Annotated in this window: 114 protein-coding genes and 1 tRNA gene (1 of these 115 only partly in view); 80 read left to right on the top strand and 35 right to left on the bottom strand. The window is 36.5% G+C overall.

Annotation, left to right across the window (positions count from 1 at the left end):
- From DDF69_RS10945 to DDF69_RS10925, 5 genes are all read left to right on the top strand, one after another.
- On the top strand, positions 1 to 107 hold the 3' portion of the coding sequence (locus DDF69_RS10945) for an OsmC family protein (RefSeq protein WP_114820820.1). The gene continues 361 nt to the left of window position 1, outside the view; 107 of the gene's 468 nt are visible here — the last part of the coding sequence; its start codon lies beyond the left edge, outside the window; its stop codon occupies positions 105 to 107.
- 105 nt (positions 108 to 212) lie between these two features.
- Positions 213 to 842, top strand: coding sequence for an NUDIX hydrolase (locus DDF69_RS10940; protein ID WP_034697165.1), 630 nt, complete (start codon positions 213 to 215; stop codon positions 840 to 842).
- A 27-nt stretch (positions 843 to 869) separates the two neighbouring features.
- Positions 870 to 1,676 carry a lysophospholipid acyltransferase family protein gene (locus DDF69_RS10935; protein ID WP_114820819.1) on the top strand — a complete coding sequence of 269 codons (807 nt, stop codon included), beginning with the start codon at positions 870 to 872 and terminating at the stop codon, positions 1,674 to 1,676.
- Positions 1,677 to 1,691: 15 nt separating this feature from the next.
- On the top strand, positions 1,692 to 2,129 hold the full coding sequence (locus tag DDF69_RS10930) for a hypothetical protein (protein WP_114820818.1): 438 nt from the start codon (positions 1,692 to 1,694) through the stop codon (positions 2,127 to 2,129).
- Between the two features lie 6 nt (positions 2,130 to 2,135).
- Positions 2,136 to 3,473: a UDP-N-acetylmuramate--L-alanine ligase gene (locus tag DDF69_RS10925; protein WP_114820817.1), complete on the top strand. Its 1,338-nt coding sequence runs from the start codon at positions 2,136 to 2,138 to the stop codon at positions 3,471 to 3,473.
- A gap of 50 nt (positions 3,474 to 3,523) precedes the next feature.
- Here the strand turns inward: DDF69_RS10925 and DDF69_RS10920 are convergent, their stop codons facing one another.
- From DDF69_RS10920 to DDF69_RS10910, 3 genes are all read right to left on the bottom strand, one after another.
- Entirely contained in the window at positions 3,524 to 4,138 is a 615-nt protein-coding gene (locus tag DDF69_RS10920; RefSeq protein WP_114820816.1) for a hypothetical protein, read from the bottom strand.
- Between the two features lie 87 nt (positions 4,139 to 4,225).
- Positions 4,226 to 5,284, bottom strand: a complete 1,059-nt coding sequence (locus DDF69_RS10915; protein ID WP_114820815.1) for an NAD(P)H-dependent flavin oxidoreductase — start codon at positions 5,282 to 5,284, stop codon at positions 4,226 to 4,228.
- Between the two features lie 170 nt (positions 5,285 to 5,454).
- Complete coding sequence (locus tag DDF69_RS10910) at positions 5,455 to 6,330, bottom strand: aldo/keto reductase (RefSeq protein ID WP_114820814.1); 876 nt, start codon at positions 6,328 to 6,330, stop codon at positions 5,455 to 5,457.
- Positions 6,331 to 6,667: 337 nt separating this feature from the next.
- Here DDF69_RS10910 and DDF69_RS10905 point away from each other — a divergent pair, with 337 nt between their 5' ends.
- On the top strand, positions 6,668 to 7,102 hold the full coding sequence (locus tag DDF69_RS10905) for a GNAT family N-acetyltransferase (RefSeq protein ID WP_114820813.1): 435 nt from the start codon (positions 6,668 to 6,670) through the stop codon (positions 7,100 to 7,102).
- Positions 7,103 to 7,570: a GNAT family N-acetyltransferase gene (locus DDF69_RS10900; RefSeq protein WP_114820812.1), complete on the top strand. Its 468-nt coding sequence runs from the start codon at positions 7,103 to 7,105 to the stop codon at positions 7,568 to 7,570. It begins immediately after the preceding gene.
- Here DDF69_RS10900 and DDF69_RS10895 read toward each other — a convergent pair.
- Positions 7,547 to 8,443, bottom strand: coding sequence for a LysR family transcriptional regulator (locus DDF69_RS10895; RefSeq protein ID WP_114820811.1), 897 nt, complete (start codon positions 8,441 to 8,443; stop codon positions 7,547 to 7,549). The two genes, DDF69_RS10900 and DDF69_RS10895, sit on opposite strands and share 24 nt — an antisense overlap.
- 40 nt (positions 8,444 to 8,483) lie before the next feature.
- The gene (locus DDF69_RS10890; RefSeq protein WP_114820810.1) at positions 8,484 to 9,230 is read right to left on the bottom strand and encodes a metallophosphoesterase family protein; all 747 of its coding nucleotides are present in this window, start codon (positions 9,228 to 9,230) and stop codon (positions 8,484 to 8,486) included.
- A gap of 317 nt (positions 9,231 to 9,547) precedes the next feature.
- Between DDF69_RS10890 and DDF69_RS10885 the strand changes: the two genes are divergently transcribed.
- The 6 genes from DDF69_RS10885 to DDF69_RS10860 all read left to right on the top strand — a co-directional run bounded on the left by DDF69_RS10885 (position 9,548) and on the right by DDF69_RS10860 (position 14,423).
- Positions 9,548 to 10,165, top strand: coding sequence for an NAD(P)H-dependent oxidoreductase (locus DDF69_RS10885; protein ID WP_114820809.1), 618 nt, complete (start codon positions 9,548 to 9,550; stop codon positions 10,163 to 10,165).
- Positions 10,162 to 11,046 carry an NAD-dependent epimerase/dehydratase family protein gene (locus DDF69_RS10880; RefSeq protein ID WP_114820808.1) on the top strand — a complete coding sequence of 295 codons (885 nt, stop codon included), beginning with the start codon at positions 10,162 to 10,164 and terminating at the stop codon, positions 11,044 to 11,046. Before DDF69_RS10885 ends, DDF69_RS10880 begins: the two co-directional genes overlap by 4 nt.
- 2 nt (positions 11,047 to 11,048) lie before the next feature.
- Positions 11,049 to 11,336 (top strand): putative quinol monooxygenase, encoded by a 288-nt coding sequence (locus DDF69_RS10875; RefSeq protein ID WP_114820807.1) that lies wholly within the window; start codon positions 11,049 to 11,051, stop codon positions 11,334 to 11,336.
- Positions 11,337 to 11,338: 2 nt separating this feature from the next.
- Entirely contained in the window at positions 11,339 to 12,091 is a 753-nt protein-coding gene (locus tag DDF69_RS10870; protein WP_228411965.1) for a type 1 glutamine amidotransferase domain-containing protein, read from the top strand.
- Positions 12,092 to 12,316: 225 nt separating this feature from the next.
- A complete protein-coding gene (locus DDF69_RS10865; RefSeq protein ID WP_114820845.1) occupies positions 12,317 to 13,300 on the top strand; it encodes an aldo/keto reductase in 984 nt (327 codons plus the stop codon).
- 154 nt (positions 13,301 to 13,454) lie between these two features.
- A complete protein-coding gene (locus tag DDF69_RS10860) occupies positions 13,455 to 14,423 on the top strand; it encodes a cyclase family protein (RefSeq protein ID WP_114820806.1) in 969 nt (322 codons plus the stop codon).
- 245 nt (positions 14,424 to 14,668) lie between these two features.
- Here the strand turns inward: DDF69_RS10860 and DDF69_RS10855 are convergent, their stop codons facing one another.
- The 3 genes from DDF69_RS10855 to DDF69_RS10845 all read right to left on the bottom strand — a co-directional run bounded on the left by DDF69_RS10855 (position 14,669) and on the right by DDF69_RS10845 (position 16,187).
- On the bottom strand, positions 14,669 to 15,112 hold the full coding sequence (locus tag DDF69_RS10855) for a carboxymuconolactone decarboxylase family protein (RefSeq protein ID WP_062675364.1): 444 nt from the start codon (positions 15,110 to 15,112) through the stop codon (positions 14,669 to 14,671).
- 4 nt (positions 15,113 to 15,116) lie between these two features.
- A complete protein-coding gene (locus DDF69_RS10850; protein WP_185144335.1) occupies positions 15,117 to 15,551 on the bottom strand; it encodes a DoxX family protein in 435 nt (144 codons plus the stop codon).
- A gap of 63 nt (positions 15,552 to 15,614) precedes the next feature.
- A complete protein-coding gene (locus DDF69_RS10845; protein WP_114820805.1) occupies positions 15,615 to 16,187 on the bottom strand; it encodes a Crp/Fnr family transcriptional regulator in 573 nt (190 codons plus the stop codon).
- Between the two features lie 64 nt (positions 16,188 to 16,251).
- Here DDF69_RS10845 and DDF69_RS10840 point away from each other — a divergent pair, with 64 nt between their 5' ends.
- From DDF69_RS10840 to DDF69_RS10825, 4 genes are all read left to right on the top strand, one after another.
- Complete coding sequence (locus DDF69_RS10840; RefSeq protein WP_047429381.1) at positions 16,252 to 16,617, top strand: DUF1304 domain-containing protein; 366 nt, start codon at positions 16,252 to 16,254, stop codon at positions 16,615 to 16,617.
- Positions 16,618 to 17,148: 531 nt separating this feature from the next.
- On the top strand, positions 17,149 to 18,399 hold the full coding sequence (locus tag DDF69_RS10835; protein WP_114820804.1) for a glycine betaine/L-proline ABC transporter ATP-binding protein: 1,251 nt from the start codon (positions 17,149 to 17,151) through the stop codon (positions 18,397 to 18,399).
- A gap of 1 nt (position 18,400) precedes the next feature.
- Positions 18,401 to 19,228 carry an ABC transporter permease gene (locus DDF69_RS10830; RefSeq protein WP_110367868.1) on the top strand — a complete coding sequence of 276 codons (828 nt, stop codon included), beginning with the start codon at positions 18,401 to 18,403 and terminating at the stop codon, positions 19,226 to 19,228.
- Position 19,229: 1 nt separating this feature from the next.
- Positions 19,230 to 20,084 (top strand): glycine betaine ABC transporter substrate-binding protein, encoded by an 855-nt coding sequence (locus tag DDF69_RS10825; protein ID WP_114820803.1) that lies wholly within the window; start codon positions 19,230 to 19,232, stop codon positions 20,082 to 20,084.
- Positions 20,085 to 20,390: 306 nt separating this feature from the next.
- On the opposite strand, the gene DDF69_RS10820 is transcribed toward DDF69_RS10825, so the two are convergent.
- On the bottom strand, positions 20,391 to 20,768 hold the full coding sequence (locus DDF69_RS10820; protein ID WP_114820844.1) for a winged helix-turn-helix transcriptional regulator: 378 nt from the start codon (positions 20,766 to 20,768) through the stop codon (positions 20,391 to 20,393).
- Positions 20,769 to 20,860: 92 nt separating this feature from the next.
- On the opposite strand from DDF69_RS10820, the gene DDF69_RS10815 reads away from it, so the two are divergent.
- Entirely contained in the window at positions 20,861 to 21,850 is a 990-nt protein-coding gene (locus tag DDF69_RS10815; RefSeq protein ID WP_114820802.1) for a zinc-binding alcohol dehydrogenase family protein, read from the top strand.
- 3 nt (positions 21,851 to 21,853) lie between these two features.
- Positions 21,854 to 22,324, top strand: coding sequence for a cupin domain-containing protein (locus DDF69_RS10810; RefSeq protein WP_114820801.1), 471 nt, complete (start codon positions 21,854 to 21,856; stop codon positions 22,322 to 22,324).
- Between the two features lie 171 nt (positions 22,325 to 22,495).
- On the opposite strand, the gene DDF69_RS10805 is transcribed toward DDF69_RS10810, so the two are convergent.
- Both DDF69_RS10805 and DDF69_RS10800 read right to left on the bottom strand, forming a co-directional pair.
- Positions 22,496 to 22,903 carry a thioredoxin fold domain-containing protein gene (locus DDF69_RS10805; RefSeq protein ID WP_228411964.1) on the bottom strand — a complete coding sequence of 136 codons (408 nt, stop codon included), beginning with the start codon at positions 22,901 to 22,903 and terminating at the stop codon, positions 22,496 to 22,498.
- A gap of 50 nt (positions 22,904 to 22,953) precedes the next feature.
- Positions 22,954 to 25,023: a TonB-dependent receptor plug domain-containing protein gene (locus DDF69_RS10800; RefSeq protein ID WP_114820843.1), complete on the bottom strand. Its 2,070-nt coding sequence runs from the start codon at positions 25,021 to 25,023 to the stop codon at positions 22,954 to 22,956.
- Between the two features lie 123 nt (positions 25,024 to 25,146).
- Here DDF69_RS10800 and DDF69_RS10795 point away from each other — a divergent pair, with 123 nt between their 5' ends.
- The 10 genes from DDF69_RS10795 (at position 25,147) to DDF69_RS10750 (ending at position 35,641) form a co-directional block, all read left to right on the top strand.
- On the top strand, positions 25,147 to 26,298 hold the full coding sequence (locus DDF69_RS10795) for a homogentisate 1,2-dioxygenase (protein ID WP_114820799.1): 1,152 nt from the start codon (positions 25,147 to 25,149) through the stop codon (positions 26,296 to 26,298).
- Between the two features lie 170 nt (positions 26,299 to 26,468).
- Positions 26,469 to 27,980: a succinate CoA transferase gene (locus DDF69_RS10790; protein WP_114820798.1), complete on the top strand. Its 1,512-nt coding sequence runs from the start codon at positions 26,469 to 26,471 to the stop codon at positions 27,978 to 27,980.
- 220 nt (positions 27,981 to 28,200) lie between these two features.
- Positions 28,201 to 29,475: an acetyl-CoA hydrolase/transferase family protein gene (locus DDF69_RS10785; protein WP_114820842.1), complete on the top strand. Its 1,275-nt coding sequence runs from the start codon at positions 28,201 to 28,203 to the stop codon at positions 29,473 to 29,475.
- A 140-nt stretch (positions 29,476 to 29,615) separates the two neighbouring features.
- Entirely contained in the window at positions 29,616 to 30,407 is a 792-nt protein-coding gene (locus DDF69_RS10780) for a hypothetical protein (protein ID WP_114820797.1), read from the top strand.
- Positions 30,408 to 30,645: 238 nt separating this feature from the next.
- Positions 30,646 to 31,776: a 4-hydroxyphenylpyruvate dioxygenase gene (gene hppD, locus DDF69_RS10775; protein WP_034697426.1), complete on the top strand. Its 1,131-nt coding sequence runs from the start codon at positions 30,646 to 30,648 to the stop codon at positions 31,774 to 31,776.
- A 71-nt stretch (positions 31,777 to 31,847) separates the two neighbouring features.
- Complete coding sequence (locus DDF69_RS10770) at positions 31,848 to 32,309, top strand: hypothetical protein (protein ID WP_114820841.1); 462 nt, start codon at positions 31,848 to 31,850, stop codon at positions 32,307 to 32,309.
- Positions 32,310 to 32,362: 53 nt separating this feature from the next.
- Positions 32,363 to 33,610, top strand: coding sequence for a fumarylacetoacetase (gene fahA, locus DDF69_RS10765; RefSeq protein WP_114820796.1), 1,248 nt, complete (start codon positions 32,363 to 32,365; stop codon positions 33,608 to 33,610).
- A 99-nt stretch (positions 33,611 to 33,709) separates the two neighbouring features.
- A complete protein-coding gene (locus DDF69_RS10760) occupies positions 33,710 to 34,123 on the top strand; it encodes a GxxExxY protein (RefSeq protein WP_114820795.1) in 414 nt (137 codons plus the stop codon).
- 84 nt (positions 34,124 to 34,207) lie between these two features.
- The gene (locus tag DDF69_RS10755; RefSeq protein ID WP_114820794.1) at positions 34,208 to 35,029 is read left to right on the top strand and encodes a flavin reductase family protein; all 822 of its coding nucleotides are present in this window, start codon (positions 34,208 to 34,210) and stop codon (positions 35,027 to 35,029) included.
- 12 nt (positions 35,030 to 35,041) lie between these two features.
- Positions 35,042 to 35,641: a hypothetical protein gene (locus DDF69_RS10750; RefSeq protein WP_114820793.1), complete on the top strand. Its 600-nt coding sequence runs from the start codon at positions 35,042 to 35,044 to the stop codon at positions 35,639 to 35,641.
- 56 nt (positions 35,642 to 35,697) lie between these two features.
- Here DDF69_RS10750 and DDF69_RS10745 read toward each other — a convergent pair whose 3' ends face one another.
- Positions 35,698 to 36,207, bottom strand: coding sequence for a hypothetical protein (locus DDF69_RS10745; protein WP_114820792.1), 510 nt, complete (start codon positions 36,205 to 36,207; stop codon positions 35,698 to 35,700).
- Between the two features lie 48 nt (positions 36,208 to 36,255).
- On the bottom strand, positions 36,256 to 37,098 hold the full coding sequence (locus DDF69_RS10740; protein ID WP_114820791.1) for an alpha/beta hydrolase family protein: 843 nt from the start codon (positions 37,096 to 37,098) through the stop codon (positions 36,256 to 36,258).
- Between the two features lie 61 nt (positions 37,099 to 37,159).
- On the opposite strand from DDF69_RS10740, the gene DDF69_RS10735 reads away from it, so the two are divergent.
- The 5 genes from DDF69_RS10735 to DDF69_RS10715 all read left to right on the top strand — a co-directional run bounded on the left by DDF69_RS10735 (position 37,160) and on the right by DDF69_RS10715 (position 42,667).
- Positions 37,160 to 38,416 carry a PKD domain-containing protein gene (locus DDF69_RS10735; protein WP_114820790.1) on the top strand — a complete coding sequence of 419 codons (1,257 nt, stop codon included), beginning with the start codon at positions 37,160 to 37,162 and terminating at the stop codon, positions 38,414 to 38,416.
- 15 nt (positions 38,417 to 38,431) lie between these two features.
- Entirely contained in the window at positions 38,432 to 39,205 is a 774-nt protein-coding gene (locus tag DDF69_RS10730) for a HipA family kinase (RefSeq protein ID WP_114820789.1), read from the top strand.
- Positions 39,192 to 39,575, top strand: coding sequence for a DUF3037 domain-containing protein (locus tag DDF69_RS10725; RefSeq protein ID WP_114820788.1), 384 nt, complete (start codon positions 39,192 to 39,194; stop codon positions 39,573 to 39,575). The genes DDF69_RS10730 and DDF69_RS10725 overlap by 14 nt, the downstream gene beginning before the upstream one ends.
- Positions 39,576 to 39,596: 21 nt before the next feature.
- Complete coding sequence (locus tag DDF69_RS10720) at positions 39,597 to 40,631, top strand: alpha/beta hydrolase (protein WP_114820787.1); 1,035 nt, start codon at positions 39,597 to 39,599, stop codon at positions 40,629 to 40,631.
- 194 nt (positions 40,632 to 40,825) lie between these two features.
- Positions 40,826 to 42,667, top strand: coding sequence for a carbon starvation protein A (locus DDF69_RS10715; protein ID WP_185144334.1), 1,842 nt, complete (start codon positions 40,826 to 40,828; stop codon positions 42,665 to 42,667).
- Positions 42,668 to 42,891: 224 nt separating this feature from the next.
- Here DDF69_RS10715 and DDF69_RS10710 read toward each other — a convergent pair whose 3' ends face one another.
- Together DDF69_RS10710 and DDF69_RS10705 are read right to left on the bottom strand one after the other, a co-directional pair.
- Positions 42,892 to 45,663, bottom strand: coding sequence for a TonB-dependent receptor plug domain-containing protein (locus DDF69_RS10710; protein ID WP_114820786.1), 2,772 nt, complete (start codon positions 45,661 to 45,663; stop codon positions 42,892 to 42,894).
- A gap of 923 nt (positions 45,664 to 46,586) precedes the next feature.
- Positions 46,587 to 48,917, bottom strand: coding sequence for an ATP-dependent helicase (locus DDF69_RS10705; protein ID WP_114820785.1), 2,331 nt, complete (start codon positions 48,915 to 48,917; stop codon positions 46,587 to 46,589).
- Positions 48,918 to 49,140: 223 nt separating this feature from the next.
- Here DDF69_RS10705 and DDF69_RS22520 point away from each other — a divergent pair, with 223 nt between their 5' ends.
- From DDF69_RS22520 to secG, 4 genes are all read left to right on the top strand, one after another.
- Positions 49,141 to 49,365: a bacteriocin-like protein gene (locus DDF69_RS22520; protein WP_114820784.1), complete on the top strand. Its 225-nt coding sequence runs from the start codon at positions 49,141 to 49,143 to the stop codon at positions 49,363 to 49,365.
- A gap of 127 nt (positions 49,366 to 49,492) precedes the next feature.
- Positions 49,493 to 50,806 (top strand): M16 family metallopeptidase, encoded by a 1,314-nt coding sequence (locus DDF69_RS10695; RefSeq protein WP_114820783.1) that lies wholly within the window; start codon positions 49,493 to 49,495, stop codon positions 50,804 to 50,806.
- A gap of 52 nt (positions 50,807 to 50,858) precedes the next feature.
- On the top strand, positions 50,859 to 52,904 hold the full coding sequence (locus DDF69_RS10690; protein WP_114820782.1) for a M16 family metallopeptidase: 2,046 nt from the start codon (positions 50,859 to 50,861) through the stop codon (positions 52,902 to 52,904).
- Positions 52,905 to 53,037: 133 nt separating this feature from the next.
- Positions 53,038 to 53,388 (top strand): preprotein translocase subunit SecG, encoded by a 351-nt coding sequence (secG, locus tag DDF69_RS10685; RefSeq protein WP_114820781.1) that lies wholly within the window; start codon positions 53,038 to 53,040, stop codon positions 53,386 to 53,388.
- 51 nt (positions 53,389 to 53,439) lie between these two features.
- Here the strand turns inward: secG and DDF69_RS10680 are convergent, their stop codons facing one another.
- The gene (locus DDF69_RS10680) at positions 53,440 to 54,279 is read right to left on the bottom strand and encodes a glycosyltransferase family 2 protein (protein WP_114820780.1); all 840 of its coding nucleotides are present in this window, start codon (positions 54,277 to 54,279) and stop codon (positions 53,440 to 53,442) included.
- Positions 54,275 to 54,886: a recombination mediator RecR gene (gene recR, locus DDF69_RS10675; RefSeq protein WP_076596214.1), complete on the bottom strand. Its 612-nt coding sequence runs from the start codon at positions 54,884 to 54,886 to the stop codon at positions 54,275 to 54,277. Before recR ends, DDF69_RS10680 begins: the two co-directional genes overlap by 5 nt.
- Positions 54,887 to 55,399: 513 nt before the next feature.
- Here recR and DDF69_RS10670 point away from each other — a divergent pair.
- From DDF69_RS10670 to DDF69_RS10650, 5 genes are all read left to right on the top strand, one after another.
- Positions 55,400 to 56,005: a hypothetical protein gene (locus tag DDF69_RS10670; protein ID WP_114820779.1), complete on the top strand. Its 606-nt coding sequence runs from the start codon at positions 55,400 to 55,402 to the stop codon at positions 56,003 to 56,005.
- A gap of 23 nt (positions 56,006 to 56,028) precedes the next feature.
- Positions 56,029 to 56,517, top strand: a complete 489-nt coding sequence (locus DDF69_RS10665; protein WP_114820778.1) for a hypothetical protein — start codon at positions 56,029 to 56,031, stop codon at positions 56,515 to 56,517.
- Positions 56,518 to 56,597: 80 nt separating this feature from the next.
- Entirely contained in the window at positions 56,598 to 58,040 is a 1,443-nt protein-coding gene (locus DDF69_RS10660; RefSeq protein WP_114820777.1) for an aminoacyl-histidine dipeptidase, read from the top strand.
- 65 nt (positions 58,041 to 58,105) lie between these two features.
- Positions 58,106 to 59,074 (top strand): hypothetical protein, encoded by a 969-nt coding sequence (locus DDF69_RS10655; protein WP_114820776.1) that lies wholly within the window; start codon positions 58,106 to 58,108, stop codon positions 59,072 to 59,074.
- A 1-nt stretch (position 59,075) separates the two neighbouring features.
- Positions 59,076 to 59,657, top strand: a complete 582-nt coding sequence (locus tag DDF69_RS10650; protein ID WP_114820775.1) for a TIGR00730 family Rossman fold protein — start codon at positions 59,076 to 59,078, stop codon at positions 59,655 to 59,657.
- 58 nt (positions 59,658 to 59,715) lie between these two features.
- Here DDF69_RS10650 and DDF69_RS10645 read toward each other — a convergent pair whose 3' ends face one another.
- Complete coding sequence (locus tag DDF69_RS10645; RefSeq protein ID WP_034697026.1) at positions 59,716 to 60,045, bottom strand: 2Fe-2S iron-sulfur cluster-binding protein; 330 nt, start codon at positions 60,043 to 60,045, stop codon at positions 59,716 to 59,718.
- A 12-nt stretch (positions 60,046 to 60,057) separates the two neighbouring features.
- Positions 60,058 to 61,113 (bottom strand): NAD(P)/FAD-dependent oxidoreductase, encoded by a 1,056-nt coding sequence (locus DDF69_RS10640; RefSeq protein WP_062675398.1) that lies wholly within the window; start codon positions 61,111 to 61,113, stop codon positions 60,058 to 60,060.
- Positions 61,114 to 61,266: 153 nt separating this feature from the next.
- On the opposite strand from DDF69_RS10640, the gene DDF69_RS10635 reads away from it, so the two are divergent.
- Positions 61,267 to 62,037: a DUF3108 domain-containing protein gene (locus DDF69_RS10635; protein ID WP_114820774.1), complete on the top strand. Its 771-nt coding sequence runs from the start codon at positions 61,267 to 61,269 to the stop codon at positions 62,035 to 62,037.
- Between the two features lie 388 nt (positions 62,038 to 62,425).
- Here the strand turns inward: DDF69_RS10635 and pheS are convergent, their stop codons facing one another.
- The gene (gene pheS, locus DDF69_RS10630; RefSeq protein WP_076596202.1) at positions 62,426 to 63,436 is read right to left on the bottom strand and encodes a phenylalanine--tRNA ligase subunit alpha; all 1,011 of its coding nucleotides are present in this window, start codon (positions 63,434 to 63,436) and stop codon (positions 62,426 to 62,428) included.
- Between the two features lie 126 nt (positions 63,437 to 63,562).
- Positions 63,563 to 64,222 (bottom strand): YceI family protein, encoded by a 660-nt coding sequence (locus tag DDF69_RS10625; RefSeq protein ID WP_034697022.1) that lies wholly within the window; start codon positions 64,220 to 64,222, stop codon positions 63,563 to 63,565.
- Positions 64,223 to 64,297: 75 nt separating this feature from the next.
- On the opposite strand from DDF69_RS10625, the gene DDF69_RS10620 reads away from it, so the two are divergent.
- Complete coding sequence (locus tag DDF69_RS10620) at positions 64,298 to 65,233, top strand: sulfate/molybdate ABC transporter ATP-binding protein (RefSeq protein WP_114820773.1); 936 nt, start codon at positions 64,298 to 64,300, stop codon at positions 65,231 to 65,233.
- A gap of 248 nt (positions 65,234 to 65,481) precedes the next feature.
- Here DDF69_RS10620 and DDF69_RS10615 read toward each other — a convergent pair whose 3' ends face one another.
- Entirely contained in the window at positions 65,482 to 65,826 is a 345-nt protein-coding gene (locus tag DDF69_RS10615; protein ID WP_114820772.1) for a zinc ribbon domain-containing protein YjdM, read from the bottom strand.
- A 607-nt stretch (positions 65,827 to 66,433) separates the two neighbouring features.
- On the opposite strand from DDF69_RS10615, the gene DDF69_RS10610 reads away from it, so the two are divergent.
- The 14 genes from DDF69_RS10610 to DDF69_RS10545 all read left to right on the top strand — a co-directional run bounded on the left by DDF69_RS10610 (position 66,434) and on the right by DDF69_RS10545 (position 81,083).
- Positions 66,434 to 67,639 (top strand): RsmB/NOP family class I SAM-dependent RNA methyltransferase, encoded by a 1,206-nt coding sequence (locus DDF69_RS10610; protein WP_114820771.1) that lies wholly within the window; start codon positions 66,434 to 66,436, stop codon positions 67,637 to 67,639.
- Positions 67,640 to 67,827: 188 nt separating this feature from the next.
- Positions 67,828 to 69,495: a GLPGLI family protein gene (locus tag DDF69_RS10605; RefSeq protein ID WP_114820770.1), complete on the top strand. Its 1,668-nt coding sequence runs from the start codon at positions 67,828 to 67,830 to the stop codon at positions 69,493 to 69,495.
- Positions 69,496 to 69,814: 319 nt separating this feature from the next.
- On the top strand, positions 69,815 to 71,482 hold the full coding sequence (asnB, locus tag DDF69_RS10600) for an asparagine synthase B (protein ID WP_114820769.1): 1,668 nt from the start codon (positions 69,815 to 69,817) through the stop codon (positions 71,480 to 71,482).
- Between the two features lie 757 nt (positions 71,483 to 72,239).
- Positions 72,240 to 73,082: a hypothetical protein gene (locus DDF69_RS10595; protein ID WP_034697012.1), complete on the top strand. Its 843-nt coding sequence runs from the start codon at positions 72,240 to 72,242 to the stop codon at positions 73,080 to 73,082.
- Between the two features lie 139 nt (positions 73,083 to 73,221).
- Complete coding sequence (locus DDF69_RS10590) at positions 73,222 to 74,625, top strand: MFS transporter (RefSeq protein WP_114820768.1); 1,404 nt, start codon at positions 73,222 to 73,224, stop codon at positions 74,623 to 74,625.
- Positions 74,626 to 74,725: 100 nt separating this feature from the next.
- Positions 74,726 to 75,601 carry a pirin family protein gene (locus tag DDF69_RS10585; RefSeq protein WP_114820767.1) on the top strand — a complete coding sequence of 292 codons (876 nt, stop codon included), beginning with the start codon at positions 74,726 to 74,728 and terminating at the stop codon, positions 75,599 to 75,601.
- 154 nt (positions 75,602 to 75,755) lie between these two features.
- Positions 75,756 to 76,067, top strand: a complete 312-nt coding sequence (locus DDF69_RS10580) for a GNAT family N-acetyltransferase (RefSeq protein WP_114820766.1) — start codon at positions 75,756 to 75,758, stop codon at positions 76,065 to 76,067.
- Between the two features lie 59 nt (positions 76,068 to 76,126).
- On the top strand, positions 76,127 to 77,026 hold the full coding sequence (locus DDF69_RS10575; RefSeq protein WP_114820765.1) for a pirin family protein: 900 nt from the start codon (positions 76,127 to 76,129) through the stop codon (positions 77,024 to 77,026).
- Positions 77,027 to 77,048: 22 nt separating this feature from the next.
- Complete coding sequence (locus DDF69_RS10570) at positions 77,049 to 77,579, top strand: NADPH-dependent FMN reductase (RefSeq protein WP_114820764.1); 531 nt, start codon at positions 77,049 to 77,051, stop codon at positions 77,577 to 77,579.
- Positions 77,580 to 78,158 carry a TMEM175 family protein gene (locus DDF69_RS10565; protein ID WP_114820763.1) on the top strand — a complete coding sequence of 193 codons (579 nt, stop codon included), beginning with the start codon at positions 77,580 to 77,582 and terminating at the stop codon, positions 78,156 to 78,158.
- A 1-nt stretch (position 78,159) separates the two neighbouring features.
- Positions 78,160 to 78,378: a (4Fe-4S)-binding protein gene (locus DDF69_RS10560; protein ID WP_114820762.1), complete on the top strand. Its 219-nt coding sequence runs from the start codon at positions 78,160 to 78,162 to the stop codon at positions 78,376 to 78,378.
- Positions 78,378 to 78,773, top strand: coding sequence for an OsmC family protein (locus DDF69_RS10555; protein ID WP_114820761.1), 396 nt, complete (start codon positions 78,378 to 78,380; stop codon positions 78,771 to 78,773). Before DDF69_RS10560 ends, DDF69_RS10555 begins: the two co-directional genes overlap by 1 nt.
- Position 78,774: 1 nt before the next feature.
- Positions 78,775 to 79,062, top strand: coding sequence for a GNAT family N-acetyltransferase (locus DDF69_RS10550; protein ID WP_171006298.1), 288 nt, complete (start codon positions 78,775 to 78,777; stop codon positions 79,060 to 79,062).
- A gap of 461 nt (positions 79,063 to 79,523) precedes the next feature.
- A complete protein-coding gene (locus DDF69_RS10545; protein WP_114820760.1) occupies positions 79,524 to 81,083 on the top strand; it encodes a sodium:solute symporter in 1,560 nt (519 codons plus the stop codon).
- A gap of 73 nt (positions 81,084 to 81,156) precedes the next feature.
- Here the strand turns inward: DDF69_RS10545 and DDF69_RS10540 are convergent, their stop codons facing one another.
- Positions 81,157 to 83,391, bottom strand: a complete 2,235-nt coding sequence (locus DDF69_RS10540) for a reprolysin-like metallopeptidase (protein ID WP_114820759.1) — start codon at positions 83,389 to 83,391, stop codon at positions 81,157 to 81,159.
- A 337-nt stretch (positions 83,392 to 83,728) separates the two neighbouring features.
- Here DDF69_RS10540 and DDF69_RS10535 point away from each other — a divergent pair, with 337 nt between their 5' ends.
- The 3 genes from DDF69_RS10535 (at position 83,729) to DDF69_RS10525 (ending at position 86,253) form a co-directional block, all read left to right on the top strand.
- Complete coding sequence (locus tag DDF69_RS10535) at positions 83,729 to 84,247, top strand: hypothetical protein (protein WP_114820758.1); 519 nt, start codon at positions 83,729 to 83,731, stop codon at positions 84,245 to 84,247.
- Between the two features lie 77 nt (positions 84,248 to 84,324).
- The gene (locus DDF69_RS10530) at positions 84,325 to 85,209 is read left to right on the top strand and encodes a transketolase (RefSeq protein WP_228411970.1); all 885 of its coding nucleotides are present in this window, start codon (positions 84,325 to 84,327) and stop codon (positions 85,207 to 85,209) included.
- A 99-nt stretch (positions 85,210 to 85,308) separates the two neighbouring features.
- Positions 85,309 to 86,253 (top strand): transketolase family protein, encoded by a 945-nt coding sequence (locus tag DDF69_RS10525; protein ID WP_034697001.1) that lies wholly within the window; start codon positions 85,309 to 85,311, stop codon positions 86,251 to 86,253.
- A gap of 169 nt (positions 86,254 to 86,422) precedes the next feature.
- Here the strand turns inward: DDF69_RS10525 and DDF69_RS10520 are convergent, their stop codons facing one another.
- From DDF69_RS10520 to DDF69_RS10505, 6 genes are all read right to left on the bottom strand, one after another.
- Positions 86,423 to 86,938 (bottom strand): hypothetical protein, encoded by a 516-nt coding sequence (locus DDF69_RS10520; RefSeq protein WP_228411963.1) that lies wholly within the window; start codon positions 86,936 to 86,938, stop codon positions 86,423 to 86,425.
- Positions 86,916 to 87,395: a hypothetical protein gene (locus tag DDF69_RS10515; RefSeq protein ID WP_114820757.1), complete on the bottom strand. Its 480-nt coding sequence runs from the start codon at positions 87,393 to 87,395 to the stop codon at positions 86,916 to 86,918. Before DDF69_RS10515 ends, DDF69_RS10520 begins: the two co-directional genes overlap by 23 nt.
- A 158-nt stretch (positions 87,396 to 87,553) precedes the next feature.
- Positions 87,554 to 88,087, bottom strand: a complete 534-nt coding sequence (locus DDF69_RS10510) for a DUF4303 domain-containing protein (protein WP_114820756.1) — start codon at positions 88,085 to 88,087, stop codon at positions 87,554 to 87,556.
- Positions 88,088 to 88,185: 98 nt separating this feature from the next.
- Entirely contained in the window at positions 88,186 to 88,362 is a 177-nt protein-coding gene (locus DDF69_RS22040; RefSeq protein WP_162800907.1) for a DUF6903 family protein, read from the bottom strand.
- Positions 88,363 to 88,529: 167 nt separating this feature from the next.
- Complete coding sequence (locus DDF69_RS22035) at positions 88,530 to 88,673, bottom strand: hypothetical protein (protein ID WP_162800906.1); 144 nt, start codon at positions 88,671 to 88,673, stop codon at positions 88,530 to 88,532.
- Between the two features lie 17 nt (positions 88,674 to 88,690).
- A complete protein-coding gene (locus DDF69_RS10505; protein WP_114820755.1) occupies positions 88,691 to 89,011 on the bottom strand; it encodes a DUF4870 domain-containing protein in 321 nt (106 codons plus the stop codon).
- 239 nt (positions 89,012 to 89,250) lie between these two features.
- Here DDF69_RS10505 and DDF69_RS10495 point away from each other — a divergent pair, with 239 nt between their 5' ends.
- From DDF69_RS10495 to gwsS, 10 genes are all read left to right on the top strand, one after another.
- Entirely contained in the window at positions 89,251 to 91,104 is a 1,854-nt protein-coding gene (locus DDF69_RS10495; protein WP_114820753.1) for a helix-turn-helix transcriptional regulator, read from the top strand.
- Positions 91,105 to 91,702: 598 nt separating this feature from the next.
- Complete coding sequence (locus DDF69_RS10490; RefSeq protein ID WP_162800905.1) at positions 91,703 to 91,912, top strand: TIGR04139 family peptide modification target; 210 nt, start codon at positions 91,703 to 91,705, stop codon at positions 91,910 to 91,912.
- Between the two features lie 135 nt (positions 91,913 to 92,047).
- Positions 92,048 to 92,839 (top strand): hypothetical protein, encoded by a 792-nt coding sequence (locus DDF69_RS10485; protein WP_162800904.1) that lies wholly within the window; start codon positions 92,048 to 92,050, stop codon positions 92,837 to 92,839.
- Complete coding sequence (gene gwsG, locus DDF69_RS10480) at positions 92,836 to 93,738, top strand: grasp-with-spasm system ATP-grasp peptide maturase (RefSeq protein ID WP_114820750.1); 903 nt, start codon at positions 92,836 to 92,838, stop codon at positions 93,736 to 93,738. The genes DDF69_RS10485 and gwsG (DDF69_RS10480) overlap by 4 nt, the downstream gene beginning before the upstream one ends.
- Positions 93,735 to 93,917 (top strand): hypothetical protein, encoded by a 183-nt coding sequence (locus tag DDF69_RS10475; protein ID WP_114820749.1) that lies wholly within the window; start codon positions 93,735 to 93,737, stop codon positions 93,915 to 93,917. Before gwsG (DDF69_RS10480) ends, DDF69_RS10475 begins: the two co-directional genes overlap by 4 nt.
- A gap of 488 nt (positions 93,918 to 94,405) precedes the next feature.
- Complete coding sequence (locus tag DDF69_RS10470; protein WP_114820748.1) at positions 94,406 to 95,293, top strand: helix-turn-helix transcriptional regulator; 888 nt, start codon at positions 94,406 to 94,408, stop codon at positions 95,291 to 95,293.
- 238 nt (positions 95,294 to 95,531) lie between these two features.
- The gene (locus DDF69_RS10465; protein ID WP_162800903.1) at positions 95,532 to 95,732 is read left to right on the top strand and encodes a TIGR04139 family peptide modification target; all 201 of its coding nucleotides are present in this window, start codon (positions 95,532 to 95,534) and stop codon (positions 95,730 to 95,732) included.
- 67 nt (positions 95,733 to 95,799) lie between these two features.
- Complete coding sequence (locus tag DDF69_RS10460; RefSeq protein WP_114820746.1) at positions 95,800 to 96,705, top strand: hypothetical protein; 906 nt, start codon at positions 95,800 to 95,802, stop codon at positions 96,703 to 96,705.
- Positions 96,702 to 97,604: a grasp-with-spasm system ATP-grasp peptide maturase gene (gene gwsG, locus DDF69_RS10455; protein WP_114820745.1), complete on the top strand. Its 903-nt coding sequence runs from the start codon at positions 96,702 to 96,704 to the stop codon at positions 97,602 to 97,604. The genes DDF69_RS10460 and gwsG (DDF69_RS10455) overlap by 4 nt, the downstream gene beginning before the upstream one ends.
- 175 nt (positions 97,605 to 97,779) lie before the next feature.
- Complete coding sequence (gene gwsS / locus DDF69_RS10445) at positions 97,780 to 98,850, top strand: grasp-with-spasm system SPASM domain peptide maturase (RefSeq protein ID WP_114820743.1); 1,071 nt, start codon at positions 97,780 to 97,782, stop codon at positions 98,848 to 98,850.
- 86 nt (positions 98,851 to 98,936) lie between these two features.
- On the opposite strand, the gene DDF69_RS10440 is transcribed toward gwsS, so the two are convergent.
- The 3 genes from DDF69_RS10440 to DDF69_RS10430 form a co-directional block, all read right to left on the bottom strand.
- Positions 98,937 to 99,314, bottom strand: coding sequence for a hypothetical protein (locus DDF69_RS10440; RefSeq protein ID WP_034696984.1), 378 nt, complete (start codon positions 99,312 to 99,314; stop codon positions 98,937 to 98,939).
- A 69-nt stretch (positions 99,315 to 99,383) separates the two neighbouring features.
- A complete protein-coding gene (locus tag DDF69_RS10435; protein WP_002984446.1) occupies positions 99,384 to 99,854 on the bottom strand; it encodes an Lrp/AsnC family transcriptional regulator in 471 nt (156 codons plus the stop codon).
- A gap of 134 nt (positions 99,855 to 99,988) precedes the next feature.
- A complete protein-coding gene (locus tag DDF69_RS10430; protein WP_114820742.1) occupies positions 99,989 to 104,779 on the bottom strand; it encodes a translocation/assembly module TamB in 4,791 nt (1,596 codons plus the stop codon).
- A 4-nt stretch (positions 104,780 to 104,783) separates the two neighbouring features.
- Here DDF69_RS10430 and tsaD point away from each other — a divergent pair, with 4 nt between their 5' ends.
- Genes tsaD through DDF69_RS10415 form a run of 3 tightly spaced genes read left to right on the top strand, consistent with a single transcriptional unit; the run spans position 104,784 to position 106,884 of the window.
- Entirely contained in the window at positions 104,784 to 105,800 is a 1,017-nt protein-coding gene (tsaD, locus tag DDF69_RS10425; protein ID WP_105702627.1) for a tRNA (adenosine(37)-N6)-threonylcarbamoyltransferase complex transferase subunit TsaD, read from the top strand.
- Complete coding sequence (locus DDF69_RS10420; RefSeq protein WP_114820741.1) at positions 105,797 to 106,192, top strand: hypothetical protein; 396 nt, start codon at positions 105,797 to 105,799, stop codon at positions 106,190 to 106,192. The genes tsaD and DDF69_RS10420 overlap by 4 nt, the downstream gene beginning before the upstream one ends.
- Positions 106,189 to 106,884, top strand: a complete 696-nt coding sequence (locus DDF69_RS10415) for an RsmE family RNA methyltransferase (protein ID WP_114820740.1) — start codon at positions 106,189 to 106,191, stop codon at positions 106,882 to 106,884. The genes DDF69_RS10420 and DDF69_RS10415 overlap by 4 nt, the downstream gene beginning before the upstream one ends.
- A 48-nt stretch (positions 106,885 to 106,932) precedes the next feature.
- Here DDF69_RS10415 and DDF69_RS10410 read toward each other — a convergent pair whose 3' ends face one another.
- Entirely contained in the window at positions 106,933 to 107,613 is a 681-nt protein-coding gene (locus DDF69_RS10410; protein ID WP_114820739.1) for a TrmH family RNA methyltransferase, read from the bottom strand.
- A gap of 160 nt (positions 107,614 to 107,773) precedes the next feature.
- On the opposite strand from DDF69_RS10410, the gene DDF69_RS10405 reads away from it, so the two are divergent.
- The 4 genes from DDF69_RS10405 to DDF69_RS10390 all read left to right on the top strand — a co-directional run bounded on the left by DDF69_RS10405 (position 107,774) and on the right by DDF69_RS10390 (position 110,379).
- Complete coding sequence (locus tag DDF69_RS10405; protein ID WP_079240590.1) at positions 107,774 to 108,790, top strand: asparaginase; 1,017 nt, start codon at positions 107,774 to 107,776, stop codon at positions 108,788 to 108,790.
- Positions 108,791 to 108,845: 55 nt separating this feature from the next.
- Positions 108,846 to 108,932: transfer RNA gene (locus tag DDF69_RS10400), tRNA-Ser, on the top strand.
- Between the two features lie 177 nt (positions 108,933 to 109,109).
- Positions 109,110 to 109,526: a hypothetical protein gene (locus DDF69_RS10395; RefSeq protein WP_034696971.1), complete on the top strand. Its 417-nt coding sequence runs from the start codon at positions 109,110 to 109,112 to the stop codon at positions 109,524 to 109,526.
- Between the two features lie 118 nt (positions 109,527 to 109,644).
- Entirely contained in the window at positions 109,645 to 110,379 is a 735-nt protein-coding gene (locus tag DDF69_RS10390; protein ID WP_114820738.1) for a hypothetical protein, read from the top strand.
- A gap of 69 nt (positions 110,380 to 110,448) precedes the next feature.
- Here DDF69_RS10390 and DDF69_RS10385 read toward each other — a convergent pair whose 3' ends face one another.
- On the bottom strand, positions 110,449 to 112,920 hold the full coding sequence (locus DDF69_RS10385) for a TonB-dependent receptor (RefSeq protein ID WP_114820737.1): 2,472 nt from the start codon (positions 112,918 to 112,920) through the stop codon (positions 110,449 to 110,451).
- 455 nt (positions 112,921 to 113,375) lie between these two features.
- Between DDF69_RS10385 and DDF69_RS10380 the strand changes: the two genes are divergently transcribed.
- Positions 113,376 to 114,170 (top strand): DUF2490 domain-containing protein, encoded by a 795-nt coding sequence (locus tag DDF69_RS10380; RefSeq protein WP_162800902.1) that lies wholly within the window; start codon positions 113,376 to 113,378, stop codon positions 114,168 to 114,170.
- 123 nt (positions 114,171 to 114,293) lie between these two features.
- On the opposite strand, the gene DDF69_RS10375 is transcribed toward DDF69_RS10380, so the two are convergent.
- The gene (locus DDF69_RS10375) at positions 114,294 to 114,989 is read right to left on the bottom strand and encodes a hypothetical protein (RefSeq protein WP_114820735.1); all 696 of its coding nucleotides are present in this window, start codon (positions 114,987 to 114,989) and stop codon (positions 114,294 to 114,296) included.
- Positions 114,990 to 115,343 lie beyond the last annotated feature (354 nt).

Genomic DNA, 115,343 nt, shown 5'->3' with positions numbered 1-115,343 from the left:
TGAAAGAAAAAGCAGAACAGCTCCATCATAAAGCCAATGAATTTTGTTTCATTGCCAATTCTGTTAATTTTCAGGTAAAGCATATCCCTGTTATTTTAGTTCAATAACCTCCCTGTCAGATTAAGGGTTGAGAGCTTTTAATCCTGCTATTTTCATAGGTTAATTAATGTTAAGGCATTTATTTCTTCAAGATATATTGCTAAATTTGAGCTATGGAAAATTTTGGAAAAGATTTATTGAGAAAAATAAAAAGCGTAGAACTTCCCGGTGAACACGCACATGGAGTATTTTCACCTCCCTACCGCCCTGTTTTTACGTATGATGAAGTATTGTCAAAGAATCCCAAATTTGCGGCTGTCAATATTGTTTTATACCTGAAAGATAACGAGTGGTATTTTCCATTGATTCAAAGAACGATTAATGAGCACGACAGACACAGCGGGCAGATATCACTGCCTGGAGGAAAGCGTGAGGAAATGGACAGGGATTTTGCTGAAACTGCAGTTCGGGAAACCTCTGAAGAAATCGGAATCGATAAACATTATGTAAGGATTATCAGAGAAATGTCTCCTATTTATATTCCGCCAAGCAATTTTTATGTATACCCCTATATCTCTTATACTAAAAAGAATCCGGCCTTTGTTCTTCAGCAGACAGAAGCTGTGGAAACCATAGAGTTTCCTATCACCTCCTTTTTAAATCTGTCGGACACCCCGGAAATTATGGCTCTGCCAAGTGCGGGCGGACATGATGTTCCTGTCATTAATTTCAACGGATACATCATCTGGGGAGCTACAGCGATGATATTAAGTGAATTCAGTCAGTTGCTGAAAAAAATGTAACTTTGCACTACCGTGTTTAATTGAGAGATGGCGAAGAAAAATATTTTCACCGATGCATTCGGAACTCCTTATTTTTTGAAAAGGTTTATTATTTTTATTTTAGGTATTGTTTCTTACAGAAGATTCAATGGCTTTAATAAGTTAAAAATAACCGGTACAGAGCACCTTGTGGATCTTCCGGACTCTAACGTACTTTTTGTATCCAACCATCAGACGTATTTTGCGGATGTGGCAGCAATGTACCATGCCTTCTGTGCTGTAAACAACGGATATTTAGATACGATAAAAAACCCGATCTATCTGCTGAACCCAAAGATTGATTTTTATTATGTAGCAGCTGAAGAAACCATGAACAAAGGTATTCTTCCTAAAATTTTTAAAATTGCAGGTGCTGTAACTGTAAAAAGAACCTGGAGAGCTGAAGGAAAAAATGTCAACAGAATGGTAGATATGAGCGAGGTTGATAATATTATGAAAGCATTGGACAATGGCTGGGTAGCTACTTTCCCTCAAGGAACTACATCGGCTTTTGCACAGGGGCGAAGAGGAACAGCCAAACTGGTGAAAAATCAGCGTCCTATTGTGATTCCAATCAAAATAAACGGATTCAGAAGAGCTTTTGATAAAAAAGGACTCCGTGTGAAGGTAACCGGTGTGAAGCCTACGATGGAATTCAAAGCTCCTTTGGATATTGATTATGATAATGAAAAAGCACCGGAAATTTTATTGAAAATCATGACTGCCATAGAGCAGACAGAAGATTTCAATGTATTACACAGTTATGATGAAGAACTTAAAGCTAAAAAATTAGAACAAAAGGACTCAAATAATTAAAGTAAATTAAAAATTATGAACAAAATACTTGGAATCTTATTCGCAATCATAGTATTAGTTTCATGCAACAGCCAAAAGATTTATTCGGATTTTGATATCAGCTATTCGAAAAGCGGAGGCTATGCTCCTGTTTATGAAAATCTCCTGATCAAAGGGAATATTGTACACTATTCTTTTGAAGGACAGGGTAAGAAATACAAACAGGATTTTAAGATTTCTGATGAAGATTTAAAGAAACTGGATCAGGTTCTTTCTCAGAATAATTTCAGAAGAATACAGGAAGACCGTAAAAAACTGTACGATAATATTTCAACTTCCATCAACGTTAAGAAAGGACCTAATGAAGGCAGTAAAACTGATGCAAGTATGATTATTCCGAACTATCAGACCAACTGGAACAATATTCTTGAAGCTTTCCAGCAGATCATTAATACTAATGTTAAAAAACAGTAAATACAATTGAAAACCCACTTCATTGCTATTGGCGGAAGCGCCATGCATAATCTCGCCATCGCATTAAAAGACAAAGGATATCAGGTGACAGGTTCTGATGACGCTATTTTTGAGCCTTCAAAATCCCGGTTGGAAAAGAAAGGAATTCTGCCTCATGAAATGGGCTGGTTCCCGGAAAAGATCACTCCGGATATTGATGCTGTCATTCTTGGGATGCATGCACATCAGGATAATCCTGAGCTGGCAAGAGCAAAAGAACTGGGCCTGAAAATATATTCTTATCCTGAATTCCTGTACGAACAGTCTAAAAATAAAACCAGAGTTGTTATTGCAGGATCACATGGTAAAACTACCATTACTTCAATGATTCTTCATGTACTGAATTTTCATCAGAAAGATGTGGATTTTATGGTAGGTGCACAGCTTGAAGGCTTCGACTGTATGGTAAAACTGACTCAGGATAATGATTTCATGGTGTTGGAAGGTGACGAATATCTTTCTTCTCCTATTGATCTTCGGTCGAAATTTTTACTGTATCAGCCTAATATCGCTTTAATGAGCGGTATTGCGTGGGATCATATCAATGTATTCAAAACATTTGATGATTATATCGAGCAGTTCAGAAAGTTTGTAGCAAGCATTACAGCAGGCGGAGTTCTTGTGTATAATGAAGAAGATCCGGAAGTGGTGAAGGTAGTGGAAAATGCAGAGAATTATTTCAGAAAGATCCCTTACAAAACTCCTGAATACGAAATCAATAACGGTAAAGTGTATTTAAAAACCGAAATGGGAGATGTTCCTCTTTCTGTTTTTGGAGCCCACAACCTGTTGAACCTTGAGGGTGCAAGACATATCTGCCAGCAGCTTGGCATTATGGACGAAGATTTCTATGAGGCGATCATGAGCTTCAAAGGAGCATCCAAGCGTCTTGAGAAAGTAGAAAGAGAAGATAAAGGAACGCTTTACAAAGATTTTGCCCATGCACCAAGTAAGGTGAAAGCAGCTGTGAAAGCCTTCGCAGAGCAATTTAAAAAGGATAAGAAATACGGATTTTTGGAACTTCATACCTATTCCAGCTTAAACCCTGCTTTTCTTGAACAATATGATCACGCCATGGACGGTCTGGAAGAAGCTATTGTTTTCTACTCTGAAGATGCTCTGAAGATCAAGAGAATGGAACCCATATCTCCTGAGTTTATTAAAGAAAAATTCAAGAATGAGAAGCTGAAGGTTTTCACCAATGCTGAAGATCTGCATGCCTACTGGAATACATTGGATAAAACGGATGGCGTTTATCTCATGATGAGTTCCGGAAATTTTGGCGGTTTAGACTTAACAAAATAAATAAAAAGCTTCAGAAATTCAATCTGAAGCTTTTTTATTATGAATACGCTCTAATTATCACTCAATTTTTTGTTATTCGTCAGTTCGATACTTTTTATGGAACCTATCGGTGCTATTTTTATCGTTTTATTTCCTTTGGCAAGATAAATATAATACATACTGTTGGATCCTATGAGATGTACCTGGTCAAAGCTTTCATCACCATAGTTTAACTTATAGTCATATTTAAGCTTATTCTCCTTGATCTTCCTCGTAAGCCCGAGACCTTCTCCCCATCCTATTCCTACAAAGAAAGACAGTAACATCATGGCCAGAAATCTCACAAACATATTGGTAAAATGATTTTCTATAGCCTCCTTACTCATGTTTTCATGTTCTTTGAGAGATGCCATTTGTAATGCCCAACTTTTATTTTTATTGGCTTGTTTTGATAAAAAAGAGGGAAAAGCAAATGAAAATACTACAACCCCAATCAGGGCAATCAATATAATGGGATGAGCTGTTAAAGTAGCAATCGGACTTATCAGAATGTCCATGATTGTTGAATACTTGAGAATATTGATATTGATCTGATAGTAGAATACACTTTCTTTTAGTATTCCCATGATAACGAGAAAAAGATATCCGAATGGAAGCGATCTCTGAATTCCTTCTGAATATTTCATTTATGGTTTTAGTTTTATATTTTGGTCAGGTCAAGAATATTGATGTACGAAAATATAAAATTATCATCAAATTAAAACATACAGTTTTTATCTTTCACATGCTTCGATCAGTTTTTTCAAAATGTCTTCAGTAGAAAGTTCGCTGTACTGATGGATAGACTGCCCTACCCAGATTCCTACAAATTCCGGATTTTGCAAAGATTTTGCTGCTTTACGAAGAGCATTGGTCAGCTTATTCTGATAAGGATAAGGTAGAATATATTCTGAATTTTCTATTGTTTCTATAAATTGGTTTCTCACTCCTCTGGCATACCTTCCGGAGAAACTCTTCGTTAAAACAATTTCATCTTCTGTTACTTTTTTCAATCGTTCTTTTTCAAAAGGCAAAAGAGCACTTTCCTGAGATGCCAGTAAAAGATTACCCACCTGAAATCCCTGTGCGCCTAAATCTTTCACAGCCTTTAAGGTCCTTGCTTCATAAATTCCCCCTGCATAGATCAAAGGAACATTTACCTGATCATAGATCTGTGACAGCAAAGACAACCCTCCAATCTGAGGAATATGTTCAGCCTCAAAACTTCCCCTGTGCCCTCCAGCTTCAATTCCCTGAACACAAATAATATCAATACCGGAATTTTCAAGCAATAAAGCTTCCTTTACAGAAGTACATGTTCCGATAAGGGTGACACCTTTTTCCTTTAATTTCCGGATACTCTGATCATCAAGATTTCCGAAAGTAAAGCTTACAATTTTACAGTTTTCTTCAATAATCGCATCCACTTGTTCATGATAGCCATTTATATTGATTGTTTCAAGGTCCGGAAGATAAACTTCTATCCCATTTTCTTTTGCCAGCTGTTCTATAAACTGCTTGGTTTTACTATATTTTTCTTTTAAAGCATCAGTCACTTCAGGAATGTGATGAACAAATATATTCGCAGCAAAGGGTTTATCAGTCAGCGTCTTCATTTCTCTGATCAATTCCACAGACTGATCTGCAGAAAGATCGGCCAGTGCAAGCGATCCCAGACAATCTGCTTTTGCAGCTGCAACAGCCATCTCTACGGTGCTCACTCCAAACATCGGAGCCTGAATAAGGGGATATCGTATCCCTAGTTTTTTACTGATGGTATCCGGCCAGAACATAAAAAATCATTTTAATTAAAAAGGTACAAAAAATAGGAATACTTCATTTTCAACGGGATATGATATTCCTCACCTGAATAAAAATACAATTCCCACAGATCTCATAGAAACACAGATTGAAACCTGTGAAATACTGAAAACTGTGGGAAGATTTTTTTTCTTTATTTTTATTAAATATCCGCTACGGAATTTAGCATTTTTTGCTCCCATTCAGGATCTTTAGGATCAAAGAATAATCTTTTTCCTGTATCTAAAGAACGGACAACATTCATTTCATCTTCTGTCAGCTCAAAATCAAATACATTAAAGTTTTCTTCAATTCTTGAAGGGGTTACAGATTTGGGAATCACTACAAATCCTTCCTGCAGATGCCATCTCAAGATTACCTGAGCTACGGTTTTACCATATTTTTCTGCAATGGCTTTCAGATCAGGATTGCTTAAAAGATTCGCATTACCGTTTCCTAGCGGACTCCATGGCTGTGTTACAATATTATTTTCCCTGTCATACACCTGTAATTCTTTCTGTTGGAAAACAGGATGCAGCTCAATCTGATTGATAACCGGTAAAACAGTTGAACTTGCTTTTAATTCTTCAAGTTTCTCTACAGTAAAATTGCACACTCCAATTGCTTTGATTTTTCCTCCGTGATATAATTCTTCCAAAGCTTTCCAGGTACCCAGAAAATCTCCGTATGGCCAGTGGATAAGATACATGTCAAGATAATCCATCTGTAATCGGTCTAATGTTCTCTGAAAAGCACTTTTCGCCTTTTCGTATCCATGATCCTGAACCCATACTTTGGAGGTGATAAACAGTTCGTCTCTGTTTACACCACTATTTTTCACGGCTGCACCTACGGCAGTTTCATTCTGATAAATAGCAGCCGTATCGATCATTCTATATCCTGTCTGAATAGCTTTGATGACTGCATTTTCACATTCTTTCAGATCTTCCATCTGCCATACTCCGAATCCTAAAGCCGGAATATCCACTCCGTTATTTAATGTTACCACAGGTTGTCCTATATAGGTTTTCTTTTGCATAAATCTTTATTTTAATTATTAATATAAAGTGATAAACAAATTTGCAATAAAAAATTGAAAATCCTGCCTACCAATTTTACTGTTCCTGTTAAAAAATTGTTATTTAATGAGGTTCTTAAGATGATGTTTAAACTACCCCGTCTTTTTGCTTTGCAAAAATCCACCCCTTCAGAGAAGGGGAATGATTGTAGTTGATAAAGCTTATCAAGCCACTTCTAACTTATAACTTATAACTTCTAACTTCCAGCCTCTAGCCTCTAGCCTCTAGCCTCAAAATTCACCCTTCTCCTCGCATCTCATCTCAATTTTCTCTATTTTTGCTTAAAATTTAAAAATCATGTCACAACATATCAGATTGGCTACAGCAGAGGATTATCCGAGAATTATGGAAATATGGGAATCAGCAGTAAAAGCAACGCACGATTTTCTTGCTCAAGAGGATTTCAATTATTTCAAAGAAGCCATTCCAAGAGATTACCTTCCTAACCTGGAAGTCTATTTAATTACTGAAGATAATGAATCCAAAGGGTTTGCTTCTGTAGCAGAAGGCAATCTGGAAATGCTTTTCATTCATAATAATGCCCGTGGAAAAGGTTATGGAAAAACGCTTTATCAATTTATGAAAGAGAAAACCGGATTGACGAAAGTAGATGTCAATGAACAAAATCCTCAGGCCATCGGGTTTTATGAAAAAATGGGGTTCAAAAAGACGGGAAGATCTGAAAAAGATGGTTCAGGAAAAGATTATCCACTTATTCATATGAGTCTGTAAATGGAAAATTTTACCTTCAGTCTGCTGCATTCTGGTGAGGAAATTCCTTATCCTCTTTTGTTGATGGCAGATGAAACCCAGGAAGCAATTAATCAATACATTTTCAATTCTGACATCTATCTTCTGCATAACGGCACTGAAAGCATTGCGGTGATGGCATTGTACAGAAAAAGTGATACTGAACTGGAAATTAAAAATGTTGCCGTCATTGAAAGCTACCGAAGTAAAGGCATCGGAAGTATTCTGATGAATAAAGCAAAAGAAATTGCCAAAGAAAATCATTATAAAACACTGACTGTTGGAACATCGGATACCGGCTTCCAACAGATCAGATTTTATGAGAAAAACGGATTCATCAAAAGTGGAATCCTGAAAGATTTTTTTATTCAAAATTATCCGGATCCTATTTATGAAAACGGTTTACAGATGAGAGATATGGTTGTATTAAGCCATCACCTTACGGAATAAGCCTTTAATATGCTCTATTTCTGTTTGATAATTGGTTTTCTTACGACAACCGAAATACAGAGTATTTTCAAATTTTTTCTTTCCTTCCCAGATCAGCTGAATATCTCCGCTCTCAATGTCATTTCTGCATAAAAAATCGGGAACAACGGCTAATCCTGTCCCCCCTTTAAGACAACGGATGATTGAGTTCATATTGGGAACGATATAATTAGGACGGAAATTCGGTTTATGACCAAAATTCAATATCCAATACTGGAAAAGGTGTTCCATATCACCGGTAGTTCCGTACCATTTTTCGTTTTTCAGCCACTCCTCTATCTGCTCCGCATCTTTTGTCTTCAACACTTTATTGAACGCTGTTTTATCCACATCCTTCCCTCCTACCAGAACAATTTGTTCCGACGAGAATGCTTCATGTTCGATATTGGGTGAAGATCCTTTTTTCGGAGTTATGATCAGATCAAGAATGCCTTTATCCAGCTGATCCAGCATTTCAGGATATTCTCCGAAACTGATAATCAGATTAAAAGGTAGTGAAGAAACATATTGCTCCAAAGTGGTCTGAAAAGTCTCAAAACACATTCCGACACTGATGGTTGGAGTATGCTTCTCTGTCGATTTTTGAAAATTTTTCTCTACATCTTCCAGTTTGGTAATAGGTTCGGCAACTGCGTTAAATAATACTTTTCCTCTTTCTGTCGGAATCATTTTCCGACCCGTTCTGTCGAATAGTTTGTATCCTACATAAGCTTCCAATGAGCTTAAATGAAGGCTCACTCCCGGCTGTGATATAAACAGAGCATCGGCAGCACCTGTCAATGTCCCGGTTTTATAGATCGCCTTAAAAGTACGATACCATTCTAAATTAACCATGACTTAATTATTAATATTATAATGCAAAATTACAAAATAATTATAATATTGATATGTTTTCATGTTTCAAAAATGACGCATAATAATCCGGAATTCCGCTTTCCCTTATCTGACGGGCAGTTTCATCAATCGGATAAGGCAGCTGTATAATTTCAGGAATAATTTCTTCCTCATCTAAAGTCAGTATTAGATAAGAAGCCAGTCTGTTGTCTTCTTTAGAACGTCCCACAGAACCACAATTGACAGCCCAGGTATTATTTTCAAACTGTTTTTTAAATGATAAATGGGTGTGCCCCATCACTATGAGATCAGCATTCGCGTTCTTCAGCATTGATGTGAAAACCTCATCATTCTCAGATTCATATAAGTAGGTATCATTGCTTTCAAGACTGGAGTGTACTAACTGTATATTCCAGTGCTTTTTACCTGTTTTATAATTTAATCTTAAATGAAAAGGAAGTTCTGAAAGAAATTTTTTGTTTGATTCTGTAATATGTTTTTTTGAATGGTCTATCGCAATGAATCTGGCTATGGTTTCTTCTTCTGAATGTTTGGATAAAGGAACAACAGGAATATCAAAAGCAATTCTTTCATCATGATTTCCCATCAGACAGAGAATGTTCAGACTTCTTATTTTTTCTATCACTTCATTTCCCCAGGGTGCAAAATCTACCAGATCTCCCAAACAGAATCTCTGACTGATTCCCCTCTGCTCAATATCCTTCAACACTACTTCCAATGCCGGAAGATTTCCATGCACATCACTAAAAACAGCTATCTGTATCATTCTCCTTCAATTTATTAGACAAATTTACATGACGGAAAGGAATTTCAGTTCAAATAGAATATGACATTTTACCATGAAAAGGGAAATGATCAATAGTCAATTTTTGCTGTGCAAAATCAATTGTGAATGATTAGCTGCTGGTTAAAATAACCTCGAAACCACACCCCGTAACCCACAACCCGCAACCCGGACCTCATAACCCCAATCAAAAAAAACAAACTATCACAAAAATAATAACACTCTATAATTTATATTATTTTTATTATACACACATCCGTTATAACTTTGCAGAGTAAAATTTAAACAATCATAAAAAAATGAAAAAAGTACTAATCATCAACGGAGGACAGAATTTCGGACATTCCGGAGGAAAATATAATCAAACTATTGCAGACAATACATTAGCCGTTCTTAAAGAATTTGACAACGTAGAAGTAAAGATAACCAATGTAAGTGAAAGCTACGACAAAAATGAAGAGGTGGAGAAGTTTGTATGGGCAGACTACATTATCTACCACACTCCTATATGGTGGTTCCAATTGCCTAACGGATTGAAAAAATATATTGACGAAGTATTCACAGCAGGTCATGCCAAAGGAATTTATATGAGCGACGGAAGAAAAGCTGAGAACCCCGAAATCAACTACGGAACAGGAGGAATGCTTGGAGGAAGAAAATATATGCTGACTACCAGCTGGAATGCTCCTGCAACTGCCTTCACGCTTCCCGGAGAATTTTTCAGCGAAAAAAGTGTGGATGAAGGCCCGTTATTTGGATTCCATAGAATGAATGCCTTTGTTTCGTTAGAAAAAATGGAAAGCTTTCACTTTCATGATGTAGAGAAAAATGCCAATGTAGAGCGTGATATGAAATTGTACAGAGAGCACGTAAGAAATGTATTTGAAAAAGAATTGAAACCGGAATTGGTATCATGAAAAAAGTACTGATCACAGGTATTACCGGCTATATTGGCGGAACTATCGCAAAAAAACTCCTAGACAGGAATTATGAAGTGACAGGCCTAGTTCGTAATGAAGCTCACGTTCAGGAACTGGAATCATTAGGAATCAAAACCATTGTGGGGAATATCCATGATGAAGATCTTATCAGAACAGCAGTTTCCGGTGTGGATGCAGTTATTCATAATGCAGATTCAGCAGATGATGCTTATACAGCAGATAACTTTATCAGAGCATTGGAAGGAAGTGAGAAAACGTTTATATTCACTTCAGGCTCTGCTATTTTTGGAGGAAAAGAAAATGGTCAAAAAAGTGATTTTATCTTCAGAGAAGATTTCCTTTTACAGCCAAGACTCGAAATGGCATCAAGAGTATTGATCAACAATTATGTACTGCAATCTTCAAACAAAGGCATAAGAAGTATTGTTATTGTTCCTACCATGGTTTACGGAGAAGGTCTGGGAATTAAAAAAGACAGTATCCAGATCCCGGCTCTTATTAACTTTTCTAAGGAAAAAGGGCATGGAGTTTATTTTGGTGAAGGCGAAAATATCTGGTCAAACTTACATATTGAAGATCTCGCAGATTTGTATGTACTCGCATTGGAAAAAGCAAAAGGAGGTTCCATCTATTATGCAGAAAACGGTTCCTCTTCTTTAAAAAACATTGCAGAAAACATCAGTAAAAAATACAGACTACAACCTGCAGAATCGTTAAGTATACAGGAAGCAGTTGATAAATTCGGTCCTGCAGGAGGTTATTTCGGATTTGCATCCAACAGCAGATGCAGTTCGGATAAAGCGAAAGCAGAACTGGATTGGAAACCTATTTATAACTCAATTGAAAAATTTATTTAATTATGAAAATTCATCTTACAGCGATTATAAAAGCCAAAGCAGAACATCAGGCAGAAGTACTGGAAGTTCTACAGAATATGGTACAAGAAACAAGAAAAGAAGAAGCATGTGAACTTTACAGTCTTCATCAGGGAATTGAAGACAAAAATGAATTTGTTTTCTACGAAATCTGGAAAAGTAAAGAAGGATTGGATCAGCACAATCAGCAGCCTTATATCCAGGCTTTCGGAGCTTTGGTAGATGAAAAGCTTCAGGAAAAACCACAGATTTATCTTACCAACATCATTTAATTATGAAAAAATTAGCGTTGTTAATGCTGGCAGTCTTTACGATTGGATTCGTTCAGGCACAAACCAAAAAATCAAAGAATATGAAAAAGAAAATCTTATTTGTTGTTACCAGCCATGATAAAAAAGGCAGTACCGGTGAAGATACAGGATATTATCTGGGAGAAGTTTCTCACCCTTGGGAAGTTCTTCACCAAGCGGGATATGAAATTGACTTTGTAAGCCCGAAAGGCGGAACTCCTCCGGTAGACGGCTTCGATTTGAAAGATCCTGTCAACAAGGAATTCTGGGAAAACAAGGAGTACAAAAACAAGATTGATCATTCTATGACGCCATCACAGGTGAATCCCAAAGAATACTCAACCATTTTTTATGCAGGAGGACACGGAGCGATGTGGGATTTTGCAGACAATAAAGAACTGTCAGATATCGCTTCCAAAATTTATGAAAACGGAGGAATTGTAGCCGCAGTATGTCATGGCCCTGCAGGTTTGGTGAATATCAAACTGAATAACGGGAAATATCTTGTAGAAGGTAAAAAGATCAATGCTTTTACCAATGAAGAGGAATCTGAAGTAAAATTAACCAACATAGTTCCTTTCCTACTGGAAGATAAACTGAAAGAAAGAGGAGCGAAATTTGAAAAATCCGGGCTTTGGCAGAATCATGTGATAACCGATCAGAGAGTGATCACAGGACAGAATCCACAATCTGCAAAAAGCGTTGGAGAAGCTATCGCAAAAGAATTAAGAAAATAACAAGCAATTTTTAACCACAACAGTCACAACTGTTTTCAGACACTTCAATAAAAATAAGTTGCTATTCAGAATACAGAAAAGAACATTTTATTTCTTTTTAAATCCGAAAAGTTCTTAAAAGTGTCACCATTGAAACGGAGAGAATTCCCCTCCTCTGGAGGGGTGGCGAAAATTCAAAGAATTTTTGACGGGGTGGTTTACAACAACAATTTTAAAACAAACAAAATGGAATATAGAAAATTAGGAAATACAGATTTAGAATTATCAACTATCACACACGGAGCTTTTGCTATTGGTGGAAATATGTGGGGCGGTAATGAAAAACAGGATTCCATCAATTCTATTCACGCTTCATTGGATCACGGAGTAACTTCTATTGATACCGCACCATTCTACGGTTTCGGACTGAGTGAAGAAATGATTGGTGAAGCCATCAAAGGAAAAGACCGTTCAAAAATCCAGCTTTTAACAAAATTCGGATTGGTATGGGACGGAAGCAATAACGGCAAAGGAGAATTTTTCTTTGATGCAGAAGATGAAGGAAAGACTCTTCCCGTTTATAAATTGGCTTCTAAAGAAAACATCATCAAAGAAGTTGAAGAGAGCTTAAAAAGACTAGGAACAGACTATATTGATCTTTTACAGCTTCACTGGCCGGACAGCACAACGCCTATCTCCGAAACTATGGAAGCTATGGAGTTATTGATCCAGCAGGGAAAAATCCGTACAGCAGGAGTAAGCAATTACAGTGTAGCTCAGATGGAAGAAGCCAACAGAACTTTGCAACTTGCCAGCAACCAGGTTTCTTACAGCATGCTGAACCGCGCTATTGAAAACGATCTCGTACCTTATTCTCTGGAAAGTAACACAGGAATTATTGTGTACAGCCCTATGGAAAGAGGTCTTTTAACCGGTAAATACTTCAAAGAAAACCAATTGAAAGATAACGACCACAGAAACGGATATTTCTCTCAGTTTGATCTGAATAAAGTGAAAACGTTCTTAGAAAAAATAGAACCTATCGCTCAGGAAAAAGGAGCAAGCCTTTCTCAGCTTGTATTAAGATGGACAACGCTGCAGCCAGCGATTACAGTCGTATTGGCAGGGGCAAGAAACGCACAGCAAGCTATTGAAAACGCAAAAGCAATGTCTATTGACCTTTCACAGGAAGAATTGAACTTTATCGGTTCTGCTTTGAACAAAATTTAATATAAAAGGCAGGAAGCTGGAAGAATGAAATTCTCCCTTCGTCGGAATGACAATTGGAGTTGAATTGTACACTAATCCATCTCTTATCCGGCATCAATAAATTTCCTCCTCCAGCTTTCTGCTTCCCTCTTTTAACCCCCAAATCTTTTTAAAAATGAAAAATAATCTGATCAGAATGTTCGGGTTAGCTACACTATTGACTATCAACAGCATTAATCTAAAAGCTCAGACACTCGTCAATCCTGAAGATCAATCATGGTATCCTTCGGCTTACGGTGCGAAAGATGAGATTGGAGCAGCCAATCTGTTAACACCGGAAGTTGTAAAACAAGCACTGGGACTGGTAAAACAAGGTAAAACGTTAGCACTTGCCGTTCCTATTGATAAAAACCTGCCTGCTTTCAGACACAGAAGTTTCAATTTATACAATATCCAACCCGGAGAACAGGGCGGAAAAAGTATAGGACCGAATAAATTCACCTTCAATGATGAACTGGTCAACGGATGGACCGGAGTTGGAACACAACTGAACGGTATCGGACACATTGGTATTGACAACACTTACTATAACGGAAACAAGGCAACAGATTTCGTAACCGTAGAAGGCGTAAAGAAACTGGGTGTTGAAAAAGTACCTCCTTTCGTTACCCGCGGTGTAGTGCTTGATATGACGGCTCATTATGGAAAATCAATTGTGCCGGGAGGAACAGAATTTACGGTTGAAGACATTAAATCCGTTTTAAAGAAACAAGGAATTACTCTGAGAAAAGGTGATATCGTTCTTTTCAACACCGGATGGCTTGAATTAATTGGTAAAAACAATCAACAATTTCTGGAAACAGAACCCGGCATAGGAATGGATGCAGCAAAATGGCTTGCCGATCAGGGAATCGTTGCTTTTGGTGGCGACACCTGGGCTTCCGAAGTATATCCTAACCCGAAAAGTAAAGAAGAATTCCCCATCAACCAGTTTATGCTGGCTAAAAAAGGAATTTATAACCTGGAACTCATAGACAGCCGTCCTTTAGTAAAACAAAAAGTCTGGGAATTTTTATTCGTGCTGGGACAGCCTTTGTATGTAGGTTCTACTCAGGTGAATGTAAATCCTGTGGCTATTTATTAATTTAATTATTAGAAATATAATCCGAGAAACGGAGAGACAATGTAATTCCGGTTTAAAAAATAAAATGAACCAAAAAATTTATTTTTAGAATTAATACCCGAACCCTGTTACACTGTCACTTTGCATCTTGCATCAAAACGGCCTTTCAAAAATTTGAAAGGCCGTTTCTTAAAATAAAGTAAACATCCGTAGATGATGCAGTCTTCATCAACTTTCATCCTCCATCATCCATCTTCCTGAATTCACTATTTTGCAATCGGAAGATGAGTACTTACTGCAATTCTGTTCCATGCATTGATCGTAATGATCGCCATGATGATCTGAGCGATCTGGTTATCATCAAAGAAAGACTTCGCTTTTTGATATGTTTCTTCGGTTAAACCTTTATCGCTGATCAGCGTAATTTCTTCTGTCATTGCCAATAGCACCTGTTCTTCTTCAGTGAAAAATTCTTTTGCTTCTGTCCATCCGTTTAGAATAAAAATTCTTTGAGGGTTTTCTCCGTATTTGATAGCATCTTTGGTATGCATATCAAGACAGAAAGCACATTTATTGATCTGTGAAGCCCTGATCTTAATCAGCTCCTTCTGAATATGTGTTAAAGAAATAGTCTGTAAATATCCTTCCAATCCCAACATGGCTTTATAGGCTGCTGAATCTACTGTTGCAATATTTAATCTTGCGCTCATAATATTATATTTTTTTGGTTAATTGATCTATAGTTAAAGAATAATGTTGCTGTACCGCCAGTAAAAGCGCAGCTGCACTTCCCACCCATACGGAATAGTTCAGTGGAGCTTTGGGTCCTGATGCGATGGTCATGGATATCGCAAAAATTAACAGCAGGATACTGCTTCCATAGGCTGCAAACTTTGTTTTAAATCCAAAAATCAGCATCAAAGGAAAAAGAATTTCTAAAAAGGTAGCGGCATACGCTGAAACCGTACTCAAAGCTTCCGGAAGAAAAAAGGTAAGCTGTCTTGTATATTCTTTAAAACGCTCCATGTTTCCCCATGATGAATTTTCTTTACTCCACCATCCGAACCGATCTGCCACCGCAGAAAGCATCGTAACGGCAAGAGCCAGTCTTAAAAAAAGTTGCGGAAATTGATTTTTTTGATTTGTCATTGCATTAGCTTTTAATCACATGACAAATTTCCGGGTTATGATCCGTAAAAAACTTAAACTGGTTTAAGATCGTAATTTTGCTTTGATTTCACTTAAATACTCCGGTGTAAATCCGAGAAACGAAGCAACAAGATATTGAGGAATCCTTTGAATAAACCACGGGTACAGAGTGCTGAAATGGATATACAGTTCTTCTCTTGAAAATTCAGACAAATAACGGATTTTTCTTTCTGAAGCTGCATAAGCCCTTTGATAAACAATCCGGAAATAACGCTCCATTATGGGATGTTTTGCAAATAATAATTCCTGATTTTTAAAATCAATCACCAAAATAGTAGAATGCTCCACCGACTGAATATTAAAATCCGTCTGCTGCTGTCTCTCATAAGCAAAAGTATCCGTAATCCACCAGTTTTCAATGGCAAACTGAGTGGTATTCTCTACTCCTTTTTCATTGATAAAGAACTTCCTCAGACAGCCTTTCACCACAAAAAACATATTCCGGCAGATCTCTCCTTCCAACATCAGATTTTGTTTCTTTTTCACATCCATTACCTCAAAAAATGATACAATAGAAGTGTATTCTTCGTCCGTTACCGTAATAAATTTGTTTAAATGTGATTTGAATGAGTCCATTGTAAGAATTAATACTCAAACTTAACTTTATTTTTTTAGTTTTACAATGAGAAAATATTGAATCATGGAAATCGTTGCTAAAATTCTGATCGCTGTTGTGGCACTGGAACACCTTTATATTCTTTGGATGGAAATGTTCGCATGGGAAACTAAAGGAAAAGAAGTTTTTAAAGCAGCATTGCCTGCAGAAATGTTTAAACCAACGAAAGGACTTGCTGCCAATCAGGGGCTTTACAATGGATTTTTGGCTGCCGGACTGATCTGGTCTTTTTTGATTAAAGATCCACAATGGCAGACTAATGTGGCATTATTCTTTTTAGGATGTGTAGCCGTTGCCGGAATCTATGGAGCAATCTCTGCCACTAAAAAAATATTTTTCGTTCAGGCATTACCCGCTATCCTTGCTATTATTGCCGTTTTATTAAAATAGCCTTACAAATAGTATCGTCAAGTTTCTTCTCACATCAATATTCTCTTAATCTTTAATGATAAGAGAAAAAAACATTATAAAATCACCATTTCAAAATAGATCTAAAAATCAACAACTTACATAGCTGAAAATCCATTTAATATAAAATTCGTAAATTTGCACCGTCATAAAAAATTGATAGACAGTTTTTTGATGCTGGCAAGCATTTTGATGAAATGTAGCCATTCAAGTTGTTCAGTACACATATCTGTAATTACCTCATCAGTAATTTAATTGTAGAATCTATGTAGAAGATCAGTTTCTTTTTACATAATACACTCTTTTTCTAGAGTATAATCTATTGAAATATTTAAAATAAACATAAGGCCAGCAGGTCTTTATGCTGTTATTTTTTTGTTTAAAGCTTTTATTATTAAAGGCTTAGCAAATTATTTTATCCTATTGCCAACAGCAGAACAACGAAAGTTAAATGTATATAATGAATTGGTGTACAATTTTTTATATCAAATTATTAATTGAAAAATTCTGAATATGGAAAAAAATGAAAACACTCGAAAAGTAAAACTTAAAGTGGAAGACCTGACCATCATCTTTGGTAAAAACAAAGAAAAAGCACAGGAACTTCTGGATAAAGGTTTTTCCAAAAAGGAAATTCTTGAAAAAACAGGCTGCACCATAGGAATCAACAAAGCAAGTTTTGAAATTTATGAAGGAGAATTCTTTGTGATCATGGGACTTTCAGGAAGCGGAAAATCGACTTTACTGCGTTGTCTTAACAGGCTGAATGAACCTACTTCCGGAAAAGTATACATCAATGACGATGATATTACCGGAAAAAACAACAAAGAACTGCTGGAAGTAAGAAGAACGGAAATGAGTATGGTATTTCAGAAATTTGGATTACTTCCCCATCATACAATTCTCGACAATGCAGGTTTTGGACTGGAAATACGAGGAGAAGACAAAGTTTCCCGCGATAAAAAAGCACAGAAAGCATTAGACATCGTCGGATTAACCGGCTTTGAAAACCAATATCCTTCCCAACTTTCCGGAGGAATGCAGCAGAGAGTTGGATTGGCAAGAGCTTTGGCGAATGATCCTGAAGTATTACTTATGGATGAAGCCTTCTCAGCACTGGATCCATTGATCAAATCTGAAATGCAGGATCAGATGCTTGAACTGCAGAATACATTACAAAAAACCATCGTCTTTATTACCCACGATTTGGATGAGGCCATTAAAATCGGGGACCGTATCGTCATCATGAAAGATGGTGTCATAGAACAGATAGGAACAGCGGAAGATATTTTAACCAATCCTGCCAGCGACTATGTGAAAGCCTTCGTAGAGAAAGTAGACCGTAAAACGATTATTACTGCCAGATCTTTAATGTTTGATAAAGCGACAGTAGTACGTTTCAGAAAAGACGGTCCGGAAGGAGCTTTAAGAAAAATGAGAGCTACAGGGCTGGAAAACTTGCCTGTGGTAGACTTTCAAAATAAATTTCTTGGTTTTGTAACCCTTAAAGATGTGGTCCGCATTGCCAAAATGAAAGAACCTACGGTAGAATCTATTATCAACAGCAATGTTCCTTCAGTTTATCCTGAAGTGACTGTTGAAGAGATGTTACCACTGATCTCTGAAAACAAATCGTCCATCGCTGTAATTGATGAAGACAATAAATTTCTAGGTCTTGTTACCCAGTTATCGCTGGTCATAGAAGCCACCAAATTTAACGAAGAAGAGATTATAGAATTAAAAGAAATCGCAAACAACCAATAAGATGAATAAAACTATAGATATAGGCCAATATGTAGAAACTGCAATCAATTGGCTCACAGAAAACGGAAAGCCTGTATTTGATGTCATAAAACATCTGGGAAATTCCTCCATTATGGGGATTGAATGGGTTTTAACCAACACACCTTTTTATGTAATCATTCTCTTTTTTACCCTGCTGGCATTATGGAAAGCCGGAAAAGGTATTGCTGTAGTAACGGCTGCCGGATTAAGTTTAATATTTTTAATGGGTCTATGGAAAGAAACCATGGAAACGCTGGCACTTATCTTTGTATCCACCATTACGGCTCTTATTCTTTCTATTCCTTTGGGAATTTTAGCGGCTAAAAGCAAAATAGCCGACAAAATCATTCGTCCTTTACTGGATCTGATGCAGACCATGCCCGCATTTGTCTACCTGATTCCGGCTGTACTGTTTTTCAGTATTGGTAAAGTACCTGGAGCTTTTGCAACCATTATTTTTGCGATGCCACCTGCGGTTCGGTTAACGACATTGGGAATTGAAGCCGTTCCAAAAGATATCGTAGAGGCAGCCAGAGCTTTTGGTGCCACCAACCGTCAGATTCTATTTAAAGTAGAACTTCCTTTAGCCATGAAAACGATTTTAACGGGAATCAATCAAACCATATTGTTATCATTATCCATGGTTGTTATTGCAGGAATGATTGCTGCAGGCGGTTTAGGAGAGAAAGTACTGGAAGGAATTAATAATCTGGATATCGGATTAGGATTTGAAAGTGGTTTATCCGTAGTGATTTTAGCCATTATCCTCGACCGAATTACCCAGGGATTTGTAAAGAAAAAGCAATAAAATGAAACAATTTAAATATCTGTTTTTACCCGTTTTAATGTTAATATTTACAGCATTAAGTTCGTGTGAAAACATAAAAAACTCTAAATACATCACCATAGGAATGGTAGACGGCTGGGCGGAAGATGTTGCAATGACGCATGTTGCTAAAGCCATTCTGGATAAAGAAGGTTATCATGTTATTATTCAAAAAGCTTCTACGGATATGATTCTGGCTTCGATGAATAATGAAGATACAGACCTTTTCATGGGAGTCTGGCTTCCTTACACCCATGCTAAAAAGCTGGCTAAATTTCCGGGATTGACTCATCTGGGAACCAATTACGATAACGGTCGTATAGGGTTGGTTGTGCCGGAATATGTTCCTGTTAATTCCATTGAAGAGCTCAGTCAGCATAAAGATCAATTCAACCATAGAATTATTGGAATTGAAAAAGGAGCCGGATTAACCACCGGAACAGATAAAGCGATCGCTGATTATCAACTGGATTATCAGCAGATCAACTCCTCTACCATTGCCATGATCACCGAATTACAGAATGCTATACAGCGTAAAGAATGGATTGTGGTAACCGGATGGCAGCCCCACTGGATGTTTGGTAAAATGAAGCTAAAGTTTCTTGATGATCCCAAAAAGATTTATGGTGAAGCCGAACAGATTAAAACCTATTCCAGAAAAAGCTTTGCAAAAGATCATCCGGAGCTGGCAAAATTCTTTTCAAAACTCCATTTTGATGATGAAAACATGTCTGATCTTTTAATGAAAATGGAACAGAGTAAAAATAAAGAAGCTACGGCCAAAGAATGGGTGGAAGATCACTCTGAACTTGTACAGTCTTGGTTAGATAAAAACTAATCAACAATTTGGTAGTATTTTAAATCCTCAACTCTTCACGGGTATGAGGATTTTTTGATCAATACAGATTTTTGATCTTTTCTCTATGAAGCAAGATTGATTAGCAATCGCTAAGGCGCAAAGAAATTTAATAATATACTTCTTTAATGCGTAAGAACATTTCGACTTTGCTCAATGGGAGATTTTCAACAAGTCTGTTTCAGTTAAAATTCAACAGAATTCAATTTTATCAAAGATAAAATCCTTGCGACTTAAGGCATATTTAAAGGAAATTCTTGCGTCTTTGCGTTTTCCAATATCTCAAAATTATCCCATTGATTCTTTGATTTTTTCCCGATGGATTATTCCCCAATTCACTAATGTTTCCGTCACAGGAAATACAGATTTTCCATATTCCGTCACCGCATATGTTACCGTAATCGGCTTTGTATCCTGAATCGTTCTTGTGATCAGAAGATTGGTTTCCAGTTCTTTTAATTCTTTGCTCAGCATTTTTGCAGAGATTCCTTCAATACTGCGTTCCAGCTTTTTAAAATGAATTATCTGATCAGGTCTGTTGGTCAGATACCGTAAAATCATCAGTTTCCATTTTCCTCCCAAAACGTCCAGACTGTCCCGCATTGCGAACAATTCTTCTGTGCAGCTAGCTTCTCTTTCGATACCGTTTTCAATGATTTTTGCCATAATAGTTTCATGAAGGTAACTAGTTACCATTGGTTAACTAGTAGCAAATATAAACTATTCCCTCTTTACATTTGTGTATCAAATTAACAATAATGAAAGCAGTTATTTTAAATAAAAACGGAACTCTGGAAGACGGATTAGCAGAACAACCCAAACCCAAAAACAATGAAGTTTTAATTCAGATCAAAGCAAGCGGGTTCAATCCCATCGACTATCAGATGCTGGAAAATGAATTGGAACGGAAACTGATCAGTTCCCCGATATTAGGAAGAGAATTATCCGGAATTGTAGTGGATAAAGGTTCCAAAGTGACAGAATTCAATATTGGCGATGAAGTCTACTCTGGAAGCGGCTCTATGGGAAGCAACGGCACTTACGCTGAATATATTGCAGTACCTGAAGCTATTGTTTCTTTTAAACCAAAAAATATTTCGTTTGAACAGGCAGCTGCTATTCCTTCAGCTGGACTTACTTCTTTACAGATTTTTAACCGTTTGAAATTAAATCCGGAAAATACAATCCTTGTTACAGGTGCAGCCGGAGGTGTAGGTTCATTTGTGATTAAACTTTTATTAGCACATAATATCCGGCAGATCACAGCCACGGTTGGCAGTGAAGAAAACAGAGAGATTCTTCTCAAATTGGGTTTAAAAGATCATCAGATCATCAATTATAAAGAAGAAAATCTTATTGAGAATATTGTAAAAGCCAATAATAACCAGCCTTTCGAATATGGAATTGATCTGGTGGGAAACACCATGTCAGAATTGACAGCAGAAGCTTTAAAAATTAACGGAATGTATGTGGATGTAACGGCTCTAGTCACTAAAGATGCTCACGAAACCCTCTTCAATAAAGGAACTCTGATTATGAATATCTCCAATTATACGTATGGAGTGGTAAAAAAATATGAGTACTATAAAAACAGCTTGCTTACCATCAAGACTCTCATTGAAAACGGAACAATCCTCCCTCCACAATATAAAATCGTTGGAAATCTTTCTTTGGATACTGTTCTGCAGGCACATTCTATTCTAAAAAATAATCAGACCCAAGGTCATAAACTGATCATGAAACATTAATCTATGAACACAATACCAAGACGAATCGTAACAGGAATAAAAGACGGAAAATCTGTCATTATTGAAGACCAACAGGTAGAAAATGCCGTCGAACATTTTCCAGGACTCATCATTTCAGATGTATGGAATACTCAGACCATACCAGCCAGCCTGGATTTTGAAAACCGAATTCCCAATACCGGATTTCCACAAACGCCTAAGAACGGTACTTACTTCCGATATGTAGTAGTTCCGCCGGATAAAGATTTAGGTGTAGAATGGAAAAAGAATGAACCTCATCCGATGATGCATCAAACGCCGACACTGGATTATATCATTATCCTTTCCGGTGAGCTTTATCTCATTATGGAAGAAGGTGAAACGCTTCTGAAGCCGGGCGACATCGTTATTCAACGGGGAACAAACCATGCTTGGAGCAACCGGTCTGATGACCCTTGTATTCAACTGGCTGTTTTGATTGATGCAGCGATCTAAATTTAGACGACTATATAAGATTTAACACGATTGTCATTCTGACGAAGGAAGAATCTCATGTAAAGCTTAGATTCTTCATTTCACTGCGTTACATTCAGAATGACAGCGTCATAATAAAAATAGCAGGATTAATGTGGAATTGTGTATAATTGTCTAGATTAATTTTACAACTCACAAAGCCGAAATCTCCAACAGTTTCTGCTTCATTTTCTCAGGCGTCATCTGCCCTTCCTGATAATACACCAGATTCTGATGCTTATCCAGGAATACCCACAAAGGATAAACAGGCTGATTTTTATTCTTTGATAATGCCAGCGCCAACTCATGAATTCCGGAATTTCCATTCTGCAGATATTCAAACTCCTGATTCTGGAAATGAATTTTCTCCTTTGTCTTCTCTGCCTCGAAATTGACAAAATAAAAATGATCATTGATCATATTCACCAGCTCCTGATCTTTATTCATACGAAAAGACTCAATCTTACAAACCGCACACCAAGTTGTATAAAGATGGATCACAACTGGCTTCGGATTTTCTTTCTGCTGAATTTCAAGATCAGAAAAAGTGCCTGTCTTCATCTGAGACAGATAAAAACAGGGCACTAACATTAAAAATAAAGCTATTTTTTTCATTTTAAAGTATATTTTACTCCCAGAAAACCTCTGATCCCCTGCATGGGTGCATAGCCGTATGCCGTATCAAAAGTATAATGATTAGGATTGTTGATAGGATCATCAACATGCTTATCAAACGGGTCAAATGGTCTCATCAAAGGATCTTTAGGCCTGAAATTGAATAAATTTTTCATTCCGCAATACACTTCAAATCCGGATTTGAAGCTCTTGGACACTTGAATATTGGCCAGAGAATAAAAAGGTGAATATTCAGGGCGGAAATCATTTACTAAGACAGGTAGTCGCATTGGACCGTAGAATTGTCCTGTAAAATCGATGGTCAGGTTATTCGCAAACTTATACGTCAGATTATAAGTACCACTCCATTTTGGGGCATGCAGCTGTTGTGTTTTTTGATTTTCGTTATCAAATTTCTGATAGACATCCAAATACGTCACTCCCAGATTAACACTTAGAGGAAACTGAAAACTGAAATCCACATTCAGGGAAGCACCTCTTGAAATTCCGTATCCGTGAAGATTGTCATAAATAATTTTGTTAGGATCGGAATCAAAATCACCTACAATTTTATTACTGAAATACGTATAAAATGCCGACGCATCAAGATTTACCATTCGGTTTCCTACGGGAATTTTCCAGATATAATTCAGGTTTCCATTAACAGATCTTTCCGGTTTCAGATCTGATTTTACCACAACTTCCCTTGAGCCTGTCAATGCAGCATGATCTTCCGTAAATAAATTAACCACTCTGAAACCTGTTCCAAAGTTGAAACGCAAGGTATGATATGGATTAGGATTAAATTTCCATGCAAACCTCGGTGAATGTACGGAATGATGTACTTTATCATAATCATATCTGTATCCAATCAGCAAAGTATTTTTATCGTTAATCTCCCACTGATCCTGGATAAAAGCTCCCCAGATAGGAGATTTCATCGGCGCATTGGTAATCCCATCTGCTGCTAATGTTCCGGGTGTATTATCATCGTAAAAAGTTCTTTTGAAAGTAAGTCCGGCTGTGATATCATGTTTCCCGAAGCTTCGGTCCCAATACGTCTGCACGAATGCCACTTTTTGTGTCGCATTGAATGGATTGGATCCATAAAATGAATTCTGATCATGGTAATTATAAGAAAACTGAGTCACAATATGTTCTTTCATCGGCCATTCGTACAATCCGAAAACCTCTGCTCTGTTCGTATAAATACTTTCTCCGTATACTTCATCACTGCCCCGGAAGGATTTATTCCATTGCATTTCTCCGCCGAAACGATCTTCATACAAATACCTCAAAGCAAAACTTGCCTGTCTGTTTTCTTTTCTCTTAAAATTCCACTTGTTGAATACGGAAATTCTGCTTTGTAAAGTGGTATCTGTGAAATTATCTTTATTCTGATCTATCCTTTCCTGAAAACTGAAATAATTTAAACTTAATAAAGAAGCAGCTTTCTTTCCCAAATTGAATTTGGTGGAAAGATCCATATTATTTTCAAACCAACTCGATGTCATCAGGTCAACACTTAATTTAGGAGCAGTCAGTGCATTTTTGGTGATAATATTAATCACCCCTCCCATAGCTTCAGACCCATAAATAGAAGATGCTGGGCCTTTTACTACTTCAATTCGGTCAACCAAACTATTCGGAATTCCGCTTAGTCCATATACGGTGGAAAGAGAACTTACAATCGGCATTCCGTCAATCAGAATCATGGTATATGGCCCTTCTAATCCGTTGATGTGAATATCCCCAGTATTACATACGGAACAGTTCAGCTGAGGTTTCACCCCATTCACCATTGCAATGGCTTCAAAAATGCTGGGAGTAGGATTTTTCTGAAAGAATTTCTGGCTGTAGATCTCCACTGCCACAGGACTTTTGGACCTGCTCATCGGTTTTATGGTACCAGTAACCACTACATCCTCAATGGCACTTGTCTTGAATTCCCTCTTCATAACTTTTGTAGAATCCTGACTCTTAGTTTGCTGTACACCCAAGCTGTCGGTCTCCTGCGCAAAACAATAGGTTGATAAAAAAGTAATAGAAAATAATATTCGCTTCATGAAATTAAAATTGTTAGACAAATCTAACATTTTTTTTTCAAATACAAAACTTAATCCCAAAAATATAGATGGACTGAATTCATGAAAAATGATTAAATTTGAGAAACTACATATGAAAGTAAAATGAGATATCATCAATCGGGAAATATCCCACCAAAAAGACACACGATCTTTAAGTCTCCTGAAGATAAATTTTACTATGAGCAGCTTTTCGGTACAGAAGGCTTCCATGGTATTTCTTCTCTGTTATATCATATCCACCGCCCTACACAGATTAAATCTATCGGTGAGCCGAAAGATGTTACTCCCAAAATCGCAGTGGAAAAGAATGTTGCTCCAAGAATGTTTAAGGGAATGAACGTTACTCCTGAAGATGATTTCATGGACAGCCGAAAGATCCTTTTGATGAATAATGACCTGAAAATGGGATTGGCAAAGCCAAGAAAATCGATGGATTATTTCTACAAAAATGCGGAATGTGATGAGCTTTTGTATGTTCATAACGGAACCGGAATCTTAAAAACATTTGTAGGAGATCTTGAATTCGTAACCGGAGATTATCTTATTATTCCGAGAGGAACAATTTATCAGGTAGAACTAAAATCTGATGATACAGTCTTTTTTGTATTGGAAAGCCACTCTCCTATCTACACTCCGAAAAGATACAGAAATGAATTCGGGCAACTTTTAGAGCACTCTCCATTCTGCGAGAGAGACATGATTGCTCCTACTTTCAAAGAACCCGTTGATGAAAAAGGAGAATTCTTAATTAAAGTAAAAAAAGAAAACCAGATTACAGATTTCATCTACGCAACACACCCGTTTGATGTGGTAGGCTGGGACGGCTATTTTTATCCTTATAAATTCAATATTAAAAACTTCGAACCGATTACCGGAAGAATTCACCAACCGCCACCGGTTCACCAGAATTTTGAAGGCCACAATTTCGTAGTGTGCTCATTCTGTGCAAGAATGTATGATTATCACCCACAGGCCATTCCTGCTCCTTACAACCACTCTAATATTGACTCTGATGAGGTACTGTTCTACACAGAAGGTGATTTCATGAGCCGTAACCACATTGATTTAATGGACTTTACCCTTCACCCTGGCGGAATTGTACACGGACCTCACCCTGGTGCTATGGAAAGAAGTATCGGTAAAAAATTCACGGAAGAATATGCTGTAATGGTAGACCCTTTCCGCCCGTTAAAAATTACAGAAGAAGCTTTAAAAGTAGAAGATCCTTCTTATAAAACTTCATGGCTGGAATAAAACAGTAAAATTATCAAAAAGTATTACTGAATACATACAAAAGACGCTTTAAATCCTTTATTTAAAGCGTCTTTTTTTGTAAATTTGTGAGGTATGGTTAACATATTGACCATCATTATTTTTCATATCGCATCCTAAGTAATGGTGGTTTAAAACAAAATCAATATTACATGTTAGAAAGAATCAGATTAGAAAGTTTACACCAAAAGGTAACCACAGCCGAAAACGCTGTAAAAATCATTAAAGACGGTATGACCATCGGGTCCAGCGGCTTTACAAAAGCAGGTGACAGCAAAGCCATTTTGCCCGCACTGGCTGAAAGAGGAAAAACAGAAGACTTGAAAGTCACTTTGATGACCGGAGCTTCATTGGGACACGGTACCGACGGAAGACTGGCAGAAGCCAACGTTCTGAAAAAAAGAATGCCATTCCAGGTAGATCCTATCTTAAGAAACAAAATCAACAACGGTGAAATTCTCTTCATCGACCAGCATTTAAGTGAAAGTGCCGAGCTTCTTCACACCAAAAATCTTCAGAGCATTGACGTAGCCATTATCGAAGCTGCTTATATTGAAAGAGACGGAAGTATTGTTCCGACTACTTCTGTGGGAAATTCTGTTACTTTTGCGGCTTTGGCTAAAAAGGTTATTATTGAAATCAATACAGAAGTACCTGAAGAAGTGTATGGCATCCATGATATCTACCAGGCCGAAGATTATCCTTACAGAAATGTGATTCCGATTGTTGCACCATGGAACAAAATCGGGAGAAAAAGCATTCCTGTAGATCCTGAAAAAATTGAGGCTATTGTATTTACCAACCGTAAAGACAGTCCGGCAGATATTGCAGAACCCGATGAAAAAACAACAGCAATCGCCAAACATCTTCTTGCTTTCTTTGAAAATGAAGTTCTTTTAGGAAGACTTACAGACCGTTTACTTCCTCTTCAGGCAGGTATCGGTAAGGTTGCCAATGCAGTTCTGACAGGATTCAAAGACAGTAATTTTTATGACCTGACCATGTTTTCGGAAGTGCTACAGGACAGTACATTTGATCTGATCGATTCTGGTAAGCTAAGCTTTGCTTCTGCATCATCCATTACCGTTTCTCAGGAATGCTACGAAAGAGTGTTAGGAAACCTTTCAAAATATAAAGACAAATTCGTTTTAAGACCTCAGAATATTTCCAATACTCCGGGATTGATCAGAAGATTGGGAGTAATTGCCATCAACACCGCCATTGAATTCGATATCTATGGAAATGTAAACTCCACTCATATCGGAGGGACAAAAATCATGAACGGAATTGGGGGTTCCGGAGACTTTGCAAGAAACGCTTATTTAAGTATTTTTGTAACTCAGGCCGCTTCAAAAGGTAACAATATCTCCCACGTTCTTCCAATGGTTTCTCATACTGACCATACAGAACACGATGTAGATATTCTGGTAACAGATGTCGGATTGGCTGACTTAAGAGGACTGGCTCCAAGAGAAAGAGCACAGAAAATCATTGATAATTGTGTTCACCCGGATTATAAAGAAGAACTACAATCTTACTTCGACAGAGCCTGTGAAAAAGGAGGTCATACGCCACATTTATTACAAGAGGCATTCAGCTGGCATTTACGATTTGCAGAAACGGGAAGCATGAAACAGAAAACTGCAGTAGAAACTGCTAATTAAAATTTGCATCAAAATAACAGACAAAACGAAAGGACTGAATGCCAATGCATTGAGTCCTTCCTTTTTTAAATCACAGCTGATGTATTTATATGATAAAAATCTGTACAATATCCTCAAAATATTTATATGAATATAAAATTATAAAGATTATCTTTGAAAGAAGAGCGGTATTTTTATGAGTTGTAAAAATACATTGAACACCCTTTTAAAAAGACAAAATATGAATAATTACATCAGCGCAGAAGAAGCAATATATACGATAAAAAGTGGAAACCGTGTATTTTTTCACGGCAGTGCCTGTACACCGAATTATCTGATTGATGAGCTGGCAAGACAGTCTAATCGTTTGCAAAATGTGGAAATGGTTTCCATCACCCAGCAGGGAAATGTGGAAATTGCAAAACCACAATACAAAGACAGCTTTTTCATCAACTCTTTATTTGTTTCGACACCTGTGCGTGATGCTGTAAATTCTGACCGTGGAGACTTTGTTCCCGTTTTCTTAAGTGAAATTCCCATTTTATTCAGAAAAAATATTCTCCCTCTCGATGTAGCTATCGTTACAGTTTCCCCTCCGGATAAACATGGTTTCTGTACCTTGGGAACTTCTGTAGATATTGCAAGAGCCGCTGTAGATACAGCAAAAATCATTGTTGCCATCGTTAATCCAAGAATGCCAAGAACCCATGGAGACGGGATGATCCATATCAGCAGGATTCATAAACTGGTTTGGCATGAAGAGGAACTCCCAACAGTAGATTATGGTTCCAAAGTAGGTCCTGAAGAAATGCTCGTAGGAAAAAATGTAGCGGAGCTTATTGAAGACCGATCTACCCTTCAGATGGGCATCGGAACCATTCCTGATGCCGTGTTAAAATGTCTTACCAACCATAAAGACCTGGGAATTCATACAGAAATGCTGAGCGACGGTGTTATTGACCTTATTCAGGATGATGTGATCAACAACAAATACAAAGGCTACAACGACAATAAAACCATTACAAGTTTCTGCTTCGGAACAAGAAAACTTTACGACTATGTGGATGACAATACAGTCTTTGCCTTCAGAGACGTGAGTGAAGTGAATTTTCCGATCAATATTATGAGAAACAAAAAAATGGTAGCCATTAACTCTGCCATTGAAATAGACCTTACCGGCCAGGTATGTGCCGATTCTATCGGAACACTCCAGTACAGCGGAATTGGAGGGCAAATGGATTTTATGCGCGGTGCAGCATTAAGTGATGATGGAAAACCTATCATAGCTATTACGGCAAGGACGAAAAAAGGAATTTCCAGAATTGTTCCTTTCCTTAAACAGGGAGCTGGTGTCGTAACTACCAGAGGCCATATCCACTACGTGGTTACTGAGTACGGAACAGCCTATTTGTATGGTAAGAATCTTCGCCAGAGAGCGCAGGAACTCATCAGTATTGCCCATCCGGATGACAGAGAGATGCTGGAAAGAGCTGCTTTTGAAAGATTTAAACACTGATAATCAAATTATAAAGTCCTTGAAACTGCTTTTTTAAATTGAAAACTTAAAACATATTTTGAACTCATTATCATAAAATGATAAAAAAATATTAAATTTTTGGCAGTATATTTGATAAAATTCTTTCAAAAACAAGGAAATTGAAAACTATATATAATTCGATACGAGACGAAGTGGTAAAACATTCCAAGGTAAGGAATTCTGTTTTGGGGAATGTGAATGAATGGAAGCGAAGCCATTATATTATTCTTTCTGAAATTATCAAAGACGAGCTTTCTGAAGCGGAAGAACTGAAAGGAGGAAAAAAATTTGAAATCGGAAATACCATTTCCCATGTAACCTTACAACGCTTTTTTGAAAACGATTACCAGGATAAAACTCACAATGACCTTAGATTTCTTAAAACACTTGATAAAATCTGCATTTTCTTAGGATATAAAGATCTCAATGATTACATCCTTGCTATCAGATATAAGAAACAGGAAGAAGAGGAAACTGATGATCAGTCTTATCTTACGAAAATGGTTTATGAATACTGTGCAACCGCTTTTGAGTTTTGTAAACAGTTTCCCAATCATAATACCCAGCTTTTTAAAGATCTGGTTTTTGATGATTCTCCATTCCTGGAAAGGGTTTCACTGTTCAGTAAAGAATTATGTGATAAAGACTTTCAGCTGGTTACTAAAAACAACAGATCCAATTATGAGGTTTTTGATATTCAAGTGGTGACCGATGAACCCGACAAAAAAATCCTGGAATCTCAGGAGTTCTGGAATCTTCTGTTTAAAGTTGGAGAAACCGGAGAGGAACACTTTGTCAATCAACTGAGTACACAAATTTATTTTATCAAAAAAATAAATAATTCCTGGAAGATCTGGGACAACTATAATCCCGACGCGGGAATGCTCAACAGAAAAATTGAAACAACTTAAAAATAAGAAAGCCGTAGAGAGTATCTACGGCTTTCATGTTTCGAAATATTTTTTTTCACTTGTCTTTTGTATAACAAATGTAGGCAGATGATTTTAGACTTATGAAACTTAAATATACTTAAGTAAACTCTTCTTTAAGGTTATGTTAAATATATTCAATGAATCCTTGCGAATATTTTCGCAATGTCTAAGTTTTTTGTAATTTGCATACCAATAAAATAAAAGTAAAAGAGAAAATATGTCAACACTTACATTTGCCGAGAAAATAGCTCAAGCAGAAAATTTCTTACCGATTAACGGTACAGATTATATTGAGTTTTATGTAGGAAATGCTAAACAGGCTGCTCATTATTACAAAACCGCTTTCGGTTTTCAGTCTGTAGCTTATGCGGGTCCTGAAACAGGAGTAAGAGACCGTGCATCTTATGTGCTTCAACAGGGAAAAATCAGATTGGTATTAACTACAGGACTTAAGTCTGAATCTCCTATCAGTGAACACGTAAAAAAACATGGTGACGGAGTAAAAATTTTGGCACTTTGGGTAGATGACGCTTATGCAGCTTTCGAAGAAACAACTAAAAGAGGTGGAAAACCTTATTTAGAGCCAGTAACGTTAACTGATGAGCATGGTGAGGTAAGAATGTCCGGTATCTACACGTATGGAGAAACCGTTCACATGTTTGTTGAAAGAAAAAATTATAACGGTGCTTTTATGCCTGGTTATGAAAAGTGGGAAAGCGATTATAAGCCTGAAGAAGCAGGTTTATTATACGTAGACCACTGTGTAGGAAATGTTGACTGGAACAGAATGATCCCAACTGTAGAATGGTATGAAAAAGTAATGGGATTTGTAAACATCCTTTCTTTTGATGACAAGCAGATCAACACAGAATATTCTGCATTGATGTCTAAAGTAATGTCAAATGGAAACGGATATGCAAAATTCCCGATCAACGAGCCTGCAGAAGGTAAAAAGAAATCTCAGGTAGAAGAATATCTTGATTTCTACGAAGGAGAAGGAGTACAGCACATCGCTGTGGCAACAAAGGATATTATCCACACCGTAACTGAATTAAAAAAACGTGGTGTAGAGTTCCTTTCTGCTCCACCAGAAGCATATTACGACATGGTTCCTGAAAGAGTAGGTCATATTGATGAAGATCTTAAAAAACTTCAGGAGTTAGGTATACTTATTGATCATGATGAAGAAGGATACTTATTACAGATCTTTACGAAGCCTGTAGAAGACCGTCCTACTCTATTCTTCGAAATTATTGAAAGACACGGTGCACAGAGTTTTGGTGCCGGAAACTTCAAAGCATTGTTCGAAGCATTAGAAAGAGAGCAGGAAAGAAGAGGGAATCTTTAATTTTACATTAGAAAATATAAGTTTTGTCAGGATACAATATTCTGGCAAAACTTTTTTATAAAACACAGTATATGAGAAAACTTTTAATCGGGATTTTTCTTCTGGGAACCTTAGGGCTTAAAGCTCAATATGGTACTTTGAATGAAATCCTTAACCGACTTGAACAAAGAAAAGGCATCAATCAGCATCTTGAAAACGTAAATATTGACAACAAAAAGTTTGTTTTTATTAAAGATGAAGCCGACCATACGGAAAGGGACTTTATTATTATCAAAGGGAATAATGCCACCTATGTAGAAGTTTTCGATGATAAAGCAACTGGAGAAAGCAGTTCCAATGTTTTCACCGGTGATATCATCAGGAAAAAAAATATTATTTCTTTACGGGCAGACATGCTTGAAAACAAAAAAATCCCAATGCCTGTCACTAAAACTTTATTGCTGACACAGCAGGACAATATTTTGTACCTTATCGATGTCAATACCAGAGACAGATGGATTGATGAAGCCTCTTATTCAAAAAAGACCAAATAAATGTACCGGGGAATTCTTCCGGATGATATTGAATCTAACTAAAATCTAAACTTATGAAATCATTTGTAGACTATTCCTCAAATTCGGATTTTTCTATACACAATATTCCTTTCGGAGTCGCAGTTTTTAACAAAGAATATATCGGATGCTGTACAAGAATCGGAGATCAGGTCATTGATCTTGCTACCTTGTACGATCTTGGTTATTTTGAAGATATTGAAGGATTAGACGACAATGTTTTTGAAGCCTATACGATCAACGAATTTATCGAGCTGGGTAAACCTGTTACCAATGCTGTTCGTACTAAAATCCAAACTTTATTACAGGAAGGATCCACTTTATCAAAAGATCAGAAGACTATTGAAGAAGCCTTTTATGACCTGGATAAAGTAAAAATGATGATGCCTGTTCACATCCCGAACTACACCGATTTCTACAGCAGCATCGAACATGCTACCAACGTAGGAAAAATGTTCCGAGATCCGGCAAACGCTTTATTACCCAACTGGAAACATTTACCGGTAGGTTACCACGGAAGAGCATCCTCTATCGTAGTTTCCGGAACGGAAATCAACCGTCCTAAGGGTCAGACGAAACCAGCAGATGCAGACAAACCGGTTTTCGGAGTATCTAAACAATTGGATTTCGAACTGGAAATGGCTTTCATCATCAATAAAAATACAGAGATGGGAGAAAGTATCTCTACCAAAGATGCAGAAGATGCCATCTTCGGAATGGTCGTTTTCAATGACTGGTCTGCAAGAGATATCCAATCCTGGGAATATGTTCCACTAGGGCCATTCCTTGCGAAAAACTTCGGTTCTTCTATTTCTCCATGGGTGGTTACGCTGGAAGCTTTGGAACCATTCAGAACTGCTTCCCCAGTACAGGATCCTGAAGTTTTAGAATATTTAAAATTTGAAGGTGATAAAAACTATGATATCAACCTTGAAGTCTATATCCAGCCTGAAAACGGAGATCAGAACCTGATCTGTGAAAGCAACTACAAACACATGTACTGGAATATGACCCAGCAACTGGCACATCACACGGTAAACGGATGTAATGTGGAAGTAGGTGATCTATATGCCAGCGGTACTATTTCAGGAAGTGATCCAAAATCTTTCGGTTCTATGCTTGAACTGACATGGAGAGGACAAAATCCTTTATCATTAAGCAACGGAGAAGAAAGAAAGTTCATTGAAGATAATGATACGGTTACCATGAAAGCATGGGCAGAAAAAGACGGTGTAAGAGTAGGTTTCGGTGAAGTTTCCGGTAAAATTATTCCAACACTTTAATAATTATTTAAACACTTTAGTTTTTAAAGTTATATGATAATGGTAAAATTAAGTTCACTTTAGTTTTTTGAAAATCTACGATTTTCATTTTCTTACATTATGATGACTCAAAAATTAGTTAATGATTTATCTTACAAAATCGTTGGAGCTTGTATAGAAGTACATAAGCTGGTTGGTCCGGGCCTATATGAAGAGGTTTATCACAAATGTTTAGAAAGAGAGTTTGATCTGTTAGGTTTAAACTATCAAAGTGAACTTGAAATACCATTTTTATATAAAGGAAGTCATATAGACTGTAAAGTAAAATGTGATTTTTTGATTGAAGAATTAATTGTTCTTGAATTAAAATCCGTTACTGATATCCATCAGATTCATAAAGCTCAGACAATGAATTATATGAATCTTTTAAAAGTACCCCGTTCAATCCTAGTTAATTTCAATGTCACCAACCTCTATCATGAAGGTTGTGAGTTTTTTGCCTCTAAAATATTTAAAGAGCTTTCAAAAGAATGAAAATCGTAGATTTTCAAACTTAAGTGCTCTCCGCTAAACAGCATTAGAAATAACTAAAATAACTTAAGTGTTAAAAAGAAAAACATGAAAACAGTAATCCCCTCCGAGATAACCTCCGTACAACTGCAGACCATTATGCAGACCGCCGTTTCACCACGTCCCATTGCATTGGCTTCTACAGTGGATAAAGACGGTAATAATAACTTATCTCCGTTCAGTTTTTTTAATATGTTCAGTACTGTTCCTCCGATTTTGATTTTTTCACCATCGAGAAGGGTTCGTGACAATACCACCAAACATACGCTGGAAAATGTTCATGAAGTACCTGAAGTAGTCATTGGAACAGTCAATTTTCCAATTGTACAGCAGATTTCTTTAGCTTCAACAGAATACGAAACCGGAGTCAATGAATTTATCAAATCCGGTCTTACCATGAAAGATGCAGATCTTGTACAACCTAAACTTATTGAAGAATGCCCGGTTAATTTTGAATGTAAGGTTCTAGAGGTAAAATCATTGGGTGATCAGGGTGGCGCAGGAAATCTGGTAATCTGTGAAGTTCAGAAAATTCATATCAGAGAAGAATATCTGAATGAAGCCGGAAATCTGGATCAGAAAAAACTGGATATGGTAGCCCGTTTAGGCAGCAACTGGTATTCCAGAAGCAATGAAAACAGTCTTTTTGAAGTACCAAAGCCTTTGGTAACAAAAGGAATTGGTTTCGATCTGTTACCAGATTCTATTAAATACAGCAAAGTCTTTACAGGAAATGACCTTGGAATGCTTGCCAATACGGAAGTGTTGCCTGAAGGTGACTTTCATGCTGATGAAAATATCCATCTTGATGCCCAGAAATTACTTCTTGAAAGCAAAATTGAAGAAGCCTGGAAGATTTTAATTAAATAGTCTGATTTACTGATGAAAAAATACATCTTCTTCCTTTTTCTCTTAATCACATTACAATCATGCTATTATCCTGTAAAAAAAGATTACGGGATCTACAGCAAGTCATTGGTATTTTCGAAGGATAAAAAGTGGCTGATTAACAACATCAAAACGGATGTAGATTCACATCACCGGGAAATGATGAGTAAGGAAGCGTTTCAACTATTTCAGGATTTAAGCAATGGCAAAGCCTTTGACTTAAAAACGGCAAAAGCAGAAAATATCATTCAGAATAGTATTCCTTTTGATCCGGAAACTGAAGATCTTGAGGTATTGAAAAGAAATTCTGATTTCAATTTCCTGGTAAACATCTACACCATGAAAGTGCGAAACGGTTTAGACAATTCAATTGGAACGCAGTATGAATATAAGAAAAATGAAACTTTTGCAATGATGGATGTCTATGATATCAGTAGTATGAAGAAAATATATTCTCTGAAAGCATATTCAGAAGTTTCGGTGGAGAAAGATCAAAAGGTGACCATCTTCGATCCTTCAACTGAAATGATGACCATGAAAAATTTCAGAAGTCTTTTAAAATCAGTAAAAAAGAACGCTGTTAGAACGAATTAAAGATATCGATTGATCATCAATAAAAAAAAGGAGTAAAAGTTTCACTCCTTTTTTTATTATTTGGATTTAAGCGATTCCGAAACAGTAATTTTTCCTTTTTCAGCAAATTCTGTTACCTTACCGTTTTTATCGATAGAAACATTCAGGTTGTCATTTTTAGCATCATAGTAAATGCTTGTAGCATATCCGGGACAATCGTGCTGTTTGCATCCTGTCAGTTTGTAGATTCCATTTTCTGACGTAACAGGACTTTCTACGTTGAAATTCTTTACCATCTCATCATACTGAGCTCCGGTAAGTTTTTTCAGTCTTTCTGAAATACCTTTATCTTCAAAGAATTTAATATCATGAGGATATTTCCCAACGTTTTTGGTAATGATATTATCCGGAGCAGGAGCAGAAGGAGCTGCAGTTGCTGCTGAATCTGTTTTTGGAGTTGTTACGGAATCCTTAGGCATTACGGTTGCCAAAGTATCACTGCTTACAGAAGATTCTGTTTTTGTTTCTTTTTTACATGAAACAACACATAGTGAAAGCGCAAATGCGCCTGCAATAATTTTTTTCATAAATATATTTTATAGTGGTTACTAAATAATAACGTAGTTTTAAACGTTTTATTTCAATTTTTCCTTGATAAAGTAAATACATTTTTCAGTTACCGTATGGAGATCTTTTGGTAATTCATTTCCTTCCCATGGTTCTTTTGCTCCGAAAGTATGGTTGGCATTTTCAATCAGAAACAATTCAGAATTGGGGTGAAGAATATGAAGATGTTCTGCCTGTTTCACCTCTACCGCTTCATCTTCTGTTCCATGAATGATGAGCATATACGCTTTAGCCATTTCTGCAGCTCTTTCTATATCAAAACGGTGAATATCTTTTTCATAATCTTCATAAAACTGATAATAATGAGGCATTTCCTGTTGGGTACGCCCATTTAAAGCATAATAAACACCATTATTTTTCCAGTTTTCAAAAGCAGTATCTTTTGGGAAACGATCTAAAGTATCCACACTGGCCAACGTAATAAGGCCGTTAATCCTTTCATCTTCAAAAGTTTTAATAATAGAAATTCCCCCACCTCTGCTATGCCCGATCAGCACAATCTTTTCATCATCCACATGCCGATCTTTACTAAAGTGGTCAATTACTACTCCAAGATCGGAAAGTTCTTTAGAATAATTATTCTGCCCAAAAGCTTCAAGATCACCGAAGTTGAACGGATCATCAGTTGTAGTCCCGTTATGTGAAAAATTAAACTTGACAAAGAAAAAACCTGCTTCCCCAAACTTTTCAGCCATCAGATTCCAGGCTCCCCAATCTTTATAGCCTTTATATCCGTGAACAAATATGACCAAAGGAAGTTTTTTTTCAACGTCTTTATAAAAAGCATCAGCAAGAAAACCTTTTGTTTCTTTATTTTCTAAGTATATATTCTTTTCTATAATCAAATTCATAAAACAAATGGGTTTTACTTAATATTATTTATATTTATAGGATGAATTCAAACTGAAATTTATGAAAAAAACTCTACTTTTTTTATTTTTAATTACATTTTCTTTGATCCTGAGCCAGACGACCAAAAGGGTCTTTTTTATTGGAAACAGTTATACTTATGTTAACAATTTACCTGGTCTTATTCAAAGTATTGCCACATCTAACGGCGATGTATTCGAACATCACAGTCAGACTCCGGGAGGTGCTACCCTGCAGGATCATGCCAATAACCCAAATGTCACTACAGACATTAATCAGGGAAACTGGGATTACGTGGTACTGCAGGAACAGAGCCAGCTTCCTTCGTTTCCTGATTCACAGGTACAAAACCAGGTGTATCCTTATGCCCTTCAGCTTTCCAATTTAATTAAAACAGCCAATCCTTGTGGAAATGTTATTTTCTATATGACGTGGGGCCGAAAAAATGGTGATGCAGCCAATTGCCCGGGACTTCCCACAGTCTGTACGTATCAGGGAATGGACACTCAAATTTATAACCGTTATATGGAAATGGCGATGAACAATGAAGGCATTGTCTCTCCTGTAGGTAAAGTCTGGAGAACGATCAGAGAACAAAACCCGGCCATTGAATTGTATGATCAGGATGAATCGCACCCGAGCTACATTGGTTCTATGGCTGCTGCGTATACATTTTACACTATTATATTCAAGAAAGATCCTACGCAGGTTCCTTTTAATGGAAATCTTACTCCGGCACAGGCGCAACTGATTAAAGAAATTGTGAAAACAGAAGTGTACAATGAGCCTGGTCAATGGTATGTGACCAACAATGATGTTCACAGCAGATTTACTTATCAGCTTACCGGAGCAGGCACCGTTCAGTTTACGAATGCAACTCAGAATTCAGCCAACTATTCATGGGATTTTGGTGATGGAACGACTTCTACGCTGGAAAATCCGACACACACCTATACTGTGGGAGGAAATTATCAGGTAAAACTTACAACAGATGCCTGCGGAGCAACTACGACCAAAACAAAACTGGTTGTTGTCAACACGTTGCATACAGCGGAAACAAGTATAGAAAACGGTATTCAAATCTATCCCAATCCTGTTCAAAACCTTGTTAATGTCGTTTCTAAAAAGAAATTTGAAGTAATTTCCCTTACAGAAGCTTCAGGAAAAATCATTCCTTATCATTTGAATAAAACAGAGACCGGCTATAGTATTTCACTTCAGCATCTGACCAGCGGAGTTTATTTCCTGCAATATAAAACAGGAGAAAAGGAATTCACTAAAAAAATTATTAAAAAATAAGCTTATTTTTGCTGCATGCAGAATTTAAGAACTGTAACCGTGATGCGTTACATTCTGCCCCTGAGAGAAGGAGGATCTCTTCCGGCTCTGGCAGAAGCTGATGATGATTTCAAATATGTATTAAAATTCCGTGGCGCAGGCCATGGGGTAAAAATGCTGATCTCCGAACTGTTGGGTGGGAAAATTACCGAAGCTTTGGGACTTAAAATTCCTGAACTTGTTTTCGTTAATCTTGATGCTGATTTCGGAAGAACGGAAGCCGATGAGGAAATCCAGGATCTTCTGAAGTTTTCTGAAGGACTGAATCTCGGGTTACATTATCTTTCCGGTTCTATTACGTATGATCCGGGAGTAAGTGTGGATCCGCTTCTGGCTTCAAAAATAGTATGGCTGGATGCATTCATTACCAACATCGACCGTACTTTTAAAAATACAAATATGCTGATGTGGCATAAAGAACTTTGGATCATCGATAACGGTGCTTCGTTCTACTTCCACCACTCATGGCAGAATTTTGATGCAGCAGCTAAAACCCCTTTCAAATACGTGAAAGACCACGTGCTTCTTCCTAAGGCAAAAATGCTTGACGAAGCTGATAAATTTGCTCATGAAATTTTGAATGATACGCTCTTCAGAGACATTGTCAACATGATTCCTGAAGACTGGTTACACTGGAATGATGCGGATGAAACACCGGATGAAATTCGTGAAATCTATTTTCAATTTATGAAAACCAGATTAGAAAATTCTCAAATCTTTGTAAACGAAGCGAAAAATGCAAGAGGATAAAATATATGAATATGCGGTAATACGCCTGGTACCTAAAGTTGAAAGAGAAGAGTTTTTCAATATCGGGCTGGTGATGTTTTCCAAAAAGGAGAAATTCATCAGAGTGGAATTCTATTTGTGTCCGGACAAGTTCAAACTGATGCACAGCAAACTGGATTACGATGATATCATCCACAATCTTGAAAGCTTTCAAAAAATTGCTAACGGTGAGAAAGATGGCGGCCCTATTGCTTTTTTTGATATTCCGGAACGTTTCCGATGGCTGACAGCGGTAAGAAGTTCTGTGATACAGACCTCAAGACCTCATCCGGGAAAATCAAAGGATCTGAACGCTACTTTTGGTAAGCTTTTTGAGGAGTTAGTAAAGTAACACTTCCTTAAAAAATTTATTATGAATTTACCGACAAACAACATACCAATCTACAGGTTTTTCACAAACCTGTTTTTTATTTTATTTTTAAGCTTTACAAATTTATTTTTTTCACAAGAATTACCATTAAGACCGAACAAAGCTGCTGCTGTAAAAAGTACATTACTTCCTGAAATTGCAACAGTTTCCGAAGATATCGTGTACAAAACGAACAGAAAGGGCAAACCTCTCGCTCTTGATCTCTACACTCCCAAGAATGCCACCACTGAAAAACTTCCGGTATTGATCTATGTTCACGGAGGCGGATGGGTAGAAGGCGACAAAGTGGTTAATGCAGATAATTATCTTGAAACGACTGTAAAAAAACTGATAGACAAACAGTATGCGGTAATCAGTATCAATTATACGCTTTTAAGTGACAGCATTCATTTTCCTTTGCCTTTGGAAGATACCAAAGATGCTATAAGATGGGTAAGAAAAAATGCAGAGCAGTATCATCTTGATCCCAATAATATCGGGTTGTTCGGGGCTTCTGCCGGAGCTCACCTATCCCTCATGGCAGCCTATACACCAGACAATACTTATCTGGGCAATCCCGAACTTTCCTCTTATTCGGCTAAAGTGAATTATGTGATTGATCATTATGGGCCGGCTGATCTTAATAAGCTTTTTCATACAAGATTAGGAACAATTCCGGTAGGAATGATCGGATTAATGTCTAAAAAAATTGTCGGTTTACAGGAAAATCTTGTCAAAGGAATTTCCGGATATAATATCAGAAAAGATCAGGACAGCGCTATTGATTATCTTAAAACGATTTCCCCTGTCTATTTTGTTTCCGGAGGAGTTCCTACTTTAATTGTTCAGGGGAATAATGATAAAATTGTTCCGTTAAGCCAGTCTAAAAAGCTCCACAGAAAATTAAACAGAGCCAAAATACAGAACTCCCTGATCGTCGTTGATGGCGGAGTGCATGGTTTTGGCACGACTGATAAGGCTTATCTGGATCAACTTACGGATCAGATGGTGGAATTCATTCTTTCACAAAAGAAGTAATATACATATTCCTGTTTAAGAATAATACAAAACACTATTAGCCACAACGATAAATAATAAACAAATCACAAATTTGCTAGATTGATATACATATTGATATTTTTTCATTGAGAATTAATTACCTTGGTCTTTGTTTAAATTATTAACAATAAAAACACCAATAATTTAATTTTTCATCAATAAAAATAAGCAATATGGAATCTTTAAACAATATCAATGCGCTTACGCTCATCTTTGTATCTGTTCTTCTTTTTGCAATAGCTTACCGTTTTTATGGTATTTTCATTGCCAACAAAGTTCTCCGGCTCAATGACCAGAATACAACACCTGCTGTAGAATTTGCCGATGGTAAAGATTATGTGGCTACCAATAAAAATGTACTTTTCGGGCATCATTTTGCAGCTATTGCAGCTGCCGGGCCTTTGGTAGGACCTGTTCTTGCTGCACAGTTCGGATATCTTCCGGGAGCTTTATGGATATTGATAGGATGCGTACTGGGAGGTGGGGTTCATGATATGATTGTTCTTTTTGCTTCAGTGAGACATAAAGGGCAAAGTCTAGCCACGATTGCTTCCAAAGAAATCGGGAAAGCACCGGGTACGGTAGCAGGTTTTGCGATCCTCTTCATTTTGATTCTTACACTTGCAGGCCTATCTTTAGCTTGCATCAACGCGATGCATGAAGCTTCATGGTCTCTTTTTACAGTAATCATTACGATGCCTATTGCCATCATTATGGGGTTGATTATGCGTTATAAAAAGAACAGCGTACTGTTTGCCAGTATTTTAGGAGGCATTCTCCTTGTGGCAGGGATTATAGGAGGACACACCCTGATGCAGAATCCTACGATGAATGGTTTATTTTCCTGGGATATTAAAACGATTTCTATAGCGATCCCACTGTATGGTTTTATTGCTTCTGTATTGCCGGTATGGCTTCTTTTGGTTCCAAGAGATTATCTTTCGACTTATTTAAAGATAGGAACTATTATTATGCTGGCTATCGGGGTAATCGTTATTCATCCTACGATACAGATGCCTGCTATCACAGCTTTTGTTAATGGCGGTGGCCCTATTATTGGCGGTCCGGTGCTTCCTTTTATCTTCATTGTAATTGCCTGCGGAGCGATTTCCGGATTCCATGCGGTGATTGCTACCGGAACGACTCCAAAAATGCTTAATAAGGAAAGAGAAATTCTTTTTGTAGGATACGGAGCTATGCTTGTGGAAGGTTTTGTGGCATTGATGGCGCTTATTGCAGCATGTACTTTGATGCCGGGTGATTATTTTGCGATCAATACACCCAAAGAGGCTTATGACTCATTTCTGGCAGCGCACCCTTCCCTACATGGGGTAGATATTGATTATTACTCCCAGAAAATAGGTATTGATCTGTATGGCAGAACCGGAGGTGCAGTATCTCTGGCCGTGGGAATGGCCCATATCTTTAATAAAATCCCGTATATGGACCAGCTGACGGCTTATTGGTATAATTTTGCCATTATGTTTGAAGCAGTATTTATTCTTACTGCCATTGATGCAGGCACAAGAGTCGGACGTTTCTTTTTGCAGGAAATGCTGGGATCTGTGATACCAAAATTCAATGATAAAAACTGGATTCCGGGGATCATTATCAGCAGTCTCCTTTTCACTTTTGCCTGGGGATATTTGGTGTATACCGGAAATGTAAACAGTATCTGGCCGTTATTCGGAATCAGTAATCAGCTTTTGGCAGCTTGCGGACTTATCGTCTGTACAACAATGCTGATCAGAATGAACAGAGGAAAATATGCTTTATGCTCGGCTATTCCGGGTGTGTTTATGGCGGGAATTACCTTCTGGGCAGGTTATATTCAAGTAACTGCCATTTATATTCCTAAAGGACAGTATTTGCTGGCTGCTTTAGCGGTGACAGCCATGGTTCTGATGCTTATTGTATTTGCAGGAGCTTTCAGAAAGTGGTATCAGCTGCTTCAAATCAAAACAACTGAAATTGACCATTATGGTGAACCAGTGAAAGAACTGGTAGAAAGATAAGATTCAAATTTTATAAAGAAAAACCATTAAGGAGGATTGAAGAAATAAAGTATAGTTAAGGTGAATCATTTTGATTCTTAAGCTTAAAGCGAAGCTTATCTTACTACTCTTAAACTCTTATTACATCTTAATGGTTCAAAAATAAAAGTTTAATTCATATTACATAAAGAAAAAACAGTTCAGGATTTCTGAACTGTTTTTTATAGCATTATCTTTTGTTTTATTTAAAAATTGAAATTCAATCTTGCAAAAACATACCTTCCATTCTGCCCAAACTGTGAAGTAGATCTTGAATAGATGAATTGGTCGTTATTTGTAGAAGCGGTAAGGTTTTTCGTTGGATAGATATCAAACAAATTGTTTACTCCTAAAGTCAATCCTACATTTTTAGTAAACTGATAAGCAGCAGATAAATCCGTAATAATCTTATCTCCGATCTGCTGATGTTCATTAAAATCAATAATTCCGTCTCCGTTCACATCAATAATATCAGCTCCTGTTACTTTTCCAAAATAGGTATTTCTCAAATAGAAAGTGGCACTCTTCCATGAAAGCGTGTGAGAAAGACTGGCTTTCACTCTAGGCACAGCCTCTTCAAGATATACTCTTGATTTTTCAGAGAAATATACCTTCTCCAATTGTGGCGACTGCAGAAGTCCTGCAGAATGGATATCACCAACCTGTTTCGTTTTATTAAGGTTAATAGCAAAATTATTATCCAGTTTTATTCCTGAAAATCTCACATTATGGGAAATTACAACGTCCACTCCTTTTGTTTCCGTATCAATGGCATTCGTAAAGAACTGCGCTGCATTGATTCCCAACTGATCATAAGCTTCCTGTGCTTTCTGAGGAACATTCGCTTTTAAGAACTGGTCTGTAAGAATGATACGGTTATCAATTCTCGTGAAATATCCGTCTGCTGTAAAGGTAAGACTCGCTGAAGGAATTCTGTAGGTAAATCCTACACTTGCTGATTTGGATGTTTCCTGCTTCAGTTTTGGCATATCCAGCAATCCTGCCAGCTGAGAATCATTACTGAAAGTTCCTACTTCCAAAAGCTGATTATTCGTAAATAATGTAGAGGTTACATTATAATAAATCTGGTGGATAGATGGTGCTCTGAATCCGGTAGAACCAGCAAATCTCACATTGAAATCAGGCGCTACTTTGATTCTTGAAGCCAGTTTGTAATTAAATGTAGACCCGAAATCTGAATAGTTTTCATATCTCGCTGCAGCATCTACCAATAACCAGTTGGTAAAGTTAAATTCCACATCCGCATAAGCAGCTACCGACTGTCTGTTTTTATCCACTGCATTTTCAGGTTTAAATCCGTTGAAAACCTGAGAACCTCCCGGCAGAGGCTGTCCAAAAAAGTCCGTAGCTCTCTGGCTTGGATCTCCATTCCAGATATTGCCAAACTGATCATATGTCTGATAGGAAGCTACTTCACCCTGAGTAATTTTAAAATTCTCATAACGGTGCTCTGCTCCAAACGCTACGTTGATTCCTTCCCATACATCATATTTTTTAGAGAAATCTAAATTAATAGTATTTTGAGAAAATCTTAAACCACCCGCATTAAACTCTCTTGGTGAAGCAAAACGCAAAGAGGTATTTCCTGTATTCTGAATATTATAGGTAAATGAATTCTGTCCGTATGTATTACTGAAATCAATATTCCAGCCTTCCCATTTTCCTTTAATTCCAGCTGCTAATGAGATATCCTGAATATCTGTTCCGATCTGTGGAAGGTAACCATTAGGATATAACCCTGTAAAAGTTCTGCTTTCACTTGGTCTTCTGTAGAATCCTCCGGAAGTTCCGTGTCTTATGCTATAACCACCAAAAGTATACACTTTCCAGTTATCACTTACAGGAATTTCAGCATTCACAAAAAGCTGATGATTATTAAGCTTCGACTGCCCTACCTGCATATTAAAATCCTTTCTCGTCTGTCCTCTGTAGGCCAGCTCCTGATCAGTAAAATAATTAAGCTGTTCTCTGGTGAAATTGGCAGATTTTAAAACATTTTGTAGTGCAGAAATGGTATTCGCTCCCTGAATATCATTCTGTAAACCCTGAGAAAAATAGCTCACATTTTGCGCATACTGATGGATGTAATTTACAATCTGTTGTGAATTGGGTGTACTTCCAATATTGGTAAAAAGTGAAGAAAGGTTGACTCCGTCGTTCAAGGCACGTTGTTCGATCGCATTATATGGGTTATAGATAGGACCGCTTTCTGTACCTGCTCTATACGTTGGATTTCTGAATTGTGAAGACCAGGTGATATTAAAGAAACCTCCTTTGGTTCCGATTTTATTCCCATAGTTTAAATCCAACTGAATATTTTGCCCGTCAAAATCTCCGGTGTGGTCATTAGCTGTTGGTGTAAGATTTCCTCCATAACTGATCTGCCCTGCCAGTTTTCCTGTATCTCTTTTCAGATCAAGATTGATTACTCCGGCAATGGCATCAGATCCATATTGTGCGGAGGCTCCGTCTCTTAGTACTTCAATTCTGTTTAAAGCAAAAGAAGGAATGGCATTCAAATCAGTTCCTACCGTACCTCTTCCGGATGTTCCGTTGACGTTCACCAATGCTGAAGTATGTCTTCTTTTTCCATTCACCAGAACCAAAACCTGATCGGGACCCAACCCTCTCAGCTGAGCAGGATCCAGGTGATCTGTTCCATCTGAATTGGTCTGAATGGTAGAAGTAAATGAAGGGGCAACCGCATTAAGAATTTGTCCGATATTGGTTTGTGGAAGGATAATAGAAGATTCTTTTACATTGAATACATCTACAGGAACCGGACTGTCTACTTTAGATCTGGCACCGGCTCTTGAACCCAGTACGACTACTTCTTCTACATTATTGGTTTTTATGGTGTCTTTATGTGCTTTTATGCTGTCTTTTTCCTGTCCGTAAGTAAATACGCCGAGGAAAAATAAAACTGAGGCCGAAAGAATAGTTTTCTTATTATTCATAGTTTAGAATTTGATTAACATTTATGTTTTTACAAGGTGCAAATGTAAAATTTATTTATTAGTCTACAAAACAGATAGACTTTGTTTTTGTAAAAAACTATTATCGTTTCTTTCTATCCCTCATTTAAAGTTATGATAAATTAAGGAAACATTCGTAAAAAAACATTGTTTTATAGAAAGTTAACAGTAAAATAAATTTTGAAAAAAACGCTATGTGCGCAAAGAAATTCTTACTTAGTAATTATTTTTACGATCGCAACGGCACTTAGTTCAGCAAGGAAATCATCTATGCTAAGTAGAGCGCCTTCGCGATCGAAAAATATACATAGTGTGATCGTCACATTGCGAAATTCCCGTTAAAATGAATTTTATAAAAACGCTAAACACGCAAAGAGACAAATTGCTTATTGATTATTCTTTCGGTCGCAATGGCACTTCGTTCAGCAGAGAACTTGTCTTAGCTAAGTGAAACGCCCTTGCGATCGAAAAATATACATAGTGTGATCGTCACATTGCGAACTTCCCGTTAAAATGAATTTTATAAAAACGCTAAGTACATAAAGAAATCTCTTACATATCCATTATTATCACCTTCGCAACGTCGCTTCGTTCAGCAGAGGACTTGTCTTAGCTAAGTGAAACGCCATCGCGATCGAAAAATATATATAATGTGATCGTCACATTGCGAACTTCCCGTTAAAATGAATTTAGTAAAAACGCTAAACACGCAAAGAGACAAATTGCTTATTGATTATTCTTTCGGTCGCAACGGCACTTCGTTCAGCAGAGGGCTTGTCTTAGCTAAGTGAAACGTCCTTGCGAACAAAAAATAGAAGATCCAGATAATCACATTGCGAATTTTGTGTTTAAAAATAAAAACGGATCCAAAAAATGAATCCGTTTCCTTTATTTTATTTTGAAAATTAAATCTTAGTCAGTTTAGCATATTTCAGGATCAGATTTTTCTCTCCTTCATGCATGAAAACAACTTTTGCTTTGATATTCTGAGGATCTGTTCCATCCAGGAAAGTGACTTCCCCAATTCCGAAACGGTCGTGTCTCACTTTATCTCCTACTTCAATATCCTGAGAAGAAGCTCCGCTTGGATTGATAATCTTAGCCGTACTTACCGGTTTCAGCTTTCTGACTTCAGGAGCAGGTTTCGAAGTATCACCTCTGTCAATAGTTTTCTTTTCAACCTTTTTGAACGATTTCATTTCTGAAGGATGCTCATCAAAAATATTGGATTTCACGCCTGAATTATTGATAAACCTTTTTTCCAAAGCAGGATTAAGGAATTCAATATATTCATCATCAATTTCGCTTAAGAATCGTGAAGGCTCAGCATCTGTAATTTTCCCCCATTGAAAACGGGAAACAGCATAGGAGAAGAAGGCTTGTTTTTCTGCTCTTGTCAATGCCACATAGAATAATCTTCTCTCCTCTTCCAGGTCTTCTCTGGTTGCTGAGCTCATAAAGCTAGGGAAAAGGTTTTCTTCAAGTCCTACCAGGTGAACCACCGGGAACTCCAGTCCTTTTGAAAGGTGAATCGTCATCAGAGAAACCATATCATCTTCCAGTTCCTTATCCTGAGTATCTGCAGAAAGGGCAATATTTTCAAGGAAATTGGAAAGACTAGGATCTCCGTCTTCAAGCTGCATCTGTTCTTCGATGAATCCCTGCATGGAGTTCATCAATTCCTGTACGTTTTCTACTCTGGAAATTCCTTCAGGCGTCTGATCATCTTTCAGAAACTTGATTAAACCACTTCGTTTTGCCACTTCCATAGCAACACTGTAAGCCGTTTCTGTTTTCAGCAATACCTGAAAAGCTTTGATCATTGACCAAAAGTCATTCAGTTTGTTTAAAACTCCATTGTTCAGACCTAATTGCGGTGCATACATCGGAAGATTCTCCAATACTTTTGAAACCGCAATATTGTGAGCATCAGCAAAAACAATCAGTTTATTCTGTGTCGTTTCTCCAATTCCTCTTGCAGGATAATTGATAATCCTCATTAACGCCTCAGAATCATTTTCATTGATCAGAAGACGAAGGTATCCAATAAGGTCTTTTACTTCTTTTCTTTGATAGAAAGAAAGGCCTCCATACACTTTGTACGGAATATTTTTACGTCTCAGCGCATCTTCAAAAGCACGCGTCTGAGAGTTGGTTCGGTATAAAATGGCAAAATCGCTGTATTTTCTCTGGTCACGGTTACGAAGTTCCCAGATATTTCCTGCCACGAAATTGGCTTCATCAGCATCGGAAAGAGATCGGTATATTTTGATCTTATCTCCCTCTTCATTATCACTGAAGACATTTTTCTTAAACTGCTGCAGGTTTTTAGCGATGACCACATTAGCTGCATTTACAATATTCTGTGTGGAACGGTAATTCTGCTCCAGAGATACCGTTATAGCATCCGGATAATCTTTTTTAAAGTTTAAGATATTGTAGATATTCGCTCCACGGAAAGAATAAATAGACTGTGCATCGTCTCCTACCACACAGATATTCTCAAATTTCGAAGCCAAAGCTTTTACAATAAGATACTGAGAGTGGTTGGTATCCTGATACTCATCTACCATGATGTACCTGAATCTGTCCTGATATTTTGCCAGTACTTCCGGGAAACGGGTTAATAGTTCATTGGTTTTCAATAAAAGATCATCAAAATCCATAGAACCGTTTCTGAAGCACTGATCTACGTATTTCTGATAAATCTGCCCGATGAATTTCATATTCGCTTTTTCATCCGCTTCCATCAGTTCCGGGTTGTTGAAATAAGCTTTTACCGTAATCAGGTTGTTCTTATAGGTTGAAATTCTTGCCTGAACTTTTTTAGGTTTATAAAGATCAGCATCAATATTCATATCCTTCAGCACTTTTTTAATCACATTCAGGGCATCCTGCTGATCATAAATGGTAAAATTGGAAGGATACCCAAGATAATGGGCTTCAATTCTTAAAATTCTTGCAAAAACCGAGTGAAATGTACCCATCCAAAGGCTTCTTGCATTGCTGTCCCCTACTACTTTGGCGATACGTTCTTTCATCTCACGTGCTGCTTTATTGGTAAAGGTAAGCGCCAGGATATTGAAGGGATCTATTCCGTTGTGTATTAAATGGGCAATACGCATGGTCAATACACGCGTTTTACCGGAACCTGCTCCGGCAAGTACCATCAAAGGTCCTTGTAAAGAGGTAACAGCTTCATATTGTGATTCGTTGAGTCCTTTCAAATAGTCCATACAGCAAAAAAATTTTTGGGAACACAAAATTAAGGTATTCGGAGGAGAATTCAAACTTTCATAGTATTGCATCTGCATCAAAATAATTTATACAGAATTTAGAACTGAATATTTTCGATATAGAGAGAATTAAATTTAATATTTTGAAAAAAAAACAAAATTTATCTCTTTCAATAGAATTAATATGTATATTTATAACTGAATTTTAACAAAACTTTTAATCATGAAAAATTTAAAAAAGCTTTCCAGAACGGAGCTTAGAAAGTTATCGGGCGGTGAAGGCAGCCTTGTTTGTGGTATGACATGTTCATCCGGAAAAGTAATTTCAATGCATCATTGCGATAGTTGTGCTCCAATGAGTGGAGGAGCTGGCATGGGATGCGGAGTCAACACATCCATATTAGGCCGAGGTCCCGCTGAAATGACAATGTATGTAGAAGAATGCTAAATAATAAAATCCGTATCTTTAATGAGGTACGGATTTCTTTTTATTAACTGCCCATCTTTTATTTTCATTAGAAATTGTAACAAATAGAGCATATTTGGCACTAATTGATAAACAATTTCTAAATTTTATGAAAAAGCGACTTCTTTCTGCTGCTGCCGTAGCTTTCTTCGGGCTAATCATGAATGCACAGCAAATCAAATTCGAGGAGTATGATCTTCCTAATGGTCTTCACGTAATTCTTCATCAGGATAATTCTGCACCGGTTGTAACAACAAGTGTAATGTACCATGTAGGAGCAAAAGACGAAGTACAAGGCAGAACAGGTTTTGCTCACTTCTTTGAACATCTTTTATTCGAAGGAACACCAAATATCAAGAGAGGTACATGGATGAAGATTGTCGCTGCAAATGGAGGTGTAAATAATGCCAATACGACCAACGACAGAACATATTATTACGAAACCTTCCCTTCCAATAATGAACAGCTTGGACTTTGGATGGAAGCAGAAAGGATGCGCCATGCAGTAATCAACCAGATTGGTGTAGATACTCAGAGAGAGGTAGTGAAAGAAGAAAAAAGATTAAATATGGATAACAGGCCATATGGAAATCTATTTACAGCAATTTTAAATAATTTATTTACAAATCACCCTTACAAATGGCCCACTATAGGTTCAATGGAAGACCTTAATGCGGCCAAACTGGAAGAATTCCAGGCATTTTACAAAAAGTATTATGTTCCTAATAATGCTACTTTAGTGGTTGCTGGAGATATCAAACCTGAGCAGACTAAGAAATGGATTGAAACATACTACGGAGGAATTCCAAAAGGAACCCTTTATCCAAAAGATTTCCCGAAAGAAACACCTATCACTCAGGAAAAAGAAGTGACTGCTACTGACCCGAACATCCAGCTTCCTGCTTATGTATTCGCGTACAGAACTCCAGCTAACAAAGAAAAAGACGCTTATGTTTTGGATATGCTTTCTTCTTATTTAAGCAGTGGTAAGTCTTCTGTTTTATACAAAAAATTAGTAGACCAGGACAAAAAAGCACTTCAGGTAGCGGCTTTCAACCAGGGACTTGAAGACTACAGTATTTTTGCCTTCTTCGCGATTCCAATGGGACAAACTACGAAACAGGCTTTACAGACAGATATTGATGCTGAAATCAAAAAGCTTCAGACGACTTTAATTTCTGAAGAAGATTATCAAAAACTTCAAAACCAATACGAAAACCAGTTTGTAAATGCCAACTCAAGCATTCAGGGAATTGCGGCTTCATTGGCAACCAACCACGTACTGATGGGTGACACAAATCTGATCAACAAAGAAATCGACATTTACAGATCTATCACCAGACAGGATCTTCAAAATGCAGCTAAAAAATATCTGAATTCCAACCAAAGAATAATCATCAATTACGTACCTGAGAAAAAGTAATTATTCAACTTTTTAGGTGACAATATGATTATTAAAAATTAAATTTTTACAAATGAAAAAGCAATTAACATATATAGCTGCAGCATTTTTCTTTACAGGAATGGTTTCAGCACAAAAAATAGATCTTAATGCAATGCCAAAACCAGGACCTACTCCTGCGATTAACATTGCGAAGCCAAAAACTTTCCAGCTAAGCAACGGTCTTACGGTAATGGTGGTTGAGAACAACAAATTACCAAGAGTAAGTGCCAGCCTTTCTATGGACAGACCTCCATACAACGAAGGAGCAGTAACCGGAGTAAGCGGCATTATGGCTGAGCAGTTCGAAAACGGAACAACCAACATCAGCAAAGACGATTTCAACAAAAAAGTAGACTATCTTGGGGCAAATCTTAATTTCTCTTCAGGAGGTGCTTCTGCCAATTCACTTTCAAAATATTTCCCTGAAATTTTAGGTCTAATGGCTGATGCAATCATTAATCCTAAATTCTCCGCTGAAGAAATTCAAAACTCTAAAGAGAGAACTCTTGAAGGATTAAAAGCTGATGAAAAAAATGCTTCTTCAATTGCTGAAAGAGTATCCAACGCTTTGATGTATGGGAAGAATACGTCAAGAGGTGAGTTTGAAACCGTTGAGTCTATCAACAAAATTCAGCTTGCTGATGTACAAAATGTTTATAAAAAATACTACGCTCCGGACAATGCTTACTTAGTAATTGTAGGAGACGTAAAGTTTGACCAGGTAAAGCCTTTGATCGAAAAAGCTTTCAGTGGCTGGAAAAAAGCGAACACTCCTATTACACCATTAGAACCTGCTTCTAATGTTGCCAAAACGGAGATCAACATAGTAGATGTTCCTTCTGCAGTACAGTCTGTTGTTTCTTTAAACAACCTGAACACCCTGAAAATGAAAGATGCCAACTACTTCCCTGCTACAATCGCCAATTACATCCTTGGTGGTGGCGGTGAAGCCAGACTTTTCATGAACCTTCGTGAGAAAAACGGATTTACTTATGGGGCTTACTCAGAAATGGTGGCCAGCAAGTATTCTCCACAATTCTCTGCAAGTGCAAGCGTAAGAAATGAGGTTACAGACAAAGCTGTTAAAGAATTCATGAATGAACTTAACGCGATCTCTACCATAAAACCAGAAGAGTTGGAAAATGCTAAAGCTAAATTGAAAGGAGCTTTCATTCTGGCCCTGGAACAACCTGCCAATATCGCAAGATTTGCTTTAAACCTGAAGGTTCAGGATTTACCAGCTGATTTCTATACCAATTACTTAAAATCTATTGATAAGGTAACTGCAGCAGATGTTTCCAATGCAGTAAAAGCTACCATCTTACCCAACCAAAGCAGAATATTCATCGCTGGTAAAGCTTCTGATATTTCTGAAGGATTGGAAAAACTGGGTTATCCTGTAAAATATTTCGATAAAGAAGCCAACCCTGTTGCAAAACCAACTGTACAAAAAGTGGATGCCAATGTAACCGTTGCATCTGTTGTTGACAAGTACATCAATGCTATCGGAGGAAAAGCTAATCTGGCGAAAATCACTTCTTATACAACCAACGCCTCAATGTCTATGCAAGGACAAAATATCGATTTTAAAATTATTAAAGCACAAGAGGGAAAGGAGCTTACCACTGTAACAGCAATGGGACAGGTTGTTCAGAAGCAGGTTTTTGATGGAAAAACCGGTTATTCTATGCAAATGGGACAAAAGGTTGACATCACACCGGAGGAAATTGCCGAAAAACAAAAAAATACTGAGATTTTCGAAGAATTGGGATTTGCAAAATCTCCCGACTATAAATTAGGAGGAATTGAGAAAATCGGAGGTGAAGATTCTTATGCTATTAAAGGAGGAAATACAACCTATTACTACAGTGTGGCAACGGGATTAAAAACCGGAGAAACTAAAAAAGTAAAAGCTAAAGGTCAGGAAATGACCATTCCGACGACATTCTCGAATTACAAAGATGTAAACGGCGTAAAAATGCCTTATACCATCTCTGTAAGCCAGATGGGAATGGACATGACGATGACGGTAAAGTCTTATGAGATCAATAAGGCTACAGATGCCGATTTTAAATAAGAACATCCTATTTTTATACAAAAAACGGCAACAAATGTTGCCGTTTTTATTTTTATCAACATTTGGCGACATCTTTTTTTGTAATTCAGTAAAAAAAGATTAAATTTGCCCATTCAAAAAGATATAAGAATTAATGGATACTATATTTACACTATTGATGGTTCTTGTTATGATTGCCAGTGTCTTATTGGTAATTATCGTTATGGCACAAAACCCAAAAGGAGGAGGCCTTTCCAGTACATTCGGGGGTGCATCATCTGCACAGTTCGGAGTACAGAGAACCAATGATTTCATGGAAAAAGCAACATGGACTCTAGGCGGAACTATCATCGTTCTTATCCTTTTAAGTGTTGTTATTACAGGTAAACCGTCTCAGGCACTTCCTGCACAACAACCTGCTAAGAAAGAAGCTCCGGCTAAACAGTCAGCTCCTGCTTCTTCTACAACTACTCCGGCACAGACTCCTGCAGCTCCGGCAAAATAAGAAGAATATTATCTTACATACAACAAAAGCAACTCAAATTGAGTTGCTTTTTTATTTTAACTTGATCTTTTCTATCTGATGCCGAAGTTTTAATCCTGCCTTTAAAAAAGAATACTGTACAGGTTTTGATTCTTTATAATACTTATCAATAAAGATCTGCATCGCTCCATAAAACCTGTTGAGATAGACTTCATCCTTGATGGTACTTTCTCCTTTATGGTGAAGGATAGAAACTTTCCCATAATAGAAATTCTTATATCCGTTTCTTAAAAAAGTATAACAGAGATCAATATCTTCTCCATACATAAAATAAGCTTCATCCAATCCACCAATTTTTTCATAGACCTTTTTTTTAGCCAATAAAAATGCTCCGGTGATCACATCCACCTCTGCAATGGCATTTTCTTCTATATCGTTTCTGTAATAAGATTTGGAGTTATTATTTTTAAAGTTGGTAAACAGCTTTTCAAACGAGTTGAACATATCCGGAACCGAACGTTTGCTTTCAGGAAGGAAATTCCCTTCTGCATCATGCATTCTCACTCCCAGGCATCCGAATGAAGGCTGAGCATCTGCAAAATCCAGCAATTCTTTCATATAAAACCCTTCAAATTCCGTATCGGGATTCAAAAGCAATACATATTCTCCTTTTGCCTGCTGAACAGCCTGGTTATTTGCTTTTGCAAAACCACCATTTGTTGCAGATGAAATAAAATGTACATCGGAAAATTCCGGAATAAGATCTCCCCATGAACTGTCTGTAGAAGCATTATCAATAACAATCACTTCATACTCTATTTCCTGAATGTATTTCTGGAGTGACAGGAGACAGCTTCTGAGTAATTGGGTAACATTATAATTAACAATAATAACGGACAGCTTCATATTAATCCTTTTCGTTGTACGGCAACCTGTTGATAATAGATCTTCCTAAAGAAATTTCATCCGCATATTCCAATTCGTCACCAACAGAAATTCCTCTTGCAATACTTGAAAAATTCACATTGAAGTTTTTAAATTTCTTGTAAATATAATAAGCTGTGGTGTCCCCTTCCATGGTGGCACTCAGTGCGAAAATAAATTCCTTTACCTTCCCGTCATTCAGTTTCTTTTCAATACTTGGAATATTCAGCTGGCCTGGCCCTACTCCTTCCATGGGAGAAATTTTCCCACCGAGAATCAGATATTTTCCTGTATACTTTCCTGTATTTTCAATCGCAATTACGTCACGCACATCTTCAACGATACAGATCAGTTCACCATTTCTCTTTTCATTGCTGCATATTTCACAAATGTCAAAATCTGAAAAATTGTGACATTCTTTACAGTATTTTATTTCATTGACAAGGTTAATCAGGGAGTTTCCAAGACTTACAGCTCTTGAATTGGGCTGCTTCAACAAATGGAGTGCTAACCTCAAAGCCGTTTTTCGTCCAATCCCAGGCAATCCCGAAATCTCATCTACTGCTTTTGCCAATACTTTACTAGGGTAATCCATAGGTACAAAAATAAGGATTAAAGTTGATAATTGATAGTGAATAGTGAATCGTCAATTCGCTTTGCTTGTGAATTTTCATACAACATAAATAAATTTTAACGCAATGTTCGCTAAGGATTTTTATAATTCTTAAAACGATCGCAAGGGCGTTTCACTCAGCAATAGATAAAGCTGATATCCTGGCTGAACAAAATGTCTTTGCGAGCAAACCCTGCAAATGCTGTGTTAAATAGATTCTCAAGCGAGGTCCACTAAGATATCTAATGCCTAAAAAGGATCACAAAAGCTTTCCACTCAGCAATAGACAAACCGAATACCCTGGCTGAACAAAGTGCCTTTGCGATCGAGATAAATAAAAGTAAATATCAACCTTGCGACCATAGCGTTTATTTTAAACAAAGTATTTTCAATATAATGTCCCATTATGATATTTTATATTTCCCGTGTATCTGCGAAGACTAAAAAACCTTTATATTTGCGGACTTAAATTAAATATGAAAAAAATAAACTGACATGGTACTTAACAATCTTAATTATCCTCTGGATTTCAAATTCAAAATCACTACTTTAGCAAGTGACTTTAATATTACTGACAAAAATGGAAATTATGTAGCCTATGTTCGTCAGAAAATGTTCAAGTTGAAAGAGGATGTTATCGTTTTTAATGATGAAAGCAAGTCTAAAGAGCTTTTCAGAATCAGGGCAAATCAATGGATTGATTTCAATGCTTCTTATTCTTTGAATGATCTTATTGACAACAAAAATTTCGGCAGGCTGGCAAGAAAAGGAATGCGTTCTATCTGGAAAGCAAGTTATGATATTCTGGATTCACACGATCAGCCGAAGTTTAAAATTCAGGAAGACAGTGCATGGGTAAGATTCTGGGACAGCTTTGTAGGAGAACTTCCCATCATAGGAATGTTTACAGGGTATTTCCTTAATCCATCTTACACCGTAACAGGAATTGATGGAAAGGCTTATTTTAAACTGAAAAAAATGCCTTCATTCTTCGGAAGAAGATTCCAGCTGGACAGACTGATCGATATTGATGACGAAGAAGAAAGTTTGGTAATCCTTTCTTTATTAATGATGACACTTCTTGAAAGAGCAAGAGGATAAACAAATAATAAAACCACAAAGACATGAAATATGTAATCATTGTATTTTCCGCATTTCTATTGGTAGCCTGTAAAAAGGAGAAAGAAACAGTTTCAGGTTCTGCTGCTGATTCTTTACATATTACTAAAGATACTGCTTCAGCACATCATTCTTCAGGAAATATTCTGGTAGGAACCATTCCGTTTCCAAAAGAAATCAAAGAGTGCTCCTGCTATTTTGCAGCAAGCAAAACTGATTTTGAAAATGAGAGATACATTTATGCAGATGACGCCGGAAAAACAGCTTATATGATGCTGGACGGCAAAAGGCTGGCTATGAATCTTATTTCCTCAAGTGATATGGAAGTAGATGAATTGCTTACCAAGGAAATAGAAAATGACGATTACAAAATTTCTGTAAAAGGTAAAAAAATAAAAGGCGAAGAAGCTTTACTGTTTGAAGGCACTCTGACTATAGAGAAACCGGACGGAACTACATTTACCACTCCGATCTATGGAGAGTGTGGATGTTAATAAAGCGAAATCCCACAAAAATGCTTCTGTATCTCACGGAAGCATTTTTTATTTCGTAAATTTGAGAAAAATAAAATTCAATGGAATTATCTAATATAGAACCGCAGATTATCTGGAAAAACTTCTCCAAATTAAATGCAGTTCCAAGACCTTCAAAAAAAGAGGAAAAAGTAATTGCTTTCATCAAAGGATTTGGTGAAGATTTAGGACTGGAAACTACGGTAGATGAAGTAGGAAACGTAATTATTAAAAAACCAGCCACGGCAGGAATGGAAAACCGTAAATCGATCGTGCTTCAATCGCACCTTGATATGGTTTGCCAGAAAAACAATGATGTGAATTTCGATTTTGAAACGGAAGGAATCAAAATGGAAATTGACGGTGACTGGGTAAAGGCAAAAGGAACTACTTTAGGAGCTGATAATGGTTTAGGAGTAGCTACCATCATGTCTATCCTTGAGAGTTCAGATATTCCACACCCTGCATTGGAAGCTCTTTTCACGATTGATGAAGAGACTGGAATGACAGGTGCTTTAGGACTAAAACCAGGACAACTGACAGGGCAAATTCTATTGAATCTTGATACTGAAGAGGATGATGAAATCGATATCGGCTGTGCAGGAGGTGTAGACGTGACAATCACTCAAACCTATGCTGCAGAAGCTTCAAAAGGACAAATTGTAAGACTTGAAGTAAAAGGTCTTCAGGGTGGACACTCCGGAATGGATATCCATAAAGGGTTCGGAAATGCCAATATTATTTTGGGAAGACTTCTTTACACCGGACTGGAAAACCAGAATATTGAACTGATCTCTATAGATAGCGGAGGGTTGAGAAATGCCATCCCAAGAGAAGGAACTGCTGTTATTTCTGTGAGAAATGCTCAGGAATTTATTGAAAATGTAACGGTTCTTAAAAAAGATATCTTAGAAGAATTCGCCACTGTAGAACCGGGACTTCAGATCAATATTGAGAACTCTACGTCTTCTGATAAAGCTATTTCAGAAGGAGATTCCAAAAAAGTGATCTATACTTTAAAAGCTCTTCACAATGGAGTATACAGAATGAGCCCTGATGTGGCGGATCTTGTAGAAGCTTCCAACAACGTAGCAAGAGTTGAACTGAAAGGCGGAGAACTTAAGATTTTAAACCTTACTAGATCTTCTGTAGATTCTTCCAAATATTCAGTGGCAGAACAATTAAAATCGGTAGCAGAGCTTGCTGGAATGAATGTTGAATTCAGCGGATCATATCCGGGATGGAAGCCAAAACCAGGTTCAGAAATTGTACAATTGATGGAGAAGCTTTATACTGAAAAGTTCAGCGAAAAACCTCATGTAGTGGCTTGCCACGCAGGTCTTGAGTGTGGAATCATCGGTGCCAACTATCCTGAAATGGAAATGGTAAGCTTTGGACCAACCATCAGAGGAGCGCACTCTCCTGACGAGAAGGCAAACATCCCTTCCACTCAGAAATTCTGGAGCTTCCTGAAAGATATTTTAGCGAATATTCCTCAGAAATAGAACATTAAAATGAGTATATTGAATATCCAAAGTCTTATGATTTTGGATATTTTAATTTTTTAAATATGATGAAAAGAATATTATTTATACTTTATCTGATAATCTGTATTAAAACTTACTCTCAATCACAAAAATTAAGAGGTGAATGGATTCTAGATAAAATTGTTCAATCTAATGGAAAAAACTTAGAAATAAATAACTCTAAGTATTCCTTCAGACTTTTGTATACTATTAATCAAGATGAATTAGTCATTTATAAGCAAAGATTCAAAGCTAAATTTTATAATGATAAGATAAATCTTGAAAATCGTACCTTCAAATACTGGTTTGAAGATAATTATCTGATATTACAAGAAGGAAATGAAATATCACTATTATTAAAAGGAGAGGATTTTATAAAAAAGTATCCAGAATTTAGACCTAAAATTGAAGTTAGAAACAATGATAGCTTATTAGTTGCCAATCAGATAATTCGACCTATATTTAACCATGAAAAAACTTTTGATGACTTCATAATTCCCTTAATGAAGCAGGAAAACTCAAAAGATATGAATGACTTATATTTTAAAATTGAATATATTCTAACCAAAGATAATAAGATTACTAATATTAAAATACTTGACAAGCGTACTCCTCAATATGACACACAGTTTGTGCAAGCATTAATGCAGGCCGAAAAATATTTTAAAAATCCTTATGGAATAGACATGTTAGTAACTGAAGAAAAACATTTTTTAAAATTGTTCCAGGATTTGAGTGACAAATCGGAGAAAGATTTATACCATATTATTGGAAATGGTTTTGAATACTATAATAACAATCAATTTGAAAACGCAATCGAAAGTCTCAGTGGACTGGATAAATTACAAATTAAAGATAATCGTTTCATCTCAAGATTTCGTGACGGATATATTAAATTAGGGATATCATATCTTGCTGTTGGAAAAAATGAACAAGCATGTACAAGCTTCAGAAAAGCTGGAGATTTAACAGATTTTGATGTTAGAAACTATTTAATTGATTTCTGCAAGTAATATGAAAAGTATCACCGTATTCTGCGGCTCAAGTTTTGGCTCGCACGACATTTACAAAGAACAAGCATTTTTATTGGGACAAACTTTAGCTCAACAAGGTATACAGCTTATATATGGCGGTGCTGATGTTGGTTTGATGGGAACCATAGCAGACGGAGCATTAGCCGAAGGAGGCAAGGTCATTGGAGTCCTTCCCCACTTTTTACAATCCAAAGAAATTGCCCACAAGAACCTGACAGAACTTATCATCGTGGAAACCATGCACGAAAGAAAAACCAAAATGAACGAACTCTGTGACGGGGTTATCGTTCTTCCCGGTGGCTATGGTACGTTGGAAGAGTTTTTCGAGATGATCACATGGGCACAGCTGGGACTTCATCAAAAACCTATCGGAATTCTGAACATTGACGGATTTTATGATGACTTGATTCAACTTATTCAGACCATGGTGGACAAAGGATTTTTAAAACAAATCAACAGTGATATGGTACTCCTCAGTAATTCAATTGATGATCTGCTGGAAAAAATGAGAAATTATCAGGCTCCTACAATCTGGAAAGTGATCAGCAAAGATGAGGTATAAAGAAAAAACCCGTCCGAATAACTCGGACGGGTTTCTTATTAAGATTAAAAAATATTTTCTAAGGATAAGGAGCTATTTCCACTTCGAGCCCTTCCATAGCATCGGCAATATGCAACTGACATCCCAATCTGCTGTTGTCTTTCACATGGAAAGCCTCAGCCAGCATGGCATCTTCTTCATCACCCATCGGTTCCAAACCGGGATCATTGATTACATATACCTGGCATGAAGCACACATCGCCATTCCTCCGCATACTCCAATAGTACCTTCTTCTGCCAATTCATAGGAACGGATAATTTCCATTAAGTTCATGGACATATCCGTAGGAGCTACGACATCGTGGGTTACCCCTTCTCTGTCGGTGATTTTAATATTAACGTCTGACATAATTCTGCAAAATTAGTCAATTTTTTTCACAACTGCCTTCTCTGCTTCTTTACGGCTTCCGTCAAATCCGTCAACACCACTTACCGTTGTATATTTTAATACGAATTTTTTACCAGGATTTAGTCTGTTGTATACACTCTGACACATTAAAGTCGCTTCGTGGAAACCACAAAGGATCAACTTCAGTTTTCCAGGGTATGTATTGATATCTCCGATAGCGTAGATCCCATCAATGTTAGTTTGATAATCAAGAGCGTTATTTACAACGATTGCATTTTTTTCGATATTTAATCCCCAGTTTCCGATCTCTCCCAATTTTGGAGTCAATCCGAATAAAGGAATGAAATAATCCGTTTCAATATCGTAAGCTTCCTGACCTTCCACTTCTACCGTGATGGCTTCTACTTTTCCGTCACCTTTAATACCGGTAACTTCAGCAGGCGTGATTAATTTGATTTTCCCTTGGTTTTTCAGATCCTGAACTTTCTCTACGGAATCCAAAGCTCCTCTGAACTCGTTTCTTCTGTGGATCAAAGTTACTTCACTGGCAACATTGGAAAGGAAGATGCTCCAGTCTAACGCGGAGTCACCTCCACCAGCAATCACCACTTTTTTATTTCTGAAGTGTTCAGGTTCTTTAACGAAATATTCAAGACCTTTTTCTTCATAGTCAGCGATATTTTCAAAAGTAGGTTTTCTTGGCTCAAAAGTCCCTAAACCTCCTGCGATGGCAATCGCTTTACATCTGTGAACGGTTCCTTTATTCGTGATCACTTCAAACCACTCATCATCTATTTTTGTATAAGAAACAGCGGTTTCCCCTAAGGTAAATCCAGGCTGGAACTGCTTGATCTGCTCCATCAGATTATCCACCAATTCTCCGGCATTCACTGAAGGATAACCAGGGATATCGAAAATAGGTTTTTTAGGATAAAGTTCCGCCAATTGCCCTCCCGGCTGTGGAAGTGCATCAATAATATGACACTTCATTTTTAATAAACCAGCTTCAAAAACTGCAAAAAGTCCTGTAGGTCCCGCACCTATGATCAATATATCAGTGGTTATCATAATCTTTAAGATAATTTAATTATACATGTAACTGCAAATTTACTAATTTTAATGCGAAGCATATTTAATTGATTCTAAATAAAAACCTGAGATTTGTCAAATATCTATCAATTAAGATTTTAAATTTGGCAATATTTTTGTAAAAGTCTTGTTATGAATAAACTTTTGAACCTTTTTGCTGTATTTATATTCTTTTTAGGCTCGGCCCAGATTGATAATATCGCAGATGGCGAATCTATTACTCTTAGAATTCACTATGGTTTCCTTAATGCAGGAACTGCCAATCTTACTACCAAACAAACTACCTACAAAGGAGTTCCTCATCTTTATGTAAAAGGAACAGGACAAACTACAGGTGCTGTAAAAGCGTTCTTTAAAGTAGAAGACTTATATGAAAGTTTCATCAATACACAGACGGGATTACCAAGCTTTTATGTCAGAAATGTACGTGAAGGAAGTTATCGTCAGCATTTTGAAACGGTTTTTAATCATGATAATAATACTTTAATTTTAACGGATAAAAAGACCCCAGCCAATGGTTCTAAGGTTTTAAAATCAGTAAAAGGTGTTCAGGATATGCTTTCATGCTTTTATTATTTAAGAAGTAAAAGTCCCGATGAATTGAAAGTAGGAACGGTTATTAATATGAATGTGTGGATTGATGATGAAATGTTTCCTTTCCAGCTGAAAGTAACAGGAACAGAAAACTTAAAGACAAAATTCGGAACTATTAACTGTTTAAAGATTATTCCTTCTGTAAAAAGCGGAAGAGTGTTCAAGGAAAAAGAAGGCGTAACCATGTGGGTTTCCAATGATGCCAACCACATTCCTATGCTGTTGAAAGCTGAACTTGCAGTAGGATCACTGAAAGCGAGTATTGATGATTATAAAAATGTGAAGTACCCTTTAAAGTTCACTAAATAACAATCCTTAGTTTTAAAGATAAAACCTGTCTCAAAAGTCAAATAATTTGATTTTTGTCATTCTGATGAAGGAAGAATCTCAGCGATAATTAATAACCTGAGATTCTTCACTCCATTTCATTTCGTTCAGAATGACACTTTTGAGACAGGTTTTTGTATGTTCAATGTAATAGAATATTAATATTGATTGTCTTTATAATAGAGGCAGGCTAAAGAGCTGCAGCATGTCAATACTTTATTTGAGGTACCTAGCGGATTCGAACCGAAGTATGGGCATAAGAAACAGACACGTGTAAATTTTTCAATAAGATCAGTTTTTAATTACGTTTTGTTTCTTAGGTCAGTAATTAAAAACAAAAAAACCTCCGGAGCTCCGGAGGTTTGATTTTTTATAGTGTTTTAAATTGTTCCAGTGTTCTGATATCATTTTCAAAGAACATTCTGATGTCACTCATCTGGTAAAGAAGCATCGTGATTCTTTCAATTCCCATTCCGAATGCATATCCTGAATACTTCTCAGCATCGATATTCACATTTTTCAGTACGGCAGGGTCTACCATTCCACATCCCATGATCTCAAGCCATCCTGTTCCTTTGGTAATTCTGTAATCTGTTTCAGAGTTTAATCCCCAATACACATCAATTTCAGCACTTGGCTCTGTGAACGGGAAGAAAGAAGGTCTCATTCTGATTTTAGATTTTCCGAAAAGCTCAGTCGTAAAGAACTGAATAGTTTGCTTTAGATCAGCAAAGCTCACATTTTCGTCAATATATAATCCTTCAATCTGATGGAAAATACAGTGAGAACGTGAAGAGATTGCTTCATTTCTGAACACTCTTCCCGGAGATAATATTCTGATAGGCGGCTGATTTTCTTCCATATAACGGGTCTGTACAGAAGAAGTATGCGTTCTCAAAAGAATATCAGGATTCTGTTCAATAAAGAATGTATCCTGCATATCTCTTGCCGGATGGTATTCCGGAAGGTTAAGCGCGGTAAAGTTATGCCAGTCATCTTCAATCTCTGGACCGTCTGCTACTGCAAAACCGATAGATTTGAAGATTTCAATAATTCTGTTTTTTACCAGATTGATCGGATGTCTTGAACCCAATTCCAATGGAAAAGCGGGTCTTGTAAGATCTTCTTTTTCAACCACAACAGAAGATGCGGAAGCATTTTTCAAATCCTCCAGTTTTACAGCAACTGCCTGCTTCAAAGTGTTGATCTTCTGTCCGAATTCTTTCTTTTGGTCGTTAGGAACTTCTTTAAATTTTTCAAAAAAATCATTAAGAACCCCTTTTTTACCGTTGTACTTGATTCGGAAGTTTTCGATATCTTCCTTAGAGGTAGCATTGAAGCCATTTACTTCGACCAGTAATTCTTCTATCTTTTCTATCATTGTTTTACCCTTTCAAAATGTTTTGCAAAAATACGATTTTAAGTTGAATAATAAGTCCGTCAAAAAAAAATCTGCCTCTTTTTCGGGAGGCAGACTTCAATCACTTATTTCACTTAAATAAAAAAATTATTTCTTTTCTAAAGCTTTAACGCTGATCTGAAGAGTTACCTCGTCTTTAATCACACCGTTTTCAGCCGGAGCCTGGAACTTCACTCCAAACTCTTCTCTCTTGATATCTTTCGGTTCAGTAGCGACACTTACTTCTCCATCTTTCACAGAAACATTAGCTTTAAACTGAACAGGTTTTGTAATTCCTTTAATCGTTAAATTACCATCCAAAAGAGTATTATAATCACCTTCTGTAGCCGGAGTAACCTTTGTAATCTCATAAGAAGCTGTCGGGAATTTTTCAACTTCAAAGAAATCTCCGCTTTTCAGGTGGCCGTTTAATTTTCCTAAATCTTCCGGGCTGTCTTTCAGATCCACAGAAGTTAAAGAGTTCATATCAGCAACGAATTTTCCGCTTTCCAGTTTTCCGTCTTTCACCGTCACATCTCCACTTTCAAACCTGATGGTTCCAAAATGGCTTGTATTCTCAGATTTAAATACTTTGTATCCCTTCCATTCAACCTTACTGTTTAGCGTATCCAAAGTGAACTGGCTACCTTCTTTAGTAGTCGTCACCTCATTACTTTCACTCGTAAGTGGTTTGTCTTTTTTACAAGAAACCATTACAGCAGCAATAAATAATGCAGGAATAGCTAACGAAAACAGTTTTTTTCTCATTTTTGATTTATTTTTATTAGTTCCGCTAATATAATAAAAAAAATTATGTTTTCATAAAAACCTTACATTTGTAATATGCTATTAGAAATAAACAATTTATTTTTCTCTCACAACAAAGAAAATCCCCTGTTTCAGAACCTTAACCTAAGGTTTGAAGAAAACAGAATCATAGCTCTTGCCGGTGAAAGCGGATGTGGAAAATCCACTCTTCTTAACCTTATCTATGGTCTTTTGGATTGGGAAAGCGGAGAGATTATTTTTAACGGAACAAAGCTTTTGGGACCGAAAGGAAATCTTGTTCCGGGAGAACCTGAAATGAAATTCGTAGCACAGAATTTTGATCTTATGCCTTACGCTACAGTGGCTGAAAACGTAGGAAAATTTATTTCTAATATCAATTTAAAACAAAAAAAAGAAACCGTAACGGAGCTTCTTGAAGTGGTAGGACTTCAGGAATTTGCGAATGTACTTCCCAAATATTTAAGCGGCGGACAACAGCAAAGAGTTGCCATTGCCAGAGCATTGTCTGTACTTCCCAAGCTTCTTATTTTAGATGAACCTTTCAGTAATCTGGATTTTCCGAGAAAAATTGAACTGAGGGAAAGGCTTTTCAGATATGTAAAACAACATGGCGTTTCTCTGATTATTTCCACTCATGAGCTTCAGGATATTATGCCATGGCTGGACCAGATTGTTATTCTGCAGAACGGAAGACTGATTCAGAATGACAGCCCGGAAGAAACCTACAGAAATCCTTACAACGCTTATGTTGCTAAATTATTTGGAGAAGTGAATATTTTCAGTGAGGCTGAAGCGGAAGATTTCAAGCTTCAAAAGTCTTCTTATTATCCGAAAGAAATCAGAATTACAGAAGACGGTCTCGAAGCCGAAGTTCTTGAAAGCAGGTTTGCAGGAAATTATTATTGGAACAAATTAAGGGCAAAAGGAAAGGAACTTGTTGTGTATACGGATGAGAAAATAGCTGGAACAATACATGTTTCGTTTATTTAGCAGAAAGACTGAAACACCCATAACTTATACATTCACTTATACTTATCAATAAAAAAAGTACAAACACAAGAAACTGTTATAAAAACTTTTTCTTACATTTGTACTTCTAAAGTATAAGGAAATTTTTGGTTAATTCTCTTTCTGCCTTCCGGACGGACATTAGCAATCTTGCAATTAAGTCTTTTGAAAGATTACACTGTCCAATTTTTTCCTTTTCTTATTTTTAAGCTATAAAAAACTAAGTTTTATTACGCTTTCTTTACAAATTCTGACTTAAGAGCCATTGCTCCGAAACCATCAATTTTACAGTCAATATTGTGATCACTTCCCGGTCTCAAACGGATATTTTTCACCTTAGTCCCCGCTTTTACCGGTTTTGGTGCTCCTTTTACCGGAAGATCTTTTATTACCACTACAGAATCTCCATCCTGAAGTTCATTTCCGTTGGAATCCAGAATTTTTCCTTCGTTGGCAGCTTCAGCAGCTTCTTCTGCCGGATCCCATTCATAGAAACATTGGGAACATACCATCATATTATCGCTCGGGTAGGTAAACTCGGAGCTGCATTTTGGACAAAGTATTGTATCACTCATCTTTTTATTTTTTGCAAAGGTAGAGCTTTTTGGAGGTTGAAGTCAAGAGATAAAGTTCAGTATAGTAGATAATAAGCATACGTCAATATAACACACAATAGTGAATTAACATAAATTAAATATACTTGCTGCAAAGAAAATAAAGTATAATCATGAACAGTGTATATTTTGTCAGCAAATATTTTTCATTAAGCAAAAACATAGGTGTATTTGTTCTAAAGGGAAAGGCTATTGTCAACAAATAAAAAATATCAATATTCTGAAAATCTTTACAGATTCAGCATTAAAATGTATTTCTATCACTTAAAAAATCAATAAACAGATTGACCATTCACTACTGAATCTCAGAGTGTCAATAGTCAATTTTTGCTTTGCAAGTTGAATGGTGAATGCACAATCCTCCATTAGAAAACTGGTATGTACAATATATAATTACTCGTAGCCCCGCAACCGGAAACCCGAAAATTCACAAGCGAAGCGGATTCACCATTTACCATTCACTATCCACTATCCCCTTCATCTCTCCTATTCTCAAACTCTCCCACCCAAATCCTCAACTCTCAATTAAAAGTCGTATTTTTGCAGATTCAAACAGCGAAGCAAATTTATGGAACTTATTCACAGAAACTTGGCAATCGGAATTCACGATGCCTTACAGGAGACATTTTTTGAGAAAAACAAATACGCCGATAAAGTTATTGAAAGACTTTTGAAAGCCAACAGAAAATGGGGAAGCCAGGACAGAGCCGTTGTTTCTGAAATTTTTTACAATATTATCCGTTGGAAAAAACGCCTTGAATACTATATGGGTGAAGGTGTGAAACCCAATAATATCTACAAACTGATTATTGCGTATTTACTTTGGAGTAAAACCAATTATAAAAAATTCGAAGAATTTGACGGAATCAAAATCGCCGATATTCTTACCAAACTTAAAAAGAACACTGTTCCTACAAAAGCAATAGAACACTCTATTCCTGAATGGCTGGCTGAAACTCTTGAAAAAGAACTGGGTGCAAACTGGGAAAGAGAAATGATTGCTTTAAACGAGCAGGCTCCTACGGTTTTAAGAGCCAACTCTTTAAGAACCACAACTAAAGAACTTATTTCCGACCTTTCAGATGAAGGTGTTGTTTCTTATCCTGTTAAAAATTATCCTGATGCTGTTCAGCTGGAAGAAAAGAAAAATGTTTTCCTTACTACGGCTTTCAAAGAAGGATTATTTGAAGTTCAGGATGCTTCTTCTCAGAAAATCGGGTATTTCCTTGATGTAAAAGAAGGACAAAGAGTAGTAGATGCATGTGCAGGAGCTGGTGGAAAAACGCTTCACCTGGCAGCATTAATGAAAAACAAAGGGCAGATTGTAGCATTAGATATCTTCGAATGGAAGCTTGCCGAGCTGAAGCGTCGTGCCAAAAGAGCAGGAGCGCACAATATTGAAACCCGTATGATCTCTGACAATAAAGTGATTAAACGTCTTCATGAAAAAGCAGACAGACTTCTGATTGATGCACCATGTTCAGGTCTTGGCGTTTTGAAAAGAAACCCGGACAGTAAGTGGAAAATTGACCAGGACTTTATTGACAGAATTAAAAAGGAGCAGCAACAAATTCTTCAGGACTATTCTAAAATGCTTAAAAAAGGAGGAAAAATGGTATATGCTACCTGTTCTATCCTTCCCTCTGAAAACAATCTTCAGGTAGATGAGTTCATCAAAAACAATCCTGGATTCAAGATGATTAAAGATGAAAAAGTAATGCCTAGCGAAGGGTATGACGGATTCTATATGGCTTTGATTGAGAGAGTTTCTTAATTTAAACCCATTAACAATACACTAAACTACTCTATTTTCCGGAGTAGTTTTTTTTATTTAAACCCTTTTCAAAAAAAATGTAACATTTTTTGTAACATTTAAAGTACATTCTCTACTAACTGTATAGATTAAAACCGTATTGATACTGTAGAAAGTTTAGAATACCTTTGCTGCAAACTCATTTATTTATGCATATAAGAATTGTCTTCAATGTTCTGGCTGTTTTCGTATACTGTCTGTTTTCTGCACAGACCTATGAAATTCAGTACACCAGTTCGTATAACGGAATGGTATCAACGGATCAGCCCTCTACCATTGTTTGGGTCAATGAGAAAGAAAATTTTATTCTCAACAGTACCATTAAGGAGCAAAAAAGCAGTTATCCTTACGAGATTACTAAGGTAGAAAAACCCTCTAATACTATTGTTTCTTACGCATTTTTAAAACCGGGATCCCTTATTTCATCATCAGATACAGAGTCTGTTGGAAAACAGGATTTTGAGCTTACCAATGAAACAAAAAAGATTTTAGGATACAACTGTAAAAAAGCAGTTACAAAGGTCAATTCAAATACTATTGAAGTCTGGTACACCAATGATTTGAATTTAAAAGGCGGACCATCGGTTTTAGGCCAGAATTTAGGATTGGTTCTGGAAGTGGAAAGAAATAAAAATTCTTTAATTACAGCCGGATCAATCAAAAAAATCAAAAATACAGGGATCGAAAACATTGTAAAAGGAAACATACAGACAACCGATCAGCTGGGATACAAAGATTTACTTTGGAAAAGCAGATTTACTACACTGAATGTTTTCGAAAATGAAACCATCAATTTCTCTGATGCCTCAAAATCTGACGCACAAATTAAAAGATACGCCAACGGAACGATCATTCTGAAAAAAATAAAATTCCCCGCGATCACAGATGGAGAAAATATTTTTGTTGAACTGAAGCAGCAATCTAACGGAGATGCTTATGACAGAACCGGAACCGTATTCTTCATTCCTCAGGACAAAGAAAAATCTTTTTTTGACGGCCTTGAGAAAGGAGCAAAAACACTTCCTGTTTACGAAAACGGAAATGGAAAACAATATTACGGAGTAACCGCTACAGAGAGCTATAGCCCAGCCATGGAAATGATGCGTTTCTTTACGGCCTTCGGAATCCAGAAGTTCAATCATATTCAACTAAAAGGAAAAGACTGGCAAACCATCAGCCCTTACCGACAGGATATTACAGAGTTGAAACCAGCTTTATCCGGAAAAGAGCTTTGGATAGGTACCTTTATTGGCAATTACGATAAAGGAGGACATAAAGTGAGCCTGGACATTACCATTCATAAAAGTGATCAGACTGTCAATAAAAACAATACCGCCATTCCTTTATTCAATACGTTAAATATTATGGAAATGGCAGGACAGGACTACTCTACCATGTTCAACCAGGATAAAGGTCTTCTTGTGACTTTCACTTTAGATAAAGATCTGAAAAATGCACAGCTAAGATATACTACAACGGGACACGGCGGTTGGGAAAATGGCGATGAGTTCGTTCCTAAAGCCAATTCTATATCGTTAGATGGAAATGCTGTATTTTCATTTATCCCATGGAGAACAGATTGTGGTTCGTATCGTTTATACAATCCTGCTTCCGGAAATTTCCAGGACGGGCTTTCATCATCAGACCTCAGCAGATCAAACTGGTGTCCGGGAACGGTTACTAATCCTAATTTCATTCCTTTGGGAAATCTCAAAGCAGGTAAACACACCATACAGGTAAAAATTCCACAGGGACCTACAGAAGGAACAAGCTTCAGCGCTTGGAATGTTTCGGGAACGTTACTGGGTATACGATAAAAACAAAACCTTCTTGCATGAGAATTGCAAGAAGGTAAAAACACAAATGATGAAAAAAAATTATTTCGAGCCACAAAGTAAGGGGTAAAATTCATATAATTAATTACCATAGATTAATAAATATGTCATTTTTATTTCGTATGGGTTTATATAAATTATGGCTCAACGAAAAAAATTAATCAAAAACATATTAATCCACTTGATTAATTAAAAATTTTAACTTCAAAATACTAATTAATTAAAAATTTTCACATTTAAATATTTTTCATTGTTATTTATAAACATCACTTCTACTTTTGTTCCATAAATAATAAAAATTATGTGTGGAATTGTATGTTTATTTGATGCCAAGCAAAAAACTGAAGTATTAAGACCTCAGGTATTGGAAATGTCAAAAAAAATCCGTCACAGAGGACCGGATTGGAGTGGAGTTTTTCAGGACGGGAAAGTAATTTTTTCTCATGAAAGACTTGCTATTGTAGATCCTACCTCTGGAAAACAACCTCTATTTACTCAAGATGGAAAAGTAGTATTAGCGGTGAACGGTGAAATCTATAACCATAGAGAACTTAAAGAAGAATTTCCGGATTATGAGTTTCAGACTCAGTCCGACTGTGAAGTGATTCTTGCCCTTTACAGAAAATACGGAAAAGATTTCGTAGAAAAACTTAACGGAATTTTTGCATTCGCTTTATACGACACTGAAAACGATATTTATCTTATCGCCCGCGATCATATGGGAATCTGCCCGCTTTATCAGGGTTGGGATAAAAACGGAAACTACTATGTTGCTTCTGAATTAAAAGCTCTTGAAGGGATCTGCAAAAAAATAGAAACTTTCTTGCCAGGGCATTTGATGTTCAGTCCGGACGGAACAGAACTTCAGCAATGGTACACCAGAGAATGGGATAGCTTTGATCATGTAAAGGAAAATGAAACGGATATCTCAAAATTGAGAAAAGGTCTTGAAGATGCCGTTCACAGACAACTGATGAGTGATGTCCCTTATGGAGTACTTCTTTCAGGAGGCCTAGATTCATCTGTTATTTCAGCGATCACTGCAAAATTTGCCCGCCAGAGAATTGAAAGTGGCGATACTCAGGAAGCATGGTATCCAAGACTTCACAGTTTCGCGGTAGGATTGGTTGGTTCTCCGGATCTTGCAGCTGCTCAAAAAGCCGCAGAACATATCGGATCTGTTCACCATGAGGTTAACTTTACCGTTCAGGAAGGACTGGATGCTGTACGTGACGTCATTTATCACCTTGAAACCTATGATGTAACCACCATTAGAGCATCCACCCCGATGTATCTTTTAGCTAGAGTCATCAAATCCATGGGAATTAAAATGGTTCTTTCAGGAGAAGGTTCCGATGAATTATTCGGAGGTTATTTATACTTCCACAAAGCTCCTAACGCAAAAGAATTCCATGATGAAACTGTAAGAAAACTGGGCAAACTTCACCTTTATGACTGTTTAAGAGCCAACAAAGCACTGATGAGCTGGGGAATTGAAGGAAGAGTCCCTTTCCTTGACAAAGAATTCATGGATATTGCCATGACCATTAACCCCCGGGATAAAATGATCAATACTGCTGAAGGAAAAATTGAAAAATGGGTATTGAGAAAAGCTTTTGAAGACCTTCTTCCTGACTCAATTGTATGGAGACAGAAAGAACAGTTCTCGGATGGTGTAGGCTATTCATGGATCGATACTTTGAAAGAGGTGGCTGAAAAAGAAGTAACGGATGAGATGATGGCTAATGCAAGATTCAGATTCCCGCTAAACACACCTCAGAACAAAGAAGAATACCGATACAGAACGATTTTTGAAGAACATTTCCCAAGTGAAACTGCAGCGGCTACCGTTCCATCGGTTCCATCCGTAGCTTGCTCCACTCCTATTGCTCTGGAATGGGATGAAGCGTTCAAAAAAATGAATGACCCAAGCGGGAGAGCTGTGAAGGTGCATGAGACTTCGTATTAGAAGGGTGTGTTGTTGAATGGTTAATTGTCAATCCGCTGCGCTCATGAATTTGTTACGTGATTCGGGTTTCGGGATATTTTAGCGCAGAGCACGCTAAGCCATTTTTCTTATATTTAAGAACGATCGCAATGGCGTTTCACTCAGCTACAGGCAAACCGATTTCCTTGCTAAACGAAGTGCCTTCGCGAACGAAATACATAAGATTAAATATAACCTTGCGGCCATAGCGTTTATTTAATAAAACAAATTTAACAGAAGTAACGCTAAGACATTATTTAATAATGAGCACAATCGCGTTTCATTTAGCAACAGACAATCTGATATCCTAGCTGAACGAAGTGCCCTTGCGAACGAAATAGATAATATGAAATATAAACCTTGCGACCATAGCGTTTATCTAACGCAGCAAAATAGTTTTTTACGCGGGGCTCGCTAAGAAATTTTATAGTTTTTAAGCACGATCGCAAAAGTGTTTCATTCAGCAACAGACAATCTGATATCCTAGCTGAACGAAGTGACCTTGCGAACGAAATAGATAATATGAAATATAAACCTTGCGACCATAGCGTTTATTTATTTCAACTTTTCAATAGTATTAGTTGATTATTGAAATGTATATTTTTTTCATTCAACCTATAACTCCCTCAGTAATAATTTATCAATCCTGTAGCAATACAGGATTTTTTCTTGAATTAACAATAACAATATGGCATAATTTAACTCACAATCCAAAATAATATCTAATAAATAATTATATTTGGAAAACGAAAATATCAATTATAAAAAAATGAGAAGAAACCTTACTGTTTTATTTGCCTTATTAGCCATAAGTTTTGCTTTTGGACAAGGAAAATATGGCAAATATCTGAATTCAAAGAAGCTTGCTTTGGCTTATAAGAGTGTGAAAGACCAAGATAAGGACGACTACTATCAACAATTCTATTGGCTTGTAAAGGCAGAGCAACTGAAAACTTATCCTCACCTTAAAGACATTAAACCTGTTGTTTTATATGAATTTGTAAAATATGTAAACCCTCAGAACCCTACAAAAAAACTGGATGCAAGGGGGAAAGAATTAAGAGCAACTGCAGAATTATCATTAAATCAATATTTTAAAAATAAAAAATTCGAGAACAATTCTGTTTTAATGTATAACCTTGAAACGTATGTAGATCCTTCAAAAGGTCAGTATTATACGAAGGTTGATCCGGAAAAAATCAAGGAACTTGTACCGAAAGAATTATTTGCTTTCAACTCGTTCAACAGAAATATAGGAGAAGAAAAGACGTATTATCTTTGGATTGACAAGAAAAAAGACGATCTGAACATTGTAGATATTATCCCTAGCGAAAAAGAAGACAAAGCTTTCTACACAAGGTTGAAACAATATCTTCCAAGCTATAAATTCTCAAAATACGTTCCTTCTGTAAAAAAAGGAAACAAATCTGATAAAACGGACATTGAATACTACTACATCATGCCGTTTGAGCAGAATACCGATAACATCGAATATAAAACGAAGGATTTCAAAACTTTCACCTTAAGCCAGTATAGAAAAGCCGGCGATGAATGGAAAGGAGTAGAAAAACCTAGAAAATAAATCAAAAAGTCCTGTGAAATCTCGCAGGACTTTTTTAATTTTATATGGATTTCATGATCTAAGGATCAGACCGCTTAAAGCAAGCAAGTTCTTCAAATAAAAATAAGTCTGGATATTTTCTATGTCCAGCCTATACAAAATGACAGAAACAAGCCCACAACAGACCTCCATAAAGAAAATCCTTCCCTTAATTCTGGCTACTGCTATTTTCATGCAGATGCTGGATTCAACGATTCTGAATACTTCTCTGCCTTCTATAGCAAAAGACCTGAAAGAGTCTCCGCTTAATATGCAAAACGCTATTATCAGTTATGTTCTGACATTAGCCGTTTTTATGCCCGCCAGCGGATTTCTGGCAGACCGGTTTGGAACAAAAAAAGTATTTATATTTTCATTAGTGCTATTCAGCTTAGGCTCACTGTTTTGTTCCATGTCTCAAAATCTTACCCATTTGGTAATTTCAAGGGTCGTTCAGGGAGTTGGAGGAAGCTTGATGACACCCGTTGGGAAGCTGGCACTCATTAAAACATTTGATAAAAACGAACTGCTCAAGGCTATGAACTTTGCTATTATTCCTGCACTTATCGGACCAGTACTCGGGCCGTTAGTGGGAGGTTATATGGTAGACTACCTTTCATGGCACTGGATATTTCTGATCAATATTCCTATTGGAGTTCTGGGAATTCTTTTAGGATTAAAATTCATGCCCAATTACAAATCGGATGATGTTGATTTTGATCTAAAGGGCTTCTTGATTTTTGCAGCAGCCTCTCTCCTGCTTTCCGTATCGCTCGAACTTTTTGGAGACATGCAGAATATTACGCCGGTTCTTGTCGTCTTTATCCTTGGTTTCTTATTCCTTTATTATTACTACAGACATGCAAAAAAAGGAGGACATCCTATTTTTCCTTTAAACCTTTTTCAGGTAAGAACTTTCCGGGTAGGTATTGTGGGAAATCTGGCCACCAGATTAGGAATCAGTTCTGTTCCGTTATTGCTTCCATTGATGATTCAGATTGCGTACAAACAATCTGCAGTAACTTCAGGCTGGATCATTGCTCCCATGGCTTTGACGGCCATCTTCGGAAAATCCTCCGTCATTAAGATTTTAGATAAATATGGCTACCGTCAGACCTTAATGGTGAACACCTTCATCATCGGAACATTAATATGTCTTCTCGCCATTCCAAACATTCACACTTCCCTATATTGGTTTGTTCCCATCATCGCGGTGTTAGGTTTTTTCAACTCGATACAGTTCACCTCCATGAACACCATTTCTATTGCTGATCTTCGAAACTTTCAGACCAGCAGCGGAAACTCATTGATCTCCGTTAATCAACAATTAGCAATCGGCTTTGGAATTGCCTTCGGACTGATTGTTTTAAAATTATTTGAAAATACAGATCTGATCAAAGGAGAAATCCACAATGCATTCCGGTATACTTTTCTCACGGTAGGTATATTAACGATTTTATCAGGATTTGTGTTCAGAAGGCTTCATATTTCGGATGGAAAGAATATGAAATCGAAGGAAGAGTAACAGATCAGATCACAGTTTCATCCTTTCCTACGAACTTAACACAGATCAATGCTTTTCGCATTTAACAATGGTAATTTTGTTTACATAAATCAACAATGTGATGGCAACTAAAAAAATAGAAATCGTAGTATCTCCAAGACCTGCGCACTTTGTAGGCGATGGATTCAGGGTTCACAATTTCATTCCGGGAGTTCCCGGATTGGATATGAAAAGAATGGATCCGTTTATTATGCTGGATTACAATTCAAAATTTCATTTCAACGGATCCGACAGACCGAGAGGTGTTGGAGTGCATCCGCACAGAGGCTTTGAAACAGTAACCATAGCATATAGCGGAAAAGTAGAGCACCATGACAGCGCTGGCGGCGGCGGTGTAATCGGAGAAGGTGATGTTCAGTGGATGACTGCTGCCAAAGGAGTTCTTCATAAAGAATATCATGAAACCGAATGGGCAAAAGAAGGAGGAATCTTTCAGATGGTTCAGCTTTGGGTAAATCTTCCTGCAAAAGATAAAATGAGCTGCCCGAAATACCAGGCTATAGAAAATTCCAAAATGGAAAGAGTGGATCTGGGTGAAAATGGTTTTATAGAAGTAATTGCCGGAGAGTATAATGGTCACAAAGGACCAGCAAGCACTTTCACACCGGTTCATATGATGAATGCCAAACTTAAAGCTGGAGGAAAAGCAGAGTTTAATTTCCCTGCTCATTTCAATACGGCAGCTTTGGTGATTGAAGGAAGTATGATCATTAATGGAGAAGAAAATGTTAAATCGGATCATTTTGTATTATTTAAAAATGAAGGCGAAACATTCACCATTGAAGCAAAAGAAGATGCTGTTGTTTTAATTATCAGTGGCGAACCTATCAACGAACCAATCTATCCTCACGGACCTTTTGTGATGAATTCCAGAGAAGAAATCATGCAGGCTTTCGAGGATTTTAATACCGGAAAATTTGGGTATCTTGAAGATTAAAAGATTTAAATTTATCTTAATCTTTGATTATTCCTTTTTTTATTAACTTTATATAATGGCAAACCTTATAGGTTTTATGAACCTATAAGGTTTACTTGTCTTAACACGCAATTTCCTGCATTGATAGGAAACGCGACGCTTTTAATACAATATTATGAAACCAGAATTTGAAAATATACCTCTTGTAAAAGCCGAAAAAAGATTTGAAATAGAATTCAACGGACATTTTGCATTTATTGATTACCGTGAAACCATGCATCAGATTTCTTTGATCCATACTGAAGCAGAAGCGGAACTGGCCGGAACTGGCGCAGCGGCTGCGGTAGTAGAAAAAACTTTGAATTTTATTGAAGAAAGCGGAAAAAAACTTCTTCCTTTCTGTCCTTATGTTTTCGCTTTTATTAAGAAACACCCTGAATGGAAACGCATCGTAGATGAGAGATTTGAAGGCTACGACAAACTTTAAACCTTCACCAGAACTTATCAATTTATTTAAATAACATTTTAAAAAAGTATCACATCATCATGTCAAATATTGGACTTATTATTGAAGAAAAGGCTGCAGATATTGGAAATTTCCTTGTAGGAAGACTTCTTCCTTTCCGTGAAAAAAGAGCGGTTGGGCCTTTCGTGTTTATTGACCATATGGGACCTTCAGAATTAAAAGATTATCAGAATCTCGATGTTCCGCCACATCCGCATATCGGCTTATCTACATTAACTTATCTGCTGGAAGGCTCTATTTTCCACAGAGACAGTATTGGAAGTGCTATAGAAATAAAACCGGGTGCTGTCAACTGGATGACTGCCGGAAAAGGAGTTGTACATTCAGAAAGAACCCCTGAATATTTAAGACACAGTGATAAAAGACTTCACGGATTTCAGATTTGGGTGGGTCTTCCAAAACATCTTGAGCAGTCTGAGCCTACTTTTCATCATATTGAAGCGGATGAAATTCCGGTGTGGGAAGAAGATGGTATTCAGTATAAATTAATTGCCGGTGAAGCATTCGGAAGAACGTCAGCAGTTCCGGTACACAGCAAGTTATTTTTCATTGAGATCAAAACAAAAGAAGCTAAGAAAATCAGCATCGGGAAAGACCTTTACGGGGAAGCAGCCATGTATGTTCTGGATGGAACGGTGACCACAGATGGAAATTCTTATGGTTCAAAACAGCTGATGATTGCTAAAGATACCAAGCTTTGCGAATTCGAGATGAGTGAAAACGGAACGGTTTATCTTTTTGGTGGCGAGCCATTCGATGAAGAGCGTTTTATCTTCTGGAATTTTGTGAACTCTGACAAGGAATTAATTGATCAGGCAAAGGTAAACTGGAATGACCAGAATCACGAAGCATTTCCTTTGGTTCCTGGCGATGAAACCGAGTATGTGCCACTTCCTAAGGCTATTTTAAACAGAAAATAATTTCAGTCCAGTTTTATCAACCATGAAAATATTAGCATTTGCGGGAAGTACGTCTTCCACTTCTATCAACAGAGAACTTGTAAAATTTGTTCTGAAAGATTTTCAGGATGAAGAAATCAATCTGATTGACCTCAACGATTTCACGATGCCCGTTTTCTCTGTAGATCTTGAAAAGAAAGGTTTTCCGGATGAAGCCCATCAGTTTTTAAAAGCGATTGAGGAATGTGATGTGATCATCTGCTCTCTTGCAGAACACAACCGTTCTTACAGTTCAGCCTTTAAAAATGTTTTTGACTGGTCCTCGAGGATTAATGTAAAAGTATTTCAGAATAAACCAATGCTTCTGATGAGTACCTCTCCCGGAGGTTACGGAGGCGGAAATGTGATGAATACAGCAAAAACATTTTTCCCACAGTTTGCAGCAGATATCAAGGATACTTTTTCACTCCCAAAGTTTTACGAAAATTTTGATATGGAAAGCGGTGTCATCAATCCGGATATGCTGAATGATCTGAAAGGTAAGATACAAAACTTTAAAAATCAGATAAAGTAAATGAACAAAGGAAGACTGGAGGCGTTCAGTGATGGTGTCCTTGCTATTATTATCACCATTATGGTACTTGAACTGAAAGTACCTGAAGGAAACAGCTGGGCCAGTCTCAAACCTCTTCTTCCTAAGTTTCTGGCTTATATTTTCAGTTTTATCTATGTAGGAATCTACTGGAACAATCACCATCATTTGTTTCAGACGGTAAAGAAAGTAAATGGCAGCATTCTCTGGGCCAACCTTCACCTTCTGTTCTGGCTTTCTCTGATGCCAATCGCTACGGAATGGATCGGAACTACGAATTTTGCAAAAAATCCTGTTGCAGTCTATGGTATCGGGCTCATTATGTCGGCTATTGCTTACACCATTCTGGAACATGTGATTATCAGGTGCGAAGGAGAAGATTCAAAGCTAAAAGAAGCTATTCATTCAAAATATAAAGAATATATCTCTATTGTATTTTATGTCCTGGGAATCGCTACTTCATTTTTTTATCCTTATATTGCCATAGGTTTTTATTATATCGTGGCTCTTATATGGCTGATTCCGGACAGAAGAATCGAAAAAACATTAAAAGAAAATTGATATGGAAACACACGAATATCCTAACGGAAACATTACTGTCATCTGGCAGCCTAAAAAATGCATCCATTCTGCCATATGTGTAAAAACACTTCCCAAAGTCTACAATCCTAAAGAAAGACCTTGGATAAAAGCAGAAAACGCAAGTCCCGAAGAACTAAAAAATCAGATCGACCTATGCCCATCAGGTGCATTAAGTTATAAATTCAATACAGCAAAATAATGGCGGTAACGGTAAAAGCAAGTTTAGGAAAAACAAAATATTATACAGAAGTAACAGCCGGCGAAAATACAATCATTACGGATGAACCGGTTGATAAAGGCGGACAGAACAAAGGTCTTAATCCTATGGAAATTCTGGCTACTTCACTGGCAAGCTGTACTGCAGCTACATTGAGAATGTATATTGAAAGAAAGGAATGGGATGTGGAAAACATCAATGTAGAAGTAGAGCTTGAAAATTTTCCATTAACAAAAAGAGCTGTTTTCAAAAGAGACATCAGCTTTGAAGGGATTCTGGATGATGAGCAGCGTAAAAGACTGCACACCATTGCGGATGCATGCCCTGTTCACAAAATATTAACCAACGATATAGAAATACTAACTAAATTCTCATAACATGATCGAAGTAAAACAAAACAACGACGAAAAACACGGAAGTTTTGAAGCTTTCATAGATGGAAGACGCGCAGGAATGATGACCTATACCTGGGCAGGAGAAGAAAGATTTATTATAGACCACACCGAGGTGGAAGAAGCTTACAACGGAAAAGGTGTAGGCAAGGAAATGCTTCTGGCAGCTGTAGATTTTGCCAGAAAAAATGACAAGAAGATTATTCCCCTCTGTCCTTTCGCTAAAGCAAGTTTTCAGAAAAGTGAAGAACTTCAGGATGTTTTAGTGAATTAGTCACTGTATTCTATCCTTACCATACAAACCTTTCAGAGAGCCATCTGAAAGGTTTTTTTATGCAGTTATTTTATTCTCAATACCAGATCTCTGTTAACGCAAAGTTTATTTTGAATTATATAAATTTTAAGCAGGCAAAGAGTGAATCAATTTTTAATTGATTTGATGAAGCAAACTGTTTCTATTAACTCAGAAAACAGTATCCGGCTTTAAGACAGAAAAGTAAAGTTACTTTTTACCCATGTCACTATAAAAAGATGAAAATATAGAGAATCATTTCTTTTATGAGCTTTATAACTTCAAGCTTCCAGCTCCAAGCTTCAGACCTTTCTGAAAATACTGGTTTTATCCCAAGCCTGGATCACTTTCAAAAAAGTAATTATATAAAAATTGTGTCTGAACTAAATTCATGATTCACGACTGATCTTTTTTATATATTTGCTAAAATTTAAAAATCAAGAATGAATCCAGGAACTATCCTTTTGTTATTTGTTTTCGTCTATTTTATCGGTCTTTTGGTGATTTCTTATTTCACCAGCCGGAATTCTGATAACCAGTCTTTTTTTATCGGTAACAAAAAGAGTAAATGGTGGCTCGTAGCATTCGGGATGATAGGAACCAGCTTAAGTGGGGTTACTTTTATTTCCGTTCCGGGAACTGTCGGAAAAATGACCGGTTCAGAATACATCTATGGAGGTTTTGAGTACTACATGATGGTAATCGGGTTCTTCATCGGATATTTCATTGTGGCAGCGATATTACTACCACTCTACTACAAGATGAATCTGACTTCTATTTACACGTATCTGGGGAAAAGATTCAATGTGGAGGCACATAAAATCGGTTCTATCTTTTTTATTATTTCAAGAGCAATTGGAGCTACCGCAAGATTGTATCTGGTAGTAAATGTTTTACAGATATTTTTGCTTGAAGGGTTGGGAGTTCCGTTTTGGGTAACATCTCTTGTTCTTTTGCTAATGGTACTTTTGTATACTTTTGAAGGCGGTGTGAAGACCATTGTTATTACAGATACACTGCAGACTTCTTTTATGATTATCAGTCTTGTAGCTTGTATTGTTTATATTTTATCTAACCTGAATCTATCGTTTGGAGAAGCCTATACAATTCTTGAACAGAAAAATTATACTCATTTCATCAATTTTGATCCTAATTCCAAAACCTTTTTCCTGAAAACCATTCTGGGTGGAATTTTTATTACCATTGCTATGACGGGACTGGATCAGGAAATGATGCAGAAAAATATCTCTGTAGACAATCTTAAGAATTCCAAGAAAAACATGCTAACTTTTGCAGGAACACTTCTTATCGTAAACCTTGCCTTCTTATTTCTGGGGGGATTATTATACCTTTTTGCCCTACAGCATGGTGCAGAATATGGAACGATAAATGGTGAAACAGTAACGAACATTTTCGGATTTAAAGATGCAGCAGGAAATATTAAAAACGTAATGGGAGACGACCTTTTCCCGGCTTTATCGCTTCAGGGATACTTTCCGATGGCTATTTCTGTTATTTTCATTATTGGGTTGATTTCAGCCTTATTCCCTTCTGCTGATGGTGCTTTAACAGCTGTAACAAGTTCATATTGTGTAGATTTACTTAACCTTAATGAGGATAAAACAAAAACTGAGAAAGAGAAAAAACGCCTTCGTATGAAAGTGCACTTGATTTTCACCGTAGTATTCTTCATCCTGATTATGGTTTTCAAAGCATTGAATGACAAATCTATCGTCTATCTGATCATGGAAATTGCAGGATATACGTATGGACCGCTTTTAGGACTTTTTGCTTTTGGAATTTTCACCAAGTTCCAGATTTCAAGAAAATACTCCATCCTTACGGTTACCCTTTTAGCACCTGTATTAACTTATTTAATCAATCTGGCTGTTACAACTTATACCGATTACAAAATCGGAGTAGAACTGATTGTTCTTAACGGTTTGCTGACTTTCATTGGCCTGTGGCTGGTAAAAAACAAACAACATTTAAGAGTTGTTTAAAATAACATACATTACAAAAAAGGCTGTCCTCTATTGAAGACAGCCTTTATTTTATTTGAATCAAGGAAATAGATTATTCTTTAATCCACTTGATTGTTTTCTCAAGATTCTTAGATTTAACCTTAATCAGATAATCTCCTTGAACAAGGTGCGACAAGTCAAAAGTACCTGTTTTATTATGATTCAGTTTATTATCAGCCTGAGTGAACACTAATTTTCCGCTTACATCGTATACGGTAATATCATATACTTCATTTGAATTGGTAAATTTAACATTGAGCAATCCTTTACTTGGATTAGGATATACTACAAATACATCTTTATTGGCAGCAGTTTCATTCACGCCCAATGTCTGGGTAATGGTAAAGTTGATTGGATTAATGTTATAGAAAACATTTGTTTCTGCTGCAACCATAATTCTTGCCTGTGTCGTATTTACGTTGGGAATAGTAACAGCTTCTGAACCGTCATTCGGAGTGGAGGCCAGGATCAGCGTTGGGTAGGTAAGCCCTCCATCTGTAGAAAGATAAATATTGACAGTAGCAGCATTCACCGGAAATGCAGTTGTATTGGCTACATCCCATGTTATTGTTTGGGTGGAATTCCCCGCCCAGTTTACTGCTGTAGCAGGTGCAGTTACATTGAACGGTCCGGAATTTCCATCAACAGTAATAATAGCATCGTCATTGGCAACTCCTGCGCAACCTGCATTATTATCTCTTACCGTGAGTCTGAACTCCATTGTTCTGGCATACGCTGGTCTGATTTCTCCTTTGGATACTGTACCATTGATTACATCTGTAAGTTTTGGAAAATATCTGTAAGGAACGGTTACAGGTACGTATGATCTAAAGATCGCAGCATTCCCTGTTGGTGCATTCCAGTCACCTGCAGGTCCTGCATCATTCTGTTCCCAGCTGTAAGTAAGCGGATTGTTGTCTATATCTGTAGCAGAACCTTCCAATCTGAATGGTGTACTCTTGGGGATTGTATAATCACCTCCCGCGTTTACCGTTGGAGCAAAATTATTAACTGGCAGCGTAACCTGGCATGTGGTTGACTGAACTTTTGTCGTAATAGATTGGTAGGATTTGGTATGGAAAGTAGGAATACTGTTAGAGGCTAAATTATTGGTACTTCCACAAATTCCTGCATATGCCATGATCGTGATTCCACTTCCCGGTTCTACAGCGTTGGCTGCACTACGGTTACCATTACAACTCCCTGTAATGGCATTAAAAGTATGCGGACCCCCAAACTGATGTCCTACTTCATGAGCTACATAATCAATATCATAAGGATCTCCAACCGGGTTAGGCGAGCCGGTGATCCCTCTTCCTTTATTCGTTGCATTACAGATTACTCCCAATCCGGCTAATCCGCCACCGCCGGTACTGAAAGTATGTCCGATATCATAATTGGCATTTCCTATCAGTAAGTCAATCTGAGTCTGGCTCTCATTAATTAATGTGCTGGCATTGTTATTTCCGTTAAATGGATCTGTAGTGGCATTTGTAAAAACCACATTGGCTTCATTATCCACCAGTACCAACCTTGAAGCTACTTCCTGCTCGTAGACTCCATTTACTCGGTTTACCGAGGTTACAATGGCTGAAAGTGTCTGCGCGACCGTTGGTGTTGCTGTACCCGTTGCTGCCACCGCATATTCTCCTGTGCAGGCTACTGCAAACCTGAAAACTCTAATTTGATTTCCTACGCTTGGCGCTACGGTTTTTTGAGCGTTTTTTTTTCCCAGTGGAGAATCGTCTTCATCCTTTACTCCACAAGATCTTGGATTTTTATCTATTAAATCACTTTTCTTATAAATGATATAATTATTGACATCCTGTTTAGCATAAGGATCAATATATGAATCACCCGCCACTACAGATTTTATCTGTGCATGGAATCCCAGTTCGGTAAAATCCAGTTTTAAGGTAGCATATTGATCATCAACCCCTTGTCCTGTAAAAGTGACAATCTGAGGAAACTTGCTGGCTAATCCGGGAGCCATTACTGAAGACTTCCAGATTCTGAATTTTGCTTTTGTTCCGTCAGGCATCGGAAGAACAATAATCGGAGCATTATCTTTACGGTCACTGTCTTTCAATTCCGGAACAGAATTAAAATAACTTTTCATTCCGGCTACATCCAGTCTGTAAGTCAATGACTTTTCCGGTTGTACTGTTCTGTTTTTAGGATCTGCTTTGATGGACCTCTCACTGATTACCGTAAAAAAGTCCTGGGCTTTCCCCGAGGAAACGGATATCACAAATATCCCCAAATAAAATAATTGTTTAATTTTCATATATAATGGTATGTAATTTTTATTTAATCAATCATTAAGACAAAAAACTAAAAAATAATTAGTTAAATATTTATAATTCAAATAATATTGAATTATAAAATTAGTTAAATTAATCTAAATATCACATATGAAAATTCAAAAAAAAACGACATTTAATAGTAAAAAATCAATGATCCTGCTACCACAAAGCATTACACTCAATAAATAATTTTCATTTTTTTATCCTCATCTAAATAACTGATTTTATAGACTTTTGTATTTTAATTATCTTTGATAAGAATTATATAAATTCATTTTTAAATTAATCAAAATAAAAAAAAATATAAATTTAAAAACCATGAAAAAAATTATTGCAATTTTCACATTTCTATTAACATTCACTTTTACAAATGCCCAAGAAAACTTTGAAGTCTCAACATTACGAATTGGACCTTTTAAAGTTTTCATGCCTAAGGTTGAAGCTGAAAAAATTGCAGGAGTTAAGCTGATCAATGCCAATGGAGAGAAAAAAAATATAGTAAAGTATAACGGAGAAAGCATCCAGATTGATCTTTTTGATAATTACATCAATGAAGCCAATCCGAGTGTTCCTTCCATTACTTATATGACAACAACGAGTAAAAAATTTAAAACCAAAAGCGGAATCGGCGTGGGAAGTACAAGAGATGATCTGATTAATGCTTATAGAAGCTACACCAATTTCAGTGTACGCCCGGATTGGGACTCCAATGGCAAACCGATTAAAGACACCGGTTATTTTAATCTTGAAGACAGTCAGGCAGGAACACTATTAAGTTTTAAATTTGTTAATAATATAGTGACAGAAATCTCCGTTTACCTCAACGAAGGCTGTTAAAAGCAGAAAAATATTCAAATCATACAAAATCCGGGTTTTTATATCCGGATTTTTGCATTTCCGTAAGCCGGTAAAAAATTGTAAATTCGCATGCAAATAAATCAGATATAATGAGTAAAAGTATCGAAGAGTTAAAAACTCTTACTACGCAGATCAGAAGAGACATTTTAAGAATGGTTCACGCTGTAAATTCAGGACACCCTGGTGGAAGCTTGGGTTGTACAGAATTCTTCACAGCCCTTTACGGGAAAGTGATGAACTATAAACTTCCTTTCACAATGGAAGGTAAAAATGAAGATCATTTTTATCTATCAAACGGACACATTTCTCCGGTATTCTACTCTACTTTAGCAAGATTTGGTTTCTTCCCTGTGGAAGAGCTGAGCACTTTCAGAAAATTAGATTCAAGATTACAGGGACACCCAACTACCCACGAAGGTCTTCCGGGAATCAGAATTGCTTCAGGTTCTCTTGGACAAGGACTTTCTGTAGCACTTGGAGTAGCTCAGGGTAAAAAATTAGACGGTGATCAATCTCTTGTTTACTCTCTTCACGGAGATGGTGAGCTTCAGGAAGGTCAGATCTGGGAGGCTTTGATGTATGCTTCTGCTAAAAAGGTAGATAATATCATTTCTACTATTGATTACAACGGACGTCAGATTGACGGAGATACAGATGATGTATTAAGCTTAGGAAATCTTCATGCAAAACTGGAAGCATTCGGATGGATTGTTTTGGAAGAAAAGAACGGTAATGATCTTGAAGCTGTAATTGCAATCCTTGAGAAGGCAAAAACAGAAACCGGAAAAGGAAAACCTGTAGCTATCCTTCTTCATACAGAAATGGGTTATGGGGTTGATTATATGATGGGATCTCATGCATGGCATGGTAAAGCTCCAAATGATGAGCAGCTAGACACAGCATTCAAGCAATTATACCTGGAAGCTCCTGCTGATTATTAATTATAAATGATAAATTATTTTTGATAAATGATACTCCTGGAACTTTATAAAATGATTAATCACTCATCATTTATCAATGATCAAAAACTTTAGTAAAAAATGAAATATACATATACAGAAAAAAAGGACACGCGTTCAGGATTCGGAGCAGGATTGGCTGAACTGGCTGACAAAAATCCTAATGTAGTAGCACTTTGCGCAGACCTTATCGGTTCTTTGAAGATGGAGAAATTCATTGAGAAGGCTCCTGAAAGATTCTTTCAGATTGGTATTGCGGAAGCAAACATGATGGGAATTGCAGCTGGTCTTAGTATTACAGGAAAGATTCCTTTTACGGGAACTTTCGCTAACTTCTCTACTTCAAGAGTATATGACCAGATCCGTCAGTCTATCGCTTATTCTAACAAAAATGTAAAAATCTGTGCATCTCACGCAGGTCTTACTTTAGGAGAAGATGGAGCGACTCACCAGGTTCTTGAAGATATCGGTATGATGAAAATGCTTCCTGGAATGACAGTGATCAACACTTGTGACTACAACCAGACTAAAGCTGCTACCTTAGCGATTGCAGACTTTGAGGGACCTGTATATTTAAGATTCGGAAGACCGGTAGTTCCTGTTTTTATTCCGGAAGATATGCCTTTCGAAATCGGAAAAGGAATTATGCTTCAGGAAGGTACTGATGTAACGATTGTTGCCACGGGACACCTTGTATGGGAATCTCTTGTAGCTGCTGATGAGCTTGAGAAAGAAGGTATTTCTTGTGAGGTGATCAACATTCACACAATCAAACCTCTTGATGAAGAGATCATTTTAAAATCTGTTGAAAAAACAGGTAAAATTGTAACGGCTGAAGAGCACAACTACCTTGGTGGTTTAGGAGAATCTGTTGCTGGTATGCTGGCAAGAAAAAGACCTACAAGACAGGAGTTCGTAGCGGTAAATGATACTTTCGGAGAGTCTGCAACACCTGCTGAACTGATGAAAAAGTATAAGATTGATGCTGCTGCAGTAAAAGAAGCTGTAAAGAGAATTTTAGCTTAAGATAAGCTGTTTTATATAAACAAAACCCGGCGGTTTCTTCGAAACCGCCGGGTTTTTTGTTATTGTGTATCAACCACCCGTCAAAAATTCTTTGAATTTTTTCCATCCCTCCTCCGGAAGGAAATGGTTATACACCCATTCTTCATCGTATTAGTTTTTATCCTGCTTATTATTCTTCCTCATTCAAGGGAATTCCTACAGCCATCAGTACGGGACACAAAATTTCTTTAATATATTCATCTTCTCTTCTTTCAGAAGCTTTTGAACCAGAAAAATAATTACTGATTCTGTAGTTTTTCACAAACTGATTTCTCTTTTTCCCGATGGAATAATAATACCCACCTCTTTCATCATTCACAAAATAGGTCATTTCATCAAAGTTCATGAGTTTTTTGGAAAGCAGCAGTTTTCTGTAAATACACTTTTCCGATTTATCAAAAATATATTTCACAGGAATTCTGAAAAAGAGATCAAAGAGAAAATAAATCATGTAAACGGCCCATAATCCTATGGCAATTTTGAACTGATCTCCGGACATTTTCCCCATAAAATAATAGATGATCACAGGAAGTGCAATGACTCCCAAGACCAGCCACCAAACCAAAGTGCGCAGGAAACTGTAATTGGGCATAAAGCTTATTTCACTTCCGTTTTCTTCAAATTTATAGCGGTCTCTGATGTCCATTTTCAGAATTATTAAGGTTCATAATATCTTCTGTTTCGTTGACCATTTTCTGTATTCCTTTCTGGGTAAGCGCCTGACCTATCGTAAGCTGTTTTTCTTTACCATCTACTTCAAAATAAACAGACAGCATTACATTGGTGGTGATAAATCCCATGTATTTTGTTGCTACCACATGGAAATTTCTAAAATTCTCAATCGGATATGTTCTTGCCGGAACAAAAATGGTATGTTTTCCAGTTATCGTTTTCCGGTCCATATCGATGATAAATTTCTTGGTAAAGAAGTTGACAATAATAAGAGCTACTACCGCCATAATGATATAGCTCCCGGTTCTTACACTGTTAAAAATCAATCCTGCAATAACCAGAAAAATAATGCAGAGTACAGCAATAAACACCGGCTGGTTTTTAAAAATATATTGGTTTCCTTCTTGTTTATAAAATTGATAGTTGTTCATAATGAATGTAATTGTTCTTTATATTTGGGTTGGTAGTTGATTCTGATGCTTAAAAGCATTTATATAGAGATTGTAATGTATAAGAGGCTTCTGAGACAATTATTTTATCGGGCTTCATATGTATATATTTAAAGTGTTTTTTTTAATTCTTCATCCTTTTAATTGCCCCAGGTAGCCATCCAGTCCAGATATTCATTTTTGTAGTCATTATCATTCAATCTGATGATAAGATTTTTCAGGTCTTCGTGCTCAAACTCATAATCTGAAACCGTAAAAATCAGGAAAATATCTTTGCCTGTGATCTTTGTAAAAAAGTTCTCATTTTTAAGTTTCTCCAGTACTTCAATACAGATTGAATATAGTTTAGCCTGAAAACTCTCAAACCATTGATCATCTTCATCGTGTTTACTAAGCTCTGTTCTCAACTGAGTGCAGATTACATCGAATTCTTTATCGGCTCCTTCCATTTCGTAGGTCCATTCTGCCGGTTCATATTTATAATAAAGAGCATCATCATCCTCTGCATTCTCCATTACTTTCAATGTATTGGCAGCAGGGCAAACTGTCATTGCTCCCTCATCGCTGTACAGTGCAAAGCTGTAAATTTCTTCAGCTCCATGCTTTTCATACACTTCTAAAAAAGCTTTCCTTGCAGCGTCTTCAATCTGCTGTTTCAAAATTTCAAAATCCATACTTCTTTTCTTTTTTAAAATGGGCGGTAAAATTACCTTTATCCTGTCAAATCAGCACCTTATATTCTTACAAAGGCTGTTCAATTTCATGATTATAGCTATCTGTTTTTATTATACAGTACTAATCCGGGAATTAAAATAGCTGCTCCGGCGAGCATAGGAATCAGTTCTCCATACTTGAACAACCAGGAAGTTTCTCTGGATGGTCCTATTTTAATCACCATGACCAGGCAAAAGGCTATCATTATCAAAATAATTCCTAATATTTTTTTCATTAATCAAATTTTAGTTATTGGTAAATCAGTCTACAAAACTGTTATAACGATCAAGGATGTAGCCTGCTTCTCTTTCCAGATCATCAAGATCACTGTTCAGTTCCTGATTATTTTCATTCAGACTTCGTTGGGCAATTCTCATTTTACCAAGAAAATCGTTAACAGAATTATTGAATGCCTGGTAACTGCCTTCTTTCTGTTTTTCCGATTGAAATACAAACCCAGGCTATTCCTATAATATGCTGAAGTGCCATATACTGCTTCACCAGATAATTGGAACCTTCTTTCTTTATATGTTTACAACCTTCCATATTCGAGAATTCAGATATTATCCGATGAAAGAGAATTTATCCTCGAACATTTTCCCGATCAGAGGTAAAGGTTTTTCAACATCATTGGCGGCATTAATGATTCCGATGATCATTAATACCAAAGGAATAAAACCGAATATTCCAAGAATTCCAATTTTGGTCAGCATCATAATACCATTGAGGATGATGGATAATACGATTGAAAAAATAATCAATCCCAAAGACTGTTTCAAATGATATTTTAAAAGTTTATTCGATTTTTCTTTTCCGATAAAGAAGGAAATCAGCCATCCGAAAAGTGTAATGTAAGAAACAATTGATAATGTTTTGTTGTCCATAGCTGTAAAATTTTAAATTACTATTCTTTGATTTTTTTCTGGCTCAAAATTGCAACAGAAAAATATCCTCTTCATCATTTCAGCAACTACAAAACATCTTCAACCGAGATTACAACCGACTACAAAACGTCTACAAAAACAAATAAAATGCTGATTTACAGAAAGATAAAAATAACAGTTCTTTTTACTTTCTTAGGTAGGAAATTGACAGATGTCTACAATTTTTGTACTTTCACCCCATGAAACTAAAGTACTCACTTTTATATTGTATACTTTTTATCTGCACCTTATACCCCGCACAGAATACATTTATTGATGGCCTCAAAAACCAATTGGAAGGAGATCATATTTCGTCCGCAGAAAAGTTCAGAATTTACAATGAGCTTACCGAATATTACAGAGTCAGTGATCAATATACTACCGCCGAAAAATATGTACAGCAACAGCTGGAACTGGCCAAAAAAGAACAAAATGATGCTGAAGAAGTAAAAGCCCTTACCCAAAAAGGAATTATTAAGCTTAACCAGTCTGAGTATAATACAATTCCCCCTATTATTGATGCTGCAAATGAAATTGTTCAGAAAAGTCATAATACAACGGCCGCATTATATGCCGGTTATCTGAATATTTACTACAGGAAAGCTCTTGGTGAATCTGAAAATACGATCAAACTTATTCAGAAAGCACTTTCTATGGTTGAAAAACAGCCTTCTGAAATCACGCTGAATGCAAAACTCAATTATCTTCTCTATGGAATCTACACAGAATGGAATGATGCTGAAAATGCTACCAAATATGCAAAAAAATCCATTGAGCTTGCCGAGAAATCCGGAAATAAAAACTTGCTGAGTTCAGCGTATTCTGCATTGGCAGTCTGCTATTCTTTCCAACATGAAAAGACCGGAGACTTAAAAGATCTGAAACCTGTGATAGAAATGTGTAAAAAAGCGGTTGCGCTATATCATCAGTTTCCGGGTCATGTGTCTGCTCATGTACAAGCTATGGCACTGCTGAATCTCATCAATTATTATCTGAGCTATCCTGTTATAACTCCTGAGATAAGGGAGGAAATTGAGAATAATGCCAACGAAATATTCGCGCTTACTGAGCATACAACACTTAACCAGGGCATTCAGGCAGGAGCACTGGGTGTTTTAAGCAATCTTGCTTCCCGGGATCAAAATGATGCTTTGTCAGAGCAATATCTCCTGAAAGCTGAACAGATCCTTCTTACTCTAAAGCCGGTTTATTACCATGTCATGATCAATATAGTAAAAGATCTTGCCCAGCTGTATGCAAAGCAAAAAAAATATGAGAAAGCCTACCAATACGAGTCAAAAGTAGCAGAATACAGTAATCTCCTATTTGATGAAGGTCAAGCTGAAATTGCCAAAAGGCTGGAAGCACAGTATCAGTCTCAGAAAAAAGAATCTGAACTCAGATCTCTTACTGAAAAAACGGCCAGTTTGAAAAAAGAAAAACTCCTTTATATTGGCTTGGGAATTATTGGGTTGGTTGGAGCTTTCTTTATGTTCCGTTCTTATCATTTTAAGCTGAGATATTCCATAGAAAGGGAAAATAAGCTTGATACAGAAAAGCATGAAGCGGAAATGCTGATTAAACTTCAGAAGGAAGAACAGGCCAGATTAAAGGCTGAGCAGGAACTTCTTACCCTTCAGCAGCAAAAGCTTCAAAGTGAGGTATTAGCCAGCCAGCTTCATATTCAGCATAAGAATGAGGTTCTGCAGAACCTTCAGAACCAGCTTTCTGATACTGACATCAATATTCACCAGGTTGTAAAAGGAGAAAGCCGTGTTGATAATGATTTTGAAAAAGTCAGATTTACCATTCAGGAGCTGCATCCGGATTTCTTTAAAAACATCAGTGAAAAAGCTAAACAAAAACTCACTGCGCTGGACTTGAAATACTGTGCTTATATCTATCTGGGAATGGATACAAAACAAATCGCCAACCTCCTCAACGTAGAACCTAAGAGCGTAAGAATGACCAAATACCGTCTGAAAAAGAAGTTCGGGCTGGATGAAAATACGGCCTTAGAATCTTTTTTCCAGGGAGTGTTTTCTGACCTGTAATTTAAGCTACTAAAAACCTTTTAACTCTATGTTAAAAGGCTTTACTTTTTTATGATTTAATGTCATTCTTTTCTATTTACTAGATAAAATTGGTATTTTTTATGAAAGATTACTTGCTGATTATATCAATTTCAGACTAAAAAAAACTATTTTTTGCAAACAATATGCTCTGAAATATATAAATTTCTTCGATAATGAGTCTACAAACACATGATTTTCCAATACATTTTGTACTCATTCAGCCGTATTGTACAATAGAAAATATTACTATTCACACCTCTGTTATATCCAGAGGTTTTCTTAAGATGATCTGACTATACTTTATACTTTTCCAAGATTGAAATATTTCACCGAACCCACTGAAATATGCACATTTTGCATGTGCATATATGTACAAAAAATAAACAAATCACTTACACATTTTATCCCACTTAAGTGAACTGAATATTTATAGATTTGAAAACATCAACGTTGACAGAATACCTTTTTCATCTTTAGATTGTATGTGTACAGTATAAATAAACATGAAAAATATTCGGCCCCATGTCAGGGTTTATTTGACATTAATTTTTTAAACAACACAAAAAAACTTATCAAAATGAAAAAATTAAATGGAATGAAGAGAGATTTCTCTTCTTTGGAAAACAAAAAACTGAAAGACCTTAAGGCAATTCAGGGAGGCAGCTATAATGTTAAATCTAATGTTTCCGTTGGAGAAGGCTGTGAAGAATACGACACCTATACAGCACCGGGAGGAACTTATATAGGCAGAATTACTGTGTGTAGCCCAACAGCAACATTAAACTAATGAAGGAGGGGCAACCCTCCTTTATTCCTTTCAAAGTTACCATTTAAATAATGTCCTTACAGGCTTATGAAACCATATACGTATTATATTCTTTTCATTATTTTAGTTTCTTTCTTATCATGCAAAAACAGGAAATTGAACTACGTTACATATTACAGCAAAGTGAATGAAATTGACAGTATTTACAGAATGGCTGATCAACCTGAAAAAGCGATAAGAAAGTTCAAAAGATTGTTCCAGAAGTATGAGCCCAAAAATCAGGAGCTTACTGAAGAATATAAAACCTATATTCAACTTGCAGATCATTATCATAAAGATTTTGGTGGAAAGAAAAGCCTATACAAGCTTATTACCCTAAACGCTCCCTATGGTAATGACTATAAAAAACTTTACCCGCTCTGCAGGAAATATGGGATAGACAGCGTGGAAGTCAACCAAAAAGTAGCAGATTGGAAAAAAAACCTGAATAAAAGGCTTGTGGATTCCTTTACTATAGCGATGATCCGTGACCAGGAGGGACGGCCTGAGAATATCCCCCTTGTATATAAGAACATTGAAAAAAATGCAGATCTTTTTTTCTGGACATTTAAACATTATGGATTTCCTGATGGACAAAAAATAGGTAGATTAGGAAACAATGACGTTTTCATTGCTATGCCCACATTATTAAGTCATATGATTGGTTCAAAAAAATACCCTGAATTCAGAAAAAAATTATTCGAATATGTAAAATCAGGTCATTGTTCTCCACAGGAATATGCCTTAATGTCCGATACCTATGATTACTATAGAAATACTGCTGTACGATACAGCTTACGGAACAATAATCAGGATTCTGTCCGGATTAACCGCAACCGTAAAAGTATAGGTCTTCCCAGTATTAAACATTCTTCTAAAATAAGAAAAGATAAATTTAAGAAAAAATGATTCTTATTCTTTCCGCTAATCAGGAAACAACCACAAATGAAGTTATTAAGTGGCTTAAAGCATTAGATAAACCTTTTATTCGTATACATGAAGATGAAGTTTTTGAAATAAAAACAGAACAAAACAGAATCTTTTTGGAAAGTCGAAGAAATAGTTTTTTTATTGAAGATATTACTACTGTCTGGTATCGCAGAGGAGGATTACGGTTTATGAGGAAAGAATATGATAACGCTTCTATCAATGCTTATATGAATGAAACTCAATATTGGCTTGAAGATTATGTAATAAAAATGCTTGAAACAAAAAGACATATTAATAAACAAAGCAACAGCCATTTGAATAAACTCTTAGTACTTGAACAGGCCAAAAAAGTAGGATTGAAAGTCCCGAACTACTACTTGGCAGAAAACACGGACCAGCTGGTTGTGAATAAAACGATTACAAAATCTATTGCTGAAAATATAATATTGAAATCAGTTGGTGGTTTTTCTGAAGGCATTCTGTATACTTCACTTGTTACAGAGGTGGAAAAAGAAAATTTCTTTATTACCTTTTTTCAGGAAATGATTGAAAAAGATTTTGAAGTAAGAGCCTTTTATCTTCATGGCAAAATCTGGGCTACTGCTATTTTTTCTCAAAATGATAAGAAGACTCAGCTTGATCATAGAAAATATAATCACGAGGTACCGAATCGGAATGTTAGGTATAATCTTCCAAAAGAAATTGAAGAAAAAGTACATATCCTTATGCAGGCAATGGATATCAACTGTGGCTCACTTGATTTTATAAAAAATAAAAATGATTTTTATTTCTTAGAGATAAACCCCGTTGGTCAGTTTTTAGGATTATCAGCAGTTTGTAATTATCTACTCGAAAAAGAAATAGCAGAATACTTATGAAAAAGAAATTCAAAGAAAAAAATAAACTACCCCTTACTCTAAAATATATAGCAAATTTCAGAGAAGCTTCAGTTGAAATACAAAATAGCCATCAACAGAATTATATTACTGCTATACAATATCAAACCGATTATTTGATGGCAATAAAACCTCCAAAACCGTTTGTAAGATTATTATAAAATACTCATCTTGTGCCTGATGAATAAAGATTCTGAATAGTAAAATGACATTTACAGAGAATACACTACATCTTCAAAATGTAGAATATAAAATTGCAATAGCAGTGAAGAAACTGTAAAGAAAATTTTAGAGAAATAATTTTCCTGTTAAAAATAAAGTAAAAAACAAATTATTTAGGGTGTTTGCGGACACAATCCGAAAAATGCAGAAATAAAAACTAAAAAAACAATATTAAAACATAATTTATTTCAATAACACGAGGATAAAAAACCAACACAAACAACTGAATACCAATCAAAAAAAATCATAACACCACATAATTATTCATATTTTGGGGAAAAACAAAATGTATGAAAAAAGCTACTTATCAGGATAGAGAAAAGGCAGTTGATATTCTATGTCAGGCTTTTATTGATATTCTTATCCCAAACTCTATAAACTTTGGTGTGAAGAATTTTGTATTAATTTTTAAAACAAATTTACAGTCATGTTTGTTTTTGGGATTCATATAAGCACAATTATTTATGTTTTAATATTTCTGATTCTTATAATTTTAGTTGCAACCAATTTACTAATTCGGCTTAATCAGAAAGATAAACCATATTATATTAGATTTCTTCTGTTGTTAATAGCAGGCCTAATTTATAATATTGTTGAAGAATTATTTCCGGATAAAAATTCTCCACTTGATTTAATTACACAGTATATTATTTCTTATACAACAGGATTGGCATCTGCGATTTATTTTGTCTCTTATTTAATAAAAGAATATGAAGTTAGATTTGTTAGAAGAGTTGATCTATTTATGACAGGAGCAATTATTCTCTTCATTTTTATTTGTTCTTTTATTATTCCACTTACACTCACTAAATCAATAAATATTTCTAGATATATTTTCTTATCGATCATTTTAGTCATATTATTAGTAAACACTATATCAATTATAAAAAATCAATATTTAAAATTTAAATCAAACAAAGAATTTTTTTTAAAAGTTCACTCAATTAATGGTGCTATTGGATTTTTAAGTATTGTATTATTTGTATTTACAATTCTTGCTTCATCAGGAAATCAATTTATAGTTCAAACTTTTTATACCTTGGGATTCTTTATTGTTTCCATAGATTATTTCCTATACCCTCTTCGTAAAAAGGAAATTAAAAAGAGTATACCATTTGAAAAGCTTTCAGTAAGAGAAGCTGAGGTTTTAATGATTCTTTTAGAGAACCCGAACTTGAAATATGCAGAGCTAAGTCAAAGATTAAATATCTCAGAGAAAACATTATCGACTCATTTATCAAATATTTACAAGAAAACCGAAATAAAAGGTAAAAAAGAAATACATGAAATGAGTAATATATATAAAGATTCTTAAAAAATTAAGACACTCAAAATCAAAACCTTAACAACCCTTATTTTATACCCTTAGTAATTTAAGTAAAAGTTTAAGGGTAAAAAATTAAAGTTTTAATTGCTCTTCATTTTATGTTTGCTGAAGAAAACACAAGTGATGTTTTTTGTTAATGTGCACAACAAAAATAAAGCTGATCAGCAAAACCCATGTCAGGGATTGTATGGCAAAATTAAATATCAAAATTTTAAAAATTACACACATGAAAAAATTAATTGGAATGAAGAGCGGCTTCTCTTCTACAGAAAACAAGAAATTACAAAGAAAGGATCTAAAATCTATTTTAGGTGGAGATGGTTATAAATATGTAGAAACAGATTGTGGTTCTACATGTTATGATAAAGAAACATGGAAAGATGGGACTCTTATCAGTACTTTAAAAATAGATACCAGCCTTAACTAGTATTATCACAGATAGAGGGTTATCCCTCTATCTCTTTTATTATCACACCATATTCGTTAGAGAATTTATGAAAAAGGATATTTGGAACTATGCTTCATATGGTTTAATAGCTATAATTTTCACTCTCATAGCTTGCAAGAGCAGAAATTTGAACTATATAACCTATTATAATAGAATCAATGAAATCGACAGTATATTTCGTTTACAAAAGGATACAATATTTACAATTAAGCAGTACAAAAAAATATTCAGCCAATATCCTCCCAAAAACCAGGAACGGAGGGAGGAATATGAAAATTACATAAAGCTTGCAGATCAACATCACAAAAATTTCGGAGGGAAGAAAAGTCTTTACAAGCTTATTCCGTTAGTTGCACCTAATTGGAAATATAAAAAGCAAGACTCCAGTTTCATACAGCTCTATCAAAAATATGGTATTGGCAGGCAGGAAATAGAATTGAAAGTTGAGGAATGGAAAAGAGGACTTAATCAAAAACTTGTAGATTCTTTTACAGTCGCGTTTAAACGTGATCAAGACAGTCGTATTGATTCAAATTATGCAGATATCAATAAAAATGATAAAAAGAATGCTGAACTTCTGAGGTGGATGTTTGAGAATTATGGTTTCCCAAGTCTGCAAAAAATTGGTTTATTAAATGGTGATTTCTTTATGCCGTCTGGACCTATATTACTACACATGGCAGATTATGAAGAGTATTACCCATATTTGAAAATAAAGCTATTAGAGTATGTAAAATCTGGTGAATGTCCTCCAAGAGACTACGCAGCTATGATAGATAGAAATAATTTACACCATAAAGTACCTTATACTTATGGCGTTTATCAAGGATATGAAAATATAAAAGACTCCGCAACCGTCAATCGTAATCGCAAAAGCATAGGGCTGCCAAGCTTAAAGCATTCTCAGTTGATTACAAAAGATTTTTTCAAAAAAATAAAAAAGAAAAATTGATACTGATCATTTCTCAAAATAACGAGATAACCACTACAGAAGTCATTAAATGGCTACAAAAATTGGATAAAAGCTTTATCCGGGTGCATGAAGATGAAATTTTTGATATTAAAATCCAAGAAAAACGGATTTATCTAGAAAGCCTGAGAAATTGTTTTTTTATTGATGAAATTAGCAGTGTTTGGTATAGAAGAGGTAGACTGAAGTTTAACCGCCTGTATTATAAAAATGAAGCGATTAACCTCCATATGAATGAATATCAACACTGGCTGGAAGATTATGTAATAAAGGTTTTAGAGTCAAAAAAACATATTAATAAACAAAGCAATTGTGATATCAATAAACTTCTTGTGCTTGAAGAGGCCCAAAAGGCAGGATTAGATGTTCCGTCTTATTTTCTGACTGACAACACAGATCATGTTACTTTAAATAAAACAATCATCAAAACCATTGGTGGCAACCCAAGAATGGAAAGCATACTCAAGGATTCCAGTGGGATGATGTATACAACTGTTGTTCAAGAAAATGAAAATAAAAATTTTTTTATCACTTTTTTTCAGGAAAAAATCGAAAAAAACTTCGAGATCAGAAGCTTTTATCTAAATGGTAAAGTTTGGTCTACAGCCATCTTTTCGCAAAATGATAACCAAACTAAAATTGACTTTAGGAAATACAATGATGAAAAACCCAATAGAAAAGTACCTTATAATCTTCCGAAAAATATTGAGCAAAAAATACATCTGTTAATGCAGTCATTAGATCTTAATTCCGGTTCTCTTGATTTTATCAAAAATGATGGTAAATACTATTTTTTAGAAGTTAATCCTGTAGGCCAGTTTTTGGGAATATCAGTAATATGTAATTATTTATTGGAAAAAGAAATAGCTGATTATTTATGAAAAGAGATTTTACTAACAAAGAAAAACATAAACTTCCCCTCACCTTTAAATATATTGATGTTGTAAAAAACAAAAATCGTGAGAAAAAACATTTTAGCATCACCATTCCATGCGAAAAATACTATACTGATTCTTATGCAAAACTTAATCCTTATAAATTTCTGACGAGATTATTATGAACTATTTCAACCTATTTGCCAATATCCTTATCACCAAAGGAATCACCAGAATTCTGATTTCAGATCTACAAAGAAATGTATCTGAACTATATCCTCTGGAGTTGTATGAAATTATAGAAGAGCTGAAAAACAAGTCTGTTGAAGACCTGTTGAAAGATTATGATCAGGAATCCAAAGTAATTATTCAGGAATACGTCAATCTTCTTTTGGACAAAGAATACGGATTTGTTACTGAAAATGATTGGGACAGCAATTTTCCTCCTCTTTCTTTTGAACATCACGAGCCCAGCGCTATCACTAATCTCTTTATCGAAATGGAAGATATCGGGATTTTAAAGAAAATATATCCGTCAATAGAAAATCTTGGAGTTAAACATTTGGTTATTTATAGTCTTAAATCTTTACCCTTAAAAGATTGTATAGAAATTGATAACATTTTTAAAACATCGGTGTTATCAGGAATAGAAATTTTCTCACCTTTTCATCAGGAAGTTGACCTGTCTTTCCTACAGGCTCTTCAAAAAAACACGGTCAGAATTTACAGCCTCATTTTTTACAATAGTCCGAAGCTTTCTTTCAAAACTAAAGATGAATATAGATTCTCACTGAATTTTCTGAAAGATGATCTGAAAATATCTGCGTGTGGAAAAGTGGAACTGAAATACTTCAATACCAATATCTCTAAAGTAATAGAAGCTGTTAACCACAATTCCTGCCTGTATAAAAAGGTAGGCATCGATAGAAAAGGTGACATCAAAAATTGTCCACTGATGAATGAAAGTTTTGGGAACGTTGATAAAAAGAGCCTTGAAGAAGCTATCAATCAACCTGATTTCAAAAAATACTGGAACCTTACCAAAGACCAAATTGAAATATGCAAAGACTGTGAGTTCCGTTATGTCTGCACAGACTGCAGGGTATACACTGAAAACACGTTAAAAAACAAAGAAGGCCTGAATATATCAAAACCCCTGAAATGCGGCTATAATCCTTATACAGGCGTTTGGGATGACTGGTCAAAAAATCCTTTAAAGCAAGAAATTTTTAATTCCCTGGTATTCAGATAATTTTTTTCATAAACCTTGTTATAATTGAAAACCGCTTTTAAATCAGATTTAAAAGCGGTTTGTTATTTTATCGTATTGATTAAATTTTATTTAAAAAACTTCCATTTCGGGATAATGGCAAGCATTCCGAATCCTGTAAACAGGAAAAGATTGGTAACATCCGTATACAGAAATGTAGACAGATAATAATTATGCATAAAAAAGTGCAGCACCAATAACGCCGGAAACATAATGATTCCTACTTTTCTGTAGAAGAACATCAATACCAGCCCTATCATCATCAGTACATCAATAGAAAAAATCACATAGAAGTACCATCTCGGAATCTGAAGGTATTCATGCTGCAGATATTCATCCACATCGATACCAAGCCCCATTATAGTAAACAACATCAAGGCTGCAAATGCCAGTATAAATCCCCATCCTTTCTTCGGGTCTTCGTCAAAATAGCTGTATTCTTCCATACCTACAAAAATAAAGAACTTATGAGAGATTTCATAAGTTCTTTTATAATTATTCGTTTAAAATTTGACTTACACAGAGATTGCGTTGATCAGTCTGTTTTTGTCACTTAAGAATTCCTCCATAGAGATCATACTTTCAGTTCTCATTACATCCTGAATGTCGTCGATCTGGTAAATAATTCTTTTAGCATCATCAGTATTCTTAGCTCTTACTTTACAGAAAATATTATATTTTCCGGAAATAACGCTAGCCTCGATTACGTTAGGAATAGTTGACAATTCTTTCAATACTTCCTGAGTACGGTTTGATTTTGTCAAAAGGATACCTATGAAAGCTGTAAAGTGATAATCCAGCTTACCATAATCGATGTTAAGAGATGATCCCAAAATAATACCTGCATCTTCCATCTTTTTCACTCTTACGTGAATTGTTCCAGCAGAAACATCCATCTGCTTTGCAATTTCAGTAAAAGGCATTCTTGTGTTTTCTACTAAGAAATCAAGAATCTTCTTGTCTATTTCGTCCAGTTGATAGTTCATATTAGTTAAATTACAATTTCTTTAAAAAATCTATGTATTTTTTGCAAATTTACGAAAAATAATTTAACTAAAAAATATATATCAAATATTAACAATAATTAACACAGATGATAAAAATCATTAAAATATTCTAATTATTTACCATTCGATTTTATAGAATCTGTTTTTATTTCACCTTTTGCGTCTGAAGTTTTTTTGTCTTTTTTCTTCTTTTTAAACAAAGAATTGAAGCTTTTACTCCACACTACCCCTCCTCCATAGGCTTGATTAGCAGAACCGTTTGTACTCACCATTCCGATGTTTGTAGGCTTGGAATAAGCACGTATCACCAGTGAACCGTCATTCTTTTTCGATAAATCGTATTCTACCGACCCTTCCGTGGAAAGATAATTGTTTTGGGCACCATCTGTTTTTGAAAGCGGTATACCTAATCCTGTCTTGATATTGACTCTTGGGGAAAGCGCTACACTTACTCCCGCATTGGCTCTGTCTCCATAATTTGAGTTCTGATCTCCTTTCACATAATTAAGGTCAATCTGAAATTCGTTACTCATCGTATTAAGAACAGATCCCAACTGCTTCAGAAGTATATTATATCCTGAGGATTCCGCTACATTTCCTACATTTACATCGAACCCACCTGTATTGGATACGTTAAAGGTACTCAATAGCAATACAGATCCGAACTGAAGAACCTTCTCTCCTTCCTGGCTCATTTTCGCTGCAAGGGTTTCTCTTACCTGGCTGGATACATCCATTGCAGTCACATTAAGATCAATCTGAGGGTCTACCAACGACTGGGTGATATGGGCCTGCAGCAGAATACTGATAGGCTGTAGTTTTCCCATGCTAAGGTACTCTCCTGCATTGGAAACCATTCTTATATAATTGGCATTAATATCCAACATAGGTTTCATAGCATCCCCATCCCATCTGATACTACTGTTTCTCTCAATCTGGAATGTTTTATTAAGAATAGCCTTAGAAACAAATGTTCCGTTATCAACTTTATAGGTACCGCTCATCGCAATATTCCCCTGTCTGTTCATGTGAAACCTCAATGGATCAGCAGATCCTTTTACTGTGATATTTCCCACATCATCTCCTACCAGTACATTTACGGTGGTCCCTTTATCTACCGCGAGATTGAAGTCAATATTCATATTGGCTCCTGTTTTCTTCTTTTCTTCCAGCGTGATCAGACCATCTTTTCCTTCTTTAAGGAACCTAAGCATTTTAAATTCTTCCACATTGGAAGTAGAACTGGAATTAAAGGTAAAGGTACTTCCGTTGAGTGCCTTCATATTAGGAGTCGTTATACTTAATCCTGAAACTGGTCCGTCTACATACAAATCTCCTTGTCCATATACTCTTCCCCAGAACAGGTCAAAATCTTTCTGTGTGGTATTCAGCATTAATAGATTATCAGCTCTCATTACGAGAGATACCCCCATGGAAGAAAGGGTTTCAAACTGAATCGCCCCGGAGATATTCCCTTTGGAATTGGTTCTTCCGTCGTGTACTTCAATATTGTTGAGGATCGCAAGTCCTTTAGTTAGCTGAATCACGGTATCATCAAATGAATAATCTACTCCTGTAAACAAAAGTTTTAATCCAAAATCTTTTAAAGCGATATCTCCACTATAGTCAAGGTTGTTAAGCTTTCCATTGATTTTAAGATCTCCTGTTGCTTTTCCACGAAGGTTTCCGAAAATAGTCTGCACAAACTGCTGTGTAAACGACAAGTCAAAATCACGCATTTCTGCTGTAAGGTCAATAATCGGCGAAGAAGTATTATTATTAACCGTTCCCGTCAGATTAAGACTATTATTTCCAAGTACTCCGGCAGAATGAACTTTCACATCAATATCATATACATTCAGTGAGAATCCATTGGTGGCAGAAATAGAGATATCTCCCATATCATTACCATTCATCTTAATATCATCAATATTAAGATCTACCAGTGGCTGAAGGGTACTTTTATCCATTTTGATCTTAACACTTCCATTGGCAAGACCTTTAATATCCATGGTATTTCCTCCTGACTGCATTTCCAGCAGCTTTTCTACAGCAAAATCGTTGATGTCTGCATCTACATAAAAATCTTTCGCAGACTTAAACTGGGCTTCCTTAATAAACAAAGCACTTTTATCGGAATAAACTCTCAGATTTCGGATATCGAAATCTCCGGTTTTCTTTCTATAGGTAATGGAGTGATTCAGTTCAGGACTTGTATCTATCGCCCAGGTAACTTCATTGAATTTCACCTCGGTAGGTTCAAACCTGAATACATAATCGCCGGCCGCATCAGTAGACTGATCTACGTTGATGGCATATTCCTTAAGCTTTTCATTAATCTCGTCATCAGGACTTCCATGCTTAAATACAGTGGCTAAATGAAGGGTATTTCCGTTTTCATTATTTCCTTTAAGCTCAAAATCTTTGATCACATTTTTATTATAAATGACTCTGTTGATCTTAGCGTACAATTGCTGGTTAAGGTCACCCGTATTAATTCTAATTTTAACACTATCCACCATCGCACTATCTCTGCTGAGATTCTTACGGTCATTAATTTTATAATCAGGGTTTGAAGATGCCAGCGCCTGGTCAGCGTCTGTAATCTCTTCCTCCTTAGTCATAATATATTTTAAAGAGGCTGCATCAAGATTCAAAATCAGGTTGTTTGAGTTTCCATCATATTCCCCTTCTACAAGAGCTCCCTGTGGCAACCTCAATTCGGGTAAGAAATAATTGATTAATCCCTGCTGAACATCAAACTTGAGCGCAAAATTCTGTCCGCGGTATAATTTTCTTGGCGGCGGACCCACTAATATCTTCCCCACTCCATTTTCTACCATTCCTGCAAGATCCGCAAGACTGTATTTTCCTGAAATCTTACCTGTAGCTGCTCCCGGAGCATCTACATCAATGACACGACCGCCTGCTTCAATAAACGTTTTTAATTTGGCATTCGGAATATTATATTTTTGAGTAGCTGAAGCAAAGTGAAGGTTATTGGCATTTACATCTAAAGTAAGATCGTTGATAGAAGACATCGCCATTTTCCCTTCAACCTGACCACTTACCACCTGAGTACCGGGTTTATTGGTAAAATAATTCATATTCAGGTAAGTGACATCCGCATTCACATCCATAGCGATCCTCGAAGTACTGAAATCTATCAATCCTTTGACCGTAGCTTTAGCCTGTTCATCATTAACAGTGATGAGTCCGTTATATTTCTTATGATCCAATAAACCATCCAGATACAGATTATTGATCGTTTTATCCATAATTTCAATACTTGCAATCTGAGATTTTGTAGTCAGACGCATGGTATTGACATCAAAACTTTGTCCGTTAAGATCAAATTTACCGGAAATTAAACCGACTGCTTTATTCTTTGTAATGACTGAAGTATTGAGATCTTTTACATCAAGATAACCTGAATATTTTGGCATTGCAGTACTGTAGCCCGTCAAAGTAAGTTTGGAAATCTTTGCCTGCCCGATTCCTGTCATTAAGTTTCCATTATCCACATAGATCTGATCCGGATTTACTTTAGCCGTTCCATTGTACTTCAGTTTTCCGAAATCATCAGCAAAGTTCTTCATCTTTTTGGAGATGAATGAAGGCATCATTGCTTTTAAATCCTTGTAGGTAAAATCTGTGGAAAGCTCTTTGGTTTCAATAGCAAAATGACCTTTCAACAGATTGTCAACCTTCATCGTTTTGGTAGCAATATTAACATCAGGGTTTCTGATCAGAAAATTTTCAAGATGGAATTTATTCAAAGGACCGGTCATAACCCCGGAAAGATTGAAGGGCTTGATATTATCCCAGTTGGTTACAAAATAACTGATATCGTATCCGCTTAGCTGGCTTCCCTGCTGGATATTCATATCCCAACGTACCTTGTCTGCAAAATCTGCCCAGGATCCGTCATGAAGATTAAATTTAATATCTCCCTGAAGTAAGGTATGATCTGTGTTCAGGGTAAGGTCTTTTAATGACAAAAACTGCTTCGTTAAAGACAGTTCTGTTGAAAAAGTATCTACAAAATGAGATTTCCCCCATCTTGAAGTTACAAATGACATATTATTGATTAACGCCGAAACATTCGGACCGTTAACTTTTACGTTCGGTGCTTTTAAATTGAACTTTGTGGCTGTCAGCCATTTCCCTTGTTCTCCCGGAGAGTTTTCATTAATAATGGAAACTTTAGAATCAATGATCTGAATTCTGGAATTCAATTGAAAAGGAGGTTTCTTAGGATCTCTTTTCTTCCCGTTGTCAAAGAGTTCTACAAATCTGACAAAATTGGATATACTGTCCCCTTTATAAGTAATTACTTTTACATCCGCATTCACAAGAGCCAGAGAATTAAAACTTAGAGAATTACTGCTTCCTGAGATAGCATTTACTGCCAGAGATATCCAGTCTGAATCGGCACGAAACTCACGGGCTGTAATAAAATTAAATCCTTTATAATCTTTTACTTTTAAACCTTTTATCGTAACATCACCGAAGTAATTGACATCTACACTTTCTGTAGAAAAATCGGATTTAAAATCATTGTTAACAAGCTTCAGCGCCTGATCAGCGGCCCATTTTTTGGTTACCGGAAGATTAATGGCAATAAGGACTCCACCTACAAGGAAAATCCCCAGCCAAAAGAGAATCAAGAGAAGTTTTGCCCACCATGTGTAGCTGGTAACATCTTTTACCGCTTGTTTTCCGAATTCCTCAGCTGTTTCCACAGGATGGTGTATAGCATCCGAAGCAAGCTCTGATGCTTCCTTCACTGTTTCCCGTACTTTTCCCTCTACATTTTCAACAGTTTTCTGTACCTGATCCCCTAGGTTTTCAGCTACTGATTTTTTATTCTCATTCTCGTTATTATTCTCTAACTTTGCCATTATTATGAGCGACTCTATAATTTTAGGTATTGAATCGTCCTGTGACGACACCTCAGCAGCTATCATCAAGGGAAATTCTATTCTTTCAAACATTGCCGCGAACCAGGCCATCCACAAAGAATATGGCGGCGTTGTCCCTGAATTGGCTTCACGAGCCCATCAGCAAAATATTATCCCCGTTGTTGAAAAATCTTTTTCTAAAGCAAATATACAACAAAATGCTATCTCTGCTATAGGATTTACTCGCGGACCGGGACTTTTAGGATCTCTTCTTGTAGGAACATCATTTGCTAAGTCTTTGGCTATGAGCCTGAATGTACCTTTAATTGAAGTAAACCACCTTCAAGCCCACATTCTGGCCCATTTCATCGAAGATGCAAATCCTGTGCCGCCTACCTTTCCTTTTTTATGCCTTACCGTAAGCGGCGGACATACTATGATTGTACTGGTAAAAGACTATTTTGACATGGAAATCATCGGGAAAACCATTGATGATGCAGCAGGAGAAGCTTTTGATAAAATCGGAAAGATTTTTGACCTTGATTACCCTGCAGGACCTATCATCGACAGATTGGCCAAAGAAGGAAATCCTGATGCTTTTAAATTCAACAAACCGAAGCTGGAAAACTACGATTATTCTTTCAGTGGTATTAAAACTTCCGTGTTGTATTTCATTCAGAAAGAAGTCAGAAAAAACCCGGATTTCATCAAGGAAAATCTTAATGACCTTTGTGCTTCTGTACAGAAATCAATTATTGAAATCCTGATGAATAAGCTTGAAAAAGCAGCCAAAGATCTCAATGTAAATCAGGTGGCGATTGCAGGAGGTGTATCTGCCAATTCTGCGCTTAGAAAAGCAATGGAAGACAATAAAGAAAGACTTGGTTGGGATATCTATATTCCTAAGTTCGAATATACAACAGACAACGCAGCCATGATTGCCATGGTGGCAAAGCTGAAGTTTGAGCGGGGAGAATTTACAGATTTAAGAACTTCCGCAACCGCAAAATACGACTTATGAAAATACTCTTAGAAGAAAAAATACTGGGGACACAGTCTAAAAAGAATTCAAAATATTACTGGGTATTAGAAACGATCACAGGAAGACAGGAGGGATCAGAAACTTTTTCAGAGTTTAACGGAGGAAGTTCTGAGACAGGATATATTCAGGATATCAAAGAGGAAGTTTTACAATTAATTAATTCTGAACATCTTTTTAGTTTTCCTTATACACCAAAAGAAGGAGATTATTTATCTATCAAAAATAATTTGAGAAAACAGGAATACTTAAATCTGATTTTCATTAATAATGTATGGATAGAAGAAATATACATGTGTTCTTACAGGGAGTGTGATACGGATATATACACCACCATCAAAACAGGAGTGGCATTTATAAACCAGGATATATGAAACTATTCTACGGAGATATCAACGGAAATAAAGTTACGATCAACGATGAAGAGCAGCAGCATATCGTAAAAGTTCTTCGCATGCGAGATGGAGAAGATATTCATGTGACGGATGGAAATGGGAAACTGGCTTCGGGAAAACTTGTTATAGAAGGCAAGAAAGCCGGCATTGATGTTTCTGAGATCAAAGAAAATCTACCGGAATTCAATCCGAAACTTCATATTGCCATTGCTCCTACCAAAAATATTGACAGAATCGAATTCTTTGTGGAAAAAGCTGTGGAAATGGGTATCTCAGAAATAAGCATTATTCTTACTGAGAAAACGGAGCGTAAAAACATCAACATCGATAAAATCAGGAAACAAGCGATCGCAGCATCCAAGCAAAGCTTGAGATTTCATTTTCCGGTGATCAATGATGCTGTAAAACTAGGTGATTTTCTGAAAAATATTGATCCGGAACATACTTTTGTAGCCCATTGCCATGAAAATCTGGAAAGAATTGATCTTAAAGATATTCCTCAACTGCAGCATCTTACATTTTTAATAGGCCCTGAAGGTGATTTTTCCGAAAAGGAGATTGCATTTCTGGCAGAAAATAAGATAAGAGCTGTATCTCTGGGAAATCAAAGACTCAGAACAGAAACGGCTGGCGTTTTTGTTGCAGCCTGGAATTATTATAATATGATATAGACTAAAAAAGAGAAGGTTTCAGACCTTCTCTTTTTTATTTTTGACTCATTATTTCCAGTCAATATTGTTCTCTTTCAGGTATTTTTCAAAAATCTGCTGTCCGCTTCTTATTGAATTCACTGCCCAAAGGATTTGCATCCTTAAAAGTTTTTCTTCATTCAGTTTATAATCAATACCAGACTTTATCAGCTTTTGTTTCAATTCATACATGCAGATTGAAGCTGCGACAGAAACGTTAAAGCTTCTGGTAAAGCCATACATCGGAATGGCAAGGGTTTCATCCGCAAAATCTAAAATCTCCTGGGAAACGCCCTCCATTTCAGTTCCGAAAACCAGAGCAATGGGTTCTGTTATTTCGTATTCAGGTAACATTTTAGCATTCTTTTCCAGCGAAACAACCACTATTTTATATCCCCGGTCTTTAATATTCTGGAAGGATTCCATATTCCGGGGAAGTTTTTCCACTTCAACCCAGGTATCTGCTCCTTTTGTTACACGAAGATTGGGTTCAAAACTGTATTCTTCCTGCAACGCCACTACTTTATGGAAACCACAGGCTTCCACAGAACGTACAATCGCAGCAGCATTTCTAAACTGATAGATATCTTCCACTACGGGAAGGACAAAGTCTGAACTTTCCTGAGAAAAATGTTCAATTTTCTCGAGTCTTTCTTCGGTTAAAAACTGTTTTAAATATTCAAAGGTTTGCGCTAAATCTTTCATCCGCATTTAGTTATTTTTTTCAATAGCCCTATGAAACATCTGTCATTTTCATGTTATTTTTATAAAATTTCATGATAAGCGTTTCATTCATTTTCAAATCTTTGCAAATTAACGTAATTTTGGCCTATGAACCCTAATCGGGCTCCAATTCTTAATAAATTAGTACATGAAGCGAAAAGTCCTGCTCATCTATACCGGTGGAACCATCGGAATGGAAAAAGATTACGAAACCGGAAGTCTCCGTGCCTTTGATTTTGGAAATATTTTCGAAAAAATGCCTGAAATGAGGCTTATGGAATGCGAAGTTTTTGTGCATCCTTTTGCCAAACCACTCGATTCTTCGGATATGGGACCTGAGGAATGGAGAGTTATTGCTAATTATATTCACAAAAATTACGATGACTACGACGGTTTTCTGATTCTTCACGGAACAGATACTATGTCTTATACCGCTTCAGCACTAAGTTTCATGCTAAAAGGATTAAGAAAACCTGTAATTATGACAGGTTCTCAGCTTCCGATTGGTGATCTGAGAACAGATGCCAAAGAAAATCTTCTGACCAGCCTTTATTACGCCAGTCTTTATGAAAACGATGAAGCAGTCATTCAGGAGGTTGCCATTTATTTTGAATACAAATTATTAAGAGGAAACAGAACGTTGAAATATTCTGCTGAGTATTTTGATGCCTATTCAAGCCCGAACTACCCTATTCTTGGACAGTCCGGAGTTCATTTGAATATTATTAAAGATAATCTGTTCCGTTGTGATCCGGAGGTTGAGTTTCACGTGGATGAACATATTTCTGAAGATATTTTATTCTGGAGAATTTTTCCGGGAATGCATCTGAGCCACTTCAGAGAAATCCCTAAAATGAAGGTTCTCATTCTTCAGGTTTTCGGTTCAGGAACTATTTTCAGCAGTGCAAAAACTCAGGAAACGCTTCAGGAAATCAGAGATAATGGAACTGAAATCGTGGTGGTAAGCCAGTGTATTTCAGGAGGTATCTCATTCGGAAAGTATGAAAACAGTAATATTTTCTCCAGAATCGGAGCGATCAGCGGAAGAGACATGACAGCGGAAACAGCGATCACCAAAGCCATGCACTTAATTGATAATCCAAGTTACTCCGGAAGCTTTGCTGATAATTTCACCAGAAGCCTTTGTGGAGAAATTACAGATTAATTTGTAAGAATTATTTGGATATTCCAGAAAATACACTATTTTTGCAATCTCAAAAAGAAAGGTGTCCGAGTGGTTGAAGGAGCTACCCTGGAAAGGTAGTATACGGGTAACTGTATCGAGGGTTCGAATCCCTTCCTTTCTGCAAGAAACCAAAGCCTGTGCTAATGATTAGCACAGGCTTTTTTGTGATTAATATTTTGATACCTTTTCTCATAGGTATTTATACTCAGTTTAATAATTGGTAATTTATACTCTACTTCAGGTGCTTTGTTCTTCGTTACTTTGAAATACAATCTAATCACCTAAAAAACAAATCAATATGACATCAACAAGTGTAAATGCAAATTCTTCAGGTCAGTTAGTACTTGGAAACGGAGCACAATTCTGGGTGTATCTTTCCCCACAAAACGATACCTCTAAGATGATTTCAACATGGCGTGTAACTTTTTCACAGGGAGACTGGAGCGACTTCATCTCAAGTGAAAACCCTACCAAACAGATTCAGACTCCTAATCTTTCAGGAATCTTTGAAATCAAAGTAGAATTATTAAGTGGTTCTACAGGTACATGGCGCCAGATTCCGCCTCAGGCCGGAAGTCATAATGAAATAGGCTGTAACTCCAACTGTGCTTCTATGGTAGGAATTGTTGCGGACAGTACCAATCCTCCTATCGGAGCTATTAACGCCCATTTCTGGACGACATGGGATGCAATGTGCGGAGTAAGACAGAACTAACAGGTAAATCAACCAGTCCATAAAACCAAGTTGCCACAGTATGTAGATATTGTGGCAATTTATTATGGCAAAATAACCTTTTTCATTAAATTCGCTTACTCAAACAGGATATCTCAATATGCATAAACTCCGAACAGTATTTTCACTGCTGCTATTTTCAGCTTTTTTTCTTTCCTCACAATTAGCAAAAGCAAGTGCTTACTGGATGGAAATTCATGGATCAGGAAAATTAAAAGATCCTGTAAAGGTTCAGGTTTTTTATGGTTTTATTGATGATCTTAGCCAGCGTCACCGGACTACGGGACCAGAATTTCATGAGATTAAAAATTTCCAATTTTTTGTTCTGAATACCAAAGGAGAAAAAGCAAGACTTGAATTACAAATGAAAGGAGATCACTGGGAGGGAATTTTCACTCCTGAGAAAGAAGGAACTTACCGGATTGTGGGAATGAACGACCAGCTGCCTGTTCTTTTGCGTTCTAAAAATCCTGACGAAAATGTACGCCCTATTGATTTTATGTGTGGTGTTTATCAGATTGGAAAACCTTCGGAAGTGTTGTCTCCCGCTCAGTTTATGGATATTATTCTTCAGGAAAAAGATGGGTTGTACACTATTCTTCCCTACAGAAATATGAAACCTGTTGAAAAAGGAACTGCAATCAGGATCTTTAACCCCGAAAACTGGGAAAAGAATCTTTCTGTTGATGAAAATCACCGGGCTGTTTTTAAACCGACACTTCCCGGACTGTATGTAATCCGACAAGACTGGAATGATAATACTCCTGGAAATTTTCAGGGAAACTCCTATGGAAAAATACGTTACCGGAATAATTACTGTCTCTGGATCAACTGATCGTATCTTTATCATAAAAAATAAAAAGCCCAAACTAATGTCCGGGCTTTTTACAATGATAATCATTATTTAAAACTTTAAAGAAACGCTTCCTAGAAAACGTGCCGGAGCCTGTGGCGTCAAACGTACAGACCATGTTTTTTCGTTCGTTATATTATCGAATTTCAATCCTACTCTATATTTAGGCTGATCATAGAAAATTCCCAGATCAAACATTTTATAAGATGGAATAATAACTTTTGCTGTTTGCGTATTGGTTTGATAGGAAGATGATCCCATATTTCCACCACCACCTATTCCAAGGCCTTTTAATGTACCTTCGGAGATACGGTAGCTGACCCAGAAATTAAACATATTGGCAGGTCCGGATAACGCAGGCCTTAAACCGTCAACAGAAGGATTGGCATTGGTATACTTACTGTCGTTATAAGCATATCCAGCTACAATATTGAATCCATCAAACGGATTGGCTGTAATTTCAGCTTCTATTCCTTTGCTGAGCTGCGTTCCATCCTGTATGGAATAGTTTACATCATCAGGGTTCGTTCTTAAAATATTATCCACACGGATGTTATAATAGCTTAATGTTCCTACTAACCTGTGATTGAAAATATCGGCCTTCACCCCAAACTCCAACTGATTGGCATATTCCGGTCTGAATGTATTTCCATTGATATCTACACCGCTTACATTATTAAAACCGTTCATATAATTTCCAAACAAGGAAACTTTATTTTTCAGTATTTCATATACAATTCCCATCTTAGGTGAAAAAGCAGTCTGCCCATAAGGTCCTGATTGAGTTCCGCTATTGCTTAAGCCTCCTTTAATTTCACCTGTGGTAATATCATATACTCCATTAAACTGAAAACGATCTACCCTTAAACTGGCCATTACCATAAGCTGATCGGTGATATTGAATACATCCGATACATAGGCAGCATAAGTATTATCACTATTGTTTTCTTTTCTGAAGGCAGAGGTTGCAGTAAGTGCATCAATGATATTCTGATTAACTCTGAAGTCTGCCGAAGGGTGAACAAAGTTGAATACTTTGGTATTGGTATGGTAACGGTCGAAATGATTAGAATTGTTATAATAATCCAGCCCTACTACCATTCTGTTTCTGAAACGTCCGATACGAAAGTCTCCGATAAAATTCTGCTGGATATTGGTGGCTATAAATGAAGTTGTCCCCACCATGACCTGAGCACTTGCCGTGGAGTCTGTTTTTCCATTTATCGCAGAGATATATCCATTAATTGTTGACCTTGCACGGGATAAAATGGTTTGAGAAGTCCAATTTTCCGAAACTTTATAATTTAGTTGTGCAAAGATATTCATCATCTGAGTTTCATATGCCAGATCATCACCTAAGAATTTTTTATAATAAGGAAACTTCATATCCGCAATAGACTGAGTTTTATTGCTTCCTGTATAAGGATTAAAGCGAACTACAGATGTTCCTTTTGCCTGATTAAATTCCACATCAAGAAGAAGCGACATACGATCATTAATCTGATATGAAAAACTCGGTGCAATGGCTAAAGAATTGGTAAACCCAAGATCCTGAAAACTCTTTTCAAAAGTTCCAGCTGCATTAAGACGGAAAAGCGCTGTTCTGTCTTTGTTCACAGGAGTATTCACGTCTACAGTCAATCGGTTATAACTCCAGCTTCCTCCCACGTAGCCTACTTCGCCACCGAATTTATTATAAGGTTTTTTTGTCACTCTGTTGTAGACTCCGCCATAACTGCTGGCTACACTTTTCCCGAATAATGTAGCTGACGGCCCTTTAATAGCTTCTATACGTTCAAGATTTACAGGATCAATCACTGAGAAAGCGGCTCCTGCTACTCCATTTCTGGCATTAGGCTCAGTTTCGAATCCTCTTGAACGGAAGGTTACTCTTCCCTGATTAGCAATCATAGGAATGCCTGCTCCCGGTACATTTTTGGAAATACTTCCAAGATCCACAGCTACCTGTTCCTGGAAAAGTTCTTTTGTAACCGTATTATACACTTGAGGATTTTCTAAGTTTTTTAAAGGTAATCTTGCTACAAATCCACTTTCTTTCTTAGAAAATCTGTTGGTATTTTTCATGATAACCACTTCCTGTATTGCCTGAATATTTTCTTCGGTAAGCTGATAATCAAGTGTTGTATTTTCCCCTGTTTTAACTTCAACAGGAAGACGAACTTCTTTACTACCCAGAATTTGTAGTTTGATGGTATAGGAACCGGCATTAAGGTTTTCAAAATGATAATTTCCTTCATCATCCGTTAAAGTCTGACGATTGCTTTCCAGCAATGAAACAGATATTGCTCTCAGAGGCTGTCCGTCTACCATAGTCACTTTTCCCGTTATTTCTCCCTGCAAATCCTGAGCGTACAAAGTGGTTAAACTCAATAATGAGAAGAAAAGAATCAGCAGTTGTTTAAACCACCGGATGTTGTGATGGATTGATGTATTATTCCATCTTGTCGTTCCAGAATGGTTCATATGCCCTGATAAGAGCATACATTCATTTGATTGTGTCATTTTTTCAGCCTTATTTAAAATAATTATAAATAAAGGTGCAAAATAAAGGATTCGAGAACTCTCTCACAATATTAATTTAAACTATTCTAAATAAATTTTAATCCATTTCATGCCGGTTCTGATCATTGAGATCGTAAAAAGATAATATATAGACAGCTATACAAACGATTAGCTTTTACATCCTTTTACTCACTATCCACTTTTCCACAAGTTATCCACATTTTATTAACATTATTTATTTTCCTTTAAAAACAGTATTCCTAAATCTATCCTAAATCGGGCCTTTACTTTGTCTTGTTTTTAAACAGTATTACAAGATTTTGAATAAACATTCTATGAACAAAGCCTCTAATTTTGCTATTACAAAGTATTCTCTCTGCGTATCAACAGTATTCTTATCCGTCTCATGGTTTCGCAGTTATTTAACAGTAAAACAGTTATCCACACTATTGAGCATGAAGAAATTTTTTGCAGGATTATTTTTATTGGGATGTATAGGAACATCGATCAAAGCACAGATCAGTCCACCTGGACTGGGAGATGCCAACAATGCATTCTGGGGAGCCTTCGGAGTGAAGCGACAACTTGACTCTTTGGGTAAAAAACAGGCTTTGAGCTATGTGGCCATCGGGAGAAAAAGCAGTCCTGATAACCATAATTTATTTTCGAAGCAAGCGATCATTGTTTTAAATCATGAAGTTTATCATTCCTTTGCTCCACACCAGCAGTATAGTTATGCATTAAGTTACCGACGTCAGCCACAGTACGAAAGTACAGCTCCTTATGATAAGGAAAATACAGAACAGGAATTCAGAATTTACGGAAGATATGCCTATACTTTTGATCTTGGCAGGAAATGGAAACTTAAAAGTACCGTCCGTCAGGAATTCAGGAAGTTTTTTGATGCAGACTTTCATCAAGTAGAGGAAGATTTTCAGTTGAGAACACGCATCAAGAGTCAGCTAACCTATAATTTATCTCCAAAAAACAATCAGAAACTGGCTTTGAGTGCAGAAGCTTTGTTTTCTATAAGCCATCTTAATGAACCGGATTCTGAATGGAGTCCATTCGGTTATCGCGAAATGCGTATTGCGGCGTATTATATGTTTACGATTCCCAATTCTCCTTTTACTGTAGATATAGGATATATGGATGACCTCATCCGAGACAGCAGAAGTATTCATCATGGAGGCGTTCATTATCTGGCTGCCGATCTGGTATGGAACATTCCTTATAAAAAAAACAAGTAATACACCCCAACAAGTATTCATACAATTGCCATACAAAATCCCGATCATTACTGACCGGGATTTTTGGTTGAAAAACATAAGTTTTCCGCAATATAATTAAGTATGAATGTTTGGTGTAAAATTTTAGTTGCACAAAGTCAGAAACTGACGGCTCAACTGCACATTGAATTTGGCTTCCGCTCTTGAGCGTGCATAAATAGTTTGTTTAAAAGCGTGTACAGTTTTTAATTTCTGGTCTATAAACTCTGCAATCTGAACAACAGAAAAAAGAAAGTCTCTGTATACCGCCATATTAACGGTCTGTCCATAATAAGGAAGATAAGCTTTTAAAAAAGGAATGGCTTTCTGATGACGGTTGTAGCTGATACAATACCCGACCCCTTCCATTGAAGTAATAATGCTGTAGTTATTAATATAATCCTGAATATTTTTACTGCCATCCAGAGCATGGGTATTTTTTGAACAAAATTTATTGATCTTATCCAGAATATGCTGGGCATACTCCATCATGGAAATATTTTTAAATTCAAATACCTGATTCATTCCGTTGGATGGGGAAATTCCGTTTTCACTATCAATACAGAAAGAGATCCCGATCTTTTCATGATAGGGGAAAAAGCAGTCTTTCACTTCAATGGAAGCATCGGGCTTTAGCATATCATCTGCAAAGTTATAATACACATACGGACGGTAAAGCTCCGCAAGAGCGTTCAGATAATCTGTTTCGCTGGTATTATGATATTCTTCAAACCATTTTTCAAGGTTATCGTAATAATTACTTTCAAAGTCGTTAAAGTTTAAGTAAAATGACAATTCCATAGCTCTGTAATTTTGATATGACAAAGCTATATCCGTAATGCGACAAAACTTGACGCAATATATTTTTTGTGAAAAAAGATTTGGAAGGTGTTAAGTCAATGGTTAATTTTTGCTTCGCAAAGTCAATAGTCAATCATTATTAACGCTAAGGTTCGCTAGGTTTATTACTATATAAAATTTATCAGTTCGCAAAGGCACTTCGTTCAGCAAAGACCTCATTGTATACATTGCTGAGTGAAACGCCTCTGCGATCTAAAAAAATTAGACATCATAAAAAACTTTGCGAACGCTGCGTTTAATAACATGCATGTGTATTAAAAACCTGACATATTATATTTTTTGTGAAAAAAGATT

The sequence above is a fragment of the Chryseobacterium sp. KLBC 52 genome, assembly GCF_003347605.1.
Classification (GTDB): Bacteria; Bacteroidota; Bacteroidia; order Flavobacteriales; family Weeksellaceae; genus Chryseobacterium.
Note: the sequence above shows the minus strand (reverse complement) of the source record. Positions and strands in the feature narration are given on the sequence as shown.

Bases quoted from the DNA above. Each gene is read 5' to 3' on its own strand.
- DDF69_RS10850 (WP_185144335.1), bottom strand. From the start codon at position 15,551: ATGACAAATCAAAAAAATCAATTTCCGCAACTTTTTTTAAGACTGGCT.
- DDF69_RS10695 (WP_114820783.1), top strand. From the start codon at position 49,493: ATGAAAAAGCGACTTCTTTCTGCTGCTGCCGTAGCTTTCTTCGGGCTA.
- DDF69_RS10645 (WP_034697026.1), bottom strand. From the start codon at position 60,045: ATGTCAGACGTTAATATTAAAATCACCGACAGAGAAGGGGTAACCCAC.
- DDF69_RS10885 (WP_114820809.1), top strand. From the start codon at position 9,548: ATGAAAAAAGTACTAATCATCAACGGAGGACAGAATTTCGGACATTCC.
- DDF69_RS10720 (WP_114820787.1), top strand. From the start codon at position 39,597: ATGAATTTACCGACAAACAACATACCAATCTACAGGTTTTTCACAAAC.
- DDF69_RS10520 (WP_228411963.1), bottom strand. From the start codon at position 86,938: ATGGACATCAGAGACCGCTATAAATTTGAAGAAAACGGAAGTGAAATA.
- DDF69_RS10935 (WP_114820819.1), top strand. From the start codon at position 870: ATGGCGAAGAAAAATATTTTCACCGATGCATTCGGAACTCCTTATTTT.
- DDF69_RS10855 (WP_062675364.1), bottom strand. From the start codon at position 15,112: ATGAGCGCAAGATTAAATATTGCAACAGTAGATTCAGCAGCCTATAAA.
- DDF69_RS10525 (WP_034697001.1), top strand. From the start codon at position 85,309: ATGAAATATACATATACAGAAAAAAAGGACACGCGTTCAGGATTCGGA.
- DDF69_RS10605 (WP_114820770.1), top strand. From the start codon at position 67,828: ATGCATATAAGAATTGTCTTCAATGTTCTGGCTGTTTTCGTATACTGT.
- DDF69_RS10805 (WP_228411964.1), bottom strand. From the start codon at position 22,903: ATGAAGACAGGCACTTTTTCTGATCTTGAAATTCAGCAGAAAGAAAAT.
- DDF69_RS10930 (WP_114820818.1), top strand. From the start codon at position 1,692: ATGAACAAAATACTTGGAATCTTATTCGCAATCATAGTATTAGTTTCA.
- DDF69_RS10870 (WP_228411965.1), top strand. From the start codon at position 11,339: ATGAAAAAATTAGCGTTGTTAATGCTGGCAGTCTTTACGATTGGATTC.
- DDF69_RS10895 (WP_114820811.1), bottom strand. From the start codon at position 8,443: ATGGTTAATTTAGAATGGTATCGTACTTTTAAGGCGATCTATAAAACC.
- DDF69_RS10725 (WP_114820788.1), top strand. From the start codon at position 39,192: ATGCAAGAGGATAAAATATATGAATATGCGGTAATACGCCTGGTACCT.
- DDF69_RS10665 (WP_114820778.1), top strand. From the start codon at position 56,029: ATGAAATATGTAATCATTGTATTTTCCGCATTTCTATTGGTAGCCTGT.
- DDF69_RS10890 (WP_114820810.1), bottom strand. From the start codon at position 9,230: ATGATACAGATAGCTGTTTTTAGTGATGTGCATGGAAATCTTCCGGCA.
- DDF69_RS10375 (WP_114820735.1), bottom strand. From the start codon at position 114,989: ATGGAATTGTCATTTTACTTAAACTTTAACGACTTTGAAAGTAATTAT.
- DDF69_RS10785 (WP_114820842.1), top strand. From the start codon at position 28,201: ATGAATAATTACATCAGCGCAGAAGAAGCAATATATACGATAAAAAGT.
- DDF69_RS10795 (WP_114820799.1), top strand. From the start codon at position 25,147: ATGAGATATCATCAATCGGGAAATATCCCACCAAAAAGACACACGATC.
- DDF69_RS10820 (WP_114820844.1), bottom strand. From the start codon at position 20,768: ATGGCAAAAATCATTGAAAACGGTATCGAAAGAGAAGCTAGCTGCACA.
- DDF69_RS10395 (WP_034696971.1), top strand. From the start codon at position 109,110: ATGACATCAACAAGTGTAAATGCAAATTCTTCAGGTCAGTTAGTACTT.
- DDF69_RS10415 (WP_114820740.1), top strand. From the start codon at position 106,189: ATGAAACTATTCTACGGAGATATCAACGGAAATAAAGTTACGATCAAC.
- DDF69_RS10815 (WP_114820802.1), top strand. From the start codon at position 20,861: ATGAAAGCAGTTATTTTAAATAAAAACGGAACTCTGGAAGACGGATTA.
- DDF69_RS22520 (WP_114820784.1), top strand. From the start codon at position 49,141: ATGAAAAATTTAAAAAAGCTTTCCAGAACGGAGCTTAGAAAGTTATCG.
- DDF69_RS10640 (WP_062675398.1), bottom strand. From the start codon at position 61,113: ATGATAACCACTGATATATTGATCATAGGTGCGGGACCTACAGGACTT.
- DDF69_RS10385 (WP_114820737.1), bottom strand. From the start codon at position 112,920: ATGACACAATCAAATGAATGTATGCTCTTATCAGGGCATATGAACCAT.
- DDF69_RS10710 (WP_114820786.1), bottom strand. From the start codon at position 45,663: ATGAATAATAAGAAAACTATTCTTTCGGCCTCAGTTTTATTTTTCCTC.
- DDF69_RS10390 (WP_114820738.1), top strand. From the start codon at position 109,645: ATGCATAAACTCCGAACAGTATTTTCACTGCTGCTATTTTCAGCTTTT.
- DDF69_RS10555 (WP_114820761.1), top strand. From the start codon at position 78,378: ATGGCGGTAACGGTAAAAGCAAGTTTAGGAAAAACAAAATATTATACA.
- DDF69_RS10580 (WP_114820766.1), top strand. From the start codon at position 75,756: ATGAAACCAGAATTTGAAAATATACCTCTTGTAAAAGCCGAAAAAAGA.
- DDF69_RS10625 (WP_034697022.1), bottom strand. From the start codon at position 64,222: ATGAGAAAAAAACTGTTTTCGTTAGCTATTCCTGCATTATTTATTGCT.
- DDF69_RS10905 (WP_114820813.1), top strand. From the start codon at position 6,668: ATGTCACAACATATCAGATTGGCTACAGCAGAGGATTATCCGAGAATT.
- DDF69_RS10535 (WP_114820758.1), top strand. From the start codon at position 83,729: ATGAAAAAAATTATTGCAATTTTCACATTTCTATTAACATTCACTTTT.
- DDF69_RS10840 (WP_047429381.1), top strand. From the start codon at position 16,252: ATGGAAATCGTTGCTAAAATTCTGATCGCTGTTGTGGCACTGGAACAC.
- DDF69_RS10590 (WP_114820768.1), top strand. From the start codon at position 73,222: ATGACAGAAACAAGCCCACAACAGACCTCCATAAAGAAAATCCTTCCC.
- DDF69_RS10740 (WP_114820791.1), bottom strand. From the start codon at position 37,098: ATGAATTTGATTATAGAAAAGAATATATACTTAGAAAATAAAGAAACA.
- DDF69_RS10565 (WP_114820763.1), top strand. From the start codon at position 77,580: ATGAACAAAGGAAGACTGGAGGCGTTCAGTGATGGTGTCCTTGCTATT.
- DDF69_RS10465 (WP_162800903.1), top strand. From the start codon at position 95,532: ATGAAAAAATTAATTGGAATGAAGAGCGGCTTCTCTTCTACAGAAAAC.
- DDF69_RS10560 (WP_114820762.1), top strand. From the start codon at position 78,160: ATGGAAACACACGAATATCCTAACGGAAACATTACTGTCATCTGGCAG.
- DDF69_RS10510 (WP_114820756.1), bottom strand. From the start codon at position 88,087: ATGGATTTTGAAATTTTGAAACAGCAGATTGAAGACGCTGCAAGGAAA.
- DDF69_RS10880 (WP_114820808.1), top strand. From the start codon at position 10,162: ATGAAAAAAGTACTGATCACAGGTATTACCGGCTATATTGGCGGAACT.
- DDF69_RS10770 (WP_114820841.1), top strand. From the start codon at position 31,848: ATGAGAAAACTTTTAATCGGGATTTTTCTTCTGGGAACCTTAGGGCTT.
- DDF69_RS10920 (WP_114820816.1), bottom strand. From the start codon at position 4,138: ATGAAATATTCAGAAGGAATTCAGAGATCGCTTCCATTCGGATATCTT.
- pheS (WP_076596202.1), bottom strand. From the start codon at position 63,436: ATGATAGAAAAGATAGAAGAATTACTGGTCGAAGTAAATGGCTTCAAT.
- DDF69_RS10745 (WP_114820792.1), bottom strand. From the start codon at position 36,207: ATGAAAAAAATTATTGCAGGCGCATTTGCGCTTTCACTATGTGTTGTT.
- DDF69_RS10830 (WP_110367868.1), top strand. From the start codon at position 18,401: ATGAATAAAACTATAGATATAGGCCAATATGTAGAAACTGCAATCAAT.
- DDF69_RS10705 (WP_114820785.1), bottom strand. From the start codon at position 48,917: ATGGACTATTTGAAAGGACTCAACGAATCACAATATGAAGCTGTTACC.
- gwsG (WP_114820750.1), top strand. From the start codon at position 92,836: ATGATTCTTATTCTTTCCGCTAATCAGGAAACAACCACAAATGAAGTT.
- tsaD (WP_105702627.1), top strand. From the start codon at position 104,784: ATGAGCGACTCTATAATTTTAGGTATTGAATCGTCCTGTGACGACACC.
- DDF69_RS10620 (WP_114820773.1), top strand. From the start codon at position 64,298: ATGCTATTAGAAATAAACAATTTATTTTTCTCTCACAACAAAGAAAAT.
- DDF69_RS10570 (WP_114820764.1), top strand. From the start codon at position 77,049: ATGAAAATATTAGCATTTGCGGGAAGTACGTCTTCCACTTCTATCAAC.
- DDF69_RS10540 (WP_114820759.1), bottom strand. From the start codon at position 83,391: ATGAAAATTAAACAATTATTTTATTTGGGGATATTTGTGATATCCGTT.
- DDF69_RS10545 (WP_114820760.1), top strand. From the start codon at position 79,524: ATGAATCCAGGAACTATCCTTTTGTTATTTGTTTTCGTCTATTTTATC.
- DDF69_RS10735 (WP_114820790.1), top strand. From the start codon at position 37,160: ATGAAAAAAACTCTACTTTTTTTATTTTTAATTACATTTTCTTTGATC.
- asnB (WP_114820769.1), top strand. From the start codon at position 69,815: ATGTGTGGAATTGTATGTTTATTTGATGCCAAGCAAAAAACTGAAGTA.
- hppD (WP_034697426.1), top strand. From the start codon at position 30,646: ATGTCAACACTTACATTTGCCGAGAAAATAGCTCAAGCAGAAAATTTC.
- DDF69_RS10715 (WP_185144334.1), top strand. From the start codon at position 40,826: ATGGAATCTTTAAACAATATCAATGCGCTTACGCTCATCTTTGTATCT.
- DDF69_RS10515 (WP_114820757.1), bottom strand. From the start codon at position 87,395: ATGAACAACTATCAATTTTATAAACAAGAAGGAAACCAATATATTTTT.
- DDF69_RS10420 (WP_114820741.1), top strand. From the start codon at position 105,797: ATGAAAATACTCTTAGAAGAAAAAATACTGGGGACACAGTCTAAAAAG.
- DDF69_RS10940 (WP_034697165.1), top strand. From the start codon at position 213: ATGGAAAATTTTGGAAAAGATTTATTGAGAAAAATAAAAAGCGTAGAA.
- DDF69_RS10505 (WP_114820755.1), bottom strand. From the start codon at position 89,011: ATGGACAACAAAACATTATCAATTGTTTCTTACATTACACTTTTCGGA.
- DDF69_RS22035 (WP_162800906.1), bottom strand. From the start codon at position 88,673: ATGGAAGGTTGTAAACATATAAAGAAAGAAGGTTCCAATTATCTGGTG.
- DDF69_RS10860 (WP_114820806.1), top strand. From the start codon at position 13,455: ATGAAAAATAATCTGATCAGAATGTTCGGGTTAGCTACACTATTGACT.
- gwsS (WP_114820743.1), top strand. From the start codon at position 97,780: ATGAACTATTTCAACCTATTTGCCAATATCCTTATCACCAAAGGAATC.
- DDF69_RS10585 (WP_114820767.1), top strand. From the start codon at position 74,726: ATGGCAACTAAAAAAATAGAAATCGTAGTATCTCCAAGACCTGCGCAC.
- DDF69_RS10410 (WP_114820739.1), bottom strand. From the start codon at position 107,613: ATGCGGATGAAAGATTTAGCGCAAACCTTTGAATATTTAAAACAGTTT.
- DDF69_RS10380 (WP_162800902.1), top strand. From the start codon at position 113,376: ATGAAGAAATTTTTTGCAGGATTATTTTTATTGGGATGTATAGGAACA.
- DDF69_RS22040 (WP_162800907.1), bottom strand. From the start codon at position 88,362: ATGAAAAAAATATTAGGAATTATTTTGATAATGATAGCCTTTTGCCTG.
- DDF69_RS10660 (WP_114820777.1), top strand. From the start codon at position 56,598: ATGGAATTATCTAATATAGAACCGCAGATTATCTGGAAAAACTTCTCC.
- DDF69_RS10430 (WP_114820742.1), bottom strand. From the start codon at position 104,779: ATGGCAAAGTTAGAGAATAATAACGAGAATGAGAATAAAAAATCAGTA.
- DDF69_RS10750 (WP_114820793.1), top strand. From the start codon at position 35,042: ATGAAAAAATACATCTTCTTCCTTTTTCTCTTAATCACATTACAATCA.
- DDF69_RS10900 (WP_114820812.1), top strand. From the start codon at position 7,103: ATGGAAAATTTTACCTTCAGTCTGCTGCATTCTGGTGAGGAAATTCCT.
- DDF69_RS10635 (WP_114820774.1), top strand. From the start codon at position 61,267: ATGAATAAACTTTTGAACCTTTTTGCTGTATTTATATTCTTTTTAGGC.
- DDF69_RS10910 (WP_114820814.1), bottom strand. From the start codon at position 6,330: ATGCAAAAGAAAACCTATATAGGACAACCTGTGGTAACATTAAATAAC.
- DDF69_RS10475 (WP_114820749.1), top strand. From the start codon at position 93,735: ATGAAAAAGAAATTCAAAGAAAAAAATAAACTACCCCTTACTCTAAAA.
- DDF69_RS10575 (WP_114820765.1), top strand. From the start codon at position 76,127: ATGTCAAATATTGGACTTATTATTGAAGAAAAGGCTGCAGATATTGGA.
- DDF69_RS10755 (WP_114820794.1), top strand. From the start codon at position 34,208: ATGAAAACAGTAATCCCCTCCGAGATAACCTCCGTACAACTGCAGACC.
- DDF69_RS10790 (WP_114820798.1), top strand. From the start codon at position 26,469: ATGTTAGAAAGAATCAGATTAGAAAGTTTACACCAAAAGGTAACCACA.
- DDF69_RS10405 (WP_079240590.1), top strand. From the start codon at position 107,774: ATGAAGCGAAAAGTCCTGCTCATCTATACCGGTGGAACCATCGGAATG.
- DDF69_RS10670 (WP_114820779.1), top strand. From the start codon at position 55,400: ATGGTACTTAACAATCTTAATTATCCTCTGGATTTCAAATTCAAAATC.
- DDF69_RS10915 (WP_114820815.1), bottom strand. From the start codon at position 5,284: ATGTTCTGGCCGGATACCATCAGTAAAAAACTAGGGATACGATATCCC.
- DDF69_RS10440 (WP_034696984.1), bottom strand. From the start codon at position 99,314: ATGGAAGAATACAGCTATTTTGACGAAGACCCGAAGAAAGGATGGGGA.
- DDF69_RS10835 (WP_114820804.1), top strand. From the start codon at position 17,149: ATGGAAAAAAATGAAAACACTCGAAAAGTAAAACTTAAAGTGGAAGAC.
- DDF69_RS10730 (WP_114820789.1), top strand. From the start codon at position 38,432: ATGCAGAATTTAAGAACTGTAACCGTGATGCGTTACATTCTGCCCCTG.
- DDF69_RS10760 (WP_114820795.1), top strand. From the start codon at position 33,710: ATGATGACTCAAAAATTAGTTAATGATTTATCTTACAAAATCGTTGGA.
- recR (WP_076596214.1), bottom strand. From the start codon at position 54,886: ATGGATTACCCTAGTAAAGTATTGGCAAAAGCAGTAGATGAGATTTCG.
- DDF69_RS10435 (WP_002984446.1), bottom strand. From the start codon at position 99,854: ATGAACTATCAACTGGACGAAATAGACAAGAAGATTCTTGATTTCTTA.
- DDF69_RS10650 (WP_114820775.1), top strand. From the start codon at position 59,076: ATGAAAAGTATCACCGTATTCTGCGGCTCAAGTTTTGGCTCGCACGAC.
- DDF69_RS10865 (WP_114820845.1), top strand. From the start codon at position 12,317: ATGGAATATAGAAAATTAGGAAATACAGATTTAGAATTATCAACTATC.
- DDF69_RS10875 (WP_114820807.1), top strand. From the start codon at position 11,049: ATGAAAATTCATCTTACAGCGATTATAAAAGCCAAAGCAGAACATCAG.
- DDF69_RS10610 (WP_114820771.1), top strand. From the start codon at position 66,434: ATGGAACTTATTCACAGAAACTTGGCAATCGGAATTCACGATGCCTTA.
- DDF69_RS10800 (WP_114820843.1), bottom strand. From the start codon at position 25,023: ATGAAGCGAATATTATTTTCTATTACTTTTTTATCAACCTATTGTTTT.
- DDF69_RS10810 (WP_114820801.1), top strand. From the start codon at position 21,854: ATGAACACAATACCAAGACGAATCGTAACAGGAATAAAAGACGGAAAA.
- DDF69_RS10655 (WP_114820776.1), top strand. From the start codon at position 58,106: ATGATGAAAAGAATATTATTTATACTTTATCTGATAATCTGTATTAAA.
- DDF69_RS10495 (WP_114820753.1), top strand. From the start codon at position 89,251: ATGAAACTAAAGTACTCACTTTTATATTGTATACTTTTTATCTGCACC.
- DDF69_RS10550 (WP_171006298.1), top strand. From the start codon at position 78,775: ATGATCGAAGTAAAACAAAACAACGACGAAAAACACGGAAGTTTTGAA.
- DDF69_RS10615 (WP_114820772.1), bottom strand. From the start codon at position 65,826: ATGAGTGATACAATACTTTGTCCAAAATGCAGCTCCGAGTTTACCTAC.
- secG (WP_114820781.1), top strand. From the start codon at position 53,038: ATGGATACTATATTTACACTATTGATGGTTCTTGTTATGATTGCCAGT.
- fahA (WP_114820796.1), top strand. From the start codon at position 32,363: ATGAAATCATTTGTAGACTATTCCTCAAATTCGGATTTTTCTATACAC.
- DDF69_RS10460 (WP_114820746.1), top strand. From the start codon at position 95,800: ATGAAAAAGGATATTTGGAACTATGCTTCATATGGTTTAATAGCTATA.
- DDF69_RS10690 (WP_114820782.1), top strand. From the start codon at position 50,859: ATGAAAAAGCAATTAACATATATAGCTGCAGCATTTTTCTTTACAGGA.
- DDF69_RS10490 (WP_162800905.1), top strand. From the start codon at position 91,703: ATGAAAAAATTAAATGGAATGAAGAGAGATTTCTCTTCTTTGGAAAAC.
- DDF69_RS10845 (WP_114820805.1), bottom strand. From the start codon at position 16,187: ATGGACTCATTCAAATCACATTTAAACAAATTTATTACGGTAACGGAC.
- DDF69_RS10825 (WP_114820803.1), top strand. From the start codon at position 19,230: ATGAAACAATTTAAATATCTGTTTTTACCCGTTTTAATGTTAATATTT.
- DDF69_RS10470 (WP_114820748.1), top strand. From the start codon at position 94,406: ATGTTTGTTTTTGGGATTCATATAAGCACAATTATTTATGTTTTAATA.